The 100,599-nt window shown below is 67.5% G+C and carries 90 protein-coding genes and 2 tRNA genes; 44 read left to right on the forward strand and 48 right to left on the reverse strand.

The genetic code is table 11. The features are described from left to right. Positions 1–278: 278 nt before the first annotated feature. From QMZ26_RS11495 to QMZ26_RS11550, 12 genes are all read right to left on the reverse strand, one after another. Positions 279–539, reverse strand: a complete 261-nt coding sequence (locus QMZ26_RS11495) for a hypothetical protein (RefSeq protein ID WP_283221513.1) — start codon at positions 537–539, stop codon at positions 279–281. Then, on the reverse strand, positions 536–748 hold the full coding sequence (locus QMZ26_RS11500; RefSeq protein WP_079222433.1) for a hypothetical protein: 213 nt from the start codon (positions 746–748) through the stop codon (positions 536–538). Before QMZ26_RS11500 ends, QMZ26_RS11495 begins: the two co-directional genes overlap by 4 nt. Positions 749–915: 167 nt before the next feature. Then, entirely contained in the window at positions 916–6,468 is a 5,553-nt protein-coding gene (locus QMZ26_RS11505; RefSeq protein WP_283221514.1) for an autotransporter domain-containing protein, read from the reverse strand. 199 nt (positions 6,469–6,667) lie between these two features. Next, positions 6,668–8,257: an alkaline phosphatase D family protein gene (locus QMZ26_RS11510; protein WP_283221515.1), complete on the reverse strand. Its 1,590-nt coding sequence runs from the start codon at positions 8,255–8,257 to the stop codon at positions 6,668–6,670. Next, complete coding sequence (locus QMZ26_RS11515; protein WP_283221516.1) at positions 8,257–10,500, reverse strand: TonB-dependent receptor; 2,244 nt, start codon at positions 10,498–10,500, stop codon at positions 8,257–8,259. Before QMZ26_RS11515 ends, QMZ26_RS11510 begins: the two co-directional genes overlap by 1 nt. 120 nt (positions 10,501–10,620) lie before the next feature. Further along, positions 10,621–12,051 carry a replicative DNA helicase gene (locus QMZ26_RS11520; protein WP_079222437.1) on the reverse strand — a complete coding sequence of 477 codons (1,431 nt, stop codon included), beginning with the start codon at positions 12,049–12,051 and terminating at the stop codon, positions 10,621–10,623. 250 nt (positions 12,052–12,301) lie between these two features. Further along, positions 12,302–12,862, reverse strand: coding sequence for an NADPH-dependent FMN reductase (locus tag QMZ26_RS11525; protein WP_079222438.1), 561 nt, complete (start codon positions 12,860–12,862; stop codon positions 12,302–12,304). A gap of 65 nt (positions 12,863–12,927) precedes the next feature. Next, positions 12,928–14,871, reverse strand: coding sequence for an asparagine synthase (glutamine-hydrolyzing) (gene asnB / locus QMZ26_RS11530; protein WP_283221517.1), 1,944 nt, complete (start codon positions 14,869–14,871; stop codon positions 12,928–12,930). A 3-nt stretch (positions 14,872–14,874) separates the two neighbouring features. Then, positions 14,875–17,154, reverse strand: a complete 2,280-nt coding sequence (locus QMZ26_RS11535) for a transketolase C-terminal domain-containing protein (RefSeq protein WP_283221518.1) — start codon at positions 17,152–17,154, stop codon at positions 14,875–14,877. Between the two features lie 131 nt (positions 17,155–17,285). Further along, entirely contained in the window at positions 17,286–17,945 is a 660-nt protein-coding gene (locus tag QMZ26_RS11540) for a glutathione S-transferase family protein (RefSeq protein WP_283221519.1), read from the reverse strand. 84 nt (positions 17,946–18,029) lie between these two features. After that, positions 18,030–18,572, reverse strand: coding sequence for a GNAT family N-acetyltransferase (locus QMZ26_RS11545; protein ID WP_283221520.1), 543 nt, complete (start codon positions 18,570–18,572; stop codon positions 18,030–18,032). A 119-nt stretch (positions 18,573–18,691) separates the two neighbouring features. After that, positions 18,692–19,531, reverse strand: a complete 840-nt coding sequence (locus QMZ26_RS11550) for a glycine zipper 2TM domain-containing protein (RefSeq protein ID WP_108758247.1) — start codon at positions 19,529–19,531, stop codon at positions 18,692–18,694. A gap of 163 nt (positions 19,532–19,694) precedes the next feature. Here QMZ26_RS11550 and QMZ26_RS11555 point away from each other — a divergent pair, with 163 nt between their 5' ends. Together QMZ26_RS11555 and QMZ26_RS11560 are read left to right on the forward strand one after the other, a co-directional pair. Continuing rightward, the gene (locus QMZ26_RS11555) at positions 19,695–19,910 is read left to right on the forward strand and encodes a DUF6116 family protein (RefSeq protein ID WP_079222444.1); all 216 of its coding nucleotides are present in this window, start codon (positions 19,695–19,697) and stop codon (positions 19,908–19,910) included. Next, positions 19,907–20,686 (forward strand): TatD family hydrolase, encoded by a 780-nt coding sequence (locus QMZ26_RS11560; protein WP_283221521.1) that lies wholly within the window; start codon positions 19,907–19,909, stop codon positions 20,684–20,686. The genes QMZ26_RS11555 and QMZ26_RS11560 overlap by 4 nt, the downstream gene beginning before the upstream one ends. 95 nt (positions 20,687–20,781) lie before the next feature. Here the strand turns inward: QMZ26_RS11560 and QMZ26_RS11565 are convergent, their stop codons facing one another. Further along, a complete protein-coding gene (locus QMZ26_RS11565) occupies positions 20,782–21,582 on the reverse strand; it encodes a tRNA threonylcarbamoyladenosine dehydratase (protein WP_283221522.1) in 801 nt (266 codons plus the stop codon). 108 nt (positions 21,583–21,690) lie between these two features. Here QMZ26_RS11565 and QMZ26_RS11570 point away from each other — a divergent pair, with 108 nt between their 5' ends. Then, positions 21,691–22,125, forward strand: a complete 435-nt coding sequence (locus tag QMZ26_RS11570; protein ID WP_283221523.1) for a cytochrome c — start codon at positions 21,691–21,693, stop codon at positions 22,123–22,125. A gap of 129 nt (positions 22,126–22,254) precedes the next feature. Next, the gene (locus tag QMZ26_RS11575; protein ID WP_079222448.1) at positions 22,255–22,752 is read left to right on the forward strand and encodes a glycine zipper 2TM domain-containing protein; all 498 of its coding nucleotides are present in this window, start codon (positions 22,255–22,257) and stop codon (positions 22,750–22,752) included. A 73-nt stretch (positions 22,753–22,825) separates the two neighbouring features. Here QMZ26_RS11575 and QMZ26_RS11580 read toward each other — a convergent pair whose 3' ends face one another. Continuing rightward, positions 22,826–23,035, reverse strand: coding sequence for a cold-shock protein (locus QMZ26_RS11580; RefSeq protein WP_079222449.1), 210 nt, complete (start codon positions 23,033–23,035; stop codon positions 22,826–22,828). A 234-nt stretch (positions 23,036–23,269) separates the two neighbouring features. Between QMZ26_RS11580 and QMZ26_RS11585 the strand changes: the two genes are divergently transcribed. The 3 genes from QMZ26_RS11585 to arsC all read left to right on the forward strand — a co-directional run bounded on the left by QMZ26_RS11585 (position 23,270) and on the right by arsC (position 25,372). After that, positions 23,270–23,755, forward strand: coding sequence for a DUF456 domain-containing protein (locus tag QMZ26_RS11585; protein ID WP_283221524.1), 486 nt, complete (start codon positions 23,270–23,272; stop codon positions 23,753–23,755). 121 nt (positions 23,756–23,876) lie between these two features. Beyond that, positions 23,877–25,031 carry a phospholipase A gene (locus QMZ26_RS11590; protein WP_079222451.1) on the forward strand — a complete coding sequence of 385 codons (1,155 nt, stop codon included), beginning with the start codon at positions 23,877–23,879 and terminating at the stop codon, positions 25,029–25,031. After that, positions 25,031–25,372 (forward strand): arsenate reductase (glutaredoxin), encoded by a 342-nt coding sequence (gene arsC / locus QMZ26_RS11595; RefSeq protein WP_283221525.1) that lies wholly within the window; start codon positions 25,031–25,033, stop codon positions 25,370–25,372. The genes QMZ26_RS11590 and arsC overlap by 1 nt, the downstream gene beginning before the upstream one ends. A gap of 147 nt (positions 25,373–25,519) precedes the next feature. On the opposite strand, the gene QMZ26_RS11600 is transcribed toward arsC, so the two are convergent. The 3 genes from QMZ26_RS11600 to QMZ26_RS11610 all read right to left on the reverse strand — a co-directional run bounded on the left by QMZ26_RS11600 (position 25,520) and on the right by QMZ26_RS11610 (position 28,161). Further along, positions 25,520–26,155, reverse strand: a complete 636-nt coding sequence (locus QMZ26_RS11600) for a glutathione S-transferase family protein (RefSeq protein ID WP_283221526.1) — start codon at positions 26,153–26,155, stop codon at positions 25,520–25,522. 37 nt (positions 26,156–26,192) lie between these two features. After that, on the reverse strand, positions 26,193–26,525 hold the full coding sequence (locus tag QMZ26_RS11605; protein WP_283221527.1) for a hypothetical protein: 333 nt from the start codon (positions 26,523–26,525) through the stop codon (positions 26,193–26,195). A 118-nt stretch (positions 26,526–26,643) separates the two neighbouring features. Next, the gene (locus QMZ26_RS11610; RefSeq protein ID WP_200732169.1) at positions 26,644–28,161 is read right to left on the reverse strand and encodes a fumarate hydratase; all 1,518 of its coding nucleotides are present in this window, start codon (positions 28,159–28,161) and stop codon (positions 26,644–26,646) included. Positions 28,162–28,309: 148 nt separating this feature from the next. On the opposite strand from QMZ26_RS11610, the gene QMZ26_RS11615 reads away from it, so the two are divergent. From QMZ26_RS11615 to QMZ26_RS11630, 4 genes are all read left to right on the forward strand, one after another. After that, positions 28,310–29,206 (forward strand): RNA polymerase sigma-70 factor, encoded by an 897-nt coding sequence (locus QMZ26_RS11615; protein WP_283221528.1) that lies wholly within the window; start codon positions 28,310–28,312, stop codon positions 29,204–29,206. Between the two features lie 36 nt (positions 29,207–29,242). Continuing rightward, the gene (locus QMZ26_RS11620) at positions 29,243–29,692 is read left to right on the forward strand and encodes a carboxymuconolactone decarboxylase family protein (RefSeq protein WP_079225289.1); all 450 of its coding nucleotides are present in this window, start codon (positions 29,243–29,245) and stop codon (positions 29,690–29,692) included. 235 nt (positions 29,693–29,927) lie between these two features. After that, complete coding sequence (locus QMZ26_RS11625) at positions 29,928–31,781, forward strand: ABC transporter ATP-binding protein (RefSeq protein ID WP_283221529.1); 1,854 nt, start codon at positions 29,928–29,930, stop codon at positions 31,779–31,781. 94 nt (positions 31,782–31,875) lie between these two features. After that, a complete protein-coding gene (locus tag QMZ26_RS11630; protein WP_283221530.1) occupies positions 31,876–32,655 on the forward strand; it encodes a ferredoxin--NADP reductase in 780 nt (259 codons plus the stop codon). A 405-nt stretch (positions 32,656–33,060) separates the two neighbouring features. On the opposite strand, the gene QMZ26_RS11635 is transcribed toward QMZ26_RS11630, so the two are convergent. Further along, a complete protein-coding gene (locus tag QMZ26_RS11635) occupies positions 33,061–33,540 on the reverse strand; it encodes a glutathione peroxidase (protein WP_200732165.1) in 480 nt (159 codons plus the stop codon). A gap of 140 nt (positions 33,541–33,680) precedes the next feature. On the opposite strand from QMZ26_RS11635, the gene QMZ26_RS11640 reads away from it, so the two are divergent. Continuing rightward, on the forward strand, positions 33,681–35,849 hold the full coding sequence (locus tag QMZ26_RS11640; protein ID WP_079222459.1) for a M3 family metallopeptidase: 2,169 nt from the start codon (positions 33,681–33,683) through the stop codon (positions 35,847–35,849). Between the two features lie 133 nt (positions 35,850–35,982). On the opposite strand, the gene cfa is transcribed toward QMZ26_RS11640, so the two are convergent. The 3 genes from cfa to QMZ26_RS11655 form a co-directional block, all read right to left on the reverse strand. After that, the gene (gene cfa / locus QMZ26_RS11645) at positions 35,983–37,098 is read right to left on the reverse strand and encodes a cyclopropane fatty acyl phospholipid synthase (protein ID WP_079222460.1); all 1,116 of its coding nucleotides are present in this window, start codon (positions 37,096–37,098) and stop codon (positions 35,983–35,985) included. Between the two features lie 17 nt (positions 37,099–37,115). Further along, positions 37,116–37,970, reverse strand: coding sequence for a DUF3298 and DUF4163 domain-containing protein (locus QMZ26_RS11650; RefSeq protein ID WP_283221531.1), 855 nt, complete (start codon positions 37,968–37,970; stop codon positions 37,116–37,118). A 63-nt stretch (positions 37,971–38,033) separates the two neighbouring features. Beyond that, positions 38,034–38,336, reverse strand: a complete 303-nt coding sequence (locus QMZ26_RS11655; protein ID WP_283221532.1) for a GNAT family N-acetyltransferase — start codon at positions 38,334–38,336, stop codon at positions 38,034–38,036. Between the two features lie 210 nt (positions 38,337–38,546). Between QMZ26_RS11655 and QMZ26_RS11660 the strand changes: the two genes are divergently transcribed. Continuing rightward, the gene (locus QMZ26_RS11660) at positions 38,547–38,711 is read left to right on the forward strand and encodes a hypothetical protein (protein WP_174208690.1); all 165 of its coding nucleotides are present in this window, start codon (positions 38,547–38,549) and stop codon (positions 38,709–38,711) included. Between the two features lie 43 nt (positions 38,712–38,754). Here QMZ26_RS11660 and QMZ26_RS11665 read toward each other — a convergent pair whose 3' ends face one another. Together QMZ26_RS11665 and QMZ26_RS11670 are read right to left on the reverse strand one after the other, a co-directional pair. Further along, on the reverse strand, positions 38,755–39,378 hold the full coding sequence (locus QMZ26_RS11665; protein ID WP_283221533.1) for a rhomboid family intramembrane serine protease: 624 nt from the start codon (positions 39,376–39,378) through the stop codon (positions 38,755–38,757). A gap of 12 nt (positions 39,379–39,390) precedes the next feature. Beyond that, complete coding sequence (locus QMZ26_RS11670; RefSeq protein WP_283221534.1) at positions 39,391–40,956, reverse strand: oligopeptide:H+ symporter; 1,566 nt, start codon at positions 40,954–40,956, stop codon at positions 39,391–39,393. A gap of 161 nt (positions 40,957–41,117) precedes the next feature. Between QMZ26_RS11670 and QMZ26_RS11675 the strand changes: the two genes are divergently transcribed. Next, positions 41,118–41,969 (forward strand): endonuclease/exonuclease/phosphatase family protein, encoded by an 852-nt coding sequence (locus QMZ26_RS11675; RefSeq protein ID WP_283221535.1) that lies wholly within the window; start codon positions 41,118–41,120, stop codon positions 41,967–41,969. A 184-nt stretch (positions 41,970–42,153) separates the two neighbouring features. Here the strand turns inward: QMZ26_RS11675 and QMZ26_RS11680 are convergent, their stop codons facing one another. Next, positions 42,154–42,765: a superoxide dismutase gene (locus QMZ26_RS11680; RefSeq protein ID WP_283221536.1), complete on the reverse strand. Its 612-nt coding sequence runs from the start codon at positions 42,763–42,765 to the stop codon at positions 42,154–42,156. Positions 42,766–42,987: 222 nt separating this feature from the next. Here QMZ26_RS11680 and QMZ26_RS11685 point away from each other — a divergent pair, with 222 nt between their 5' ends. Together QMZ26_RS11685 and QMZ26_RS11690 are read left to right on the forward strand one after the other, a co-directional pair. Continuing rightward, positions 42,988–43,449 carry a ribonuclease domain-containing protein gene (locus QMZ26_RS11685; RefSeq protein WP_283221537.1) on the forward strand — a complete coding sequence of 154 codons (462 nt, stop codon included), beginning with the start codon at positions 42,988–42,990 and terminating at the stop codon, positions 43,447–43,449. Continuing rightward, positions 43,446–43,859: a barstar family protein gene (locus QMZ26_RS11690; RefSeq protein WP_079222467.1), complete on the forward strand. Its 414-nt coding sequence runs from the start codon at positions 43,446–43,448 to the stop codon at positions 43,857–43,859. The genes QMZ26_RS11685 and QMZ26_RS11690 overlap by 4 nt, the downstream gene beginning before the upstream one ends. 61 nt (positions 43,860–43,920) lie before the next feature. Here the strand turns inward: QMZ26_RS11690 and QMZ26_RS11695 are convergent, their stop codons facing one another. Continuing rightward, positions 43,921–45,684: a hypothetical protein gene (locus tag QMZ26_RS11695; RefSeq protein ID WP_283221538.1), complete on the reverse strand. Its 1,764-nt coding sequence runs from the start codon at positions 45,682–45,684 to the stop codon at positions 43,921–43,923. 10 nt (positions 45,685–45,694) lie between these two features. Further along, on the reverse strand, positions 45,695–46,294 hold the full coding sequence (locus tag QMZ26_RS11700; protein WP_079222469.1) for an NfuA family Fe-S biogenesis protein: 600 nt from the start codon (positions 46,292–46,294) through the stop codon (positions 45,695–45,697). A gap of 90 nt (positions 46,295–46,384) precedes the next feature. Here QMZ26_RS11700 and QMZ26_RS11705 point away from each other — a divergent pair, with 90 nt between their 5' ends. The 3 genes from QMZ26_RS11705 to zupT all read left to right on the forward strand — a co-directional run bounded on the left by QMZ26_RS11705 (position 46,385) and on the right by zupT (position 48,055). Beyond that, positions 46,385–46,735, forward strand: a complete 351-nt coding sequence (locus QMZ26_RS11705; RefSeq protein WP_079222470.1) for a 4a-hydroxytetrahydrobiopterin dehydratase — start codon at positions 46,385–46,387, stop codon at positions 46,733–46,735. Next, positions 46,732–47,148: an energy transducer TonB gene (locus tag QMZ26_RS11710; protein ID WP_079222471.1), complete on the forward strand. Its 417-nt coding sequence runs from the start codon at positions 46,732–46,734 to the stop codon at positions 47,146–47,148. Before QMZ26_RS11705 ends, QMZ26_RS11710 begins: the two co-directional genes overlap by 4 nt. A 97-nt stretch (positions 47,149–47,245) precedes the next feature. After that, positions 47,246–48,055, forward strand: a complete 810-nt coding sequence (gene zupT, locus QMZ26_RS11715) for a zinc transporter ZupT (RefSeq protein WP_283221539.1) — start codon at positions 47,246–47,248, stop codon at positions 48,053–48,055. Between the two features lie 98 nt (positions 48,056–48,153). On the opposite strand, the gene QMZ26_RS11720 is transcribed toward zupT, so the two are convergent. Next, a complete protein-coding gene (locus tag QMZ26_RS11720; RefSeq protein WP_283221540.1) occupies positions 48,154–49,128 on the reverse strand; it encodes an RluA family pseudouridine synthase in 975 nt (324 codons plus the stop codon). Positions 49,129–49,535: 407 nt separating this feature from the next. Here QMZ26_RS11720 and QMZ26_RS11725 point away from each other — a divergent pair, with 407 nt between their 5' ends. After that, positions 49,536–52,754: an Rne/Rng family ribonuclease gene (locus tag QMZ26_RS11725; RefSeq protein WP_283221541.1), complete on the forward strand. Its 3,219-nt coding sequence runs from the start codon at positions 49,536–49,538 to the stop codon at positions 52,752–52,754. Between the two features lie 164 nt (positions 52,755–52,918). Here QMZ26_RS11725 and QMZ26_RS11730 read toward each other — a convergent pair whose 3' ends face one another. From QMZ26_RS11730 to QMZ26_RS11775, 10 genes are all read right to left on the reverse strand, one after another. Beyond that, entirely contained in the window at positions 52,919–53,809 is an 891-nt protein-coding gene (locus QMZ26_RS11730) for an endonuclease/exonuclease/phosphatase family protein (protein ID WP_283221542.1), read from the reverse strand. A gap of 2 nt (positions 53,810–53,811) precedes the next feature. Next, entirely contained in the window at positions 53,812–56,979 is a 3,168-nt protein-coding gene (locus QMZ26_RS11735) for a discoidin domain-containing protein (RefSeq protein WP_283221543.1), read from the reverse strand. After that, positions 56,976–57,812, reverse strand: coding sequence for a carbohydrate ABC transporter permease (locus tag QMZ26_RS11740; protein WP_079222477.1), 837 nt, complete (start codon positions 57,810–57,812; stop codon positions 56,976–56,978). Before QMZ26_RS11740 ends, QMZ26_RS11735 begins: the two co-directional genes overlap by 4 nt. Continuing rightward, positions 57,809–58,690, reverse strand: coding sequence for a sugar ABC transporter permease (locus QMZ26_RS11745; RefSeq protein ID WP_108747025.1), 882 nt, complete (start codon positions 58,688–58,690; stop codon positions 57,809–57,811). Before QMZ26_RS11745 ends, QMZ26_RS11740 begins: the two co-directional genes overlap by 4 nt. Further along, positions 58,687–60,027, reverse strand: coding sequence for a sugar ABC transporter substrate-binding protein (locus QMZ26_RS11750; protein ID WP_079222479.1), 1,341 nt, complete (start codon positions 60,025–60,027; stop codon positions 58,687–58,689). The genes QMZ26_RS11745 and QMZ26_RS11750 overlap by 4 nt, the downstream gene beginning before the upstream one ends. Positions 60,028–60,031: 4 nt before the next feature. Next, a complete protein-coding gene (locus tag QMZ26_RS11755; protein WP_283221544.1) occupies positions 60,032–61,636 on the reverse strand; it encodes a glucoamylase family protein in 1,605 nt (534 codons plus the stop codon). Between the two features lie 248 nt (positions 61,637–61,884). After that, positions 61,885–64,944: a TonB-dependent receptor gene (locus QMZ26_RS11760; RefSeq protein ID WP_283221545.1), complete on the reverse strand. Its 3,060-nt coding sequence runs from the start codon at positions 64,942–64,944 to the stop codon at positions 61,885–61,887. Positions 64,945–65,020: 76 nt separating this feature from the next. Then, positions 65,021–66,058 (reverse strand): LacI family DNA-binding transcriptional regulator, encoded by a 1,038-nt coding sequence (locus QMZ26_RS11765; RefSeq protein ID WP_283221546.1) that lies wholly within the window; start codon positions 66,056–66,058, stop codon positions 65,021–65,023. Between the two features lie 148 nt (positions 66,059–66,206). Continuing rightward, positions 66,207–66,482 carry a BolA family protein gene (locus tag QMZ26_RS11770; protein WP_283221547.1) on the reverse strand — a complete coding sequence of 92 codons (276 nt, stop codon included), beginning with the start codon at positions 66,480–66,482 and terminating at the stop codon, positions 66,207–66,209. Then, positions 66,479–66,778, reverse strand: coding sequence for a YciI family protein (locus QMZ26_RS11775; protein ID WP_283221567.1), 300 nt, complete (start codon positions 66,776–66,778; stop codon positions 66,479–66,481). Before QMZ26_RS11775 ends, QMZ26_RS11770 begins: the two co-directional genes overlap by 4 nt. 371 nt (positions 66,779–67,149) lie before the next feature. Between QMZ26_RS11775 and QMZ26_RS11780 the strand changes: the two genes are divergently transcribed. From QMZ26_RS11780 to QMZ26_RS11790, 3 genes are read left to right on the forward strand one after another with little or no spacing between them, the layout of a single operon-like run. Continuing rightward, positions 67,150–68,055, forward strand: coding sequence for a ScpA family protein (locus QMZ26_RS11780; RefSeq protein WP_079222484.1), 906 nt, complete (start codon positions 67,150–67,152; stop codon positions 68,053–68,055). 13 nt (positions 68,056–68,068) lie between these two features. Further along, a complete protein-coding gene (gene scpB / locus QMZ26_RS11785) occupies positions 68,069–68,947 on the forward strand; it encodes an SMC-Scp complex subunit ScpB (protein WP_283221548.1) in 879 nt (292 codons plus the stop codon). Then, the gene (locus QMZ26_RS11790; RefSeq protein ID WP_200732151.1) at positions 68,940–70,589 is read left to right on the forward strand and encodes a pseudouridine synthase; all 1,650 of its coding nucleotides are present in this window, start codon (positions 68,940–68,942) and stop codon (positions 70,587–70,589) included. Before scpB ends, QMZ26_RS11790 begins: the two co-directional genes overlap by 8 nt. 105 nt (positions 70,590–70,694) lie before the next feature. Here QMZ26_RS11790 and QMZ26_RS11795 read toward each other — a convergent pair whose 3' ends face one another. The 3 genes from QMZ26_RS11795 to QMZ26_RS11805 form a co-directional block, all read right to left on the reverse strand. Beyond that, positions 70,695–71,129 carry a hypothetical protein gene (locus QMZ26_RS11795; RefSeq protein ID WP_079222487.1) on the reverse strand — a complete coding sequence of 145 codons (435 nt, stop codon included), beginning with the start codon at positions 71,127–71,129 and terminating at the stop codon, positions 70,695–70,697. Positions 71,130–71,246: 117 nt separating this feature from the next. Beyond that, complete coding sequence (locus QMZ26_RS11800) at positions 71,247–72,053, reverse strand: amidohydrolase (protein ID WP_283221549.1); 807 nt, start codon at positions 72,051–72,053, stop codon at positions 71,247–71,249. A 13-nt stretch (positions 72,054–72,066) separates the two neighbouring features. Beyond that, complete coding sequence (locus QMZ26_RS11805) at positions 72,067–73,215, reverse strand: pyridoxal phosphate-dependent aminotransferase (RefSeq protein WP_283221550.1); 1,149 nt, start codon at positions 73,213–73,215, stop codon at positions 72,067–72,069. A gap of 186 nt (positions 73,216–73,401) precedes the next feature. Between QMZ26_RS11805 and ccmA the strand changes: the two genes are divergently transcribed. From ccmA to QMZ26_RS11860, 11 genes are all read left to right on the forward strand, one after another. Further along, positions 73,402–74,064, forward strand: coding sequence for a heme ABC exporter ATP-binding protein CcmA (gene ccmA, locus QMZ26_RS11810; RefSeq protein ID WP_079222490.1), 663 nt, complete (start codon positions 73,402–73,404; stop codon positions 74,062–74,064). Next, positions 74,061–74,756, forward strand: a complete 696-nt coding sequence (gene ccmB / locus QMZ26_RS11815) for a heme exporter protein CcmB (RefSeq protein WP_079222491.1) — start codon at positions 74,061–74,063, stop codon at positions 74,754–74,756. The genes ccmA and ccmB overlap by 4 nt, the downstream gene beginning before the upstream one ends. Before the next feature lie 43 nt (positions 74,757–74,799). Then, on the forward strand, positions 74,800–75,552 hold the full coding sequence (gene ccmC / locus QMZ26_RS11820) for a heme ABC transporter permease CcmC (protein WP_283221551.1): 753 nt from the start codon (positions 74,800–74,802) through the stop codon (positions 75,550–75,552). Next, positions 75,549–75,737 carry a heme exporter protein CcmD gene (gene ccmD, locus QMZ26_RS11825; RefSeq protein ID WP_108758223.1) on the forward strand — a complete coding sequence of 63 codons (189 nt, stop codon included), beginning with the start codon at positions 75,549–75,551 and terminating at the stop codon, positions 75,735–75,737. Before ccmC ends, ccmD begins: the two co-directional genes overlap by 4 nt. Then, positions 75,734–76,195, forward strand: a complete 462-nt coding sequence (ccmE, locus tag QMZ26_RS11830) for a cytochrome c maturation protein CcmE (RefSeq protein WP_079222494.1) — start codon at positions 75,734–75,736, stop codon at positions 76,193–76,195. The genes ccmD and ccmE overlap by 4 nt, the downstream gene beginning before the upstream one ends. After that, positions 76,196–78,115, forward strand: a complete 1,920-nt coding sequence (locus QMZ26_RS11835; RefSeq protein WP_283221552.1) for a heme lyase CcmF/NrfE family subunit — start codon at positions 76,196–76,198, stop codon at positions 78,113–78,115. It begins immediately after the preceding gene. A gap of 8 nt (positions 78,116–78,123) precedes the next feature. Next, a complete protein-coding gene (locus QMZ26_RS11840) occupies positions 78,124–78,741 on the forward strand; it encodes a DsbE family thiol:disulfide interchange protein (RefSeq protein ID WP_079222496.1) in 618 nt (205 codons plus the stop codon). A 31-nt stretch (positions 78,742–78,772) separates the two neighbouring features. Next, the gene (locus tag QMZ26_RS11845; protein WP_108747853.1) at positions 78,773–79,195 is read left to right on the forward strand and encodes a cytochrome c-type biogenesis protein; all 423 of its coding nucleotides are present in this window, start codon (positions 78,773–78,775) and stop codon (positions 79,193–79,195) included. Then, complete coding sequence (locus QMZ26_RS11850; RefSeq protein WP_345782671.1) at positions 79,189–80,166, forward strand: tetratricopeptide repeat protein; 978 nt, start codon at positions 79,189–79,191, stop codon at positions 80,164–80,166. Before QMZ26_RS11845 ends, QMZ26_RS11850 begins: the two co-directional genes overlap by 7 nt. 115 nt (positions 80,167–80,281) lie before the next feature. Next, the gene (locus tag QMZ26_RS11855) at positions 80,282–81,394 is read left to right on the forward strand and encodes a homoserine O-acetyltransferase (protein WP_283221554.1); all 1,113 of its coding nucleotides are present in this window, start codon (positions 80,282–80,284) and stop codon (positions 81,392–81,394) included. Further along, positions 81,395–81,739, forward strand: coding sequence for a DUF1294 domain-containing protein (locus QMZ26_RS11860; RefSeq protein WP_283221555.1), 345 nt, complete (start codon positions 81,395–81,397; stop codon positions 81,737–81,739). It abuts the gene before it with no gap. A gap of 125 nt (positions 81,740–81,864) precedes the next feature. On the opposite strand, the gene cydC is transcribed toward QMZ26_RS11860, so the two are convergent. Continuing rightward, entirely contained in the window at positions 81,865–83,559 is a 1,695-nt protein-coding gene (gene cydC / locus QMZ26_RS11865; RefSeq protein ID WP_283221556.1) for a thiol reductant ABC exporter subunit CydC, read from the reverse strand. Next, on the reverse strand, positions 83,556–85,304 hold the full coding sequence (gene cydD, locus QMZ26_RS11870) for a thiol reductant ABC exporter subunit CydD (RefSeq protein WP_283221557.1): 1,749 nt from the start codon (positions 85,302–85,304) through the stop codon (positions 83,556–83,558). Before cydD ends, cydC begins: the two co-directional genes overlap by 4 nt. A gap of 224 nt (positions 85,305–85,528) precedes the next feature. On the opposite strand from cydD, the gene QMZ26_RS11875 reads away from it, so the two are divergent. The 5 genes from QMZ26_RS11875 to QMZ26_RS11895 all read left to right on the forward strand — a co-directional run bounded on the left by QMZ26_RS11875 (position 85,529) and on the right by QMZ26_RS11895 (position 88,844). Further along, positions 85,529–87,112: a cytochrome ubiquinol oxidase subunit I gene (locus QMZ26_RS11875; protein ID WP_200733708.1), complete on the forward strand. Its 1,584-nt coding sequence runs from the start codon at positions 85,529–85,531 to the stop codon at positions 87,110–87,112. A 15-nt stretch (positions 87,113–87,127) separates the two neighbouring features. Continuing rightward, positions 87,128–88,282 (forward strand): cytochrome d ubiquinol oxidase subunit II, encoded by a 1,155-nt coding sequence (gene cydB / locus QMZ26_RS11880; protein ID WP_283221558.1) that lies wholly within the window; start codon positions 87,128–87,130, stop codon positions 88,280–88,282. Between the two features lie 95 nt (positions 88,283–88,377). Further along, positions 88,378–88,494, forward strand: a complete 117-nt coding sequence (cydX, locus tag QMZ26_RS11885; protein ID WP_079222503.1) for a cytochrome bd-I oxidase subunit CydX — start codon at positions 88,378–88,380, stop codon at positions 88,492–88,494. A gap of 55 nt (positions 88,495–88,549) precedes the next feature. Further along, positions 88,550–88,626, forward strand: a tRNA-Pro gene (locus QMZ26_RS11890). Between the two features lie 141 nt (positions 88,627–88,767). After that, positions 88,768–88,844: transfer RNA gene (locus QMZ26_RS11895), tRNA-Pro, on the forward strand. Between the two features lie 110 nt (positions 88,845–88,954). Here the strand turns inward: QMZ26_RS11895 and QMZ26_RS11900 are convergent. The 6 genes from QMZ26_RS11900 to QMZ26_RS11925 all read right to left on the reverse strand — a co-directional run bounded on the left by QMZ26_RS11900 (position 88,955) and on the right by QMZ26_RS11925 (position 92,592). Beyond that, a complete protein-coding gene (locus tag QMZ26_RS11900; protein ID WP_079222504.1) occupies positions 88,955–89,308 on the reverse strand; it encodes a hypothetical protein in 354 nt (117 codons plus the stop codon). Positions 89,309–89,794: 486 nt separating this feature from the next. Beyond that, positions 89,795–90,544 carry an Imm52 family immunity protein gene (locus QMZ26_RS11905; protein WP_283221559.1) on the reverse strand — a complete coding sequence of 250 codons (750 nt, stop codon included), beginning with the start codon at positions 90,542–90,544 and terminating at the stop codon, positions 89,795–89,797. Beyond that, positions 90,541–91,341 (reverse strand): Tox-REase-5 domain-containing protein, encoded by an 801-nt coding sequence (locus QMZ26_RS11910; protein ID WP_283221560.1) that lies wholly within the window; start codon positions 91,339–91,341, stop codon positions 90,541–90,543. The genes QMZ26_RS11905 and QMZ26_RS11910 overlap by 4 nt, the downstream gene beginning before the upstream one ends. An 8-nt stretch (positions 91,342–91,349) precedes the next feature. Then, positions 91,350–91,685, reverse strand: coding sequence for a hypothetical protein (locus QMZ26_RS11915; protein WP_283221561.1), 336 nt, complete (start codon positions 91,683–91,685; stop codon positions 91,350–91,352). After that, entirely contained in the window at positions 91,685–92,155 is a 471-nt protein-coding gene (locus QMZ26_RS11920) for a DUF4123 domain-containing protein (protein ID WP_283221562.1), read from the reverse strand. Before QMZ26_RS11920 ends, QMZ26_RS11915 begins: the two co-directional genes overlap by 1 nt. Continuing rightward, positions 92,155–92,592, reverse strand: coding sequence for a PAAR domain-containing protein (locus tag QMZ26_RS11925; protein ID WP_283221563.1), 438 nt, complete (start codon positions 92,590–92,592; stop codon positions 92,155–92,157). Before QMZ26_RS11925 ends, QMZ26_RS11920 begins: the two co-directional genes overlap by 1 nt. A gap of 328 nt (positions 92,593–92,920) precedes the next feature. On the opposite strand from QMZ26_RS11925, the gene QMZ26_RS11930 reads away from it, so the two are divergent. The 5 genes from QMZ26_RS11930 (at position 92,921) to pgaD (ending at position 100,182) form a co-directional block, all read left to right on the forward strand. Then, positions 92,921–94,126: an MFS transporter gene (locus tag QMZ26_RS11930; protein WP_079222507.1), complete on the forward strand. Its 1,206-nt coding sequence runs from the start codon at positions 92,921–92,923 to the stop codon at positions 94,124–94,126. A 376-nt stretch (positions 94,127–94,502) separates the two neighbouring features. Next, positions 94,503–96,542, forward strand: coding sequence for a poly-beta-1,6 N-acetyl-D-glucosamine export porin PgaA (gene pgaA / locus QMZ26_RS11935; RefSeq protein ID WP_283221564.1), 2,040 nt, complete (start codon positions 94,503–94,505; stop codon positions 96,540–96,542). 1 nt (position 96,543) lies between these two features. Next, positions 96,544–98,439: a poly-beta-1,6-N-acetyl-D-glucosamine N-deacetylase PgaB gene (pgaB, locus tag QMZ26_RS11940; RefSeq protein WP_283221565.1), complete on the forward strand. Its 1,896-nt coding sequence runs from the start codon at positions 96,544–96,546 to the stop codon at positions 98,437–98,439. Between the two features lies 1 nt (position 98,440). Beyond that, positions 98,441–99,694 (forward strand): poly-beta-1,6-N-acetyl-D-glucosamine synthase, encoded by a 1,254-nt coding sequence (gene pgaC / locus QMZ26_RS11945; protein WP_283221566.1) that lies wholly within the window; start codon positions 98,441–98,443, stop codon positions 99,692–99,694. Then, complete coding sequence (gene pgaD / locus QMZ26_RS11950; protein ID WP_108747038.1) at positions 99,691–100,182, forward strand: poly-beta-1,6-N-acetyl-D-glucosamine biosynthesis protein PgaD; 492 nt, start codon at positions 99,691–99,693, stop codon at positions 100,180–100,182. The genes pgaC and pgaD overlap by 4 nt, the downstream gene beginning before the upstream one ends. The last annotated feature ends 417 nt before the right edge of the window (positions 100,183–100,599 follow it).

Here is a 100,599-nt window from a genome sequence, read left to right on the forward strand (position 1 = left end):
GCCCATGCTCGGCTGGCCGGTACAAAAAGCAGCCGAGCGCAGGCTCGGCTCTACAGAAGACGGCAGCCCCATTGTAGTGCCGAGCCCATGCTCGGCTGGCCGGTGCAAAAAGCAGCCGAGCGCAGGCTCGGCTCTACAGAAGACGGCAGCCCCATTGTAGTGCCGAGCCCATGCTCGGCTGGCCGGTGCAAAAAGCAGCCGAGCGCAGGCTCGGCTCTACAGAAGACGGCAGCCCCATTGTAGAGCCGAGCCCATGCTCGGCTGGCCGATGCCCGGCCCTACCCCTGCCGGGCGGGGGCCGCCGGCTTTGGCGGGTCATCACACACGCGATGCTTGACCACGGTGTCCCCCACCTTCCATTGCTTCACGACCCGACAGCGCTCTTTGGCCTCGGGCGCTTTCGCAGACCTGGACCCGGCCGCATCCGCCTCATCGGCAGCGGCCGTCTGCTGGCGCTCCAACCACGCCGAGGACGGTACCGGCGACTGCGCCAGTGCCGGGCCGGCCAGCGCTGCCAGGGCAACCAGCAGCACCTTCATGCCGCCACCGCACGGCCGCCCAGCACGCGGGCCGGCAGCATGAACAGCGCACGCAGGAAGGCGAACAACGCCGAGAAGGTGATGCCGACCAGGCGGAACGGCAGGCTCAGCAGCCAGACGAACGGCCAGGCAATCAGCGCGAGCAGCGCCAACGGCCAGCACAGCACGAACAGCAGGCACCACACGCCCAGCGCGAACAAGGTCTTCATGACGGTCTCCTTGGGCGGCACCCTGCCGCCTGTGGCCACCGTGCCGCGCGCCCGCGGCCGCCGCAAACGGATTGCGACGAAACCGGGCTGGGGGCGATGAAACCCGGTGCAGCGGCGGTCGCCGGGCTTGGCCCGGTGCCGCCGCTGGCAGTATCGCGCTGGCGGCCTCAGCGGCTGCCGTTGCTCAGGCGCAGGCCGACGCTGCTGGAACGATCACTGCCCCGGGCCTGTTCGTGGCCCAGCAGCAGCGAGAGGGTCCAGCCGCGCGCGATGGACATGTCGACGCCTGCAGACAGCGACAGCAGATCATCGTTGTAGCTGCGCATCGCCAGGCGGTAGTCCTGCGGACGCGCCCACTCAGCGTAGTTCAACGTTGCTTCGCCCCGGTCCTGCAGCGCCTGCCGGTACTCGATGCTCCAGAACGGGCGCACGCGCGCCTCGGCCGATTCGACCGCGCTGCCTTCCAGGCCGAACGCCAGTGCGCGGCTGTCGACGACGTGGCGGCCATAGGCCAGATCCAGTTCGCCCAGGCCTTGCTCGCGGTAGGCATCCAGCGTGCTGCGGCTGCCGTCCAGCCGTGCGTAGCCACTCATGCGCATGCCCGACAACACCTGCTCATAGCCCAGCGCCAGCGAACCGAACCACTGCGAACCCTCGCGACGGGCCACTGCCATCGCGCCGGCATCGCGGCTCCAGCGCTGCAGGTCGAAGCGCAGGTCGCCGGTGGCCAGCACCGCATCGACGAACACGTGCGCGTTGCCGCGCCACAGGCCATACAACGCCAGCGACCGCTGGTCGGCCTGCAGGCGCGTGCGGGCATCATCCTGCTCGCTGTCGTTGCGGCCGATGCTGCCGGCCACGCCCCACAGTGCGCTGTCACCGAGGCGACGATCCACGCCCACGGTCAGGCCGTCGCTGCGCAGGTCATACCGCCCTGCCCCGGTCGCGCCACCCCGGCCGTAGGTGGCCGTGCCGGAGGCCCAGGTGCCCCAGCCGGCGGGCAGCAGCGGACGCTCGCTCTCCATGGCCTGGCCCAGCGGCAGCGACGCCGCCTCCGGGCCACGCGCGCCGGTCGACACCGACAGCGTGTTGCTGTCGGCATTGCCGCCCGCACGTACCTGCCGCAGGCGCTCGCGGATGTTGGCCTGCTGCGCGTTGGCGAACCGCACGCTCGCATCCACCTGCGCCTGCAGCAGCCCGGTCACGCCCGGGTCACGGGTCGGATCCGGGCGCATGTTCACCACCAGCACCAGCTCGACACTGGCCGCGGCATAGCTGCCCGCAGCGGCCTGCTCGGCGGTGATCACCGCACGACCTTCGCCGTGCACGTGCACGGTGCGGCCCTCGACACTGGCCACTGTGGTGTCGCTGCTATGGAAGCTGAAGGCACCCGGGCTGGCGCTGGTCGGCAGCGGCAGTTCGAAACTGCCCTGTTCCAGCAGGCGCTGCAGGTCCGCACTCCACGCCAGCACCGGCACGGCCAGCGCGATATCAACCACGTGTTGTTGCTGCGCAGCCGCTTCATGGTTGGCATCGCCGTCCTGGTCCACGGTCAGCACGCAGCGCCCTGCCGCCAGCATGGCGACGCGGGTACCACTGACACTGCAGACCGCAGGACTGCTGCTGCCGAAACGCAGCGGCTGACCCGACGCACCACCCAGCGCGGAGACCTCGAAGCTGCCGCCCTCGCTGTAGACCGGCGTTGCCGGGTCCACGCTGAAGCCGGTGATCGCCTGCGCGGCCTGCGCGATCTTCAGCTGGTAGCGCGCCACGCCGGTGAAACCGTAGGTGTCGCTGACTTCCACGTCGAAATCGAACACGCCGGCCAGGGCGGCCACGCCCTGCAGCTGGCCGTCGCTGGACAGCAGCACGCCAGGCGGCAGCGCACCCGACATCAGGCGGAACGCATACGGCGCGGTACCGCCACGGGCCTGCAGCCGCAGGCTGACCGGGCCAGCCTGGGTTGCCGCGGGCAGCGGGGCTTCGACTTCCTCGATCTGCGGAGCCGCCACATTCAGTACGAATGCGCGGCGCGCACGGAACGGACCGCTGCCGGAGCTGCTGTCGGTCACCTCGACCTCGATCTCGAAACGCCCTGCGGCCACCGGCGTACCTGCCAGGTGGCCGCTGCGATCCAGGCGGAGGCCCGTCGGCAGACTGCCGCCAACAATGGCGTAGGTGTAAGGCGCCGCGCCGCCGCTGCTGGACAGCTGCGCGTCGAGCGCCGTGCCAGCCACGCCCAACGGCAACACGGCCGACTGCAGGACCACGGTCGGCGTACCGATGGTGATCGTGATCGTGGCCGGTGCCGACGTGCGGAAGGCATCGCTGACGGTGTAGCTGATGCGGTCGTTGCCGGCATAGCCTGCGGCCGGTGTGTAGCGCAGCGTCGTGCCCTGCACGTCAACCTGCCCATGCTGCGGGCCCACGGCCAGCTGCACCTGCTCGGCCACACCGCCCACCGACAGCGGCAGCACGACGGCTGCGGCACCGTAAGGCACGACGATGCTGGAATCGGCCACGGCCAGGTCCGGCAACGGCGCCACCGCTGCCGAGGCGGCCGACGCCACGCCGCTGCCGTATTCGCTGCGTGCGACCACCACGAAACGATAGGCACTGCCGTTGGCCAGGCCACGCACGGTGATCGGCGAGGTCGGACCGGTTGCGCTGATGCCACCCGGCTGCGCGGTCACGGTGTAATCGACGATGGCGCCACTGCCGGCCGACGCTGCATCGAAATGCACCTGCACCTGCCCATCACCGGCCACGCCGCGCACATTGGCAGCGGCCGACGGCAGGTCGGCGCCGACGCGTACGCCGGCGGTCGCCCCGACGTTGGCCAGCGCAGTGCGTGCCTCGGTGCCCTGTGCATTGCGCAGGCTGCCGGCAGCAGCCTGCAGCGATTCCACCTCGATGCCATCCTCGTCGCGGTCATCGGCCTGCAGCGTGTACTGGAAGCGCAGCACAATGCCCTGCACCTCTGTCTCCACCGCCGAGAGCGTGGCCAGCCGACCCTGGCTGCCGATGCGCAGCAGCAGCTGCGGCGCAGCGCCTACCTGCAGGCCCTGGTCGAACTGCACCGCAAAGGACAGCACCTGTCCGGCGAGGTAGCGGCCGACGGACGGCACCTGCACACCGGTCACCGCCGGTGCGCCCTGCACGGTGAGCGGATCGGACGGCAACGATGCCGCACCGGCTCCCGCCGCATTGAAGGCGGTCACCACGAAGCGATGCGCGATGCCGGTGGGCAGCCCGTCGATACGCAGCGGACTGCCGTTGCCACGCACGCTCTGTCCACCTGGCAGCGCCTGCAGCAGATAGCTGTCGACCGCACTGCCGCCTTCGAACGCCGGCGCCTGGAAGCTCACGTCCACGCTGCCCGCAGCGAGTACGACCATGGTGATGCGCGGCGCGCCCGGCACCACCGCCAGCACCGCGAACGAACGGCTGACGCGGGTAGCGGCATGGGTCGCGGCGTCACCCGGCTGATCGGCGTCGATGCTGCAGGTACCGGCCGCAAGCAGGGTCACCCTGCCATCGGCAGCGACGCTGCAGACCCGGGGTGTGCTGCTGGACAGCGACACCGCCAGGCCACTGCTGGCGCTGGCCAGCACCTGTGGCGTGCTGCCGAAAGCCTGGGCATCCAGGGGTGCGAACTGGATCTGCTGCTGCGCCATCGGCACCACGTCGTCCGATGCCAGGGACGCCGCGCCCAGCCCCGCTGCGGTACGCGCGGTGACCGTAAAGCGATACGCGATGCCATTGCGCAGGCCGGTGAACACTGCCGGAGAAGCGGCAGTCTGCAGCTGCAGGCCACCGGGCTGCGCGGTCACCACGTAATCCAGCACCGGGCTGCCGCCATCCTGCGCGGGCGCTGCGAACTGCAGCGTCGCTGTGCCGTCGCCTGCGACGACTTCGGTGATGGACGGTGCGCCCGCCGGCTGCGCGCCGACCAGGATGCCCGCCGTGGTGCCGACGCCCGACAGCGTCAGCACTGCATCGATGTCATCGCTGTTGCGGATGCTGCCCCCAGCCAGCTGCACGCCGTCGATGCCGATGCCATCCTCGTCGGACTGGCCCGGCACCACGGTGTAGCTGAAAGCCAGCTGGTTGCTGCCCGAGCCGGAGCGATAGCGCGCGGCCACCTGCTGGCCGCCGATCGACAGCAGCAGCGCAGGCACAGCCTGCACCGTGACCGGCTGATCCAGGACCAGCAGGAAGTCGAGGCTCGCACCGGCCAGGTAGCGGCCGTCGGCCGGTAGCAGCAGGCTGGTCACGCGCGGCACGGACGGCATCGTCACCGGATCGGACTCGGCGGAGAACGTGCCGGGCCCTGTCGCGGTGCGCGCACGCACGGCGAAGGTATAGGTCGTGCCTGCGTGCAGGCGGCTCATGCGTACCGGGCTGGAGCCACCGCTGACCACAGCAGCACCCGGGCGCGCTGCCACCTCGTAAGAGAGGATGGCACTGCCACCGTCGCTGGCGGGTACATCGAAGTACACGTCCACGCTGCTTGCGCCGATCCGTTCGACGCGACGCAGGGTCGGCGCCGACGCGCGGGCAGCCACCACGTTGAAGCTGCGCTCCACCGGCTGCGCCGCGCGCGTGCCGGCGTTGCCGGGCTGCAGTGCGCGCACCGTGCACGTACCGAGCGCGGACAGGCGCAGGTTGCCTGCACTTTCCAGCACGCAGACCAGCGGATTCAGGCTTTCGTACTCGACGGCCAGGCCGCTGCTCGCGGTGGCCTCCAGTGCCAGCAGCGAACCCAATGGCTGGTCACCGGGCGCATTGAACTGGATCGTCTGCCCGGTCATCGGCGTGACCGCGGCGCTTGCCTGCGACGGCTGGCTGGCCTGGCTGCCGTTGTTGGCGATCACCTGGAACTGCACGGGCATGCCGTTGGCAAGGCCGGTCACCGTGATCGGCGACTGCGTGCCGAGCACCCACTCGCCCGTGGACGCCATCACGGCGTACTGGGCAATGGGCGCGCCGCCGGTCTGCGTCGGTGCGGTGAAGCTGACCACGGCCTGGCCATCGCCGGCGACGGCGACGACCTGGCCGGGGGCATCGGGCGCGATGGCCGCGATGTTGACCGACAGCGGCTGGTGCGCGCTGGCGGCCGCGGCATCGGTGACCTCCACGCTGACGCTGAACGTGCCCGCGACCTGCGGCGTGCCATGCAGGCGGCCCGAGGGTTCAAGCACCAGCCCGGCGGGCAAGGTGCCAATGTTGATGCTGAAGATGTAAGGCAGGCTGCCGCCGCTGGCGGCGAGGCTGACATCCACCGCCGTGCCAACGGTGAACTGCTGGACGCCCGGCATATCGAGCTGCAGCGGTTGAGTGGCGGTGGAGGTGCAGTTGATCTGGACCGGGCTGATGTACCTTCCGGTCTTGATGCTCATGAACAGGCCATTGGCCACCAGGAAGCTGCTGTCGACCGTTCCGCTGTGCGCTCCTGCAGACCCGGTGTTGCTGCGGTAGTCGTAGCCTCCCGGGCCGAAACTCAAACTGCGGAAAATGATGGCGTCGGCCGAGTTCGGCGGTTTGCCGATGTTCTCGCCGCTGTCTGTGAAACGGACCGTCAGCGACTCCCCTGGCAGGAAGGCACCCTGTGCGAACGACCGGATCTCGTTGGTCCTGGCACCTATCAGGTTGATGGCCTCGCACGCCGCCGACGCCGCCTGCGCCACACCCGTACCTGCCAGCAGCTGCAACAGCACCACGCACATCCAGGCGGCGCCGCGCCCCACCCCACTCTTCCCTGCTACCACCGACATCGATCCGTTCCCCAAGAATGAAGGGGGCGCACGCGCCGGTCCATCGCCGCGCGTGCAGCAATGGCTCATGGACGGTGATGTTTCCCCCTGATACCGGTGCGGTAACGGCAGGTCACGGGGGAACTTGAGCGCCGGCCGGGGCCTACACCGGCACGGCCCCCGGTCGGCCGTGGATGACCTGGAAGCGCGCTGCGGTCCGCACCTCGGCATCGGCACGCAGCACGCTGTCGGCAAAGCGCAGTTCGGCATCCATGGTCTGCCGGTTCAGCTGCAGCTTCCACCAGCCGCGACGGTCGCCGTCGAAATAGCGGATATGCGGGTTCTGCGGAATCGATGGGCCGTAGTAAGGGCCATACGGGGTATCGTCGCCGCCACTGCTGATCGCCGGCGCGATGAATTCGGTGGCCACCACCGGCGAGTTGGCCGCATCGAAGTCCAGCTTCAGGTCGTTGACGAAGGTGGAGTGCCAGTCGCCGCCGAGCACGATCGCGTTGCCCTGCCCGCCTGCCTGCAGCGCCTGCAGCAGGCGGTTGCGCGCACGCGGATAGCCGTCCCAGGCGTCGTTCCAGAAGCGCTCGCGCGGGGTGCCTGCGTCCAGCCGCAGCTGGGCCATCAGCAACTGCTGCACCACCACGTTCCAGCGCAACCCCTGTGCCGCCACCATCGACTGGGCGAACCAGGCTTCCTGGCCGACACCGAGCATGCTCATACGCGGGTCCATCGCTGCGTCGCAGCGCGCCGATTCACCTACGCCGCAGGGATTGGCGGGACGGAACTGGCGGCAATCGAGCAGGCTGAGCTGCGCAAGATCACCGTAGCGCAGCCGCCGGTGCACGCGCAGGCCACCATTGCCGGCCGGCGTGCTGCGCATGGGCAGGTGTTCGTAGAACGCGCGGTAGGCCGCCGCCCGACGCACGATGAAATCTTCCGTCGATACGCCGGGCTTCTCCGGATGGATGCCGGAGTAGTCGTTCTGCACCTCGTGGTCATCCCAGATCACCGCGAAAGCATGCGCGGCATGCGCTGCCTGCAGGTCCGGATCGAGCTTGTACAGCGCGTACTGGTCGCGGTAACGCTCCAGGCTGACGGTCTCGCCGCTGAAGCGCTCCGCATCCAGCGTGCGACCGCGTGCATTCTGCAGCGGGCTGTATTCGTACAGGTAGTCGCCGGCGTGCAGCACAAGATCCACATCACTGCGCGCGATATCGCGCAGTACCGGGTAGTAGCCGCTGTTCCAGGCCTGGCAGGTGCACAGTGCCAGCCGCAGCTGCTGCAGCTGCGTATCAGGCAACGGCGCGGTGCGGAAGTGGCCGACCGCGCTTTCTTCATCCCCGTCGCAGGCGAAACGGTAGTAGTAGTCACGGCCCGGGCGCAGGCCATTGACCTCCACGTGCACCGAATGCGCCAGTTCCGGTACGGCAGCAGCAACACCCCGCTGCACCAGCCGGCGCATGCCAGGGTCTTCTGCCACGTACCAGCGGACCGGTACCGCCCGCGCGGGCATGCCGCCGCCATTGAGCGGGTCCGGCGCCAGCCGCGTCCACAGCACCGCTCCCTGCGGATCCGGATCGCCAGCAGCGACGCCCAGCGTGAACGGATCGCGCCCGAGCCGCGGCCGCGGGCCGGCCGTGACCAGCCCCGGCATCGCCGCCAGTGCGATCGCCGCCCCCGTGCCCTGCCACGCCATGCGCAGCAAGCGGCGACGGGTTTCCGGATCGACAGGTGCGCGCATCAGAAGCGGACGGTGGCAGTGGCCATCACCTGCCGCGGCGCGCCGACCTGCATGGTCGCCAGGCTGCGGGTCGGGTCAGTGGCGTAGGTGCCATTGGTGTTGATGGACGACAGGTAGCGCTTGTCGGTCAGGTTGGTCAGGTTCAGTGCAACCGTCAGGTTCTGCGCCGGGCCCATCGCACCGAAGTCGTAGGCCACCGACGCATTGACCAGCCAGTAGCTGGGTACCGAAAGATCATTGGTGTAGGTCACGTAACGCTTGCCGACATGGTTGGCCGACAGGCGCATGTCCCACGGACCCGGGGTCCATGCGAGCGTGCTGGCGAACATCCATTCGGGCGTGTCCACGGTCTTGCGGCCGCGGGTCGGCACCACTTCGTTGTTCACGTAATCGTTGTCGTAGGTGCTGTCATTCCAGGACAGCGCATTGGACCAGGCCAGGTCCTGCATCGGCTTCAACTGCAGGGTGGCCTCGGCGCCGCGGCTGGTGACCGAGCCGACGTTGGAGAACAGCGCCGGGCAGCCAAGGATGCCCACGCACTGGGCGATCGCCAGCAGGCGGTTGTCGAACTTCACGTCATACACCGCGACCGACGCTTCATAGCCGCGGCCGTAGCCGCGCCAGCCCAGCTCGATCGTGCGCGACTGTTCCGGCTTCAGGTTGCCTGCGCTGGCATCGAAGTCGGCCTGCGGCACGTTGAACGGGCTGCCGACGCCCAGTGCATAGGCAGCGACATTCTTTGCGAACGAGCCGAAGACCTCGTTGCCTTCGTTGAGCTTGAAGTTGAAGCCGGCCTGCGGCAGGAGGCCCTTTTTCGCGGTCAGGCTGCTGTTGTTCGCGTAGTTGCCCAGCGGCGTGCGCACGCTGGTACGGGTGTGCGGCGACTTGGCACCGATGTCGATGGTCAGGCGATCGTCGAACAGGCGGAAACGGTCCTGCACATAGAACTGGCGGGTGATGGTGGTGTAGTGCTGGTTCCACACGCGCTGGTCCGGATTGCGCAGGAAGAAATCGTCGGTGATGGGACCGTCGATGTAGTAGAAATTGCGCTGCACGGTGTGGCCGTTGTCCTCGTACCAGAGGCCGGCTTCCAGTTCGTGGCCGCCGACGTTCCAGGTGAACGCAGAGGTCACGCCGGTACGGTCGATCGCGTACTCGGTGGTGCGGATCGAAATCGGAATTTCCCGGCTGGTACCCGGGTTGGACGGATTGGAGGGGCTGAACCAATGGCCCTGGCCGCGATTGCTGTGGTTGTAGACGTTGACCTTCAGCCGCATCGAATCGTTCAGGCCGAAATCGCCAGCGATGCTGGACAGATCGTCATTGCGCAGGCCATGGCCGGAGTAGTACGCGTCCCATGGGCTGTTGACGCCGCCACTGTACTGGCCGTTCGCCGCCGCGACCGCGCGATCCCAGTCCGGCGCGTAGTTGTCCCAGTTCCAGCCGAGGCGATCGATCATCTCCAGCGACAGATCCTGATAGTCGGCCTCGACCCGGCGCGATCCGTTGAACAGCGCGGTGATCCTGCTGTCCTCACCGAAGTGGTAGGTGGCCTTGCCGTTGAACTGCTTCGACTCCTGCGATCCCTTGCCCTTCCACTTGTCGCCCTCGGAATACGCGCCGGACAGATAGGCGGCGAAGCCCTGGTGCTCGCCCGTCTCCAGGCGTGCATAGCTGCGGCGCGCATTGTCACTGCCGAAGCCCTGCGCCAGCACCACGCCGTACTCGGTGGACGGATCGATCGAATAGAACTGGAACACGCCCCCGAGGTTGCTGGTGGACGGCGTACCCAGTGCGCCGATGCCGGTGGACACTTCCGCACCGCCCAGGTTCTCGCTGATCACGGCACGGCTGATGTGCAGGCCATTGCTGTTGCCGTAGGACATGTTGCCCAGCGGGATGCCGTCGAGCGTATAGCCGAGGCGGTTCTGGTTGAAACCGCGCAGGCTGATGCTGGTGGACCACTCATAGGCACCGGTGGCGTCGGCCGACTCGAAATGCACGCCCGGCTTGCTGGCCAGCAGCTTCAGCGGATTGGCGCCCGGCGGCAGCACCTTCATGTCTTCCGCGGTGACACGCTGCACCTGGCGGGCCTCGCCGCGGCCGATCACCGAGATCGAATCGAGGGTCGTGGCCGACGGTGCTTCAGTGGCAGGAGCGGTTTCAGCCAGAGCAAGCGACGGCAGCGATGCACAGACCAGCAGGGCAAGCAGGTTGCGGCGAAGCGGAGCATGGGGCGACATGAAGGCGGATTCCTTGGGCACGCTGGACGCCGAAAGGCGGCGTCGAAGAGCAGCAGCGGCGGAATCGTAAAAGCAGCGCGTTACATGTCATTTACACGCTGCATGCACAGGAAGAACCCGTTACTCGAACGAACCGACCGAATCGTGGGACAGGTTGTCGAAGCGGGTGTATTCGCCGAAGAACTTCAGCTTGCACGAACCGGTGGGGCCACCACGGTGCTTGCCGATGATGATCTCGGCCAGGCCCTTGTCCGGCGAATTTTCCTTGTTGTAGTAATCGTCGCGGTAGATGAAGACGATCATGTCCGCGTCCTGCTCGATTGCGCCCGATTCGCGAAGGTCGGCCATCACCGGGCGCTTGTCGGTTCGCGTTTCCAGCGATCGATTGAGCTGCGAAAGCGCGATCACCGGTACGTTCAGTTCCTTGGCCAGGCCCTTCAGCGAGCGCGAGATTTCAGAGATTTCGGTCGCGCGGTTTTCGCTGTTGCCCGGCACGCTCATCAGCTGCAGGTAGTCGATCACGATCAGGCCCAGGTCGTGTTCGCGCTTCAGGCGCCGGCACTTGGAACGCAGGATCTCCGGCGACACGCCCGGCGTATCGTCGATGAAGATCTTGGTTTCCTTCAGCATCTTGATCGCGCTGGTGACCCGGCTCCAGTCCTCGTCTTCCAGCTGGCCGGTACGCAGGCGCGAGGCATTGATGCGGCCGTTGGAGGAAATCAGGCGCATCGCCAGCTGCGATGCGGACATTTCCATCGAGAACACCGCCACGCCCTTCTTCGACTTGATCGCCGCGTACTCGGCGATGTTCAGCGCGAAGGTGGTCTTGCCCATCGCCGGGCGCGCGGCCAGGATGATCAGGTCGGTCGGCTGCAGGCCGGCGGTCATCGCATCGAAATCGGTGTAGCCGGTCGGCAGGCCGGTGATGTTGCCGCCGTTCTCGAAGCGGTTGCGCAGTTCCTCGAAGGCATCCTTCAGTGCGCCGGGCATGGCCACGAAGTCGGTACGCCCGCGTGCGCCCTGTTCGGCAATGGCGAACACGCTCTTCTCGGCCGAGGCCAGCAGTTCGCTGCTGTCGCGGCCTTCCGGCTGGAAGCCGTCGTTGACGATGTCGGTGCCGACCTGGATCAGCTGCCGCAGCACCGCCTTGTCACGCACGATCTCGGCATAGGCGACGATGTTGGCCGCCGATGGCGTGGTGCTGGCCAGCTCGATCAGGTAGGCGCCGTCGCCCACCAGCTCCATCCTGCCCTGCGATTCGAACCACTCGCCCAGGGTCACCGCATCGAACGGGCGCTCGCGCTCGGACAGCTCGCGGATCGCCCGGTAGATCATCTGGTGGTCGCGGCGGTAGAAGTCGGTCTCGGTCAGCTGGTCGTTGACCCGGTCGTAGGCTTCCGGCGCCAGCATCAGGCCGCCCAGCACCGCCTGTTCGGCTTCCACCGAGTGCGGCGGCACGCGCAGCTGGTCGATGCGCGATTCGTCGCGATCGCGGTCGAAGCCATCGCCGCGCTCTTTGCGGTTGGAACGGAAGCCGGAACGGGCGGACATGCTGCGGTGTTTCCTGCGAAAGTGGGCCAGACGAGTGTAGGCATGCGCCGACCCCGGCGGCCATGGACAAGCCTGTGGATAAGCCGTGGACGAACGGGGGATATCCGCCGCTGTGCGACGTGCCTGTCCGGCCTATGGAGACCCATTATCGCATGGGGTCAGAGCCCGCCGCTGCGCGACGGGATCCGACCCCGGCAGAAAGGGGTCAGATCCCTCTGCGCAGCAGAGGGCCCTGACCCCGAGGGCAGCGTCAATCGCCCTTGGCATGCACCGCGATCAGCTGCAGGAAGCGGTCTACATAGCCCTGCAGGAACTTCTGCGTGCCTTCGTTGTGGATCGTGCCATCCGCCCCGATCAGCTCGTCCTTGAAATGGAGGAACGCCTCCGGCTGGCCGAGCACGTGCATGTCCAGGAAAGCCAGGCTGTTGCGCAGGTGCTGCTGGGCCACGGCCGTGCCGATCTGGCCGATGGAGGCGCCGATCACCGCCGCCGGCTTGCCGCCAAAGGCGCTGTCACCATAGGGCCGCGAGCCGATGTCGATGGCGTTCTTCAGTACGCCCGGCACCGAGCGGTTGTATTCGGGGGTGACGAACAGCACCGCGTCAGCACCGCGCACCTCGTCCTTCAGGCGGGTGCCCTGCGCCGGGTAGCTGCCGTCGAAATCCTGGTTGTACAGCGGCAGATCGTCGATGCGCACGTACTGGAAACGCGCGCGATCACCGGCCAGCTTTTCCAGTGCCAGGGCCAGCCTGCGGTTGCAGGACTCCCTGCGCAGGCTGCCAACGAACACGGCGATGGTGGGAACAGGCATGGCGACACACTCCTGACGGGGGAAAGGGCCAGCCTAGCGGCCGGCCCGATGCGCCCCGGTGAAGATCAGCCGCGTGCCACGCCCGCCCGCACCTGCCGCCAATGGTCCTGCCAGGCCTGGAACATCAGCACGTTCCAGAGGTGGGTGTGCCATTTGCGCTGGCCACCCAGGAACTGCTGCCACAGCGGCTGCACGGCCGCCGCCGACAGCACGCCTTCGCGTTCCAGCCGGGCCGGCTGCAACAGGTCATCGGCCCAGGGCCGCAGGTCGCCCTTCAGCCATTCACTCACCGGCGCGCCGAAGCCGCGCTTGGGCCGGTGCACCATCGACTGCGGCACATAACGGCCCAGCACGCGCTTGAGCAGCACCTTGCTGGTATCCTCGCTGCGCTTGAACGCCAGCGGCAGCGACCAGGCGAATTCAGCCACGCGCCAGTCCAGCAGCGGTGCCCGCGCCTCCAGGCTGACCGCCATCGAGGTGCGATCGACCTTGCACAGCAGGTCGTCGGGCAGGTAGCTGACAAAATCGGCCAGCATCATCGCGTCGGCCGGGGTGCCGGCGCCGTGCAGCGGGTCGGCGAGGTCGTAGAAGCTGCCGGCCTCGCGCGCGCCGATCACCGCCGCCGCAGGGTCGCGCCAGCGCGAGATGCGGTTGCGGTAGACATCGCCGATACCGCGCGCGCCGGTCTCGGCCAGCAGCGCAGCCAGGCCGCCGGTGCGCGAGGCCTCGCCCTGCTGGTGCGCACGCGCGCCCATCCAGCGCCGCAGCGGCGCCGGTACGCGGCCCAGCATCTGCCAGTTGCGCAGCGCACGCACGTAGCGGGTATAGCCGAAGAACAGTTCGTCGCCGCCGTCCCCGGACAGGGCCACGGTCACGCCCTGCCGCGCCAGGCGCGCAACCAGCGCGGTCGGCACCTGCGAGGCGTCGGCAAAGGGTTCGTCGAACATCGCCGGCAGCTGCGGCACTACCGCCAGCGCGTCGGCGCCGCTCACATAAAGCTCGGTGTGGTCGCAGCCCAGATGGCCGGCCAGTTCCTTGGCCAGCGGCGCCTCGTCATGGTGCGAGCCGCTGAAGCCGATGCTGAAACTGTGCACCGGCTGCGTGCTCTGTGCCTGCATCAGCGCGGCCACCAGCGACGAATCGGTGCCACCGGACAGGAACACGCCCACCGGCACGTCCGCCACCATGCGCAGCGCCACGGCATCGCGCAGCAGGCCGTCCAGCTGTTCCTCGGCCTCCTCGATGCGGCCCTGGAACGGCGCGGCCAGTGCCGCCTGCATGCGCGCGCGGGCATCCCAGTACGGGCGCTGCGCCTGCTCGGGGCGATGCGCGGACGCACCGGCGGCCACCATCGCCGCATCCAGCCGCAGCACGCGGCCCGGCATCAGCTTGTAGCAGCGCTGGTGGATGCTGTGCGGGGCCGGGATGTAGTCCAGCCGCAGCAGCAGGGTCAGCGCATCGCGGTCGATGTCGTTGTCGAAGTCCGGGTGCTGCCACAGCGCCTTCAGTTCCGAGCCGAACACCAGGGTGTCGCCGGCCCAGCCGTAATACAGCGGCTTCTTGCCCACCCGGTCACGGGCCAGCCACAGGCACTGCTCGTGGCGGTCCCAGAGCGCGATGGCGAACATGCCGTTGGCGCGCTGCAGGGTCTCCTCGACGCCCCACTGCAGGATCGCGGCCAGCAGCACTTCGGTATCGGAATGGCCGCGGAAGGCATGGCCCAGTGGTTCCAGCTCGGCACGCAGCGCAGCGAAGTTGTAGACCTCGCCGTTGTAGGCCATCACGTAACGGCCGTCGGCCGAGGCCATCGGCTGGTGACCCAGCGGTGACAGGTCGAGGATGCTCAGGCGGCGGTGCGCCAGGGCGATGCCGGCGCTGGCGTCGACCCAGGTGCCGCCGTCATCCGGCCCGCGGTGGTGCAGCGCGTGCCCCATGGCCAGCGCCTGCGCCTGCAGCACCTCGGCCGGCGACTGCGCCGCCGGCAACAACATTCCCGCCAATCCACACATGCATCAGGGTTCCTGCGCCAGGTCGAGGGCGGCGCCAATCACCGCATTGTCGCTTGGAAGGCCGAACATTGCTGCCCCCGCCAGCGGCGTGTAGGTATCAGCGCCGCAGACCCGCCGCAGCGGCAGGTGGCCATGCCCGGCCTCGACCAGGGCGGTGACCACCCCCTCGCCCACACCGCCGCTGTGGCGGCCCTCGTCCAGCACCAGCACCCGCCGCGCGCTGGCGGCCTGGGCGGCGATGAAACCAGCATCCAGCGGCACCAGCCAGCGCAGGTCCACCACCCGTACCTGCCAACCGGTCTGCGCCTGGATGGCCGGCACCGCGCGCAGCGCCATCGGCACGCCGTTGCCGTAAGTGAAGACCACCAGATCGTCCGCATCAGGCGCGTAGACCCTGCCCTCGCCCAGCACCAGCGCCTGCCCCGGCGCCGGGTAGTCGAACAGCCACTGGCCATCACCGGGCGCGTGCAGGTCCTTGCTCATGTACAGCGCGATCGGCTCGAGGAACACCGCCACCCGGCCGTCCACCCGGGCCAGCGCCGCCAGCGTGCGCAGCATCATCACCGCATCGTCGCCGCGCGACGGGCAACCCACCACCAGGCCGGGGATGTCGCGCAGCGCGGTGATCGAGTTGTCGTTGTGGAAATGGCCACCGAAGCCCTTCTGGTAGCCCAGCCCGGCCACCCGCACCAGCATCGGGTTGCGGAACTGGTCGTTGGAGAAGAACTGCAGCGAACAGGCCTCCCCGCGCAGCTGGTCGATGGCATTGTGCAGGTAGGCCAGGTACTGGATTTCCGGTATCGGCAGCAGGCCCATGTTGGCCAGGCCCTGGGCCATGCCCAGGATCATCGTCTCGTCCAGCAGGGTGTTGAACACCCGGCGCGGCCCGAAGCGGCGCAGCAGATCCTTGGTGACCGTGTACACGCCGCCCTTCTGCGCCACGTCCTCGCCGAACAGCAACGCCTGCGGGTACTTGCACAGCAGTTCCTGCAGGCCGTGGTTGATCTGCACGGCCAGGTGGCGCGGCGGCTGCCGTTCCGGCAACGCGTCAGCCCCGCCGTACAGCGCCTCGCGTGCTTCGGCCGGCACCGCGCGCTCGGCTTCGGTCATCACTGCCGCTGGCGTGTAGGGCGCCAGTGGCGCAACCACTTCATCCAGCGACTGCAGCTTGGGCCGGCCTTCGGCGTCCGAGGCGGCCGACAGGCAGCGCGCACGCAGCGTTTCGTAGGCGGCCTCGATGCCGGCGGCATCCATCCAGCCTGATTCCAGCGCGATCTGTGCCGACCGCAGCAGCGGGTCCTGTGCCTCGGCCGCGCAGAGGTCAGCCAGCGCGCGCCATTCCACTTCGAAATCGGTGCCGGCATGGCCCATCAGCCGCGTGGTGCGCAGGTGCAGGAAGGTCGGCCGGCGGGTACGCCGGCAATGCTCGACCGCCGCCTGTACCTGGGCATGTCCCGCCGCCAGGTCCAGGCCATCGGCGTAGTAGTAGTCCAGCCCCGGCTGGCGGCTGAAGCGTTCGGCGATCCAGCCTTCCGGGGTCTTCACCGAAATGCCCAGGCCGTTGTCCTCGCAGACGAACAGGATCGGTGCGGGCAGCTTCTGGTAGGCCGACCACATCGCGGTGTTGAAGGCGGTCTGCGCCGTGGCGTGGTTGGCCGAGGCATCGCCGAAGGAACACAGCACGATGCTGTCGGCGGGGATCGGCAGCGGCTGGCCCAGGCGCTTGCCGCTCTCGATGGCCAGCGCGGTGCCCAGCGCCTTGGGCAGGTGCGAGGCGATGGTCGAGGTCTGCGGCAGCACCCACAGCGGGCGGCTGCCCCACACCTTGTGGCGGCCACCGCTGGCCGGGTCGTCGGCACTGGCGGCGAAGGACAGTGCGGCATCGCGCAGCGGGTCCAGGCCCGGCACCTGGCGCGCGCGCTCGGCCATGAATGCACCGGAACGATAGTGCAGGAACGCCGGATCGGTATGCCGGCAGGCCCGCGCCAGTAGCGCATTGCCTTCGTGGCCGGACGAACCGATGGTGTAGAAGACCTTGTTCTGCAACCGCAGCACGCGCGCCATCAGGTCCAGCTGGCGGCTGGCCATCTGCGAATCGAACAGTTCGGCGAACGCGGCCGCGGTGAGCGTGCTGCCCGGCAGGATCGGCGCATCCCGCGCCGGCTTCGGCCGTGGCAGCCCGCGCCAACCACGCAGCGCCTCGAGGAAATTGACGTCGCACACTTCGGCGCGGTTGAGCGCGCGCATGCGCGCGGGAATCGGATCGGGAACCACAGCGAACATCGAACACCCTCCGTGTCGTTGTTGCGTTCCGCCGGGCGCAGCCCGGCGCTGCCGTGCCGGGCTTCACGGCCCTGCTTTCGTAGAGTCGAGCTTGCTCGACTGCCCTGGACGCCAGTCGAGCAAGCTTGACGCTACCCGCGGCCGTCCAGGCGTGCGCGAACCTCAGCGGTCACCGCCGGCATCGCCACGAAACGTGGCTGCTCGCGCACCCGCTGCAGCCAGGCGCGCACTTCCGCGAACGGCTGCAGGTCGATGCCACCGTCGGCGGCAACATCGGTGTAGGCGAACAGCGCGATGTCGGCGATGCCGTACTCGTTGCCGGTGAACCACTGCGCCTGCCGCAGGTGCTGCTCCATCACCGCCAGCGCCGTGGCCGCGCGCTCGTGCAGCCGTGGCAGTTCAGCCCGGCGCGGCGAATCGGCATCGGTCCAGCCACGGATGAAGCGCGCCACGGCCACGCAGGGCTCGTGGCTGTACTGCTCGAAGAACATCCAGCTCAGCGCCTGCGCCCGTTCCCAGCCATCGGTGGGCAGGTAGGGCGTGCCTTCGGCCAACCAGAACAGGATCGCGTTGGATTCGGTCAGCACGCGGCCATCGTCGCGCACGATCAGCGGCACTTTCGCATTCGGGTTGAGCGCGAGGAATTCGGGCGAATGGGTCTGCCCATGCGCACTGTCCACTTCCACCCAGCGGTAGCGGCTGCCGAGCTGCTCCAGCAGCATCCGCACCTTGTGGCAGTTGCCCGACACCGACATGCCGTGCACCGTCAACGGAACGCGCTCTTCCACCATTGCCTGCTCCAGGACATCCCGGCCGACGGCCGGCTGCCCGCAGTCTGGCAAGCACGCCGGCCGATGCCAAGCGCGGGTGCAGCATCAACGCGTGCGTTGCCGCCACTGCGCGCGCGACTGCCCCCAGATCTCCAGCGGCCCGCCTTCGTAGGGTGGCGGCAACCGGCCCATGCGCAGCAGGCCGCTGCCCAGCTTGCGCGCCACCGCCTTGGACTTCTCGTTGTCCTCGGCGATGGTGTGGATGACCTCGTCCCAGCCCTGCGTGTCGAACGCCCAGTCAATGGCGGCGACGGCGGCCTCGGGGGCATAGCCGCGCCCCCAGCTGGCGCGGCGGATGCTCCAGCCGACCTCGGGACCGGGCCAGCCCAGGGGTTGCCACGGGCCCATGCGGCCGACCCACTCGCCGCTGGCCTTCTCGATGACGCTGAACATGGAGACGCCGAACAGCTGCCAGGCGCCGGCCAGGCTGCAGAAGCTGCGCCAGGCCACTGAAGGCAGCTGCACGCCGCCCAGGCTGCGCATCACCTCTTCATCGGCACAGAAGGCCAGGTAGGGTTCCAGGTCCTGGGCCTGCGGCGGGCGCAGGATCAGCCGCTCGGTTTCGATGCGCAGGTCGAAGATGCCCATGCAGGCTCCGTCATATGCCGTGGCCGGCCATCATCGCCGATCCGGGCGCGATGACGATGCCCGCAAACGGAACAGGCCGGCAAAAGCCGGCCTGTCCGATGGACGCTGCAGCAGAAACGTTACTGGCGGTTGGCCGCCGCCTCGCCGGCTGCTGCGGTCTGGGTAACCAGCTGGCCATCCACCACCGGCAGGCGGTCGCTGGCCGGCTTGTTGTCCATGCGCACGGTCTTCTCGGCGCCATCGTAGCGGTAGGTCACGTTGTAGCCCTTGACCACATCGTTGGTACCCATGGCGATGCGCGTGCCCGGCTTGCTGGCCATGCGCATGGTGCCGGTGGTGCCGTCTTCGTTGCGGTAGGTCACGTTGTAACCGGTGACGCGGCTCGACTCGGAGGTCGCCGTTTCAGTGTGGCACTGGCGTTCGGTGCGGTTGACCACGCGGCCACCGACGTGGCGCTTGTCCACCTGGTTGCCGATGAAGCCACCGGCCACGGCGCCCGCGGCAGTGGCCGCCTTCTTGCCGTTGCCGCCACCCACCTGGTTGCCGAGCAGGCCGCCGACCACGGCGCCCACCACGGTGCCGCCCACGTTGCCATCGCGCTCGGGCAGGCGCTCCTGCACCACCACGTCCTGGCACACCTCATGCGGGGTCTGGGTGGTGGACGTCTCGCGCACCGGCTCGGTGCCGATGACCGTCGCGTAGGCCTTCTGCTTTTCGGTGAGCGGGTCGACCTTCAGCACATCGGCGTATTCCAGGCCACGCGGTGCAGTGGCATCGACCGCGTCGCCGCGCGCGCCATCATCGGCAGCGCTGCCATCGACCAGGCGCGACTCGGAAGGATTGGCGGCGCCCAGCGAATCCGGGGCCTTGTCACCACTCTTCATGAAGGCGGCGGTTGCGATGCCACCCACCAGCAGCGCGCCCGCTGCGACCAGGACAGTTGTAGTTGTGCTTTTCATGACCTGCTCCTTGCGGACCGTCCGCAACGTTCTCGATGCAGATTGCAGCATGGCCTGCCTGAACGGAATCTCCACAATTCCTGCTCATGGCCGTAACCCATTCAGCATCGGGAAATGCAGGGCCCGTGGTAGCGTTTGCACCTCGCCCACGTGGAGCCCCGCCATGGCCAACCCGATGCTGCTGCCGGTCCTGCAATGGGCACGCCGGCTGCGCTACCCCACCCTGTTCAAGCTGACCGCCGGCCTGTTCGCGCTGACGCTGTTCATCCCCGACCCCATCCCGTTCGTGGACGAACTGGTGCTGGGCCTGGGCACCCTGCTGCTGGCCAACTGGAAGAACCGCAGCGCGGCGACGCCACCGCCGCTGGAACAGCGTTGAACATGCTGGTCGACAGCCATTGCCACCTGGATGCCAGCGAGTTCGACCCTGACCGTACGGCGGTGATCGAGCGCGCCCGCGCGGCCGGCGTGCAGGCCCAGGTGGTGCCGGCGGTGACCGCCGCCAGCTGGCCGAAGCTGCGCGAGGTCTGCCAGCAGGCGCCGGGGCTGTACCCGGCGTACGGCCTGCACCCGATGTTCCTGGCCGAGCACCGCCCCGGGCACCTGGACCAGCTGCGCGACTGGATCGAGCGCGAGCGTCCGTGCGCGATCGGCGAGTGCGGCCTGGATTTCTTCGTCGACGGGCTGGACGCGCAGGCGCAGCAGGACTATTTCATCGGCCAGTTGAAGCTGGCCCGCGACTTCGACCTGCCGGTGATCGTGCACGCGCGCCGCGCGGTGGATGCGGTGATCGCCGCGATCCGTCGCATCGGCGGCCTGCGTGGCGTGGTGCACAGCTTCCCCGGCAGCCCGGAGCAGGCTGCGCAGCTGGACAAGCTGGGCTTCCTGCTTGGCCTGGGCGGGCCACTGACCTACGAACGCGCGCAGCGCCTGCAGCGGCTCGTGCGGGACATGCCGCTGCAGCAGCTGCTGCTGGAAACCGACGCACCGGACCAGCCCGACGCCGGCATCCGTGGCGGGCGCAATGAACCGGCGCGGCTGTCGGTGATCGCCCGCCACGTGGCCGCACTGCGCGGCACGGATGTGGAAACCGTGGCACAGGCCACCAGCGAGAACGCCCGACGGCTGTTCGCGCTGCCTGCCAGACAAGGGTAGTGCCGGCCAGCCCCACGCCGGTAGTGCCGGCCGCTGGCCGGCAACCCAGGAATGATTGAATCAGAGCGGAAGCCGGCCAGCGGCCGGCACTACCGTCAAGCCTTCACCTTCTTCGGCTCCAGCAGCATTTCCAGCGCCTTGCCGACTGCAGCGAAGGCGAACGCGCCGGTGATATGCGTGGCCGCACCCAGCCCGGCACCGCAATCCAGCTTCAGCGCGGCATCGGCGCCCAGGTTCGGCCGCAGGCCGCAGACGCTGCCATCGGCCTGCGGGTACTTCACGTTTTCCAGCGAGTACACCGCCGGCACGCCGAAGTAGCGCTTGGCGTTCTTCGGGAAGTTGAACTCGCTGCGCAGCTTTTTGCGGATCAGTGCCAGCATCGCGTCGTGCTCGGTACGCGAGACATCGCGGATGCGCACCAGGGTCGGGTCGGTACGCCCGCCGGCGGCGCCCACCGTCAGCAGCGGCAGCTTGCGGCGGCGGCACCAGGCGATGGTTTCCACCTTCACCCGGAAGCTGTCGCAGGCGTCGATGACCAGGTCGAAACCACGGTCCAGCAGTTCGGCCATGTTGCCGGTGGTGAGGAACGCCTGCACCGCATCGACCTCGATCTGCGGATTGATCGCGCGGCAGCGCTCGGCCATCGCCTCGGATTTGTTGCGGCCGTAGTTGCCTTCCATCGCCGGCAGCTGCCGGTTGGTGTTGGACACGCAGATGTCATCGGCGTCGATCAGGGTCAGGTGGCCGACCGCCGAACGGGCCAGCGCTTCCACGACCCACGAGCCGACGCCGCCCATGCCCACCACCGCCACGCGGCTGCCCTGCAGGCGCTCGAGCGCGCCTACGCCATACAGCCGTTCGATGCCGGCGAAGCGTTGTTTGACCTGTTCGTTCATGGGGCTATTTTAACGTGCAGGCAGCGGCGGCCATAGCAGGCCGCCATCGAACCCACCGTTGCACGCCCGCGCATCACCCATTCGCGCATCACCCACGGAGGAGCAAGCATGAACGCCAGCCCGACCCGTCGTCCCTCCAGCGCCCAGCGCTACCTGTTCGTGCTCGGCCTGGGCCTGCTGATCGGCCTGGTCGCCACGGTGATGGTGGGCCGGGCCCTGCAGGCGGGCCGCGATCCCTTCCCGCACAGCCTGATGCACGTGATGCAGCGGCAGGCCGAACTGCTGCAGCAGGCCCAGCAGCAGAACCGCTGCAGCCTGGCTGACAGCGTGCCGCGCCTGCAGTCGCTGCGCCTGCTGTCCAACGACCTGGACCTGCCATTTCCCGGGCTGAAGGAGGATGCGCGCTTCCAGCAGCACGCCAGCCAGTACCGGGCCAGCCTCAATGCCGCGCTGGCCGCGCCGCCCGCCGACTGCGCCGCGCTGGCCAAGGTCGTGCAGACCGTGCAGGACGACTGCCGGGCCTGCCACCAGGACTTTCGCTGATTCATCTTCCAGCCGGGGAAGGCCGGCGTGATTGGCACCTTGTTCACGTTGAAAAGTGGACGATTCGATCACCCTGCTGCATGACGCAGTACCACCCTTCCATCCGCCTTCACGGCCAGGAGACGCCCCATGAAGATCCAGCTCATCGCTGCCAGTGCCATTGCTACGCTCGCCCTGGCTGGCTGCGCCACCTCGCCCGGTTACGGCGGCGGCGGTTACAACAACGGTGGCTACAACAATGGCGGCTATGGCAACAACGGCGGCTACAATCAGAACCGTTGCGCCGACTGCGGCATCGTCACCCGCATCAATACCGTGGCCTCGGGCCGCACCGCGCCCAGCGCGACCGGCGCCATCCTCGGTGGCATCGTCGGCGCCGTGGCCGGCCATGAGATCTCCGACCACACCGGCGGCAGCCGGGGCAACAAGAACGTCGCCGCCGCCGCAGGCGCGGTGGGTGGTGCCCTGGCCGGCAACCAGATCCAGAAGAACGTGACCAGCGATACCTACGACATCACCGTGCGCATGGATGATGGCCGTACCGTCGTGGTCAACCAGCGCGACCTGGCCGGCATCCGTGAGAACACCTACGTGCGCGTGGTCAACGGCCGCGTCGTCCTGCGCTGATCCGGCAGGCGACGGTGGCAATGAAAAAGGCCCGCTTGCGCGGGCCTTTTTCGTGCAGCACGCTGCAGGCCGTTCAGACCGGCTCTACGGCATCTGCCTGCAGGCCCTTCTGGCCCTGCACGACGGTGAAGGTGACCTTCTGGCCTTCCTTCAGGCTCTTGAAGCCCTGGGTCTGGATGGCACGGAAATGCACGAACACGTCTTCGCCGTTTTCACGGCTGATGAAGCCGAAGCCCTTTGCATCGTTGAACCACTTGACGGTACCGGTCTCGCGATCAGACATCTCACTCACTCCCTGGTGACTCTCTTGTTGTTGGAAACGCCTGTTGGGCGGCTGACAAGCAAGGGGGAAGCGAGGTGCAACGATGCAGCGGATCGAAGAGATCTTGCTTCATCAGGCCACGATCCACGGTGACCTTGCCAAGCTCAGCGACTGCAACTTAACCCGACCAAAACGAAAAAGCAACTGCCAAAATTCTTCACTGTCAACCCCAAAAAGACCACCATACTGGACAGCATGGACCTCTCATTCATCTTGTATCTGATAGCGGTCATTTTTGTCCTTGTGGGCATCGCGGGCATCATCCTGCCGGCGCTTCCGGGCGTGCCGCTGGTCTTCGTCGGACTGCTGCTGGCGGCATGGGCCGACGGCTTCGCACATGTCGGCTGGCCCACCCTGGTCATCCTCGGCGTGCTGACCGCGCTGTCCCTGCTGGTCGATGTCCTGTCCACGGTGGTCGGAGCGCAACGGGTGGGTGCCAGCCGCAAGGCCCTGTGGGGCACCTTCATCGGCAGCATCGTGGGCCTGTTCTTCATGCCCGTCGGCCTGTTTGCCGGCCCCCTGCTGGGCGCCCTGCTCGGCGAGTACTGGCACACCCGCGAGCTTGGGCGCTCGACCAAGGTCGGCCTGGCCACCTGGCTGGGCATCCTGCTGGGCCTGGCACTGAAGCTGGCCGTGGTGATCGCCATGCTGGGCCTGTTCGCCTTTGCCTGGTTCCTGTAACCGCGCCGCCTTCACGCCACGCGCACGCCCGCGCCGGGCATAAACCAAGGGGCTGGCCGTTGCCACGGCCAGCCGCCACACTGTGCGTCTTCCCGTATTCATCCCTGAAGGGCCTGCTGCAATGACCCTCCCCACGCTGCTCCCCCGCTTCGCGCCGCTGGCGCTGGCCCTGGCCAGTGCGCCGCTTGCCGCGCAGGAAATCGCGCCCACTTCAACCGCTACGCCGGCCGGCTGCGCCGCCGTCGACAGTGACGCCGCGCGCCTGGCCTGCTACGACCGGCTGTTCGGCCGCAACGTCCAGGCCACGGCCGAGGCGGACGCCGCCGCCCAGCAGGCCGCACAGGCCCTGCGCGAACAACGCCAGGCGTCACGCCTCAGCCAGGGCGAAGAAAAGCTGCGCACCCGCGTGGGCGACCTCTTCCGCCCGGCGCCGGACGACAGCGCCCTGGCCAACGCCGGCCGCGGCTCGCTGCTGGACAGCCGCTGGGAACTGGCCGAGGACTCCAAGCTGGGCCCGTTCCAGCTGCGCGCCTACAAGCCGGTCTACCTGTTGCCCGCCTTCTGGACCAGCGACAAGAACCAGATGCCGCAGTCGCCGAACCCGGCCAACAGCGTAACCACGCCGCAGGTGCTGGACAGCACCGAGCTGAAGTTCCAGATCAGCTTCAAGACCAAGATCGCCGAGAACCTGTTCGGCGACAACGGGGACATCTGGGCCGGCTATACCCAGAGCTCGCGCTGGCAGGCCTACAACGCCGAGAATTCGCGCCCCTTCCGCGAAACCAACTACGAGCCGGAAGTGATGATGGTGTTCCGCAACGGCTACTCCATCGGAGGCTGGCGTGGGCGGATGACCGGCATCGGCCTCAACCACCAGTCCAACGGCCGGCCCGACCCGCTGTCGCGCAGCTGGAACCGGGTGATGCTCAACATCGGCCTGGACCGTGAGAACTGGGCGCTGGTGCTGCGCCCGTGGTACCGCATTCCCGAGTCGCGCAGCGAAGACAACAATCCGGATATCGAGGACTACATGGGCCGCGGCGATGCGACCCTGATCTGGAACCGCAACGGCCATGAAGTCGCGCTGATGGCGCGCCATTCGCTGCGCACCGGCGACCGTTCGCACGGCGCGCTGCAGCTGGACTACGGCTTCCCGATCAGCAACCTGCTGCGCGGCCATATACAGGTGTTCGATGGCTACGGCGAGAGCATGATCGACTACAACCACAAGGCCACCTACGTGGGCGTGGGCGTATCGCTGCTGGAGTGGTTCTGATGACCGTGACGATCTGGCACAACCCAGCGTGCAGCAATTCGCGCGGCGCGCTGGCGCTGATCCGCGAAGCCGGCATCGAACCGGTGGTGGTGAACTACCTGGGCGCCCCGCCCGACGTGGCCACCCTGCGCCAGGTGCTGGCCGAATCCGGCCTGACCGCCATCGACCTGGTGCGCAGCAAGGAGCCGCAGTTCGTTGAACTCGGCCTGGCCAGCGCCGATGAAGCCACCCTGCTGGCCGCCATGGCCAAGCACCCGCGGCTGATCAACCGCCCCATCGTGCGCACCCCCAAGGGCACGCGCCTGTGCCGCCCGCCGGAAACGGTGCAGGAGCTCCTGTAATCCGCCCCGCTTTGGTAGAGCCGAGCCATGCCCGGCTGCTTTTTCGTAGAGTCGAGCTTGCTCGACTGGATGTTGACGGCAGTCGAGCAAGCTCGACTCTACAGGGTGCGACGAGCAGCCGAGCATGGCTCGGCTCTACAGATCAGGTTACCGCCAGTCGGTGATGCCTTCGCGGCGGTAGGTCTCGATTAATGACGGTCGCGCCTTCAGGCGCTGCGCGTAGACTTTCAGCACTGGCAGGCTGTCTGCCGGGGTGGGCATGTTGCGCGACCAGCGCATCAGCATCACCAGCATGAAATCGACCACGCTCGGCGCTTCGCCCAGCACGTACGGCCCCTGCGTCTGCAGGTGCGCGGCCATCCGCTGCCACGCGGCTTCCAGGCGCTGGCGCGCCATCGCCTGGGTGGCGGCGACGTTGGCCTCTCCGGCGGCTTCATGCGGGTAGAACCACGCGCGGTAGGCGGGCTGCAGGGTGTTGGCGCACCAGAACATCCAGCGGTATGCCTGGCCGCGCGCGGGCGTACCCGGCGCCGGCAGCAGTCCCGCCTCGGGATGGCGGTCTGCCAGGTACAGCGCGATGGCAGCCGCTTCGGTCAGCACCTGGCCATCGATCTGCAGCGTCGGCACCACGCCTGCCGGGTTCAACGCCAGGTACGGCGCCGCCTTGTGCTCGCGCGTGTCGAAATCCAGCAGCACCAGTTCGTGCTCGATGCCCAGTTCGACCAGCAGCCAGTGCACCACCAGCGAGGCGGTGCTGACAGACCCATACAGCGTAGTGCGCATGCGACGACTCCGGTTGCGGGAAGCGCCGATTATGCGCTCAACCGCCGCCGCACGAGGCCATGCAGCTGTCGGCGTCCTGGCTGCAGCTGATCAACGGCGACTGGTCCATGCAGGCCTGCGCCTGTGACATGCACGAGCGCCGCATCTCGTCATCCTTGATCCGGTCGCACTTGCTCGCCGCCTGCGCATCGCAGGTCGAGCGGCGGTCCGAATCGGAGCGGGCCAGGCAGGCGTTGCGGTACTGCTGGCACGCCATCACGCATTGCGCGCTGGCGTTGTTGCCGGGTGCGCCGTCGTACAGATCGCCGCCACTGCTGCAGGCGGCGAGGGAAACAACACACAACAGCGCAAGGCATCGAAACAATGACATTGGACACTCCCTGTTCAATACATCGGAAAACCCAGCGAAGCCTAGCAGTGCCGACCTTCGTGCGGCGTCAAACGAAAAACGGCGCCCTGCGGCGCCGTTTTCCTGCAACCTGCGGGGATTACTCCACCACCACCGGAATCTTGCCGATGCGGGCCTGCCATTCGCGCGGACCGGTCTTGTGCACCGATTCACCGGTGGAATCGACCGCGACGGTCACCGGCATGTCCTGCACGGTGAATTCGTAGATCGCTTCCATGCCCAGGTCAGCGAAGCCGACGACCTTGGCCGCCTTGATCGCCTTGGACACCAGGTAGGCCGAACCACCGACGGCCATCAGGTAGGCCGACTTGTGCTTCTTGATCGCCTCGATGGCGGCCGGGCCGCGCTCGGCCTTGCCGACCATGCCCAGCAGGCCGGTCTGTGCCAGCACCTGCTCGGTGAACTTGTCCATGCGGGTGGCCGTGGTCGGGCCGGCAGGGCCCACCACTTCGTCGCGCACCGGATCGACCGGGCCGACGTAGTAGATGAAGCGCCCCTTCAGATCGACCGGCAATTCCTCGCCCTTGTTGAGCATGTCGACCATGCGCTTGTGCGCGGCGTCGCGGCCGGTCAGCAGCTTGCCGTTGAGCAGCAGGGTCTGGCCCGGCTTCCAGTTGGCCACGTCTTCCGGGGTGATCGTATCCAGGTCCACGCGGGTGCCCTTGGACGCGTCGTAGGTCAGCTTCGGCCAGTCTTCCAGCGACGGCGGGTCCAGCATCACCGGGCCGCTGCCATCCAGGGTGAAGTGCGCATGGCGGGTGGCCGCGCAGTTCGGGATCATCGCCACCGGCAGGTTGGCCGCGTGGGTCGGGTAATCGTTGATCTTGATGTCCAGGACGGTGGTCAGGCCACCCAGGCCCTGTGCGCCGATGCCCAGCGCGTTGACCTTCTCGTACAGTTCCAGGCGCAGTTCTTCGATGCGGTTGGACGCACCACGGGCCTGCAGCTCGGTGATGTCGATCGGCTCCATCAGCGCTTCCTTGGCCAGCAGCATCGCCTTTTCAGCGGTGCCGCCGATGCCGATGCCCAGCATGCCCGGCGGGCACCAGCCAGCGCCCATGGTCGGCACGGTCTTCAGCACCCAGTCGACGATGGAATCGGACGGGTTGAGCATGGCGAACTTGGTCTTGGCCTCGGAACCACCGCCCTTGGCGGCGACGATGACGTCGACGGTGTTGCCCGGCACGACCTTGACGTTGACCACGCCCGGGGTGTTGTCCTTGGTGTTGACGCGCTTGCCGGCCGGATCGGCCAGCACCGAGGCGCGCAGCTTGTTGTCCGGGTGCAGGTAGGCACGGCGCACGCCTTCGTTGGCCATGTCTTCCACGCCCATGGTCGCGTCGTCCCAGCGCACGTCCATGCCGATTTCCAGGAACACGGTGACGATGCCGGTGTCCTGGCAGATCGGACGGTGGCCTTCGGCGCACATCCGCGAGTTGATCAGGATCTGGGCCATCGCTTCCTTCGCGGCCGGCGACTCCTCGCGCTCATAGGCGGCGGCGAGGTTCTTGATGTAGTCGACCGGGTGGTAGTACGAGATGTACTGCAGCGCGTCGGCGATGGACTGGATGAGGTCTTCCTGCTTGATCGATGTCACGGCTTGCTCGCTTGCTCGAGGCTGGCGGGGGGTAATCCGCCCATTTTACCCCCTCCCCCGGCCGCAGGGGTGGTAGTGCCGGCCGCTGGCCGGCAAGATCGCACGACGTCCGTGTCACGCTTCATCCCTCCCCGGCGTCCTGGTCGACATGAACACTGAAGCCACCTTCCAGACCCACCGCCCGCGCCTGATGGCACTGGCCTACCGCCTGCTCGGCAGCCGCAGCGATGCCGAGGACGTGGTCCAGGATGCCTGGCTGCGCTGGTCCGGCGCCGATGCGTCCGCCGTCCGCGACCCCGAGGCCTGGCTGGTCACCACCACCACCCGGCTGGGCCTGGACCGGCTGCGCGCGGCCCGGCGCGAGCGGGTCCACTACGTCGGCCCGTGGCTGGCCGAGCCGCTGGAGATCAGCCTGGAACCTGAACCGTCCAGCGACCCGGCCCTGGCCCATGCCCGCGCCGATGAGGTGTCGGTGGCCTTCCTCACCCTGCTGGAGCAGCTCGGCCCGGAGGAACGGGCCGCCTTCCTGCTGAAGGAGGCCTTCGACCACGACTACCGGCAGATCGCCGCCCTGCTCGGCCTCAGCGAACCGAACTGCCGCCAGCTGGTACACCGGGCAAAACAGCGCCTGCAGGCCGGGCGGCCGCGCTTCAACGCCGACGCCGGCCAGCACCGGCAGTTGCTGGCGCGCTTCATGGACGCCACCCAGCAAGGCGACAGCGAGGCCATCCAGGCGCTGCTGCATGCCAACGCGCGGCTGGTGTCCGATGGCGGCGGCGTGGTCACTGCGGCGGTGCGCCCGCTGCTGGGCGCCGAGCGCATCGGCCGCTTGTTCTGGGCCATCGCGCGCCGCGGCCTGGGGCATACCGCGCAGCTGGGCTGGGTCAATGGCGAGCCGGCGATCCTGCGCTTCCAGGGCGACCGCCTGCACTCGGTCACCACCATCGAAGTGGCCGATGGCCGCATCGCCAACGTGTACAGCGTGCTGAATCCGGAAAAGCTGCCCGGGACTGTCACGAACGCGGACGGTGCGGCGTCCTTGTAATGAAAGACGGCCACCGTGGCCGTCGTGGAGCTGAAAATGTCCGACCATGCCTCTCCCCGCGTCCCCTACACCCGCCTGGCCGCCGAGGCCTTCAAGGGCCTGCTGGCCACCAGCAAGGCGGTGCATGACAGTTCGATCGACCCGACGCTGATGGAACTGCTGTTCCTGCGCGTGTCCCAGCTCAATGGCTGCGGCTACTGCATGGACATGCATGGCACTGCGCTGCGCAAGGGCGGCATCGAGCCGCGCAAGCTGGACACCCTGCCGGCCTGGCATGAAAGCCGTTTCTTCGATGCGCGCGAACGTGCCGCGCTGGGTTGGGCCGAGGCCCTGACCCGGCTGACCGAAGGCGCACCTTCGCAGGCCGCATTCGATGCGCTGGCACCGCACTTCGATGAGAAGGGCATCAGCGACCTGAGCATGGGCATTGCGGTGATCAATGCCTGGAACCGGCTGGGCGCGGGCCTGCTGCCGCCGCTGCCGTAAAGGGGTTTTCCTGGCCGGGCTGCGCCCGGCACCCGCAGAGGCGACAGCCGGAGCAAGGGCAACGTCAACGGCTGGCGTTCTGTGGGATGGCGGGGTGGGTCAGCTGCTGTTGGTGGGTGCCGACCGTTGGTCGGCACGGTGGATTCATGCCATGGATGGAGGACGGGGTCAGAGCCCTTTGCGCTGCAAAGGGATCTAACCCCATCTGCACGCCGCACGCGCGCACAATGGCGCCATGCCTGCTGCCCCCGAGAAGAAACCGAGCCTGCGCCAGCGCTTCAAGGCGATGCGCAACCTGCCGCCCTTCCTGCGCCAGGTGTGGCAGACCAGCCCCGCGTTGACCCTGACCAGCCTCGGCCTGCGCCTGATCCGCGCGTTGCTGCCGGTGGCGATGCTGTACGTGGGCAAGCTCATCATCGATACCGCGCTGCACCTGAGCCAGCACGACGCCGGCTTCCCGCCGCTGGGCGAAGCGCTGTCCAGCGGCGTGCTCAATCCGCTGCTGGGCCTGCTGGCGCTGGAATTCGGCCTGGCCATCGCCTCGGACCTGCTCGGCCGGCTGGTCAGCTATGCCGATGCACTGCTGTCGGAACTGTTCGCCAACGCCACCAGCGTGCGCCTGATGGAACACGCCGCCACCCTGGACCTGGAGGATTTCGAAGATCCCGACCTGCAGGACAAGCTGGACCGCGCGCGGCGGCAGACCATGGGCCGGATGAACCTGATGAGCCAGTTGTTCGGCCAGGTGCAGGATGCGATCACCGTGGCCAGCCTGGCGGTCGGCCTGCTGGTCTATGCACCGTGGCTGATCCTGCTGCTGGCCCTGGCGCTGGTGCCGGCCTTCATCGGCGAATCGCATTTCAACGCGGCCGGCTACAGCCTCAACTTCCTGTGGACGCCCGAGCGGCGCCAGCTGGACTACCTGCGCCAGCTCGGCGCCAGCGTGGAAACAGCCAAGGAAGTGAAGATCTTCAACCTGCACCGCTTCCTGGTGGATCGCTACCGGCGGCTGTCGGCGGCGCTGTTCCTGGCCAACCGGGCGCTGGCGCGGCGGCGCGCGTTCTGGGGCACGGTGCTGGCCGCGCTGGGCACGCTGGGTTACTACACCGCCTATGCCTACATCGCCTGGCGCACGGTGCGCGGTGATTTCTCGATCGGCGACCTGACCTTCCTCGCCGGCAGCTTCCTGCGCCTGCGCCAGCTGCTGGAAGGCCTGCTGATCGGCTTCTCGCAGGTGGCCAGCCAGGCGCTGTACCTGGACGACCTGTATTCGTTCTTCCAGATCGAACCGGAAATCCATTCGCGCGAGGGCGCGGTGGCCGTACCGCGGCCGATCCGCGAGGGTTTCGTGTTCGAGAACGTGGGCTTCCGCTACCCGGATGCCGAGCAATGGGCGGTGCGCCATTTCGATTTCCAGCTGCACGCCGGTGAAGTGCTGGCCCTGGTGGGCGAGAACGGCGCGGGCAAGACCACCCTGGTCAAGCTGCTGGCACGCCTGTACGAACCGGACGAAGGCCGCATCCTGCTCGATGGCCGCGACCTGCGCGACTACGACCTGGACGACCTGCGCGCCAACCTGGGCGTGATCTTCCAGGACTTCGTCCGCTACAACCTGACCGCTGGCGAGAACATCGGCGTCGGCCAGGTGGAGGCGATGGCCGACCAGGCGCGCATCGCCGATGCCGCACGCCGGGGCATGGCCGAAGAAGTGATCGATGCCCTGCCTGGTGGCTACGGGCAGCTGATCGGCCGCCGCTTCAAGCAGGGCGTGGACCTGTCCGGCGGGCAGTGGCAGAAGATCGCCATCGCCCGCGCCTGGATGCGCGACGCGCAGGTGATGATCCTCGACGAACCGACTGCCGCACTCGATGCACGCGCCGAATTCGAGGTGTTCCAGCGCTTCCGCGAACTGGCCGACAAGCGCACCGCGGTGCTGATCTCGCACCGTTTCTCCTCGGTACGCATGGCCGACCGCATCCTGGTGCTGGCCGAGGGCCGGCTGGAAGCCAGCGGTACCCACGACGAACTGATGGCCCAGGGCGGGCGTTACGCCGAGCTGTTCGAACTGCAGGCCGCCGGCTACCGCTGAACGGCCCTGAGAACGCCTCTCGTTCCGGATAATGAGAACCCCTCTCATTTGAGGTAGAATGGCGGGGACGAATCCATTGCCTGAATGTGCCCCCATGTCTTCCGCTTTCGGCGCCGAAACGGTGCTTGAGGTCCGCCACTGGACCGATGCCTACTTCAGCTTCACCCTCACCCGCGACAGCGGTTTCCGTTTCGAGAACGGCCAGTTCGTGATGATCGGCCTGGAAACCGAGGCGCGGCCGCTGCTGCGCGCGTATTCCATCGCCAGCGCCAACTGGGAAGAGCACCTGGAGTTCTTCAGCATCAAGGTGCAGGACGGCCCGCTGACCTCGCGCCTGCAGCACATCAAGCCGGGTGACAAGGTGCTGGTCGGCAAGAAGCCCACCGGCACCCTGCTGATCAGCGACCTGCACCCGGGCAAGAACCTGTACCTGCTGGGTACCGGCACCGGCATGGCACCGTGGCTGTCGGTCATCAAGGACCCGGAAACCTACGAGCGCTTCGAGAAGGTGATCCTCTGCCACGGCGTGCGCTACGAAAAGGACCTGGCCTACCGCGATTACTTCGAGAAGGAACTGCGCGAGCACGAGTTCCTCGGCGAGATGATCGGCGAAAAACTGCTGTACTACCCGGCCGTCACCCGTGAGCCGTTCGCCAACCAGGGCCGCCTCACCCAGCTGATGGAAAGCGGCGAGATGCAGCGCACCCTCGGCCTGCCCGAACTGAGCCCGGAAAACGACCGCGCGATGATCTGCGGCAGCCCGCAGATGCTGGCCGACCTGCGCACCGTGCTCGATGCGCGTGGCTTCCAGGTGTCGCCGCGTATCGGCCAGCCGGGCCACTACGTGTTCGAACGCGCCTTCGTCGAAAAGTAAGCCGCCGCGGTAGCGCCGGGCCATGCCCGGCGGATGAGTCAGTAGAGCCGAGCCAACGCTCGGCTTGCGCGCGCAGCGCGCCTGCATCGTTCGCCAAACAGCAGCCGAGCATGGGCTCGGCTCTACAGGAGCGCTTCATCGGTAGTGCCGGGCCCCGCGCCTCGGTAGAGCCGAGCCGACGCTCGGCTTGCGCGCGCAGCGCGCCTGCATCGCTCGCCGAACAACAGCCGAGCATGGGCTCGGCTCTACAGGAGCGCTTCATCGGTAGTGCCGGGCCCCGCGCCTCGGTAGAGCCGAGCCGACCCTCGGCTTGCGCGCGCAGCGCGCCTGCATCGTTCGCCAAACAGCAGCCGAGCATGGGCTCGGCTCTACAGGTAGCGCCGGGCCATGCCCGACGGATGACGGTCAGAGCAGCGCTTCGATCGCGCTGCGCAGCTGCTCCGGTGCGGTGGTCGGCGCGTAGCGCGCCACCACCTGCCCCTGCCGGTCGAGCAGGAACTTGCTGAAATTCCACTTGATGCGGGCGATGCCGAGCAGGCCACGCTTCTCGTGCGACAGCCACGTCCACAGCGGGTCGGCACCCTCGCCGTTGACCTCGATCTTCTGCGACAGCGGGAAGCTGACCGGATAGTCCAGCGAACAGAACTGGCGGATCTGCGCCGCGTCACCCGGCTCCTGCCCACCGAACTGGTTGCAGGGGAAGCCGATCACCACCAGGCCACGGTCGCGGTACGCCTGCCACAGCTGCTCCAGGCCGGTGTACTGCGGGGTGAAGCCGCAGCGGCTGGCGACGTTGACCAGCAGCATCGGGCGGCCCTGGTACTGCGCCAGCGCCTGCGCCTGGCCGTCCAGGTCCACGAAACCGAAGTCGAAGGCGTTGGGCATGGCGTACGGTCCGGGTGGGGTGTCCCATGGTAATCGCAGGCCGTGCCGGTTGGCGCTGCCGGGCATGCCTTTTGACACAAGTGGCGCCCACCCCGGGCGGGTTACCCTCGGGCACTTGTTTGCCTTACCGGAGTACCGCCTTGACCACCCGCCTTGCCCTTGCCGTGGCCATGACCCTCGGCCTTGCCCTGCCCGCCTATTCGGCCAGCGCCGCCACCCCGGCCGCTGCTGCCAACGCCCAGCAGGCCAACCCGTTCTTCGCCGAAAGCCCGCTGCCGCTGCACTTCCCGCAGTTCGACAAGATCAAGGACAGCGACTTCGCCCCGGCCTTCGACGCCGGCATGGCGCAGCAGCTGAAGGAAGTGGAGGCAATCGCCAACACCAAGGCCAAGCCGACCTTCGACAACACCATCATCGCCCTGGAAAAGAGCGGCGACGTGCTGGACCGCGCGACCACCGTGTTCTTCAGCCTGGTCGGCGCCGACACCAACGATGCGCGCAAGAAGCTGCAGGCCGACTACTCGGCGAAGTTCGCCGCGCACAGCGATGCGATCGCGCTGAACGGCAAGCTGTTCGCCCGCATCCAGGCGCTGTATGACACCCGCAACCAGCTGGGCCTGGACGCCGAAGGCGTGCGCCTGGTCGAGAAGTACTACGACAACTACGTGCGCGCCGGCGCCAAGCTGTCCGAGGCCGACAAGGCCACGCTGAAGGGCATGAACGCCGAGCTGGCCAACCTGGGCACGAAGTTCAGCCAGAACGTGCAGTCGGAAGTGAACGCTTCGGCGATCACCGTCGATGACGTCAAGCAGCTCGACGGCCTGTCCCAGGAACAGATCGCCGCCGCCGCCGAAGCCGCCAAGGCCCGTGGCCTGGACGGCAAGTACGTGATCACCCTGCTCAACACCACCGGCCAGCCGCCGCTGACCAACCTGGCCAACCGCGCGCTGCGCCAGAAGATCTACGAAGCCTCGATCACCCGCGGCAGCCGCGGCGGTGAGTTCGACAACACCGCGCTGGTCTCGCGCATCATGCAGCTGCGCGCCGACAAGGCCAAGCTGATGGGCTTTGCGAACTTCGCCGCCTACAACCTGACCAACCAGACCGCCAAGACCCCCGAAGCGGTCAACGCGATGCTGGGCAAGCTGGCCCCGGCCGCCGTGGCCAACGCCAAGCGCGAAGCCGCCGACCTGCAGGCGATGATCGACAAGGAACAGAAGGCCGCCGGCAAGAAGACCTTCGCCCTTGAGCCGTGGGACTGGGCCTTCTACAGCGAGAAGGTGCGCCAGGCCAAGTACAACTTCGACGAATCCCAGCTCAAGCCGTACTTCGAAATGAAGAACGTGCTGGAGAACGGCGTGTTCTTCGCCGCCAACCAGGAATTCGGCCTGACCTTCAAGCAGCGCACCGACCTGCCGGTCTACCACGACGACGTCACCGTCTATGACGTGTTCGATGCCGACGGCAGCCAGCTGGCGATCTTCATCTTCGACCCGTACGCGCGTGCATCCAAGCGCGGTGGCGCCTGGATGAACTCCTACGTCTCGCAGTCCAAGCTGACCGGCTTCAAGCCGGTGGTCGCCAACCACCTGAACATCCCCAAGCCGCCGGCCGGCCAGCCGACCCTGCTGACCTGGGATGAGGTGAGCACCACCTTCCACGAGTTCGGCCACGCCCTGCACGGCATGTTCTCCAACGTGAAGTACCCGTACTTCTCGGGCACCGCCGTGCCGCGCGACTTCGTCGAGTTCCCCTCGCAGGTCAACGAAATGTGGGCCGACAACCCGGCCATCCTGAAGAACTACGCCAAGCACTACCAGAACGGCTCGGCGATGCCGCAGGCGCTGCTGGACAAGGTGCTGGCCGCGGCCAAGTTCAACCAGGGCTTCGCCACCACCGAGTACCTGGGTGCAGCGATGCTGGACCAGAACTGGCACCAGCTGGCAGCCGACAAGGTGCCGGCGGCCAAGGATGTGATGGCCTTCGAGCGCGCCGCGCTGGAGAAGGACGGCATCTACTACGCGCCGGTTCCGCCGCGCTACCGGACCCCGTACTTCAGCCACATCATGGGCGGCTATTCGGCCGGCTACTACGCCTACATCTGGTCGGAAGTGCTGGACGCCAACACCCAGAAGTGGTTCAAGGACAACGGTGGCCTGAGCCGCAAGAACGGCGACCACTTCCGCGCCACCCTGCTGTCCAAGGGCGGCAGCGTGGATGCCATGCAGCTGTTCCGCGATTTCGCCGGCCACGAGCCGCAGATCGAACCGCTGCTGGAAAAGCGTGGCCTGACCGGCGCCGGCAACTGATCGCCCGCGCAGTCGCGTGAAACGAAAACCGCCCGGGAGACCGGGCGGTTTTTTTTAGGGCCATCCACGCATGGCGTGGATCTACTGCACCGCGCAACAGTAGATCCACGCCATGCGTGGATGTTTGTTCCGATCAACGCGGCGCCACGTACCCGCCGCGCACGCCTTCCGGCGACAGCACCAGCTGCCACAGCTGCGCATGCCGGCAGCGGAAGGTGGCCATCGACCCGGCCAGGTAGAACCGCCACATGCGGCGGAAATGCTCGTCGTAGCGCGCATCCAGCTGCGGCCACGCCGCTTCCACGTTGCGCCGCCAGGCCTGCAGGGTCAGGTCGTAGTCGGTGCCGAAGTTGTGCCAGTCCTCCAGCACGAAGCGCCCCTCGAAGGCCCGGGTGATCTGCACCGCCGAAGGCAGCATCGAATTGGGAAAAATGTAGCGGGCGATCCATGGGTCGGTGCGGTGCCGCGACACATTCGTGCCGATGCTGTGCAGCAGCAGCAACCCACGGGGTGACAGGCAGCGCCGGGCCACCTCGAAGAAGCTGTCGTAGTTCTTGTCACCCACGTGCTCGAACATGCCGATGGAAAACACCGCATCGAACGGCTCGTCCAGTTCGCGGTAATCCTGCAGGCGGATCTCGATCGGCAGGCCAGCGCACAGCTCGCGCGCGTAGGCCGCCTGCTCCTGCGAAATGGTCACGCCCACGCCACTGACGCCATGGCGCTCGGCGGCAAACTTCAACGCCTCGCCCCAGCCACAGCCGATGTCGAGCACGCGCTGGCCCGGCCGCAGGCCCAGCTTGCGGCAGACCAGGTCGAGCTTGGCCTCCTGCGCGGCATCCAGGTCGGCGGCATTGCGCCAGTAGCCACAGCTGTAGACCATGCGCCTGCCCAGCATGGCCCGGTACAGGTCGTTGCCAAGGTCGTAATGGCGGCGGCCGACTTCATAGCTGCCCTGCCCGGCCTGCAGGTTGAACAGCCGCGCCTTCAGTGCATCGGCCACCTCGCGCCAGCCATGCACGCGTTCGTCCAGGTGCGCCATCATCAGGTGGACCAGGAAGTCATCCAGGACGTTGGCATCCCACCAGCCGTCCATGTAGCTCTCGCCCAGGCCGAGCGAGCCGTGGCCCATGACCCGCGCGAAGAAGCGCGGGTCATGCACCTGGATATCCTGTGGCTGGGTGCCGCCGATGCGGACCCCGGCTTCCTGGAGCAGGTCGGCAACCCGCTCCTGCAACCCTGTATCCACGCGTCCTCCGTCTGCGGTTACCCGCGTGCGAACAGCGCCACGTAATCCTTGGCCACGTGCGGCAGCAGCACTGCGGCCGGCACATCGGCCGTCTGCGTGCCATCCGAATACGGGCCCACCTGGTAGGGCGGGAACACGAAACGCAGCGCCGTGATCTGGCCCTTGTCGTCGGTCAGCGGCTGGAACTGGCTGAAGTTCTCGGCCTGCGGGCCGGTGCCCTCGGCAATCATCCGCGAGGCGTTGCGCAGCGATTCCTGCAGGTCCGCCGGCTCCATGTCCTCACCGCTGAGGCGGGTGGCCACGCGCTCGCGCAGCTGGTCGGCAACGAAATCGCTGATCGCCTTCCAGCCCTTGTCATCGGCCACCAGCGTGCTGGCGCTCAGCATCTGCTGCTGCTGCGGCAGCCACACGAAGCGCGCCACCAGCGGCTCGCCGTGGGCGCCACCGGTATAGCGGCTGCCATCGGCACTGACCACCACCAGCTGCGGGGTCTCCAGCACCTTCTCGAAGCTCAGCGACAGCTCGTAGGGCATGGTCGGCTTGTCGTTGCCCAGGCCGTCCAGCGCCTGCTGCAGATCGCCGCGGGCGGAGGTGGCGTATTCCTGCAGCGCGCGCGCCAGGCCCGGGTAGCGGTCGATGCCGGCCGGGTAGCTGATGCCGACGACTTCGCGTTCGTTGTTCTCCACCACATCGCGCAGATCCAGCGGTGCTTCAGTGGCAAGCGCGGGCTCGGTCGCGGTGGCTTCTGCCGCCGGCGCCGCCTCGGGGGCCGGAACCGCCTCTTCGCCACGCTGGCAACCGGCCAGCAGCAGCACGCCCATTGCGCCGGCCAGCGCGCTCGCACGCAGTGGCCGGTTGTTTCCAGTCTTCATCAGGATCCCCTGTTCATGTTCGTACATCATCGCCTGTGATGGCTGAAGCGTGGCCCGCTGCATTCAGCCTACCAGCAGGTCGTGAAACTCCTCGTGGCGCTGCAGGAAGGCCTCGGCGTAGGCGCAGGCCGGCACCACCTTGTACCTGTGCTCGCGGGCGAAGCGCAGCGCGACGCGGGTCAGCTCACCGGCGATGCCGCGGCCGGCGATCGGCTCGGGCACCTCGGTGTGGGTGATGACCATGCGCCTGCGCTTGATCTGGTAGTCCAGCAGCGCCCGCTGTCCACGCACATGGGCGATGAAACGGTGGTTGGCCTGGTCGTGCTCGACCTCGTAGGCCAGACCGGGGGGCGTGACCGAAGCCATGGGACTGTCTCCTGCGACGACTGCGCGCATGGTGCGCAGCGGGGCGCCATGACCGCGTGAAGCCTGAACAGGGGCAGGTCTGGACGGTTTGCGTCATATCCCGCCCTCAAGCTGCAGCAATGGCGGCCGCTAACCCCTCTGGAGGGATACGGCCCGATTGGCACGCCCCTTGCGAATGTTGCCCCTGTGTCATGCCTTTGGAGGCCCGCCATGCACCCCAGCGATTCCCACACCGACACCGACCACGCCCTGCTGGAGGGCCTGCTGCAGCTGGCAGTGGAAGGTCAGACCGACGACCAGGATTTCCAGCGGATCGGCGAGGAAGTGTTCTCGCGCCTGCTCGACACCTACGGCCAGCAGACCCGGGCGGCCTGAGCCGCCACGCGGGCCGGATCCTGATGGATCCGACCCGTACCCCTCAGCGGCCGAACCCGAAGGTCGGGTTCGACAGCTGGGCCAGGAAGTGGCTGAAGATGGCCGGCTGCATGGCCAGCATGAAGATCACGCCGAAGGCGGCACCGGCCAGGTGCGCGCTGTGGTTGATGCGGTCACCGCCACGCTTGTCCATCCAGATGCTGTAGCCGACGTAGAACACGGCATAGATGATGGCCGGCGCCGGAATGAAGAACACCAGGATGATCGTCCACGGGCTGAGCAGGATGAAGGCGAACAGCACCGCTGACACCGCCCCCGACGCACCCAGGCTCAGGTAGTTCGGGTTCCTCTGGTTCTTCAGGTAGCTGGGCAGGATCGAGACCAGCAGCGCGCCCAGGTAGAACGCCGGGTAGGTCAGCCAGCTGCCGGTCAACGCCAGCATCACCTTCTCGATCTGCCCGCCGAAGAAGAACAGCGTGATCATGTTGAAGATCAGGTGCGACCAGTCGGCGTGGATGAAGCCGTAGGTGATCAGGCGGTCGTACTGGCGGTGGCGATCCACCGCCGGCGGCCACAGGATCAGGCGGTCGGCCAGCTTGCGGTTGTTGAACGCCATCCACGACAGGACGGCGGTGATGGCGATCAACAGCAGGTTGACGGGGGTCATGTCAGCTCAGGCTCAGGCAGTGCGGTAGTTGTCGACCATACGATAGCGTTTTGCATACCAACCGAAGGCCAACGCCGCAACGAACGCGAACCCGGCGAAGAAGAACATCAGGAACGCCGCCTCGCTGAGGCCGGTCCCGGCGATCTTCTCGGTCACCGTGTGGTTGCGCACCGCTGCATTGGACAGCAGCACCCACAGGTTGCCGATGGTGGTGGTCAGGTTCCAGAAGCTCATCACCACGCCCTTCATGGCCTGCGGCGCCTGGCTGTAGGCGAACTCCAGGCCGGTGGCCGAGACCAGCACCTCGCCGAAGGTCAGCAGCGCATACGGCAGTATCTGCCAGAAGATGGACATGGCGTTGCCGCCGTCCATCACCACCTGGATGCCGCCCACCACGATCCAGGCCAGGCCGCTGAAGGCGATGCCGGCGGTCATCCGGCGCAGCGCGGTCGGCTCGAAGCCGAAGCGGCGCAGGGCCGGGTACAGCACCAGGTTGTTGAACGGGATCAGGATCATCACCAGCAGCGGGTTCAGTGCCTGCATCTGCGAGGCGGTGAACCAGCTCGGCATCTGCATCTGCTGGCCCTGCAGCACCCAGGTCGAGGCCTTCTGGTCGAACAGCGAGAAGAACGGCGTGGTCAGCGCGAAGATGACCAGCACGCGCAGCACCGAGCGCACGCCTTCCACGGCCTCGGCCGGGTGCTGGGCACGGGCGCGGTCCAGCTGCATCCAGGTGCCGCCGCCGATGCCGGCCAGGATCAGCACCAGCGCGATGCACAGGCAGATGACAATGCCCAGGCTGCCGACCAGCCCCAGCGACGCGACGGCCAGGACCACGCCGGCCACGGCGATGGCCAGGCCCGGACGGCCCTGCCCGGCCACGTGCGTGGTCAGCGCGGTGCGCACCACGTTGGCGAACGAATGCGGATCCTTCGGCGGCAGCGGCACCAGCACGTAGCGCTTGCGGCCCAGCCAGAACACGAAGGTGGCGATGAACATCAGGATGCCCGGGATGCCGAACGCCCACTGCGGGCCCCAGTTCTTCAGCACCAGCGGGATCAGCAGCGAGGCGAACAGCGAGCCGAAGTTGATGATCCAGTAGAAGGCATCGAAGACGAACTTGGCCAGGTGCTTGTTGCTCTGGTCGAACTGGTCACCCATGAACGAGGCCACCAGCGGCTTGATGCCACCGGCGCCCAGCGCGATCAGGCCCAGGCCGAGGAAGAAGCCCTCGCGGCTGTTCTCGAACAGCGCAAGGCAGAGGTGGCCGGCGCAGTAGACCAGGCTGAACCAGAGGATGGTGTGGTACTTGCCGAAGAACCTGTCGGCCAGCCAGCCACCGAGCAGCGGGAAGAAATACACGCCGATCATGAAGCTGTGCATGATGTCCTTGGCTTCACCGGCGCGGCCTTCTGCAGTGATTTCCTGCAGCAGCAGCGAGGTGATCAGGAACTGCACCAGGATGTTGCGCATCCCGTAGAAGCTGAACCGTTCGCAGGCCTCGTTGCCGATGATGTAGGGGATCTGGCGCGGCATCTTTCCCTGGCCGGCGATGGGGGCGACTGCGTCGTGGCTCATCCTGTAAGGCATTCCTGCAAAGCGAAAGCCGCAAGTTTACGGAAGGCGTGCCTGCTAAGCACGCTGCAGGGCTGCATGACAGCGCCGCCGATCCATGGCAGGCCGCCGCGACCCTGCCGGAAGTCACGGCACATGCACGGCAAAAGCGTAAACTTATCGTTATGCGCCGCCTTCCCCCTGCCCGCCTCCTGCTCGGTTGCTTCGTGCTTCTGCTGGCCGTGCCCGCGTGGGCGCGACCACAGGCCACGCCGCTGGCCGGCGGTGCGGGCGACGAGGTCCGCCAGCTGACCGTGGCCGCACTGGAACTGCCCAGCCGCGATGACGCGCTGTGGAAGCAGCGCCGCGAGCAGGTGCTGCAGCTGCTGGCCGAACTGCAGCCGGATGTGATCTCGGTGCAGCAGGTACTGCAGCAGCAGGGCCGCAACCCCGCCTGCTGGCTGGCCAGCCGGCTGCGCTACAGCTGCGATTTCGTCACCGCCGACCCGCCCAGCCAGCCCCTGCGCCATGGCAACGCCATGCTGACCCGCCTGCCGGTGAGCGAGGACGGGGTAACCCTGCTGCATCCGCCGGGCACCTTCAGTGCGGCCGGCATGATGCGCGTGCGGCTGGGCGATGCCCAGCTCAACGTCTACGTGGCCCGCCTGCGCCCGGACCCGGACGAGGCCACGGCGCGCCAGCACCAGACCAGTGACCTGATGACCTGGATCGGCGCCACCGCCGAGGGCATGCCGAGCCTGATCGCCGGTGATTTCGCTGCCGGCACCAGCGAACTGGTACGCAGCACGCCCGGCTTCCAGCCGGCCCGGCGCAACCCCGGCGGCAAGCCGGAAGCCCCGGCCGCCAGCGGCGGCGGCGCCAGCGGCCACGGCCTGGACGTGCTGTTCCAGGTCAAGCATTTCGGCGGCATCCGCCAGCAACCGATCCTGCTGCCCGCCGACGGCGACCTGCCCGGCCTGCGGCTGGGGGTGGTGGCCACGCTGCGGCTGCAGGGCGTGCCGGCTACAACCGAATGAACGCACCGCTGCGCTCGCCGGGCATGGCCCGGCGCTACCCCCGTTTCAAGCGCCGCGTCACCCCGTTTCCGGCCCCGCGCCCCTCATTTCAGGTAGCGCCGGGCCATGCCCGGCGGATGCGGTCGCACGAAAACAAAAAGGCCGGGGTTTCCCCCGGCCTCTTCGTTTCATGCCGTTACGGCAATCAGGCGATCGCTTCCTGGTAACGGCGCTCGACTTCGTTCCAGTCGATGACGTTGAAGAACGCGCCGATGTATTCCGGGCGACGGTTCTGGTACTTCAGGTAGTACGCGTGTTCCCACACGTCCAGGCCCAGGATCGGCGTGTTGCCTTCCATCAGCGGGCTGTCCTGGTTGCCGGTGCTTTCCACCACGACCTTCTTGTCCGGGGTCACGCTCAGCCAGGCCCAGCCGCTGCCGAAGCGGGTCAGTGCGGCCTTGGTGAAGGCGTCCTTGAACTTGTCGAAACCGCCCAGGTCCTTGTCGATGGCCTTGGCCACGTCGCCGACCGGGTTGCCGCCAGCGTTGGGAGCCATCACGGTCCAGAACAGCGAGTGGTTGGCGTGGCCACCACCGTTGTTGCGCACCGGACCCTGCAGGTTCGCCGGCAGCGACTTCAGCTTCTTCACCAGCTCTTCGACCGGCAGGTCAGCGTACTCGGTGCCTTCCAGCGCCGCGTTGACGTTGTTGATGTAGGTCTGGTGATGCTTGGTGTGATGGATTTCCATCGTTGCCGCATCGATGTTCGGTTCCAGCGCGTCGTAGGCGTAGGACAGCTTGGGCAGGGTGTAGGCCATGATGCATCTCCTGATAGCGAGGGCACCCGACGGCGTCGTCGGGCGGTGCGCGTTGAATGATGGGGACAGACCGCCAGATTACCAAGGGGGATGTAAAGGAAATTGCGTCCTGCAGGTGATTGCACTGGCAATTGTTACGCAGCGGTGACGCATCGGCCTATCCTCATGCACGGTGCAGCGCGCAGGCGCTACAGTGCACGCATTCCCTTCGCCCGCCCGCCCATGCGCAACCCCCGGCTGTTGATCACCGCCATCGCCCTGCTGCTGCTCGGCCTGGTCGCCAACCATTTCCTGCAGCGGCCACCTGCACCGCAGTTCGCACCGGACCTGCAGGGCGCGGCCAACCGCAGCGCACCGGCTGCGCATGGCAGCGGCGGCGTCCGCAACGACGGCCTGCCCGGCTTCCTGCCGGCCGAGGCGCGCCAGACCATCGCTCTCATCCAGCGCGGCGGGCCCTACCCGCACCGCCAGGACGGCACCACCTTCGGCAACCGCGAACAGCGCCTGCCGCAGCGGCCGCGCGGCTACTACCGCGAGTACACGGTCGACACCCCCGGCGCCTCCAACCGCGGCGCGCGCCGCATCATCACCGGCGGCGATCCGCCGCAGGCGTGGTACTACACCGACGATCACTACGATTCGTTCCGCAGCTTCACCGTACCGGCCCCGGGAGAACGCCCATGAGCCACGACGATTTCGGCCTCGGCCTGCATGACATCAACAACGCCGGCGTCTACGCCATCGACACCGGCGACATCAGCGACCTGGCGGCGGCCATGCGCGATGCTTCGCTGAAGGTGATCCGCATCGACCTGCACGGCGTGGCCGACAAGCGCACCCTGCTGGCGCGGCTGGCCGCACAGCTCGATTTCCCGGCTGGCTTCGGCGGCAACTGGGATGCACTGGCCGACAACCTGCGCGACCTGCAGTGGCTGCCCGCACCGGGCTATGCACTGTTCCTGGCCGACGTGGATGCGCTGCGCGCAGGCGCGGCGAAGGATTTCGACACGCTGCTGGATGTGATGGACGAAGCCAGCCGCGACTGGGTCGGGCGTGACGTGCCGTTCTGGGTATTCCTCTCGCAGAGCGAGTGAGCGGTAGCGCCGGGCCACGCCCGGCGAGCGCGCAGCGCGGCATGCGGCGTACAGTCCGCCGTTACCGGCTGCCGTTGTCTTCCTGGAGTTCTTTCTTGAACGGGATGTCCGGTGGCGGCCTTGCCACCGCCGGCTGGTCCTGCATGTTCGGGTCGGTCAGGCCGCAGCCACCACCGGCCTGCAGGATCGAGATCACGCAGGAGATCTTCGTGCTGGTACCCGGCAACGGGATCTCCATCGCCTTGACGCCCTTGCGCACCCATTCGGCCAGCAGCGATTCCTGCGGCACCCAGTACTTGTCGAACGAGGTGGGCGTGTAGTCGTACGGCGGCCGCTTCAGCCATCGGCCCGACTCGGCGATGCGCTCTTTGGTCCAGCCATCGTTGGCCCCACCCGGGGCACCACGCTCGGCCTCACCCTTGCCTTCCCCGCCCGGCACCTTGACGCTGCCATCGGCATTGAACAGTCCCTGCCCCGCACCCTGCGTGCTGGCCTGCGCTGCACCGCTGCGCGCGCCGCCACGGTTTCGGTCCGAGGCACCCCAATCGTCGCCCTTTGCCGGCGTTGCCCAGTTGCCCGGGTCCGGCGCAGGTCGCGCACCGGCCTGCGCGGGGGTCGCCGAACTGGCGGCCGGTCGCGCCGATGCCGTAGTGGATTGGCGGGCCGCACTGCCGGCCGGGGCCGGCGCCGGTGCATTGCTGGCGCCACTGGAGGGCGACGGCGCAGCGACCGGCGCGTTGGCCACGCTGCGTTCGCGCACCTGCACCTCACGACCGGTCGGCGCACGCACGCTGGGTTCGCGGCCAGGCACGGCCGCCATGCGCACCTGCGGGTCGACCACCGCCTGCACTTCGCGCTCGCGCACCTGCACCTCGCGCTGCTGCGGCAGGCGTACCTGCACGTCGGCGCTGCGCACCGGCTGCGGCGCCACGGGAGCTTCCAGCGTGGCGACCTCCCGCTCCTGCACCTGCACCTCGCGGACCGCCGGGGCAGGCACGGCCAGCGGCACCTGCCGCACCTGCATCGGTACGGTTGGCGCCTGCACGGTCTGCACGCTGCGCTCGCGCACGGCGGGCGTGGTGTCACGCGGCACGATGTTCACTTCGGTGCGCGGCACGCTGACCGGTGGCACCACGAAATCGGTGGTGGCCTCGGCCACTTCGGTGGCCTGCACCGGTGTCGGCGGGGGCGAAGCCTGCGGCGCGGGTTCGCTCTGCACCGGCGGTGGCGGGGTCACTGCGGCGCTGGCGGCCACGGCCGGGGCGGCGGCGGCAGGCGCGGCCGGCTGCGGACGTGGCGCACTGGCCTCGCCCGCCGGCTGGCCACTGGCCACCGCACCGGCTTCGGCAGCGGCCGCCGCCTCGGCGCCGGGCTGGTCGCCGCCGCCTTCCTGCGCACCACGGCCGACAAATTCAATCTGCACGCGCTCACCTTCGGCACCGGCATCCTCCGGCGCGCGGGTGCGGATCACAGCCACCCACAGCAGCAACAGGAAGAACAGCAGGTGCAGCAGCGCACTGGCCACGGCCGAGGTCCAGCGCATCCAGCGCTGGTCGCGCGGGGCCGGCTCCCAGTCCTGCCACAGCAGGCGCCGCGCAGCGCCCCATGGGCCCAGAGGCGGCAGCACCCCGGGACGACCGGGCAGCGGTCGTGGCAGCAGCACCGCGATCACATCGCCGGCGTGGAACGGCCGCGCGATCGGTTTCAGCGAGCGCAGCCAGATCGCCCAGCCATAGGGCAGGCGCGTGCGTTTTTCGAGGATGAGGGGGTGCTGCTGGCGTGCCAGCAGCAGATCGATGAGTTGCTCGGCTCTGGGCAGAGGCACGCGTTGGCGATCAGGCGGCGTTGCCGCGGGGGATGTACGGCGCGTGGCCGCTGTCATGGTCGGTCGCATCGCGCACGGCGGTGACGCCCGGCACGCGGCCCATCAGGGTCTTCTCGATGCCCTGCTTGAGCGTCACGTCGGCCATGCCACAGCCCTGGCAGCCGCCGCCGAAGCGCAGCAGCACCACGCCATCGGCCGAGACTTCCTGCACCGCGACCTTGCCGCCATGCGACGCCAGCTGCGGGTTGACTTCGTTTTCCACGACCCAGTGCACGCGCTCGACCAGCGAGGCGGCTTCACCGGGCGCTTCGCCCTTGATGCGCGGGGCCTTGATGGTCAGCTGCTGGGTGCCGGCGTTGCCCGGGACGATGTCGATCTCGGCACCGTCGAGCCAGCCCACGCTCAGTGCGTCGACGTAGAGGGTGAAGCCATCGCAGTCCACCGCCCACTCGTCACCGAGCAGGTCGCTGGGTTCGGCGAACTCCAGTCGGGCGTCTGCGCGCGGGGTGCCGGGGTCGACGGCGCTCAGGCGCACGCCCATGCCGGGCACGCCCTCGCGTTCGATCAGCTTGCGGAAGTGGGTCTGGGCAGTGTCGGAGATCTGGATCATCAGGCTATTCTAGCCAAGTCAGCGCCGGTCGCTCATACGGTTTATACACCGCCCGGCGCATTGTTCAGTCAACACGAGGTGGAGGAACCCATGTCCGACCTGATTCCGCTGGCGCAGGCGCGTTGCGTGCCGCGCAAGGGCAGCGATCACAAGCTGGGCGAGGCCCGCCTGGCCGAACTGCTGCCGCAGGTGCCGGGCTGGGAACTGGCCGAGGCCGGCCAGGCGCTGGTGCGCACGTTCCGCTTCAAGGATTACTACGCCACCATGGCCTTCGTGAACGCGCTGGCCTGGATCGCCCACCACGAGGACCACCACCCGGACCTGGGCGTGCATTACGACCGCGCCGTCGTGCGCTACTCCACCCATGACGTGGGCGGGCTGAGCGAAAACGACTTCATCTGCGCAGCCAAGACCTCGGCCCTGACGGAGCACGTGAAATGAATGTTCGACTGCTGAGCCTGTCCCTGCTCGCTGCCACCGGCCTGGCCGGCTGTGGCTCGTCCGAGCCGCCGGCGCCGCCGGCCGCCCCGCCCACCGAGGTGGCGGCAGTGAAAACCCCGCCGCCGCAGTACCCCATGGAACTGGCCTGCACCGGCGTGGGCGGCACCAGCACCTTCAAGGTCACCATCGGCACTGATGGCCGTCCCAGCGAGGTCCTGCTGCTGACCGGCGCCGGCAACGCGCAGCTGGACGACCTGGCCAGGACCGCCGTGCAGGCCTGGGAGTTCAAGGCCGCCACCCGCAACGGCCAGGCCGTGCCCGCCACCATCCAGGTGCCGGTCAGCTTCAACCCGCCGCAGCCGAAGCCGGACCAGTGCTTCGCCATCGAAGAGCGGATGCGCCGCGGCGGCTGAAAGCCGGCGTAGCGACGAGGCCAGCCGACGCCCGCCTCGCCCCCGCCGCCCCGGCCTGCCCGGGGCGGTTGCTGAATGACCAGGAACGCGTCGGTAAATGCTGCAGATCTCCCCGCAAAACTTCTGGATCGCGCTTGCGGTCACCCTTGCTGCCGGCCTGGCGACAGCCGTCGGCAGCCTGCTGGTGCTGTTCTCGCGCCGGCCCAGCCCCCGCCTGCTGGCGTTCGGCCTGGCCTTTGCCGGCGGCGCGATGGTGTATGTCTCGCTGTCGGAAATCCTGAACAAGTCCATCGCATCGTTCGCACTGGCCTATGGCGAGCGCAGCGGTTTCACCTACGGCACCATCGCCTTCCTGCTGGGCGTGCTGGCCATCGTGGCGATCGATCACCTGATCCCGAACCCGCACGAGACGCTGGATTCGAAGGAACCGGCGTTCCTCGACAACAACAAGGCCTACATCAAGCGCGTCGGCCTGCTGACCGCCGTGGCGATCACCGCACACAACTTTCCCGAGGGCCTGGCGACCTTCTTCGCGACCGTGGAAAGCCCGTCAGTGGGCATGCCGCTGGCCTTCGCCATCGCCATCCACAACATTCCCGAGGGCATCGCGATCGCGGTGCCGGTGTACTTCGCCACGCAGAGCAAGCTGCATGCCTTCCTGGCCAGCCTGCTGTCGGGCCTGGCCGAGCCGGTGGGCGCGGTGCTCGGCTACTTCCTGCTGAAGGGCTCGCTGTCGCACGCCACGTTCGGCTGGGTGTTCGGGCTGATTGCCGGCGTGATGGTGTTCCTGGCGCTGGATGAGCTGCTGCCTGCAGCCAAGCGCTATGCCAAGGGCCACGAGACGGTGTACGGGCTCGTGGCGGGCATGGGCACGCTGGCGATCAGCCTGGTGTTGTTCAAATGGTGATCGGTCCCGAAAGGCACATCCACGCGTGGCGTGGATCTACCAACCCCAGGTAGCGCCAGGCCATGCCTGGCGGCAATGACCGGCGCCCGGCGCCATCGTCAGCGCAGGCGATCCAGCGCTTCGACCAACTCATCGGCCAGCGGCGCGTTCAGCACGTACGGGGTCTTGCCCGCGTCCAGCGCAAACTCCAGCGAGGCCGCGTGCAGGAACAGGCGCTTCAGCCCGATCTGCTCACGAAGCCGCTTGTTGACTGCCGGATCGCCGTATTTGTCGTCACCGGCCACCGGATGACCCAGATGCTGGGCATGCACGCGGATCTGGTGGGTACGGCCGGTTTCGATGCGCACTTCGCAGTACGAATGACCGCCCCGGCGCTCCAGCACCCGGAAGTGGCTGATCGATTCCTTGCCGATCGCGTTGACCTGTACATGGCGCTCGCCGCCCTGGCGCAGGCCGACGTGCAGGGGTGCATCGACGGTCATCACGCCGTCCGGCATGCGTCCGGCCAGCAGGGTCAGGTAGCGCTTGCGGATGCCAGCACCGTGGTCTTCACGCAGCAGGGCCTGCAGTTCGCTCAGCGCCGAGCGCTTCTTGGCCACGATCAGCAGACCCGAGGTGTCGCGATCCAACCGGTGGACCAGCTCCAGGGTCTGCCCCGGGCGCAGGGCACGCAGGGTCTCGATGGCGCCGAAGCTGATGCCGCTGCCGCCGTGGCTGGCCACGCCGGTCGGCTTGTTCAGGGCCAGCAGGCGCGCATCCTCGAAGACAATGGCCTGCTCCAGGCGGCGCATGAAGGACTCGGGCGGACCGGCCTTGTCTCCTTCTTCAGTGAGACGAACCGGCGGCACACGCACCTCGTCGCCGGCCTCCAGCTTGCGCTCGGCCTTGGCACGGCCGCCGTTCACGCGGACCTGGCCGCTGCGCACCAGCTTGTAGACCAGGCTGCGCGGGGCGCCCTTGAGCTGGCCCAGCAGGAAATTGTCCAGGCGCTGCCCGGCACGGTCCTCGGGAACGGTGATCATGCGCACGGAAGGCTTGTCGCCGGCTGGCTTGGTGGGGTCTGAGGCAGTCATCTGGCTGTTTATTCTGTTACACTCGGGGGGCGAGATAAGGGATTGATTTTGTTGGAAGTTACTCAGGGCCAGAAGCCCAGCTTCCGACGAATCCGGCACAGTGCGCGACCACCGCCCGCGGGGCGGCCATGTTAGCGGCTCGCCGGCCTTCCCGGCCATCGCCGGATGCCTGACACGCAACCGTGCTGAACATGTCCCGCGCGGCGCTCCAGCCTGGCTGACAGCTGCCGCCGGCCCTGCAACACCCCAAAACCAGAAAAGTGAAGCGCTCCCGCGGCCTGCCGTGGTGTCGTAGCGCTGGAAACCCAAGCCGCCCTCCCCGCGCATGCGCGAATGGGCGGCGAACCGTGTCCAGAGGCGAAACCCCATGGCGTTCCGCGCGGTAGCCGCTTGCGAGGAACGCAACAATGAAGCGAATGCTGATCAACGCCACGCAGGCTGAAGAGCTGCGTGTTGCCATCGTCGATGGCCAGTCGTTGTATGACATCGATATCGAGCAGCCGGCGAAGGAACAGAAGAAGTCCAACATCTACAAGGGCCGGATCTTCCGCATCGAGCCCTCGCTGGAAGCGGCCTTCGTCGAATACGGTGGTGGCCGCCATGGCTTCCTGCCGCTGAAGGAAATTTCCCGCGACTACTTCCAGGCCGGTGTCGACCACAACAAGGCCGGCATCCGCGAGCTGCTGAAGGAAGGCCAGGAAATCGTCGTCCAGGTGGACAAGGAAGAGCGTGGCAACAAGGGCGCCGCCCTGACCACGTTCATCTCGCTGGCCGGCCGTTACATGGTGCTGATGCCGAACTCGCCGAGCGCGGGCGGTGTCTCCCGTCGCATCGAAGGCGAAGACCGGGCTGCCCTGAAGGACGCCCTGGACAAGCTGAACATCCCCGACGACATGGGCGTGATCATCCGCACCGCTGGCGTCGGCCGCGATGCCGAAGAGCTGCAGTGGGATCTGGATTACCTGCTGAACGTCTGGCGCGCGATCGCCGAGGCGGCCCTGAGCAAGCCGGCCCCGTTCCTGATCTACCAGGAATCGCGCCTGATCGTGCGCGCCCTGCGTGACTACCTGCGCGCCGACATCGGCGAGATCCTGGTGGACACCGAGGAAATGTACGAGCACGCCAGGGAGTTCATGCAGCAGGTGATGCCGCAGACCCTGCGCAAGCTCAAGCACTACAAGGACGACATCCCGCTGTTCAACCGCTTCCAGATCGAATCGCAGATCGAAGGCGCCTACGAGCGCAACGTGCGCCTGCCGTCGGGCGGCTCGATCGTGGTCGACCAGACCGAAGCGCTGACCGCCGTCGACGTCAACTCCTCTCGCGCCACCAAGGGCAGCGACATCGAGGACACCGCCTTCCAGACCAACCTGGAAGCGGCCGAGGAAGTGGCCCGCCAGCTGCGCCTGCGCGACCTGGGCGGCCTGGTGGTCATCGATTTCATCGACATGGCCTCCAACAAGCACCAGCGTGAGGTCGAGAACCGCCTGGCCAACGCGCTGAAGTACGACCGCGCGCGCGTCCAGGTCGGCCGCATCTCGCGCTTCGGCCTGCTGGAAATGAGCCGCCAGCGCCTGCGCCCGAGCCTGGGTGAATCCAGCCAGATCGTCTGCCCGCGCTGCGACGGCCACGGCCGCATGCGCAGCGTCGAGTCGCTGTCGCTGTCGATCATCCGCGTCGCCGAAGAGCATGCGATGAAGGAGAACACCGGGCAGGTGCTGGTCCAGGCCCCGGTGGAGATCGCCAATTACCTGCTGAACGAGAAGCGCAGCGCCCTGCGCGAGATCGAGAAGCGCCACGAGGCGCCGATCGTGATCGTCGCCGACGAGCAGCTGCACACCCCGCATTACACCGTGACCCGCCTGCGCGAGAACGAGCTGGGTGAAGAGAGCAACAAGCCGAGCTACCAGCGTGGCACCCCGCGCAAGCTGCCGGTGCACGCGCTGACCAAGGGCCAGCTGAACATTCCGCCGCCGGCGGTGACCCAGGTCAAGCACACCGCACCGGCCCCGGTGCGCGCCGAAGCCGAACCGGTGGCTGCTCCGGCGCCGGCACCGGTTGCCGCTGCCCCGGCACCGGCCGCCAGTGGCGGCGTGGTCGGCTGGCTGAAGCGCATCTTTGGTGGCGAGCCGGCTCCGGCCCCCGCGCCGGCCCCGGCAGCCCGCCAGCCGCAGCAGGATGGCGGCCGCAAGGACCGCAACAAGGATCGCAACAAGGACCGCAAGGACCGTCGCGACGACAGCCGTGGCAATGGCGGCAACGCCAATGCCCAGCAGCAGAAGGACGGCGGCAACCGCAAGGACCGCGGCGAGCAGCGCAAGGACGGCCGCCAAGGCGGCAACAACAACGGCAACGCCCAGCAGCAGGGCAAGCAGAAGGATGGCCAGCAGCAGCCGCAGCAGCAGAAGCCGCCGCGCAACGAGCAGCAGGGCCAGAACCCGCAGCAGCAGCCGAAGCTGAAGCAGCCCAAGCAGCCGCGTCCGCAGCAGGACGGCGACAAGCCGGCCGAGAAGCCGCAGCGCACCGCCGCCGAAGCACCGGTCGATACCGCAACGGCAGCGGCCGCTGTAGCCGCCACCGCCGTCGCCGCCAATGCGGTGACCGCACAGGAAGGCACTGCGCCGGTCGCACCGGTCGCACCGGCCGCCGACGTGCTGGTGGCTGATGCCGCACCGGTCGCCGATGCCGCCGCCAACGCGGGCGCTGACGCCAACGCGACGGCCGTGTCCGGCGAAGACGCAGCAACCGACACCTCGGGCGAGCAGGCAGGCGAAGGCGCGACCCGCCGCCGTCGTGGCCGTCGCGGTGGCCGTCGCCGTCGTCGCGGTGGCGCCGAGAATGCCGCCGGTACCGATGCCCTGGGCGATGACCAGGACGACGGTGACGAAGGCGATGACAACGACAACGACAGCACCGAACAGGTCACCGACCACGCTGCGGAGGCCACCCCGGTCGCTGCCGCGCAGGCGACCCGTTCGCAGCCGGAATTCGATTTCGATGATGAAGTCGAGCCGGTGGCCGTCGAAGCCGGCAAGCCGACCCGTGCGCCGGTGGCTGTCGCCGCTGCCGCCCCAGTGGTTGCCGTGAGCAGCGCCGTGGTCGACGCGGTGGCCCCGCAGGATGCTGCCGCCCAGGAATCTGCCGCCAAGGCCGAGCCGAAGCCGCAGCCGGTGCAGACCAGCATGCTGGACGAGATCGACGCCGCAACCCCGGCCCAGCCGGCAGCGCCGGTGGCCGTGGTCGCCGAGGCCAAGCCCGTTGTCGAGGAGGCCGCTGTGGTGGCCGCGCCGGCACCGGTGGCCGTCGAAGCCGCTCCGGTGGTTGAAGCCGCACCGGTCGTGGCCGAGGTCGCTCCGGTCGTTGAAGCCGCTCCGGTGGTTGAAGCAAAGCCGGTCGTCGAGGCCGCCCCGGTGGTCGAAACCGCACCGGTCGTCGAGCAGCCGGCCGCGCCGGTGGCCGTCGAAGCCGCGCCGGTTGAAGCTGCCGCACCGGTGGCCGAAGCCGTGGTGACGCCGTCCATCGACCCGGTGGCCGACGGCCATGCCGATTCGGCCAGCCAGGCCGCCGATGCCCAGGCATCGGACGAAGACGAAGAAGCCGCCAAGCGCACGCCGCCGGCGAACTGATCGTTACTTGATCGCTTGAAACGAAACGGCGGGGATCGATGATCCCCGCCGTTCTTGTTTGTGCGTCCGGCGCCGCGTTGGTGGATGCCACGTTGATTCAACGCGCGCGGACACGCCCGTGCCAACCAAGGTTGGCACCTGCCAGAGCATGAAATCCCGCGGCGTCAGCGCGCCGGGGCGAACTGCAACCGGGTCCAGACGCCGTAATGGTCCGAGGCAAAGCGGCCGCTGTCGTCGGGCTGGTCGAACAGGATCTTCGCTTCGCGCGCGACCATCCGGTCCTGCTGGAAGAAGATGTGGTCGATACGCGAGGGCGCCTGGTAATAGTGGCGGTTCAACGTGCTCACACCGGCCAGGTCGGTATTCACGTGCACGCTGCCATAGCTGTCGCCGTAATGGCTGCGCAGCTCGCTCAGGTCGCCCGCGTCCACCAGCGCGTTGAAATCACCGGCGATCACCACGGGCGCGCCCGCCGAGGTCCCGGTGATGTAGCGCAGCAGGTCTTCCACCTGGCTGCGGCGGATGCCTTGGCCACGCTCGTCGCTGCGTTCGTTCAGATGCGTGGCATAGACGTTCACCGGCTGTCCGTCCACGTCGATGCGCAGGTGGGCCACGGTGCGGTAGTCATCCAGCGGCTGCAGCAGGTGCTCGCCGTGGGCCAGGATCGGGCGGCGGGTCAGCAGCGCGTTGCCGTAGCGCTTGGGCGCCCCCACCGGATCGGTCGAAACGAACACGTACCTGTAGCCGAGCTGGCTGGCCAGCCACTGCGCCTGGTTGCGCACGTTGCGGCGCTGGATCACTTCCTGCAGCGCGATGGCATCGGGTTGCAGCCGCTTGAGCTCGGCCAGGATCGTGCGCCGACGGGTCGGCCAATCCTCGCGGTCGTGGTGCAGGTTGAAGGTCACCATGCCCATGCCGGGCGCAGTGGACACCTCGGCCGCGACCGGCGCGGCCTCTGCCGCCTGCTGCGCCGGTGCCAGCCCCGGCAGGGCCAGTGCGATCGCCAGCCCCAGGCCGCGCACTGCCACGCGCGCCCTCCCCTGCTTCAACGCCATGCTTACTGTCCCTTGCGTTCTGCGCGGCGCACCGCGCTGGGCACGTCGATCTCGATCCGCGCGGGCAACTGGTGCACGCGCAGTTCGCGGTTGTTCCATTCGGCCGGCTCGCCATTGATGGTGGCCTCATCGGGGTCGCCGCTGTAAGGCCACGGCAGCACCACGCCACCGGGCGGCGGCACCAGGCCCGCTTGCAGGTCGAGCACCAGCTGCTTGTCGCTGCGCTGCAGGCGGTAGTTCAACTGGCCCTGCGGCGTGCGCAGGCCCTGCACGGCGATGCCCTCCCCCTGGAACCAGGCAGTTGGAATGCCTGCCGCCAGCACCAGCGACTCATCGGCGTCGCGGTTGTAGGCGAACATGTCCAGGGCCGAACGCACGAAGTCCGACGCCACCCAGGCATGCGGCAGGTCACCGACGAAGAACGGCTTGCGCGGCGTGCGCGAGACCACTTCGGCCCACTGGTTCCAGGGCTGCGGCGCACGGTCCTTGAAGAAGAACTGGGTGGCCTGCCAGGCACGGTCGCGCCAGCCCAGGCGCACGAAGGCCGCCACGTTGCGCCATTCGTAGGGCGTGTAGTCCTTCCACTCGCGCTTGCCATCGCGGCGCGCGACGAACTCGTTCCAGTAGCGCTCGAAGGTCGCCTCCAGCGCCTCCTGCGGCAGCCGGCCCTGCTCGCCACCCGGCGCCAGCGCGATGGTGGTGGAGGTGGCATCGAAGTCACCCAGCTCGGCCGAACCGGGCAGGTAATCGATCCTGTGCTGCTGCATGGCGGCCAGCAGCGAAGCCTGCAGGTCGTCGCGGAACTGGTCGCGCGACTCGCTGATCTGCATCGCCTCCACCTTGCCCAGCTGTGCCGCCACCTGCGCAGCATCCTTGTAGCCGCGCAGCGCCCAGAAGTTGTCCCAGTACGAGTGCATCGGCTTGGCCGAATAGCCCTCATGGCTGATCGACGCCGGCATCATCCCGTAGAAGGCAGGGTTGCGTGCGCGGTTTTCTTCGGTGCGCTCGCTGGCGCGCAGCTGCTCCATGTAATTGTAGGCGCCCTGCACGTGCGGCCACATCAGTTCCAGGAACGTGCCGTCGCCGGTGTAGCGCCAGTACTCGGCGATGTTGTAGATCAGCTCGCCGTGGCTGTCGTTCTCGGGCACCGGGTCGCTGCCGCGGGCATCGACACAGCACGGCACCTTGCCATTCTCGAACTGGAACGGCGCATACCAGGTCACGTAATCACGCACGGCATCGCTGCGGCCCATGCGCAGCAGGCCCTCGGAAATCATCGCGCCATCGCGGATCCAGCTGCGTGCATACGAACGCGTGCCCGGCTGCAGGCGCGGGCCCACGCGCGAGATCAGCATGTGCGCCACAGCGGTGCGCAGGGTTTCAACCAGCGGCTGGCCGGCCGCCGGTACCTGCAGGTTGACCACGCCCAGCTTGTCGCGCCACATCGCCGCCACCTGCTGCTGCGCCTTGGCCACGTCCAGCGCCTGCGGCTTCCAGCCGCCGGTCTGCGGCAGCACCACGGCCACCTCGCGGCTCTGCCCCGGCTCCAGCTTGATGGTGTACAGCATCGCGCCGGAGGCCAGGCCCGTGCTGTCCTTCACCACCGTGGTCGCCGGGAAGTTGCCCGACGCCAGGTGCATCGCATCGAGCTTGCCGTCGAAGGTCGTGGCAAAGCGCGCGTCCGGGACCTGCAGCGGGTAGATGCGCGGTTCGCCGTTTACCCGCACCAGCTGCTCGCCCACGTCCAGCGCTTCGATGCGGCTGAAGCCACCAGTGGTGTTGAGGAACTGGGTCGGCGGGTTGACCTGCCAGGGCCGGATCGCCAGCGCCAGGGTGTATTCGTGGGCGACCTTGTCCGGGTTGCTCAGGCGGTAGCGGCCGATCAGCTGGGCGCGCTCGGGCATGCCCTGCACGAAACTGGTCACCGACAGGCCGGCCTTCTCATGCACCCAGTCAACCGTGGCGATGGGCAGGTAACGGTCCTGCAGCGACTGCGTGGTGGCCACGCTGGACCAGTCCAGCAGCTTGCCGTCCATGCGGATGAACGGCTCGATGCTGAAGCTGCCCTTGGCCGGCTCCAATGCGCCATCCTCGCTGATCAGCGCCTGCTCCTGGCCACCGTCGAGGCCCAGCAGGGTCCAGTACGGCTGCTCGCCCACGTAGGCACGCGGCAATGCACCGCGCGGCAGGTCGGCGGCCACCGAGGACAGGAAGGCATTGGGCGTGGCCGCGAAGGCCAGCGGCTTCAGCGCGATATCGCGGATGCCATAGCGCCAGTTCGGCCCGTCCTGCAGATCGAAGCGCACGTAGCGCGCATCGGTATCGGGCAGCGCCAGCCAGTCACGGCCACCGCCACCACCGGTGACTTCGCGCACCGTACGCCAGTCACGGCCGTCCTCGGAGGTGCGCACCGTGTAGCGGGTCGCCTCCAGGTTGGGCAGCCAGTCGATCACCGCACCGCCGATCTCGCGGCTCTTGTGCAGGTCCAGGCTGATGGTCTGCTGCTTGACCCCGCCACTGACCCAGAACGTATCGCTCTTGCCATCGATCATGCGGTCCTGCAGCGCGGTGGCCGTGTCGGCGATCACCGACGGCATCAGCGCGGACTCGTCCTGCGGCGGCAGGCCCTGCAGGGTCAGCTTGTCGAAGCACACGGTGCCGCGGCCACCGACCTTGCTGTAGATCGTGAACTCGACCGCGGCGCTGCGCGCCATCTCCTTCTCGGCCGAGGGGCCCCAGGCCTTGTCGATCTGGCGGCGGCGGTACTCCACCGGCGCCCAGGCCTTGCTGAAGCTGTAGCCCGGCCGGTTGACCCACCACACGTTGTCGCCGCTGGCATCGATCAGCTTGAACTGCAGGTCGTTGCGCGGGGAATCGCCGCGCAGCTGGAAGCCGAAGCGGTAATTGGCCGGGTACTCGATGTTCAGCGCGCGGCGCAGGCCGACGTAGCCGGACACCTTGTGGAAGTCGTAGTCCAGGCACAGCGCGCGGCCACCACCGGCGCCGCTGACCGGCCGCAGCGAACCGCTGACCTGGTCGGACAGCACCAGCTTCCACGCGCTGATGTCATCGAAGTCGTCCAGCACCTTGGGCGCCGGCAGCACCGGTGGTGCGGCGATCGCCAGGGAGGTCCACAGCAGGCCCAATCCAACGGCGATCGCTCGCTTCATCCCTTGACGCTCCCCAGCAACAGACCTTGGATGTAGTACCGCTGCAGCACCAGGAACAGGGCCAGCACCGGAACCACGGTGACCACCGCGCCGGCCATCATCATTTCCACGTCCATGATGTGCTCGCGCGAGAGGGTGGCCAGCGCCACCGGCAAAGTGTAGTGCTCCTGATCGGTCAAGACGATCAACGGCCACATGAAATCGTTCCACGCGCCCATGAACGTAAAGATCGCCAGGGTCACCAGCACCGGCTTGAGCATCGGCAGCACGATCTGGAAGAAGATGCGCAGCTCCCCTGCCCCGTCGATGCGGGCCGCTTCCAGCAGCTCGTCCGGGATGGAACGGGCGTACTGGCGCACCAGGAAGATGCCGAACACGCTGGCCAGCGCCGGCACGATCACGCCGCCGAAGCTGTTGACCAGGCCCAGCTGCTTCATCAGCAGGAACAGCGGCAGCATCGCCACCTGCGCCGGGATCACCAGCGCGGCCATCAGCACCTGGAACAGGCGCTCGCGGCCGACGAAGTTCAGCTTGGCGAAGGCGTAGCCGGCCATGGTGTTGAGCAGCAGCGAACCGAAGGTGATCGCCACCGACACCAGCAGGCTGTTGGCGAAGTTGCCCCCCATGCCGGTGCGCGCGAACAGCTCGGTGTAGTTGTGGGTGGTGACGTGCGAAGGCAGCAGTGGCGGCGGGAAATGGGTCGCCTCGCCCTGCGGCATGAACGACACCGAGAGCATCCACAACAGCGGTGCCAGGCTGACCAGGGCCAGCACCAGCAACGCGCCATTGATCATCCACGGGTGCCAGCGCGACTGGCCGATCTCACGACTCATACCAACTGCCTCTTGCGGCCGAAACGCAGCATCACGGTGGTCACCGCCAGGATGATCAGGAACAGCAGGAACGCCACGGCAGAGGCGCGTCCCAGGTTCCACCACTTGAAGCCTTCCTCGAACATGAAATACAGCACGCTGACGGTGCTCTGCAGTGGGTCGCCGCGGGTCATGACGTACGGTTCGGCGAACAGCTGGAAGTAGCCGGACACGGTAATGACACCCACCACCAGCAGCACCGGGCCGAGCATCGGCAGGGTGATGTGCAGGAACTGCTTCCAGCGCGAGGCGCCATCGATGCGCGCGGCCTCGTACAGGTCATGCGGGATGGCCTGCAGGCCGGCCAGGAAGATCACCATGTTGTAGCCGAAGTTCTTCCACACGGCGAACAGCATGATGGTGGGCATCGCCCAGTTCGGGTCGCCCAGCCAGTCGATCGGACTGATGCCGATATGGCCCAGGCCGTAGTTCACCAGGCCGTAGCTGGTATGGAACAGGTAGCGCCAGATCACCGCCACCGCCACCAGGGTGGTCACCACGGGGGCGAACAGCGCGGTGCGGAACAGGGCCTTGAAGCGCGCGGCCGGTGCATTGAGCAGCATGGCCGCGCCCAGCGACACGCCGATCGACAACGGCACGCCGATCACCACGAAGTAGGTGGTGTTCCACAGCGACTTCCAGAACATCGGCGTCTGCAGCAGGTCGACGTAGTTGCCCAGCCCGACGAAGCGCAGGTTGCCGCCGTCAGCCAGCGCGTACAGGTCGAAGTCGGTCACGCTCAGGGCGAGCGCCGATGCCACCGGCAGGCCGAAGAACACGCCCAGCACGATCAGCGAGGGGCCGGCGAAGATCCAGCCGGCGAGGGACGAACGTTTCATTGCGGGCTCCCGGCCGCGACTGCACTGGTCGAGCCCGGGGGGGCATCGCTGCGCTGCAGGCGTTGTTGTTCATGCATCCAGCGGCGCTTGGCCAGCACCTTGTCCACGCGCTGGTCCAGCTCTTCCACGGCCTTGTCCTGCGGCATGCCGCCACGCACCACCTTCTCGGTGACGATGCGCATTTCCTGCACGATGCGCTCCCACTCGAGCACCTTCGGCGTCGGCTTGACACGCTCCAGCTGGTCACGGAACGCGGCGGCCAGCGGATCGTTGGCCAGCGACGGGGCGTTCCAGGTACTGCGGCGCGGCGGCAGGTCACCGATGATCGAGTGGAAACGGGCCTGGATTTCCGGGCGCGACAGGAACTCGATCAGCTTCCAGGAGGCTTCCTTCTGCTGCGACTTGCGGAAGATCACCAGGCTGGTGCCACCGGCGATGCCCGCGCCCGGGCCGTCCGGGCCCGGCAGGGCGGCGGTGCCCCACTTCCCTTCCAGTTCCTTGGGCTGCAGCTTCTTGAACTCGCGGATGTTCCAGGGGCCGGAGATGTAGAACACGTTGAAGCCGCGGAAGAACTCATCCCAGACGTTGGAGATCTGCGTCTCGGACATCTTCGGCGCCCAGCCCTGCTCGAACATGTTGGCGTAGAAGGCCAGGGTGCGACGGAAACCGGGGCTGGAGAAATTGCCGCGGGTGTCCTCGTCGCGCAGCAGCGGATCGGGCTGCTGCAGGGCCAGCGACAGCTGCTGCTCGAACTCGTTGATCGGCATCAGCACCGCATAGCGGTTCGGGCCCTGCATCTTCTTGATCGCGGCCATCTGCTCGTCCCACTCCGCCCAGGTGCGCGGCGGATGGTCGAAGCCGGCCTGCGCCAGCAGATCCTTGCGGTAGAAGATCAGGCGGGTGTCGACGTACCACGGCACGCCCACCAGCTCGCCGTGGATCACGTTGGTATCCCAGATGCCCTGGAAGTAGTCCTTCGGATCGACCACGGACGACTGCTGCACGAACGGCTGCAGCGGGGTCAGTGCGTTGAGTTCGGCGAACTCGGGCACCCAGGTGTTGCCGAGCTGGCAGACATCGGGCAGGCCATCGGCCGCAAAGGCGGTCAGCAGCTTCTCGTGCGCGGCCGTCCAGGGAATGTTCTGCACATCCACCTTGATGCCGGGGTTTTCAGCTTCGAACTCGTGGATGAGTTCGCTGACCACTTCGGCCTCGCGGCCCATGGCCCAGAAGCGGACCGTCGTGGTGCCCTGCTCGGTGCGCGCGCAGCCGGCCATGGCCAGTGCGGCCATCGCAGGCAGGGCCCAGCGTCGCAGGCGGTCAATCCAATCGTGCACCTTGTTACTTCCCCTGGCCCGTGTTGCGGTTGGCATTGTTCTTCTGTTCCTGCGCGGCAGCCGCGCGCGATTCTGCGATACCGACCGCGCGTGCCGCCGCAGCCTTCTCATCCTTTTCCAGCACCAGCGGCTGGAACGACCCTTCCGGGGCCAGCCAGCCACCGCTGAAACCGGCCCGTTCCAGGCCCTTGCGGATGTACGGGTTCTTCTTCATCACTTCCCAGACGAAGTCATCGCGGTAGTTGGCGATCATCGTCAGGATCGGGCCCTGGTCGATGGCGATGTAATCGCTGGCCACCCAGCCGCGGTCCGGCACCATGCGGCCGGTCTTGATCGGGATGTCGTAGTTGAAGCTGGGGTTGAACGAATCCAGGAAGCCATAGCTGGAATAGATGTAGTCGCCGTAGCGCTTGTGCATCTCCAGCGTGGCCGGGATCACTTCCTCGGGCGCGAACACGATCGAGGAGATCGCCGCGGTCGGGGCAATGGTGCCGTCATCGAAGTTCTCGCGCAGGCCGGCGCCGCGCGAGGAGTAATGGCGGAACTGGCGCTGCTCGCCACGGTATTCCTGGGTGGTGTTCTGCGGGCCGTCGCTGGCGGTCAGGCCCCACACATTCTCGCCATAGTCCTTCCACTGCATCGGGTTGGCGATGGCGTACTCGCGGTGCGCCAGCGCCGCCGAGCGGCTGTTGAGGAAGTAGGTGCTGCCACGCTCGCGCATGTAGGCATCCTGGATATCGCGGAAATCGATCCAGACATGGCTGTACTGGTGGCCGAACAGCGGACCGAAGGACAGGTATTCCTGGCCCTGGTAGACGCCCCAGTCGTTGTCATAGGTGCGCGTCCACACCGTCCACGCATCCGGGCTCACCGGGTGGCTGGGCGAGCCGAGGGCGAGGATGTAGACCATCATCGCCTCGTTGTAGCCCATCCAGTCGTGGTCGATGAAGCCACTCTCGGGGAACCAGCCCATCGAGATCAGCGGCGCACGCTGCTGCAGCCACGGCCAGTCGACCTGCTTGTACAGCTGGTCGGCGATCTGCCGGATTTCCTTTTCGCGCGGGTCGTCGCCGTCGTAGTACGACTGGGCGAACAGCACGCCCATCATCAGCAGCGCGGTGTCGACCGAGGACAGCTCGACCCAGCTGTCGTAGCGGCGGCCTTCCTGCATGTCCAGGAAGTGGTAGTAGAAGCCCTTGTAGCCGGCCTTGCCGGTGCGCTGCGGGCCCATCGGCACGTCGCGGAAGAACTTCAGCGTGGTCAGGGTGCGGTCGATAGCCTGGTTGCGGCTGACCCAGCCGTTCTCGATGCCGATCGGGTAGGCGGTCAGCGCGAAGCCGACCGAGGCGATGCTGGCGAACGGGCGCGACGGGTAGCGGTCCGGGGTCAGGCCGTTGAGTTCGTTGGTGGTGTCCCAGAAGAACTGGAAGGTGCGGCGCTCGATGTCATCGAACAGCGGCGGCAGTTCCGGCTTCATCGGCCGCGGCGGCGCGTCTGCCTCCAGCAGGATCACCGGCGGCTTGGGCTTTGCAGGCTCCTGCTGGGCCGGTTTGCAGGCGGCGATGGCCAGGGTCATCGCAGCGGCGGTCAACAGGTGGCGTGCCTGCATGGCGCGGTTCCTCCAGTGGGCTGATCGATGGGAAAGCATAACGTCCAATGGCCTGAAATCGTTTACAAACCAGACTCTTAAAAAACCACGCATTCGTGGCCGATTCAACACAGGCATTGTCCAGTCCCATGCAGCGCCGCAGCGACGCCGCATGGGGCTGGACAATGGACCGGCCCGCAGGCCGGCCATTGCCAGGTTCCGTTGCCAGCGGCGGGCCGCTGGCAACGGGGTGGTGCGTGCGTCGTTGCTTAGAAGCGGAAGCCCACTTCGGCCTTGACCTGGCGCGGAGTACCGATGATGTCGCCGGTCTCGTTGTAGCTGGCCTGCAGCTTGCCGTTCGTCTTGACGTAGTTGTAGGTGGAGAAGTTGTCGAAGTTGAACACGTTGATGATGTCGATACGAGCGTACATCTCGGTGTCGCCCGGCATCTTGAACGTCTTCGTCGCCTGCAGGTCGACCGAACGGTAGCCGAAGATCTTGCCACCCAGCAGGAACTTGCCATTGGCATTGGGCACGGCAGCCTGCGGGGTCGGCAGGTTGAAGCCGCTGGCCTGCGGCACCGGGTACCAGTCGTTGACGGCGGTCGGGGTGGCCAGGGTGATCTTGCCACCGAAGGTGATGCCCCAGAAGCCAGCGTACGAACCGGTCATCACCAGGCGATGGCGCGGTGCACCGTTGGAACGGATGGTCGGGTAGTCGCCGATCAGGCCGCGGTCAAAGGCGTACTTCTCGTTGATGTCGCGGTTGTGGCGCGCGGTCGTCCAGGTGTAGGCGATCGAGGTGCCCCAGCCGCTTTCCTTGGTGAACGGCTTCTGCGCCGACAGCAGGACCTGGGTCGCACGGGTCTTGATGCCCTGCTGGCCGATGATCAGGCTGCCGAAGCCCGGCACGTTGCAGCTCCAGGCCTGGCTCAGGCCCGCCTCGGTGCCACCGCACAGGCGCGGGTCATCGAAGAACTGGCCGGTCGGGTAACGGTTGCCCAGGGTGAAGGCGAAGCCGTCGTAGCTCAGGGTGCGGGCGATGGTGGCGTCGGTCAGCCAGTCACCGATCTGGTTGCTCATGCCCAGGCTGAACTGATCCGAGTACGGCGCCTTCAGCTTGTTGTTGAGCAGGTCGACTTCCAGGCCGGCATTGCTGGTCGCGCCGACCAGGTCCTGCAGGTTGCCGATGCCGTTGAGCAGGTTCGGGTTCCAGTCATAGCAGGCGGCCTGGCCGTTGATGCAGGTGCCGGTGGCCGGGTTGCGGAAGTAGATGGTCGGCTGCGGCAGGGCCAGCTTGGTGGTTTCCAGCTGCAGGTTGTCGAACAGGTCGCGGTCGTACGAACGGCCGGCACCACCGTGGATCACGTGCTGCTCGTCGGCGTTGATGTCATACGAGAAGCCCAGGCGCGGCTGCCAGGCATCCTTGAATGCCTTGCGGTTGTGGCCGTTGCTGATGTAGTTGCTGATGTCCAGGCCGCCCAGCGCCAGCGAATCGGCGTAGGTCTGGCCGGCGGGGGCGCGCGGATCCTGCGAGTAGATCGCATCGACCACCGCCTGCGGGGTCACGAAGTCCAGGTAGGACGGGGTGACTTCGTAGTCCCAGCGCAGGCCGAGGTTGATCTGCAGGTGGTCGTTGACCTGCCAGTCGTCCTGGATGAACACGCCGTACTGCTTGGACTTCGAACGCACTTCACCCGACACGCCGTCCACGCCGGTCACCGGCTTGACGAACTGCGCCTTGTACGGGATGGAATCCGGGAAGTCCGGATCGCCCAGGCTGTAGGTGAAGGTCGGGTTGATCTGCGCCGCATCGGAGGCGTACAGGTCGATGGCCTTGTACTTCACGCCCATCTTGATGGTGTGGTCGCCGGCCCACTGGATGCCGTCCAGGGTCAGGTTGTCCTCGATCGACCAGCCCTTCTGGCCCTTCACCTGCGAATCCAGTGCCGAGGCGCCACCGATCTTCACCACGGTGCGGTCTTCGGTGCCGTCCGGTGCGGTGTAGGTGATGCCGTTGGCCAGGGTCAGCGGGGTCGGGTTGTTGAAGGAATCTTCATGGGTGACCATCATTTCGTTGTAGAAACGCTCGCCGCTGTGGTTCCAGCGCAGCGCGTAACGACGGTCGGTGTTGACCACTTCACGGCCGGCTTCCGGCGAGGTCTGGCCACTGAACTGCGACTGGGTTTCGTCGCGGTCCTGGAAGGTCAGCTCGATGCGGTCGTTGTCGGTCGGCTCGAAGTCGATCTTGCCGAAGATCAGGTCCTGCTGGAACGGCTGGCTGGCCGGGCCCAGGCCGGCGGCGCCCGCGGGCGGCAGCAGGCTGGCGGCACTGGTGACGGCACCGTCCGGAGCGATGGTGACCGGCAGGTCGAAGCGCTTGGCTTCGTAGGTCACGAAGAAGTGTGCCTTGTCCTGGATGATCGGGCCGCCCAGGGCGAAGCCGTATTCCTTCTCGGCCGAGACCATCTTGTCCTTGCCGCCCTGGCGCTCGGCCGGGGTCTTGGCGCGCATGTCTTCATCGGTGTAGCGGTAGAACGCCTCACCCTTGAATTCATTGGTACCGGACTTGGTGGCAGCGGTCACTGCGGCGCTCGACACCTGGCCGTACTCGGCCTTGTAGTTGCCGCTGATGACCTTGTATTCGCCGATGGCCAGCTGCGGGAACGGGTTGCCGGCACTGCCGGACTGGCCGGCCACGCCGCCGCCCTTGACGTAGCTCTTCTGGCCCACGCCGTCGATGTAGACGTTGGTGCCGTCGGAATTGGTGGCACCGCCGCGCAGCGAGGTGTTGCCCTTGGCATCACGGGTGAAGATCAGGCCCGGCACGGCATCGGCGAACTCCAGGAAGTTGCGCGACACCTGCGGGGTGGTCTGGATCTGCTGCAGGCTGACGGTCTTGCCGACTTCGGAGGTACGCACTTCCTGCAGCAGGGTCGGCGCGACGACGTTGACGGTGTCCAGGTTGGTCGCGGCGCTGCCACCGGCAGTACCACCGGCGGCGGCCTCGCTGAAGTTCAGCGTGGAGGTCGAGGCCACGGTGACGGTGACCTTCTGGGTCTGGCCATTGGCGGCCACGTCATAGGTGCCCGGGTCCAGGCCCATCAGCGAATAGGTGCCATCGGCGCGCACGGTGCCGCGACGGACGGTGCCGGTGGCGACGTTGGTAGCGGTGACTTCCGAACCGGCCTGGGCGCCGGCCACCTGGCCGCGCAGGCTGGCGTTGGCCGACTGCGCCATGACGTTCGGGGCGGCGGCCAGCATCAGGCAGCTGACCAGTGCGGTACTCAGCAGCCGGCGGGCCGGCATGCGGATCGTGGAATGCATCATCAACTCAATCTCCGGGTGGCGGTATCCGCGAATGCGGTACCTGCGATCAATCAAGAAAGAAGAAACGCCTCTGGCTTCAATGGCCCGATGGCGGAGTGGTGGAATCGCGAACGATGAGGCGGGGAACGAGCGTCTGCTTGTCACCTGCCCCATCGGGGGTGTTGCCGTCCATCAACTGCATCAGACGCGTCATCGCCCTATCGCCCAACTCGGCGATACTGACCTGCATGGTGGTCAACGAGGGGTGTACAAACCGCGCCAGTGGAATGTCATCGAAACCCGCCAGGGCGACATCGGTGGGCACATGGATGCCTGCCTGCGCGAATGCGTAGAGGCAACCCAGGGCCATCATGTCGTTGGCGGCGAACACGGCATCGGGCAGCGCGCCGGCTGCCAGCATCTCCTGACCGGCGCGATGGCCGGAAGCTTCGTCGAAATCACCGGGCAACTCGATGCCTTCGGCGCCGTTGCCAAAAGCCGCCAGCGCGTCACGGAAGCCGCGCAGGCGCTCACGCGCGTCGAAGTTGAGATCCGGGCCAGAAATGAACGCGATGCGGCGGTGGCCGGCATCGAGCAGGTGGCGGGTCATGGCCATCGCACCGGCGTGATCGTCGATGCTCAGGACCGGGTGATCCTGCCCCGGCAGATAGGTATTGATCAGGACCGTGGGCAGCGACTGCGGCAGGTTGTCGGTGAGGAAGCCGGGGCTCTCGGCATAGGGCGAGAGCACCAGCAGGCCATCGACGCGGCCGCGCATGGCACGCAGGGCGGCGCCCTGCTGTACCTGGTCGCCGTGGTAGCTGGACACCAGCAGGTGCTGGCGACGGTTGCGGGCAACGTTGTCGATGCCGCGCATCAGCTCGGAGAAGAATTCGCCGTACAGATCGGGCAGCACCACGCCCACCGTATTGGTACGGCGGCTGCTCAGGCTGCGTGCGGCGGCGTGCGGGGTGTAACGCAGCCTCGCGGCGACCTCCAGCACAAGCTGGCGGACCGGTTCGGCGACATTCTCATGCCCGTTCAGCGCGCGGGAAACCGTGGCCACGGAGACCCGGGCTTCTCGTGCGACGTCTTTGATTGTTATGGCTGCCTTGTTCACGAAGCCGCCCTCCACGGCTTGGACCTACCAGCTTGGCGCGGAATGTAAGCGTTTCCATCTGCGCTTGTAAACACTCCGTTAGACGAATGTCCCCGGATGGACACAGAAATCTGACGTGGACAGGTCTGTTCCTGGACCTGGCAGGACTTTGCGGGACAGGCCATCAGCCCTGCTCGGACAGGGTGCATGCGCGGATGGACAGCGCATGGATATCGGTCTCCATCAGCCCGCCCAGCGCGGCATACACCGCGCGATGGCGCGCCAGCGGAGCCATGCCGGCGAACTGCTCGCTGACCACCAGCACGTTGAAATGGCCCCGCCCGTCACGTGCACCGGCGTGGCCGGCATGGCGGTGGCTGTCGTCTTCGATCTCAAGCGTGCTCGGCGCCAATGCCTGTTGCAGCGCAGCACGGATCAGATCGATGCGCTGCGCACTCATGGCAGCACCTTGCGGAACGGCCGCACGTCGATGCGGGTGTAGACGCCGGCAGCCACGTAGGGGTCGGCATCGGCCCACTCCCGGGCCTGCGCCAGCGAGTCGAACGCGGCAATCACCACCGATCCGCTGAAGCCGGCCGGACCCGGATCCTCGCTGTCGATCGCCGGGCACGGCCCGGCCAGCAGCAGGCGGCCTTCGTCGCGCAGCGCGTGCAGCCGCGCCAGGTGTTCGGGCCGGGCCTGCAGCCGCTGCGCCAGGACATCCTGGCCGTCGTAACCTTCAATCACATAGAACACGGGCATTCCTCGTTCATGTTGCGGTGCGTCGATTCTAGCCAATGGGCCACCGCCACCGGCCCGGCTGGACACTGGCCCGGCAAAGCCGTACCCTAGGCACCATTGCACGTGGCTTGATGCAGCAGCCCGTCGGGTTTTGCGGCCAACGCAGCCCCCGACGACCGTACCGCTGCTTCGAACCGGGCCAACCGGCCGGGCCACGTAGACGACCTCCCCGTAGTTCCGTCGCCGCCGTTTCCTGCGGCGCGTCCTGCTGTTTGATATGTGTGGAATCGCGCCGATCCCGGCGTGACTGGTGCCTGGGGCGCCGTGGCGCAGGTCCGGCAGGTCCGGTACCGCGACTGGTCCGTTGCAATCCTATTGTCCATTAGATGACTTCCGAACTCGCGCTCGACGCGAACCCGCCAACCCGGCCGCCCGCCCCCCAGCAGCAGGAAATGCCGCTGGCCGTGGTGCATGGGCAACCGGTCCTGCAGATCCCGCAGGACCTGTACATCCCGCCGGATGCGCTGGAAGTCATCCTGGATGCCTTTGAAGGCCCGCTGGACCTGCTGCTGTACCTGATCCGCCGGCAGAACCTGGACGTGCTGGACATTCCCGTGGCCGAGATCACCCGGCAGTACGTGGAATACATCACCGTGATGCGCGAGCTGCGCTTCGAACTGGCCGCCGAGTACCTGGTGATGGCCGCGATCCTGGCCGAGGTGAAGTCGCGCATGCTGCTGCCGCGCCCGGTCAGCGAGGAAGGCGACGAAGCCGACCCGCGCGCCGAGCTGGTGCGCCGGCTGCAGGAGTACGAACGTTTCAAGCAGGCTGCCGAGGATATCGACGCCCTGCCCCGCCAGGACCGCGACACCACGGTGGCGCACGCCTTCATGCCCGAGCGGGCGACGGTGAAGCTGCCGCCGCCGGTGGACCTGAAGGAGATGCTGCTGGCCCTGCACGACGTGCTCAAGCGCGCCGAGCTGTTCAGCGGCCACGCCATCAAGCGCGAGGCACTGAGCGTGCGGCAGCGCATGGGCGAAGTGCTCGGCCGGCTTGAAGACGGCAGGTTCTACCGCTTTGAAGGGCTGTTCACCGCCGAAGAAGGCAAGCTGGGCGTGCTGGTCACGTTCCTGGCCGTGCTGGAACTGGCCAAGGAGCAGCTGCTGGACCTGGTCCAGGAAGAACCGCTGGCGCCGATCTACGTGAAGTCCCTGGCCGCCGGCAACACCAACGCCCCGCTGCAGTTCAGCAGCGAGTTCGACGACAACGACGCCGCCAATGAAAACGAGTGAGCGCTGACTGCCGATGGACCAGACGCTGATCAACCGCATTGTCGAAGGTGCCCTGCTGGCCTCCAGCCAGCCGCTCACCCTGGCCCAGCTGAAAGACCTGTTCCCGGAAGAGGAACCGGCACCGCCGGGCAGCATCGAACGTGCGCTGGAGCGCCTGCGCGAGGGCTGCGAAGGCCGCGGCGTGGAACTGGTCGAGGTCGCCTCCGGCTTCCGCTACCAGGTGACCGGCGAAGTGCACGGCTGGATCAGCCGGCTGTGGACCGAACGCAAGACCCGCTACACCCGCGCCACCCTGGAAACCCTGGCGCTGATCGCCTACCGGCAGCCGATCACCCGCGGCGAGATCGAGCAGGTGCGCGGCGTGGCGGTCAGCAGCAACATCATCCAGGCACTGGAAGAGCGCGAATGGGTCCGCGTGGTCGGCCACCGCGACGTGCCCGGCAAGCCGGCGCTGTTTGGCACCACCAAGGGCTTCCTGGACTATTTCGGCCTGAAGCGCCTGGACGAACTGCCGCCGCTGTCGGAACTGAAAGACCTGGGCGAGCTGGAACCGCAGCTGGCGCTGGACCGCGATGGTCCCGCCGTTGCCGGTGCCGCCGGCCCGGACATCAGCGCCGACCCCGACGCGGCCGCCAATGATGACGCCGGCCTGCAGGGCGGCGATGGCAACACCCCCGATTCCGCCGACGCAGCTGCTGCGCCGGCCACCGATGAGCAAGCACCTTCGCCCCTCGATGATGGGCACCCCGATTCCGCGCCGGGCGAGCGCGCGGTGCCAGTGAACGAACGCGAAGACAACGCCGTCGCGACGACGACCGTGGCTGTTGACCAAGCCGATTCCGAACCAGAGGCCGACCTCGAAACCGTCGGCCGGAGCAAAACTGATGAGTGACACCCCCCGTAACAAGCTCTCGCTGAAGCGCGAAGCCACCTCCGAACAGTTCAAGCTGGAAGAGCGCCTGCACAAGGTGCTGGCCCAGGCCGGCCTCGGCTCGCGCCGCGCGCTGGAACAGCGCATCGCCGAAGGCCTGGTCAAGGTCAACGGCGAAGTCGCGCAGACCGGCATGTCGGTCAAGAGCGGCGACAAGATCGAGCTGGATGGCCGTGGCTTCGTCGCCACCGCCCTGGCCGAGCCGTCGCGCGTGCTGGTCTACAACAAGCCGGAAGGCGAAGTGACCACCCGCGAAGATCCCGAAGGCCGCCCGACCGTGTTCGAATCCCTGCCGCCGCTGAAGGGCGCGCGCTGGATCGCCATCGGCCGCCTGGACATCAACACCACCGGCCTGCTGCTGGCCACCACCGACGGTGAACTGGCCAATGCCATGATGCACCCGTCGTTCGAGGTCGAGCGCGAGTACGTGGTGCGCGTGCGTGCCCCGGAAGGCGAGGAAAAGGTCTCCGACGCCATTGTCGACCGCCTCGCCCGTGGCGTCGCGCTGGAAGACGGCCCGGCCAAGTTCGACGAGGTCGAGCGCATCGGCGGCACCGACTCGCACGACTGGTTCCGCGTCGTGGTGAAGGAAGGCCGCAACCGCGAAGTGCGCCGCCTGTGGGAATCGCAGGGCTGCCAGGTCAGCCGCCTCAAGCGCACCCGCTACGGCAAGGTCAGCCTGCCGCGCGAACTGGTCCGTGGCCATTCGGTGGAACTGCCGACCGCCCAGGTTGAAGCCCTGCGCGCGCAGCTGAAGCTGGAAGAAGGCGCGCCGTCGGCGCTGACCCTGCAGCCGGTGATCGGCCAGCGTCGTGCTGCCAAGACCACCGTGCGCGTGCGCGAAGGCGGTCGTGGCAATGCCTACGTCAACGGCCACAGCACCGCCGATGAAGGTCGCGAACTGCGCCGCTTCGACAACGTGCGCGAAGACCGCGGCCGTGGTCGCGGTGGCAAGGGTGGCGGCTTCAAGGGTGGCCTGACCGTCAGCGGCGAAGCAGCCGCCAAGCAGTCGCAGAAGCCGTTCAAGCAGCGCGCGCCGAAGAACGACCGTTCGCTGCCGGAAGGCAACCCGGCCGCGTTCCGTACCTGGTACGTGCCGGACGGTGTCAGCACCGGCCCGAGCGGCCACCGCAACGCCGGTCCGGGCGCACGTGGCCCGGGTGCCCGTGGTCCGGGCGCTGGCGCGGGTGGCCAGGGCCGTCCGTACGGCAAGCCGAAGGGTCCGGGCGCCGGTGCAGGTGGCGGCCAGGGTCGCGGCGGCTTCGGCGGTGAAGGCCGTGGTGGCGCCGGTGGTGGCCAGGGTCGTCCGGCCGGTGCGGGCAACCGCTCGCAGGGCCAGGGCAACAAGCACCCCTACGGCCATCCGGGCAACGCCCCGAGCTTCCCCTCCGACCACGCCAATCCGGGCTTCAGCCCGTACGGCAGCACGCGTCCGGCAGGCAACGGTCGTCCGGGCGGCAACGCCAATGCACGTCCGGGCGGCAATCGCGGTCCGGGCGGCAACCGTGGCCCGGGTGGTCCCGGTGGCAACCGTGGCCCGGGCGGCCCCGGCGGCAACCGTGGTCCGGGCGGCCCGCGTCGCAGCGGCCCGCGCGGCGGCTGATCGCACGCCATGCTGAAATGAAAAACCCCGGCTCCGGCCGGGGTTTTTCTTTATCGGGTGGAACGAATCCCTGGTAGATCCACGCCATGCGTGGATGGACCGGGATCAGCGACGGCTGATGGTGAACGCGGTGCCGTCCACGCCCAGGTCCCAGCCCTTGCCGGTGCCGGACAGGGCCAGCGAAACGTCGCCCTTGGTCATCACCTGCGCGTTGCTGGATTTCACCGCGCCCGCGTGTGCGCCCACCGAAGCGTAGGTGCCCAGCAGCTCGTTGATGCCCACCGCGCCGGTGAAGCTGCCGCGGCCGTTGCTGATCTTCGACTTGCCCACGGTCAGGCCGCCGCCCTTGAGCTGGATGTGCACCGGCATGCTGGCGCCGTTGCTGCACTGGATGGTGCCGTTGCCCGAGGCGGTCTTGTAGATCAGCGACCAGCCGGACAGGTTGTAGCGCAGCTGGCAATCGAGGTTGCCACCGGCATGGGCGGCCGGGGCCAGCGAGGCTGCGGCCAGCGCCAGCAGCAGGACAAGGGGCTTGTTCATCGGCAGGACTTCCACTTCAGGTCGGACTGCCGGCGAATCTAGCAGCGCGCGCGTGCACGGTGGATGCAGGCACGCGCGCCGGTGCGGCAAGCGTTCAGCCGCCGGTCGAGCGCCCGCTCAGGCGCGCTCGTCCAGATGGAACGCATCGGCATCGAGCATCGCCGGGAAGCGTGCGCGGTGCGCGGCCAGGGCCTCGGCCGAGATGGTGGTGGTGACCACCTGTTCGCGCTCGCGGATCTCCACCTGCGGCTGGCCGAGGAAGTCGATCACTGCGCTGTCGCCGGCGTAGTGCAGCTGGTTGCCGTCCACGCCGATGCGGTTGACCGCGGCCACGAAGCACAGGTTTTCGATCGCCCGCGCGCGCAGCAGGGTCGTCCACGCATAGGCGCGCGCCGAGGGCCAGTTGGCCACGAAGATCTGCAGGTCGAAATCCATCTGCCCTGCCCGCTCCACGTTGTAGCGGTTGCGGCAGAACACCGGGAAACGCAGGTCGTAGCAGACCTGCGGATTGATCCGCCAGCCCTTCCATTCCACGCTCAGGCGGTCGCGCCCGGCGGCATAGCGCTCGTGCTCGCCGCCGTAACGGAACAGGTGGCGCTTGTCGTAGTACTGCAGCCCACCATCGGGCGTGGCGAACAGCAGGCGGTTGTAGACGCCTTCGCCATCGCGCAGCTGCACGCTGCCGATCACCGCCGCGCCCAGCGCCTTCGCCTGTTCGCGCACCCAGGCCACCGTCGGGCCGTCCATGCCTTCGGCCTGGGCGATGGCCTCGTTGGAGAAGCCGCTGGTGAAGGTCTCCGGCAGGATCACCAGGTCGGTGCTGCCGGCCAGCGGCGTCAGCAACGCGCCGTAGTAATCACGGTTGCCCGCCGGGTCATGCCAGCGGGTGTCGCCCTGGACGAGGGAAATGCGCAGGTCCTGCATGGTCGTCAGTTCCTCACAGTAGACGCAGGCGTTCGATCGCCGCGTCCAGGGTCGCTTCGTTCTTGGCAAAGCACAGGCGTACCAGGCGCTGGCCGACCGGCGCGGTTTCGTAGAACGGCGACAGCGGGATGGCAGTGACGCCCTTCTCGATGGTCAGCCACTTCACGAATTCGTGGTCAGGCAGATCGCTGATGGCCGAGTAGTCGACCAGCTGGAAATAGCCACCCGGCACCGGCAGCGGCTTCAGGCGCGTGCTGGCCAGCTGCTCGCGGAAACGATCGCGCTTGGCCTGGTAGAACGCACCCAGCTCCAGGTGGTGCTCGGGCTCGTCGCGGATCATCGCGGCGAAACCATACTGCGCCGGGCCGAAGCTGGTGAAGGTGTTGTACTGGTGCACCTTGCGGAATTCAGCGGTCAGCAGCGGCGGCGCCACGGCGTAGCCGATCTTCCAGCCGGTGCAGTGGTAGGTCTTGCCGAAGCTGGAGATGACGAAGGTGCGCTCGCGCAGTTCGGGATAGCGCAGCGCCGATTCGTGGCGGCGGCCGTCGTAGATGATGTGTTCGTACACTTCATCGGAGATCAGGTAGATCTGCGTGCCCCGCAGCAGGTCGGCCAGCGCCTGCATGTCGGCCTGGTCCAGCATCGCACCCGACGGGTTGTGCGGCGTGTTGACCATCAGCATGCGGGTACGCGGGGTGATCGCCGCGCGCACGCGGTCCCAGTCCACGGCGAAGGTCTGCGGATCCAGCGGCACGTGCACGGCGATGGCGCCGGCCAGTTCGATGGCCGGTTCATAGCAGTCGTAGGCCGGGTCCAGCACGATCACTTCCTCGCCGGCACGCACCACGGCGTGGATGGCGTTGAAGATCGCCTCGGTGGCACCGCTGGTGACGGTGATCTCGGTGTCCGGGTCGATCGTCGCGCCGTACAGGTCCAGCGACTTCTGCGCGATGGCCTGGCGCAGCGGTGCCACGCCGGTCATCGGCGGGTACTGGTTCAGGCCGGCGGCCATCGCCCTGGTGGTTTCGTCGATCAGGCGCTGCGGCGCGGAGAAATCCGGGAAACCCTGGCCCAGGTTGACCGCGCCGTGTTCGGCGGCGAGCTGGGACATCACGGTGAAGATCGTGGTACCGACCTTGGGCAGCTTGGTGGTGGGTTGCATCGGCCTGGGGGAATGGGGAGACAGACCCCTGAGTTTACGCAATCCCTGCTTCGGTAGTGCCGGCCGCTGGCCGGCAACAGCGGCCAGACAACCGGCGCCGGGGGAATTGCCGGCCAGCGGCCGGCACTACCACGGGCATTCATCGCTACAATTGCCGCCGCACTCCGGCACGAAGACCCCTGCCCCTTGAACACCCCAGCATTGCTGGCCGCCAGCGGCCTGAGCTTCTCCCGCAATGACGAACCCGTGTTCGGCCCGCTGGATTTCCACGTGGACGCCGGCGAGGCGCTGCTGGTGCAGGGCGGCAATGGCGCCGGCAAGACGACCTTGCTGCGCGTTTTGGCGGGATTGGCCCGGCCGGGCGCCGGCCAGGTCCGCATTGACGGCAAGCAGGCCAGCAATGCCGAGCGTGCCCGCTATGTCGCCTACCTCAGCCACCTGCCGGCGCTGAAGCCGGACCTGGACACGCTGGAGAACCTGCATTTCCTCTGTGGCCTGCATGGCCGCCGGGCCAAGCAGATGCCCGGTAGCGCGCTGGCCATCGTCGGCCTGGCCGGCTACGAGGACACCTTGGTGCGGCACTTGTCGGCCGGCCAGAAACGCCGCCTGGCGCTGGCCCGCATCTGGCTGTCACCGGCGCCGCTGTGGCTGCTCGACGAACCCTACGCCAACCTCGATCTGGATGGCATCAACCTGGTCAACCGGATGATTTCGGCCCATCTGCGCGGCGGCGGTGCCGCGCTGGTCACCACCCACGGCGCCTATGCTGCGCCGCCGGTCCGCACGCGCCTGCTGGAACTGCGTGCGCCCGGGCAGCCGCCCGCCACCACGCAGGGAGCTGCGGCATGATCGCCCCGGGTACCGAACCGGGCCTGTGGCAGACCGCCCGCGCCCTGCTTTCGCGCGACCTGCGCCTGCTGTGGCGCCGTCGTGGCGATGCGCTGCAGCCGGTGCTGTTCGCCCTGCTGGTGGTGGTGCTGTTCGCCCTGGCACAGGGCCGTGACCCGCAACCGCTGGCCGCCACTGCCGGTGCGGTGCTGTGGCTGGCGGTGCTGCTGGCCGGGCAGCTGGCGCTGGATTCGCTGTTCCGTTCCGATGCCGAGGATGGATCGCTGGAACAATGGCTGCTGGCACCGGTGCCGCTGGCCTGGCTGGTGCTGGTGCGCGTGCTGCTGCACTGGGCCACCACCGCGCTGCCGCTGATCGTGGTCAGCCCGCTGCTGGCGGAAATGCTGCATCTGCCACATGACCAACTGCCGATGTTGCTGGCATCGTTGCTGCTGGGAACACCGGTGCTGAGCCTGATCGGTGGCGTGGTCGCCGCGCTGACCGTAGGCATCCGGCGCTCTGGTATTCTCGTGGCGTTGCTGTCGTTGCCGCTGTACGTACCGGTGCTGGTGTTTGGTGCGGGCAGCCTGGCGGCGGCCAGTCGCGGGCAGGATCCGGTGGGTGCGCTGCTGATGCTGGGCGCAGGACTGGTGGTCGCGTTGCTGCTGGCACCGCTGGCGACGGCTGCGGCCATCCGTATTTCCCTGAGTTGAACGGGCAGAGAGCCAATCCACCCTTGCTGGATAGCCGTCACGCATGAATCCGATCGTCCGCTGGTTCCATCAACTCGGTTCGCCGCCCACGTTCGATCGTTTCGCTGCCCGCTGGTCGCGTGTGTTCTACATCGCCGCGCTGCCGGTGCTGCTGGTGGGCCTGTGGCAGGCGCTGCTGGTGGTGCCGCCGGAGGCACGCCAGCTGGACAGCTTCCGCATCCTCTACATCCACGTGCCCAGTGCCTGGATGAGCCTGTTCGTGTTCGCGCTGATGGCGCTGTATGCCGCCATCGCGCTGATCTGGCGCATCAAGATCTGCGAGATCCTGGCGATGGCCTGCGCGCCGATGGGCGCCGGCTTCACCCTCATCACCCTGCTCACCGGCAGCATCTGGGGCAAGGGCACCTGGGGCACCTGGTGGGACTGGGACCCGCGCATGACCAGCGAACTGGTCCTGCTGTTCCTCTATTTGGGCGTCATCGGCCTGTACCACGCCATCGAGGACCGCCGCAGCGCCGCGCGCGCGGCTGGCTTGCTGGCGATCGTCGGCGTCAGCCTGCTGCCGGTCATCCGCTATTCGGTGGACTGGTGGGGCGGCCTGCACCAGCGCCAGTCGATCAGCGTCTTCGGTGACTCGGCCATCAGCAGCGCGATGATCGCGCCGCTGTGGTGGATGGTGATCGGCACCAAATTCTGGTTCGCCGGCTCGGTGCTGGCCAAGGCACGCGCCGACAACCTCGACCGCGAGGCCGGCAAGGCCTGGGTCGGCCAGCGCGTGGAGGAGACCCGGCAATGACCCACCTGCCCTTCGTGATCGGCGCCTATGCGGTGTTCGTGCTGGTGTTGCTGGCCGATGCCATCGGCTCGTGGCTGCGCCTGCGCGCCGCCCGCCGCCAGGCACAGTCGCGCCAGCAGCGGCAGCAGGCGCGGCAGACCGCCCAGCAGGCCGCGCCGACCCTGTCGGCGGAGCTGGAACGATGACCCCGGTACAGCGCCGCCGCCTGGCCTGGGTGCTGCTGGCCCTGCTCGCCTCCGGCCTGGCGACCGCGCTGGTGGCGATGGCACTGGAACGCAACATCGCCTACCTCTACACCCCGTCGGAAGTACTGCGTGGCGACGTCGATGCGCAGACCCGCTTCCGTCTCGGCGGCATGGTGGTGAAGGGCTCGTTCAACCGCCCGGTCGGTTCGCTCGATGCGCGTTTCGAGGTCACCGACGGCGACGCCCAGCTGGCCGTGCTCACTTCGCGCATCCTGCCGGACATGTTTGCCGAGGGCACCGCCGTGGTCGCCAGCGGTCGCCTGCAGGACGGCGTGTTCGTGGCCGATGAAGTGCTGGCCAAGCACGATGAGAAGTACGTGCCGAAGGAAGTGGCCGACAAGATGGGCGATGCCCATCGCAAGCACGACGTGCCGGTACCGGCCACCGAGGTGCGCTGAGTGCTGCCAGAGCTGGGCCAGATCCTGCTGCTGTGTGCGTTGCTGGCCTCGCTGCTGCAGGCCGGCCTGCCGCTGGTGGGTGCGCAGCGCGGCAATGCGGCGTGGATGGCGGTGGCGCGCCCGGCCGCCTTCGCCCAGCTGCTGCTGGTGGCTGGGGCGTTCGCGGTACTGACCGCCGCCTTCGTGCAGCAGGACTTCTCGGTGCGCTACGTGGCCGAGAACTCCAATTCGCTGCTGCCGATGATCTACCGCTACTCGGCGGTCTGGGGCGCGCACGAAGGTTCGCTGCTGATGTGGGCGCTGGTGCTGGCGCTGTGGACCGGTGCTGTTGCGTTGTTCTCGCGGCACCTGCCCGCCCCGGTGCAGGCGCGCGTGCTGGCGGTGATGGGCGTGGTCAGCGTCGGCTTCCTCGCCTTCCTCATCTTTACCTCCAACCCGTTCCTGCGCCTGAATCCGGCGCCGCTGGAGGGCCGCGACCTCAACCCGCTGCTGCAGGACCCGGGACTGATCATCCACCCGCCGATGCTGTACCTGGGCTACGTGGGCTTTGCGGTGCCGTTCGCCTTCGCCGTGGCCGCCCTGCTGGAAGGCCGCGTGGATGCGCGCTGGCTGCGCTGGACGCGGCCGTGGACCAACGTGGCCTGGGGCTTCCTGACCCTGGGCATCGCGCTGGGCAGCTGGTGGGCGTACTACGAGCTGGGCTGGGGCGGCTGGTGGTTCTGGGACCCGGTGGAAAATGCCAGCTTCATGCCGTGGCTGGTCGGCGCCGCGCTGATCCACTCGCAGGCCGTCACTGAAAAGCGCGGCACGTTCGGCAGCTGGACCCTGCTGCTGGCCATCGCCGCCTTCGCGCTGTCCCTGCTCGGTACCTTCCTGGTGCGCTCGGGCGTGCTGACCAGCGTGCACTCGTTCGCCGCCGATCCCTCGCGCGGCCTGTTCATCCTCGTCTTCCTCTCGCTGCTGGTCGGCGGCAGCCTGCTGCTGTACGTGCTGCGCGCCAGCGGCCTCAGCGTGGACGCCGGTGATCCGCGCCGCGGCTTTACCGCCACCTCGCGCGAAACCCTGCTGCTGGCCAACAACCTGCTGCTGGCCACGGCCTGCGCGATGGTGCTGCTGGGCACGCTGTACCCGCTGCTGGCCGACGCGCTGTCGCTGGGCAAGATCTCGGTCGGCCCGCCCTACTTCGGCAGCCTGTTCCTGCTGCTGATGGCACCGATGGTGCTGCTGCTGCCGTTCGGCCCGCTGGTGAAGTGGCAGCGCGACCAGCCATCGCGTGCATTCGCACTGCTTGCCCCATGGCTGGGCCTGGCCGTGCTGCTGGGCGCGCTGGCCTGGTGGCAGGCACCGCAGAACGGCTGGAAGGCCGGCCTCGGCGTGGCCGCTGCCGCCTGGGTCGGGCTGGGTACCGCGCGCTTCGTCTGGCAGCGCCTGCGCGGCAATGGCCGCTTCACGGCCGAGATGCTCGGCATGATCGTCGCCCACGCCGGCATCGCGGTCTTCCTGGCCGGTGCGCTGCTGGTGGAAGCGCTGAACGTGCAGCGCGAAGTCGCGCTGGCGCCGGGCCAGCAGGTGGTGGTCGGCCGCAACGAAGTGCGCTTCGAGGGCGTGGACCATCGCGAGGGCCCCAACTTCACCGCCGATCGCGGCCACCTGCGGGTGTTCCGCAACGGTCGCGAGCTGGCCCTGCTGCACCCGGAAAAACGCCAGTACGCCAGCGGTGGCCAGGTAATGACCGAAGCCGGCATCGATGCACGCCTGAGCGGTGATGTCTACGTGGCATTGGGCGAGCCGCTGGGCAACAATGCATGGGCGGTACGGGTCCACATCAAGCCGTTCGTGCGCTGGATCTGGCTGGGCGCGCTGCTGATGGCCCTGGGCGGATTCATCACCGCCGCCGACCGCCGTTTCCGCCGTCCGTAGGAGTTTCCATGTCCGAGTCCCCCGCCCCGCGTCCTTCCCGCCCGCTGCCGCCGGTAGCCATCGTGATCGGCGTGCTGTTCTTCTTCGGCCTGCTGGGGCTGATGATCTATGGGGTGATGAAATCGGGCGACCCGCAGCGCGACGTGCTGCCGTCGGCGCTGATCGACAAGCCGGCGCCGGCCTTTGCGCTGCCGGTGCTGCACGACCCCAGCATGACCGTGCGCAGCGAAGAGCTGCGCGGCGCGCCCTACCTGCTGAACGTGTGGGGCAGCTGGTGCGCGGCCTGCCGCGAGGAACACCCGGTGCTGACCCGCTTCGCCGAAAGCAAGCGCGTGCGCGTGATCGGCTACAACTGGAAGGATGAACCGACCGACGCGCTGCACTGGCTGGAAACGCTGGGCAACCCGTTCATGGTCGTGCTGAGCGATGTTGAAGGCCGCACCGCCATCGACTGGGGCGTGACCGCCGCGCCGGAAACCTTCCTGGTCGACGGCAGTGGCATCGTGCGCTGGAAGTACAGCGGCGCGATGACCCAGCAGGTGGTGGACGAAAAGCTGATCCCGGCGCTGCAGAAGATCGAGAAGGCACAGGGCAATGCCGATGCCGGCCTGCACGGCAATCCATAAGCGCGGCCGCGGGCTGCTGCTTGCGCTGCTGATGGCCGCAGCGCTGCCGGCGCTGGCCCAGCAGCCGCTGCACGATCCGCGCCCTCTCGCCTTCCGCGACGCTGCCGAAGAATCGCGCTTCCACGACCTGGCCGCGCAGCTGCGCTGCGTGCAGTGCCAGAACCAGTCGCTGGCCGATTCCAACGCACAGATCGCCCAGGACCTGCGCCGCGAGGTGCTGCAGCTGATGCAGCAGGGCCACGACGACGCGCAGATCAAGCAGTTCCTGGTGGCCCGTTACGGCGAATTCGTGCTGTACCAGCCGCCGCTGCAGCCGGGCACCTGGCTGCTGTGGGGTGGCCCGTTGCTGCTGCTGGGCGCCGGCGGCCTGGTGGTGCTGGGCATCGTCCGCCGCCGTGGCCGCAACGTGGCGCCTGCACCGGCCGGCAACACCGACGAAGGAGATGGCTGGTGAGCAACGCATTGCCGGTGTTGGCTGGCCTGGTGGCTGCGCTGATGGCCGCACTGGTGCTGTGGCCGCTGCGCCAGCAGGGCCGTCGCGGTTTCATGCTGGGCGTGCTGGCACTGGGCGTGGTCGGCGCCTGCCTGTACGTGCTGGTGGGCGACCCGCGCGCCGCACGCATGCAGCCGGCACCATCGGTGGCCACCCTGCGTGATGGCGTGAGCGCACTGCAGCAGGCACTTGAGCGCGATCCGCAGCGTGCCGATGGCTGGGCACTGCTCGGCCGTTCGCAGAGTGAGCTGGGCAACACCGCAGCCGCCGCCGAGGCGTTCGCCCGCGCCGTGGCCCTCGCCCCGGATGATGCCGGTGTGCTGGTGGAAGCCGCACAGGCGCGCGCCCAGGCCGATGCCGGCAAGCAGTTCGATGACACCGCGATGGACTGGCTGCAACAGGCGCGTCGCCTGGCACCGGACGCGGAGCGCGCCAGCTGGCTGCTCGGCATCGCCCTGCGCCAGCGCGGAAAGAACGCCGAGGCCGCCGATGTCTGGAGCAGCCTGCTGCCGCGCCTGGAGCCCGGTGCTGCACAGGCCTTGCAGGCGCAGATCGCCATCGCCCGCGAGGCCGCGGGGCAGGCCACGGATGCGCCCGCGCTGCTGCAGGTTCGCGTACACCTGCCCGCGTCGCTGGCGCAGGGCGACTGGCCGGCCAGCACCCAGGTATTCGTGCTGGCCCGCGCCGTCGGCGGCCCGCCGATGCCGGTGGCCGCACGCAAGCTGCCGCTGGCGGATTTCCCGGCCACGGTCGGGCTGGGTGACGATGACAGCCCGATGCCGACCGCCCCCTTGTCGGCGCACGCCGAAGTGGAGGTGCTGGCACGCATTTCGCGCAGCGGCAGCGCCAACCGCAGCGAAGGCGACCTGCAGAGCGACGTGGTGCGGGTGAAGCTGCCGCATGACAGCGTGGTCGAGTTGCGGTTCCCGTGACCTGCGGCCGAGCATGGGCTCGGCTCTACAGTAGATCCACGCCATGCGTGGATACCGGCCCCAATGGAAACCAGCGTGTCGCCAGCTGCACAGGCGGCCCCGCTAGAATGCCCACATGACCGAATTCATCCCGCCCGGCACCCGCTTCCATGCCCTGCCCTCGCCCTTCCCATTCAAGCGCGGCGGCGCACTGCACGGCGCGCGCGTGGCCTATGAAACCTGGGGCACCCTGGCTGCCGACGGTCGCAATGCGATCCTGATCGTCACCGGCCTGTCGCCGGACGCGCACGCCGCCGCCAACGCCGGCAACCCGGCCCCGGGCTGGTGGGAAGCAATGGTTGGCGCCGGCAAGCCCATCGATACCGACCGCTGGTTCGTGGTCTGCGTCAATTCGCTGGGCAGCTGCAAGGGCTCCACCGGCCCGGCGTCGCAGAACCCGGCCACCGGCGAACCCTATCGCCTCGATTTCCCGGAACTGTCGGTGGAAGACGGCGCGCGCGCCGCCATCGAGGTGGTGCATGCCCTGGGCATCGAGCAACTGGCCTGCGTGGTCGGCAATTCGATGGGCGGCATGACCGCGCTGGCCGTGCTGATGCTGCAGCCGGGTATCGCCCGCAGCCACGTCAACATTTCCGGCAGCGCACAGGCACTACCGTTCTCCATTGCCATCCGCTCGCTGCAGCGCGAAGCCATCCGCCTGGACCCACAGTGGAACGGTGGGCGCTACACCGAAACCGACTACCCCGAATCGGGCATGCGCATGGCGCGCAAGCTGGGCGTGATCACCTATCGCTCCGCGCTGGAATGGGATGGCCGCTTCGGCCGCGTGCGGCTGGATTCGGACCAGACCGACGATGACCCGTTCGGGCTGGAGTTCCAGGTGGAAAGCTACCTCGAAGGCCATGCACGACGCTTCGTGCGCTTCTTCGATCCGAACTGCTACCTGTACCTGAGCCGCTCGATGGACTGGTTCGACCTGGCCGAGTATGCCGATGGGGACGTGCTGGCGGGGCTGGCACAGATCCGTGTCGAAAAGGCACTGGCCATCGGCGCCAACACCGACATCCTGTTCCCGGTGCAGCAGCAGCAACAGGTCGCCGACGGCCTGCGTGCCGGCGGCGCCGATGCGCAGTTCATCGGCCTGGATTCACCGCAGGGCCACGACGCCTTCCTGGTCGACTTCGACCGCTTCGGCCCGGCCGTGCGCGGCTTCCTCGACGCGCTGTAAGTGGCCTGGCGGCGCAACCTGGCGTTGGCCGCGTTCGGCGCGCTGGTCGCGCTGACGCTCTGCGCGGTGCTGCCGCTGTGGCTGGGCGGCTGGTGCCTGCTGGCCAGCGCGGTGTCGTTCGGGCTGTACGGGCATGACAAGCGCGCGGCACAGCGCAGGCAGTGGCGCATTCCCGAGCGCACGCTGCAGCTGCTGGCGTTCGCCGGTGGCTGGCCGGGGGCGCTCCTGGGCCAGGCGCTGTTCCGCCACAAGCACCGCAAGGCGGAATTCCAGTGGGTGTTCTGGCTGTGCGTGGTAGCGAACGTGGCATCGATCGCAGTGATGCTGCGCGAGTTCTCGCGGTAATCGTTCGAACGACGTGGATGCGTGATTGCCGGCCAGCGACCGGCACTACCAGGCGGCACGCGACACCTGTAGAGCCGAGCCCATGCTCGGCTGCTTTCTGCGCGGAGCCGAGCATGGGCTCGGCTCTACAGTAGATCCACGCCATGCGTGGATTCCCGCTCCAGCACGCCATCACGCAACCGGTACTGCGCATCCACCACGCCGTCGGGCAGGTCGTCGTGGGTGATCATCAACAGGCTGCGCCCCTCCAGCAGGCCAGCCAGATCCTGCAACAGCGCGCGCGCGGTATCCACATCCAGGCCTTCGGTCGGTTCGTCCAGCAGCAGGATCGGCGCGTTGCGCAGCAGCGCCCGCGCCAATGCCAGGCGCCGCGCCTGCCCGGCCGACATCGTCGCGCCGTTCTCGCCTACCCACGCCTGCAGGCCGCCATTGCGCTCGGCCCACTCACCCAGGCGCACGCGGCGCAGCACCGCCCACAGGGCGTCATCGCCGGCGTCGGGGTCACCCAGCCGCAGGTTCTCGGCCACGGTGCCGGCAAATACCGGCGCGTTCTGCGGCAACCACGCCAGCTGCCGATGCCAATCGGCCTGGGCGAACCCGCGCAGATCGTGCCCGCCGTAGCTCAACCGCCCTTGCTGCGGATCCCACAGGCGCAGCAGCAGGCTGGACAGCGTGGTCTTGCCACTGCCGCTGTCGCCGCGGATGGCGATGCGCTCACCGGGTGCCAGGGATAACTGCAGGCCCGACAACACCGGCCGCGCCGCGCCCGGCCAGCGGAAATGCACGTCTTCCCACTGCACGGTGGCGGCCTGCGGCACCGCCTGCGGCAGCGACGGATCTTCCACCGCCGGCGCCTGCTCGACGATGGACTGCAGGCGGTCCGCAGCGATGCGGCCGGACTGCAGCGACTGCCACGCCAGGCCCATGCCCGCCCACAACTCGATCATCGCCACGGTCAGGAACACCAGCCCGGCGGCCATCTCCGCAGGAATGCGCTGCTGTTCTGCCGCATGCAGGGCCAGCGCCAGCATCGCCACCAGGCCCAGCCCGGCCACCAGGCCATGCAGGGTGGACGCCGCGATCAGCCGCCAGCGCCGGCGCCGGTCGCGCGAGGCCAGCTGCTTGGCCGCCACGCGCACCTTCAACTGCCACGCGGCATCGGCATGCAGCGCGGTCAGGTCGCCCGCACCCTCCAGCCCTTCGAATGCAGCCGTCCGCAGCGCAGCGCGATGCGCGGCACGATCGGCTTCTTCATGGTCATGGCCGCGCACGCCCAGCCACGGCACGCCGAAGCCGATCAGCAGCGCCAGCACGGCCAGCAGCACGGCGGCCGAGGGCAGGATCATCGCCGCCGCACCCACCGCCACCAGCGACAGCGCACCCAGCGCCACCAGCGGCCCGATGGCGCGCACCAGCAGGCCATCGACCTCGCCGATATCGCCCAGCAGGCGGGCCAGCAGTTCACCGGTGCGCGTGGCCCCCAGCCGCGCCGGTGCCAGCGGCAGCGCGCGCCGGAAGAACCACACGCGCAGGTCGCGGGCGATGCGCAGGGTGGCATCGTGGCCGACCAGCTTTTCGAAATAGCGCGACACGATGCGCGCCATGGTCAGCCCGCGGATGCCGGCCGAAGGCGAGAAGAAATTGAAACCCTGCGCCAGCCCTGCCGCACCGGCCAACGCGGCGGCGGTGAGGAAACCACCGGACAGGCCCAGCAGCGCGGTGCCGGCCAGCATGGTGATCCACAACAGCAGCACCGTCAGCAGCAGGCGCGGCCGGTGGCGCAGGAACACCGCGCGCAGCGAATCGGGCGAACGGCTCATGCGCTCACCGCCTGGGCCGGGTCGACCAGGCGTCCTTCGGGCAGCAGCAGGCAACGGTCGGCCCAGGCGATCACCACCGGGCTGTGGGTGGCCACCACCACGCTGCGGCCGCGCGCGTAGGCGGCCAGGCTGCTCAACAACGCGGCTTCGGTATCGGCATCGAGGAAGGCCGTGGGCTCGTCCAGCAGCAGCACCTGCGGGTCGCGCAGCAGCAGCCGGGCCAGGCCGATGCGCCGGGCTTCGCCGCCGGACAGGCCGAAGCCGCGCTCACCGATCACGGTGTCCAGCCCATCGGGCAGGCGCTGGGCGAACTGCAGCACCTGCGCCGCCTCGGCCACCGCGCGCAGGCGTGCATCGCTGGCCGCGGGGTCGGCCAGGCGCAGGTTGTCGGCAATCGAGCCATGGAACAGATAGGGACGCTGGCTGGCATAGGCCACCTGCACGCCAGGGCGCAGCTGTACCCGTCCCGCACGCGGCGGCAGCCACCCGGCCAGCGCTTCCAGCAGCGTGCTCTTGCCCGAGCCACTGGGGCCGACAAGCGCCAGCCGCTGCCCGGGCTCCAGCCGCAGGTCCACGCCCTGCAGCACATCGTGCGGGGCACCCAAGGGGCGCAGCACCAGCCCCTGTGCCAGCACCGGCGGCAAGGCCGCCTCGGCCGGCTCCACCGCCAGCGGTGCGACCGGCACCTCGGCCATCACCGGCTCGTCCGGCAGCGAAAGCAGCAGGCGCTCCACCTCGGCCGCTGCGGCCAGCGCGTTGGCGCGGTCGTGGTAATGCGCGGCCAGCCGCCGCAGCGGCGCGTAGAACTCCGGGGCCAGCAGCAGGCAGAACAGGCCCGCGCCCAGCGTCGGCACCGCAGCATGCAGCGACATCAGGCCCAGGTAGCTCAGGCCCAGGTAGAGCGCGACCATCGCCACGCTCACCGAGGCAAAGAATTCCAACACGGTGGATGACAGGAACGCGATGCGCAGCACCTTCATCGTACGCACGCGCACCCCTTCGGCGGCGTCCTCGATACCGGCCAGTTCCGCCTCGCCACGCCCATACAGGCGCAGCAAGCCCAGGCCCTTGATGCGATCGGCGAAGTGGCCGCTCATGCGTGCCAGTTCACCCAGCTGTGCGCGCCCGGCCGCTTCGGCGCCCCAGCCCACCAGCATCATGAAGAACGGCACCAGCGGCGCGGTGAACAGCAGGATCAGCGCCACCACCCAGTCGACCCAGGCCACCGCGGCCAGGATCAGCAGCGGCACCACCACTACTTCGGTACGCACCGGCAGGAAGCCGCTGTAATAGCTTTCGATGGCATCGCCGTGGTGCAGCATCAGCTCGCCCAGCTCACCGGTGCGGCGCTGCCGCAGCCACAGCGGGCCGTGGCCGAGCAGGCGCGCGAACACACGCTCACGCAGGGCCAGCCGGGCGGCATCGGCCACATCACCGGCGGCGGCCTGGGTGGCGCTGCCCAGCAGCGTGCGCAGCACCAGGATGACGGCCAGCGCGGCCAGGACCGGCAGGCCGCTGGCCAACGGCGCGCGCTCCACCAGCACGGTCTGCACCAGCCAGGCGATCGCCGCGGCCTGGCCGACCAGCAGGGCGCCGGAGAGGCTGATGCACAGGGCGGCCAGGCGCTGCCGGCCACGCGCGGCATGGGCCAGGCCGGCCAGCCACGCCGTGCGGGCGCGCCGCTGCAGGGCCGATTCTTCTTCTGCGGTAGGTGGCTCGGCAGCAGTGGGTTTGGCAGCGCTCAAAGTCTTCACAGATGGCAGGGAATGCCCCGCATTGTAGGCGCAGGCAACAGTGTCCCCCTGCGGCCGGCGGTCGCAGTGGTCACGGGAATGGCATACGATCCTCTTGGGTTCCCATTCATACATTGATCTGGATCAAGGCTGTTTGAAGTAGTCGGTCACATCATTCACCCGTAGACCACCCTTCCCGCCACCCGCAACGGCACTATCCACGAGGTAGCCAGGCCATGATTGATCAGACAGTCGTAGAACTGTCGCGGCTGCAATTCGCTCTGACCGCGATGTACCACTTCCTATTCGTCCCGCTCACGCTTGGCCTGTCCTTCCTGGTGGCCATCATGGAGAGCGTGTACGTCATGACCCGCAAGCAGGTCTGGCGGCAGATGACCCTGTTCTGGGGCACGCTGTTCGGCATCAACTTCGCCATCGGCGTGGCCACCGGCCTGGTGATGGAATTCCAGTTCGGCATGAACTGGTCGTACTACAGCCACTACGTGGGTGACATCTTCGGTGCGCCGCTGGCCATCGAAGGCCTGATGGCGTTCTTCCTGGAAGCTACCTTCATCGGCCTGTTCTTCTTTGGCTGGAAGCGCCTGAGCCCGGTCAAGCACCTCACCGTCACCTGGCTGATGGCGCTGGGCACCAACCTGTCGGCGGTGTGGATCCTGATCGCCAACGGCTGGATGCAGAACCCGACCGGTGCGGTGTTCAACCCGGACACGATGCGCATGGAAGTGGTGGATTTCGCCGCCGTGCTGCTCAATCCGGTGGCACAGGCCAAGTTCGTGCACACCGTCAGTGCCGGCTACGTGACCGGCGCCATCTTCGTGATGTCCATCAGCGCCCTGTACCTGCTGCGCAACAAGCACAAGGACATGGCCCGCCGTTCGTTCGCGGTGGCCGCCGCCTTCGGCCTGCTGTCCTCGCTGTCGGTGGTGGTGCTGGGTGACGAGAGCGGCTATGCCGCCAGCGAGCACCAGAAGATGAAGCTGGCCGCGATCGAAGCAATGTGGGAAACCGAGCGTGCGCCGGCCGACTTCACCGCCTTCGGCATTCCCAACCAGGCCACCCACCAGAACGATTACGCGATCAAGATCCCGTACCTGATGGGCCTGATCGCCACCCGTTCGCTGGACCAGCCGATTCCCGGCATCCTGGAACTGGTGGAGCGCGCCGAGCACCGCATCCGCGGTGGCCAGATCGCCTATGGCGCGCTGGAGCGGATCAAGAAGGACAAGACCGACCTGCAGGCGCGCGAGATGTTCGACCGCCACTGGCAGGACCTGGGCCACGGCCTGCTGCTCAAGCGCTACCGCGAGGACATCCTCAACGCCACCCCGGAGGAAATCTCCAAGGCGGCGATGGATACCGTGCCGCGCGTGGCACCGCTGTTCTGGACCTTCCGCATCATGGCGGGCCTGGGCTTCTACCTCATCGCCTTCTTCGCCCTGGCGTTCTACTACTCCTGCCGCAACAACTTCCAGGACAAGCGCTGGTTCCTGAGGCTGGCCGTGTGGAGCCTGCCGGCGCCGTGGATCGCGATCGAATGCGGCTGGTTCGTGGCCGAGTACGGCCGCCAGCCGTGGGCGGTGGATGGCGTGCTGCCCACCTTCTACGCGGCATCGGGCCTGGCCCTGCATGAAATCCTGACCACGCTGGCGGTGTTCACCGCGCTCTATACGGTGCTGCTGATCATCGAGATCAAGCTGATGCTGAAGGCGATCCGCACCGGCCCGGACGACATCCTGCCGACGCTGCAGGCTGACATCCGGCCTGTTTCCCCCACTGCAGCCGCTGCCGGACAGGCCTGAGGCAGGAGAATCCAGATGGAATTCATTGCACTTGATTACACCACGCTCCGCGTGATCTGGTGGCTGCTGCTCGGCATCCTGCTGATCGGCTGGGCGGTGATGGACGGCTTCGACCTCGGCGTTGGCACCCTGCTGCCGTTCGTGGCGAAAACCGATGAAGAACGCCGGCTGGTGATCAACACCGTCGGCCCGGTCTGGGAAGGCAACCAGGTCTGGCTGGTGCTGGGGGGCGGCGCGATCTTCGCCGCGTGGCCGCCGCTGTATGCGGTCAGCTTCTCCGGCTTCTACCTGGCGGTGTTTGCCATGCTGTTCGGCCTGATCCTGCGGCCGGTCGGCTTCAAGTACCGCAGCAAGATGCCGTCCAAGCGCTGGCGCGACAACTGGGACCGCGTGCTGTTCGTGGGTGGCCTGCTGCCGGGCCTGATTGCGGGCGTGGCGGTGGGCAACGTGCTGCTGGGCGTGCCGTTCCACTTCGATGACACCCTGCGCGTGACCTACACCGGTTCGTTCTTCGGCCTGCTCACGCCGTTCGCGCTCATCGCCGGCCTCGTCAGCGTGGCCATGCTGGTGTCGCACGGTGCGGCCATGCTGGTCATCAAGACCGACGGCCCGGTGGCCGAACGTGCCGCGCGCTACGGCAGCATCGCCGCGCTCATCAGCTTCGTGCTGTTCGCCGTGGCGGGCGTCTGGGTGGCCTTCGGCCTGCCCGGCTACCAGATCACCTCGCAGGTGGTGACCGATGGCCCGACCAACCCGCTGCTGAAGACCGCAGCGATCGGCACCGCTGCCGGTGGCTGGCTGCGCAACTACAGCAGCATTCCGGCCACGATCGTGTTCCCGGTGCTGGGCCTGCTGGGGGCGCTGGCCAGTGCGGTGCTGCTGCGTGCACGCCGCGGCGGCCTGGCCTTCATCGCCTCGGGCGCCTCCATCGCCGGCATCATCCTCACCGTCGGCTTCGCCATCTTCCCCTTCCTGCTGCCGTCCTCCAGCCAGCCCACCTCCAGCCTGACCGTCTGGGACAGCTCGTCCAGCCACCTCACGCTGTGGATCATGCTGCTGGCCACGGCCATCTTCCTGCCGATCATCCTCGCCTACACCACCTGGGTGTACCGCGTGCTGAAGGGCAAGACGACGGTTGAAGAGATGGGCGACAACCCGAACGCGTATTGATGGATTGCATTCGTGCCGACCAACGGTCGGCACCCACCATGAGCACTCTGTGCCGGCCACGGCCGGCACATGCCCCGAACGAAGGAGATACGAGCATGTGGTATTTCGCCTGGATCCTCGGCACTGGCCTGGCCTCCACCGTGGCCATCCTCAACGGCATGTGGTTCGAATCGCGCGAGCGGAACCGCCTCGAGAAAGAAAACAGTCGCTGAGCTGTAAAAAAGCCTTGCCGCCTTGGCCTTCACACGGTATCTTAGGCGGCTCCTTCGGGGTGTAGCTCAGTCTGGTAGAGCGCTACGTTCGGGACGTAGAGGTCGCAGGTTCGAATCCTGTCTCCCCGACCACTTCGGTGGTCGCATTGAAGCCTGGTGAAGTCTTCCAGGCTTTTTTGTTCCCTGAAGGGTTCCATTGCTTCGGCAGTGTGAAGAAACACCATTTACCCCTTGCCGCCATCGGGGTGAATGGATAGAATAGGCGGCTCCCTTCGGGGTGTAGCTCAGTCTGGTAGAGCGCTACGTTCGGGACGTAGAGGTCGCAGGTTCGAATCCTGTCTCCCCGACCACTTTGGTGGTCACCAAGAAGCCTGGAAGACGACAGTCCTCCGGGTTTTTTTGTGCCTGTCGCCCGGGCCTGCAACGGGGCAAGGGAGCCGCCCTGCCCCGCCGCGTTCCTTCAGCAGGGCCGCACGTTCAGGCTGGCATACATGGCCAGCGCCCGGCAGGCCTGCATCAGCCCCTCCACGATGCGCTCGCCCACATCCTGGTCCGGCCCGCCATCCTGCCGCGCCCGCTCGGCCGCCAGCAGGATGTCATGCACGGTGCGCAGCCCCACCAGCGCACAATCCAGATCGGCCAGCGCGATGCGCCGGCCTGGGGCCAGCTGCCGCTCTGGCCAGGGGCGGCCATCGGATGCGCCGCCGCTGTCGATGCCACGCAACTGCGCGACGAAGGTGATGGGCTCGCCTGCCACATCGGCATTGGCCGGCGCGTGACCGGTGGGCGGGAAGGAAGTATCAGACGTCTTCATGGGCATTCTCCATGCAAGGAAAACAGTGAAGCCGCCGCAGAAAAGCGGCGGGCGATACGTGGCTGCAAAAACCCGGCTGACTTCGTTCGGGCGGATGTGCTTGCGCACACCCCCACGCACCGCCCGCCATGGAACGCGAACGGAATGCCAGCCGGCGCCGCGCGAAGCGACGCCGGCTGGCAAGCGTATACAACAAGTCAGCTCGGGTTTTGCAGTCCCGGCCACCCTTTTCCGGTGGCATGCGAAGGTGTAAACGCCAACGCACGATGTGCCAATGGGCAAACGCGCCACTGCAACAATTCGTACGATTCGCGACATTGTTGCACAGCGTCTGCGGGCGTCCAGAACCTAGGGGCGCAAAGGCTTGGCAATGTTAAGCCGCAAGCGACGTTGTGCCGCGCGGCAAGATGGGGGACGTGCGGATTACGTCACCCTGCGCGCGGTGGCGACGCTTCGCGCGAGGGTCAGGACTGGCCGTGGTTGTGCTCAGCCCTTGGAGTGAGGATCGGTCACCGGCAACAGGTGGTGGCTGGCTAGATCCATTTCGACGCGGTGAACTCGCTCTACCTGCGCGTCATCGCAGGGATCGAATACGCCTGGAACCGAGACGATGACCGTACCCAGGCCATCAATCGGGTGGACGGCATTCGCGTCGCATATCTGCGCGTGGGCGATCTGCGCGGGCACGAAGCCCATCCAACCGAAGAATTCCCGGTGTTGATACAGGCGCCGGTCAAATTGATAGGCCACAAGGCCCTTATCGGGAGTTTCGGCTTTGACGTCCGTGCAGGCGAACGCAGGCTTCACCTCCTTTACCAAGCAAATCATCGCGTTGAGCATGATCGACGAGACGGCTTCTCCGAAAGGCTCAATCCCACTTATCCTAAAGTAGCTAGAGCCGTTTCTCGGATTCAACGAAAGAACTACAACCCCAGGCTTGCGCCAGTCCCGATTGTTGTCAACGTTACTCAGAATGATGGAGGCACCGAGCTCTTCATAATCACCAAATCGAGTGCGAAGGCCTTCAATCTTTTTCTCCATTTTCATCAGGATCGCCTCTGAATCCTTTAGCGACACCGTCTTCTCCTCCCGGCTGGAAGGAAGCGCGTACCAGTCTGTCATCGAAGGACAAATCCTTGCCAGGCCCTTGGTAACGTTCACAGCCATAGTCAGAACCTGCTCCGGTGATCGCGACCCCGGTGTTGTGCAGAAGTTGGTTTGCGCATCGATAATCATAGACCTCCTCCCGAGAAGGGCTCGTATCTGCAGATCACGGGGTCGACACGGCCAAGAGCGATGGCAGCTTGCATCGTCCGTGCCTGCATAAAACACCACAAGAGCTTCGCTTGCGGACCGGCAATAGCAATTGCAGCGCGCTGTCTCATCATCTCGTCCCTAAAGGGAACAAAAACACCATCCTCCACAAAGTTGTACTTTGGCCTCCCTTTCTCATCCAGAAACTGCTCATACCTCCCCTTCGCCTCCACCACCGTGCAGTCCTTCAACCAGAAGCCATCAAACTCACAGGCGTTGAAGTGCCACTCCTGCACGGTACGGGAGAACCCGTCGCGCTCAAGGTAGTCAAACAGTGTATCCACCGAGAACAACCGCCGATCTGGATCGGCCTTGTCCGCCACCATGAATCCAAATCGCAGCGGCGCCGAGCGCAGGTTGGCAATGTACAGCTGGTACTCGTAGTTGATCAGATTGTCTTGGGTAACGAAGCGCGGGGTGATCGGTGGACCAATGAACCCCTCCTTCAGCAGGCACTCGTTGCACGCGGTCTCGTCGGGCATCTGCGAGCAGTCCACCTCCCGCGCCTTGGCCGTCGGCTCAGCGCGCGCATCCGGTTTGGCTTCACCGCGCACCCGCCGCTGGATACCGCCCACTACATCGCGGATGCCGTCGGCCACGTCACCGGTGGTTGGCCCGCCATAGGGATCCACCGGGTTGCCGTCTTCATCCACGCTGCCGTTACCGCCTCCCATGCCGGGCCCAAGCCAAGGCCGCAGGCCGATGATTCTGGTGCCCATCGTTGCTCCTAGTGTCCTGCCAGATTCGACAGCAGATCCGCCGCTGCCAGATTCGGGTTCTTTGCGCTGCGCATCCAGATATCCGCTGCTGGGACAGCCCGCAGACCGCGCGCCCATGCCACGTCCGCCTTCACCCAGCGCACCAGCACCGGCAGGTGGGTAATACGCAGCACATAGGCCGCGTGGTCATGGCTCTTCACAACGTCGTCCATCAGCGCCGCATCGCTCAGATGGCCGACCTGGCGGGGGTACTCCGCGCGGATCTCCCGGCACAACAGCGGGAAGAACGTGGAGGGATCAGGCAGGCGCAGCAGGGCTTCCTGTTCCTTTGTAATCTCAAACATCAGCCGGCCTCCGTTGCATGCAGCGCTTCGCGATCCAGGGTGTAGCGCTCGCCCAGCATCTGGAAACGCCATTGCCGCAGCGGGCCCATCAACTGCCTGCGCTGCTGCAGGGTGAAGGCGGCCTGCAGGCGCAGGAACACGCGGCCATCCCAGTAGCGCAGCAGTGCCAGCGTGCCGTTGGGGCGGCGCAGGTCCAGGCAGGTTTCCAGGTGCTGGTACACCGCCTCAAAGCCGGCGTCGCTGCGCAGCCAGGCCACTACGGGCCTGTCCCGTTCCAGCGCGCGAAGCCATCCATCCACCTGGGTGTGGGCCTGTGCGGGCAACTGCAGCAGCCACGGGCCGGCGGATGCGTGGGCGGCCTCGGGCTGGCGCGCAAGCAGTGCGCGGTGTGGCAGGTCCTGCGCGTACCAGGCCAGCGCTTTCGGCGTATCGGCATAGGCTGCGGCATCGACAATGGCGTATCGGTTCATCAGCGCCCCAGGAAGGTTGCGCCGGATTGGGCACCGGCCAACAGGCAGGCCTCGCACACCGGCGCCTTTTCAGCCGTCGGCGCGGCAGGCGCAAGCGCTGCGGGTGAAACCGCACCCGCCGCCTGCGTGGGCTGCGCCGCCGGCCCGCTGCCTGCGCCGCCGCCACCGCCCGCATCCACGAACACCAGGGACTGCTGCCCGGCGATGAGCGAGCACCCACACGACAGCTTGTCGCCGTCACGCGCCACCGGCTGGCCCTCAAATACCAGGGTGGAATCACCACTGACGATGGAGGCCACGACCTGATGTTTGGGGCAGGTGGCTTTGTCACCTACCCGCGCCACAGGCTTGCCCTCGATGTCGGTCGCAGGCGAACCGGTAATCACCCGGCCCCCGCCGCTGGTCGCATCCCCCACCACAATCAACGTCCTTGCCACCCCACCATCCTTCCGTACTGGATTCGGCCCGAACCTAGCAATGGCGCAAACAGCCTGCACTGGAGCGCAGCGAAGCGTGCCCTGCCGTTGGCTGGGCGTGCGCCAGGCAAACGCTGGAAACACAACGGATTCGCTGGACCAGAGCGGATTTCCGGGGTGCTGCGACAACGGACATCAGGATGTGCGGATCGCGACAGTCAGCGCCGGCAGGACCGGGCGCATCGCGCCACGTACAATGGCCACCTTTCCCCCACCCACCTCACCGGCACTGTCCGGTGCGGCGCTGCACGCCCACGTTGCGGCGTGCGCCACCTGCAAGGACCCCCGCATGACGTCCCCCACTTCGCCCTCACCCTCGCTGCTGCATGGCCGCCTGCTGGCCTTCGTTGCCATCCTGCTGGCGGCGGTCAACCTGCGTACGGCGGTCACCTCCATCACCCCGCTGCTGGACGTGCTGGGCCAGCAGTTCGGCTTCGGCACCACCATGACCGGCGTGCTGGGCATGCTACCCACGGCCTCGTTCGCACTGTTCGGCGTGACGACCCCGGCCGTGGCCCGGCGCCTGGGCCTGGAGCGCACCACGCTGCTGGCGATGACCCTGGCCATGGCCGGCCTGCTGCTGCGCTCCAGTGCGGGCAACGTCGGCACCCTGCTGCTCGGTTCGGTGATCGCGCTGGCCGGCATGGGCATCGGCAACGTGGTGGTGCCCCCGCTGGTGAAGCGCTACTTCGCCAACAAGGTGGGCACGATGAGCACGCTGTACATCAGCGTGCTGCAGCTGGGCACGATGACCCCGGCGCTGCTGGCGGTGCCGGTGGCCAATGCCGCTGGCTGGCGCGTGTCGCTGGGCATGTGGGCGCTGCTGGCCCTGGCCGCCGCCCTGCCCTGGTTGCTGCTGGCCAAGCGTGCGCCCCGGCCGGTGCAGGACAGCAGCGACCCCAGCGCACAGCCGCACGGCAAGGTCTGGCGCACGTCGCTGGGCTGGAGCATGACGCTGATGTTCGGCATGACCTCGCTGATGACCTATTCGATGTTCACCTGGCTGCCGCGCATCGTGGTCGAGGCCGGTGCCACGCCTGCGTTCGGTGGCGTGATGGTGGCGGTGTTTTCGGCGTTGGGCCTGCTGCCGTCGCTGGTCATCCCCTCGCTGGCGGTGCGCCTGCCGAACCCGTTCCCGCTGGTGCTGATCGGCTTCTTCGCGTTCGTCATCGCGTTCACCGGCCTGCTGCTGGCACCGCTGAAGGCGCCGCTGCTGTGGGCGGCGCTGCTGGGCGTGGGCCCGTCCACCTTCCCGCTGGCCCTGACCCTGATCAACCTGCGCACGCGCACCCCCACCGGGTCGGCGGCGCTGTCCGGCTTCATGCAGGGCGTGGGCTACAGCTTCAGCTGCCTGGGGCCGTTCCTGGTGGGCTGGCTGCATACGGTCAGCAATGGCTGGGGACTGCCGTTCGGCTTCCTGTTCGGCTGCGCGGCGCTGATGCTGGGCGCGTCGTGGGTGGCGTGCAAGCCGCGCAAGCTGGAAGACCTCTGGTAGACCACCGCCGGGGTAAAGTCGAGCTTGCTCGACTGTTCCGGCAAAACGCAGTCGAGCAAGCTCGACTCTACACATCGCTTCGGCATCTGCTGACGTAGGGTGTCCAATCATGACGCGGAGGGGCTGCCGTTCTGGGCGGCTCCAGACCCCGGGTCAGGGCGCGGCGGCGCCCGGCGGACGCCTTGGGCGCCGCTGATAGACCTGAAAAAGTGTTTGGTTGTCAGGGAGTTGCGATGAGCTTGACCGGTCTGGCGGGACTATTGCGTCTTAGCGGTAAAGGCAGGCTCTGGCCACCTTGGGAGACGGCCAGGCACAGTTGGCATGTGATGTGCGTCACACTTTCAGCACATCGATGAAGGGATGCTAAGGGGGGTTCATGATTGTCCACCGTCCGCTGGCGCTCTGCGTCGGCCTGGCCTGCGCCGCGCTGGCGTTCGGGGCCCATGCCGCTTCGCCGCCACCCGCCGCCAGCCGCGCTGACCGGCTGGCCGAAATCGGCCACTACCGTGACCAGGCCCGCTGGGTCGATGCCTTGGCCGCCATCGAGCGCTCGCAGCTGCAGGAGCCCAACGATCCGCTGCTGTACAAGCTGCAGGTTCTGACCCTGGGCGATATCGGCAACGCCGACCGCGCCTGGCGCCTGTACCAGGCGCGGCCCGACCTGTTCGATGCCGACCAGAAGGCACGACTGGAAGCGAACTACATCGCCAAGCGGGTGAACTGGAGCCTGGCCTACGGCCAGAGCGAGGACAGCCGCCTGGACGAAGCCGAAGCATCGCTGGCGGAAATGGAGCAGTACGTGCAGCGCGATGGCAAGCCGCTGGCGCAGGCGCCCCTGCGCATCCGCATGGACCGCCTGATCCTGCTCAACCGCCTGTCACGCCATGCCCAGGTGCGCGACGAAGCGCGGGCCCTGCAGCAGGAAGGCCATGCCCTGCCCGACTACGTGCTGCCGGCAGTGGGCGATTCGATGATGGCCACCCAGCACCCGGACGAGGCGATTCCGCTGCTGGAAGCGGCAGTGAAGAACGATCCCTCGCGTTTCCAGTCGCGTTCCGAACTGGCCTATGCCTACCTCGAGACCGAGCAGGCCGAGAAGGCCATCGGCTACCTGGGGGCATGGCAGAAGGATGAGCCGGGATGGCGCTGGGGCGGCGGCAAGAGCCCCTATGCCAACTGGGCGCGCTACGAGGCCGACCTCAACCTGTCGATGATCCGCGCCTACAGCGGCGATCTGCCCACCGCACAGCGCGAGCTGGAAGCCCTGGTCGATGTCGGGCCCGGCAACGGTGGCCTGCAGACCGCACTGGGCAGCGTCTACCAGATGCGCGGCTGGCCACGCCGCGCGCTGGAGCGCCACCAGATGGCCTACACCCTCGACCCGCGCGACGTGTCGCCGCGGATCGGCATGTACGAATCCTACGTGCAGCTGCAGCGCGACGACCTCGCCCGGCCGCTGCATGACGATCTGCTCGAGCGTTACCCCAACCAGCCCTCGGTGCAGCGCATGGACCGCGACTGGCGCGCGCACCGCGGCTGGCAGCTGCAGGCCACGGTGGAAGGCGGCCGCAGTTCCGGCGGCGGCGGCAGTTCGCCGCTGGGCAACGACGACCTGCATTACGGCACCGAAGTCGCCTCGCCGATCCTCGACGACCGCTGGCGCCTGTTCGCCTTCGCTGACCGTCGTTCGGTGACCTTCCAGGACCAGAAGATCAACCCGCTGTGGATGGGCGCCGGTGCACGCTACCGCTTCGGCCGCGTCGATGCCGAGGCCGCCGTGCTGCGACCCAACGACAGCATCGGCGACACCGGCCTGCGCGGCGCCTTCGGCTGGCAGTTCAACGACCAGTGGCACGCTGGCGTGACCGCCGCGCGCAACGATCCGGAAGCCTCGATGCAGGCGCGCGTGTCGGGCATCACCGCCGACAGCGTGGCGGTGGCGGTGGATTACACCCGCAACGAGCGCACGCACTGGAGCCTGGGTGGCAGCCAGTTCCGCTACGACGACGGCAACCGCCGCGAGACCCTGAACACCGCGATCGAACAGCGCCTGCTGACCCGCCCGCGCGTGGTGGTCGACGGCCTCGGCAGCCTCTACACCAGCCGCGGTTCGCTCGACGATGCGCCCTACTTCAACCCCTCGCGTGACCGCTCGGTGGAAATCGGCCTGCGCATCGACCAGCAGCTGTGGCGCCACTACGAGCGCCACTTCCGGCACCGCCTGACAGTGTCCCTGGGCGACTACTGGCAGGAAGGGTTCGGCAGTTCGCTCATCCCCACGGTGGCCTATCGCCACGAGTGGCAGTTCGGCCAGGGCAGGATCCTGGAGTACGGCGTGAGCTGGTCGCGGCCGGTCTACGACGGCCAACGTGAACGTCACATCGGCTTCGATGCCGCGCTGCGCTGGGGAGAGTGAGATGGAACGGATGCTTCGAAACCTGATGACCGTGCTGCTGCTGGGGCTGGTGCTGCTGGCCCTGCCGGCCGCTGCCCAGGAGCGCGAGCTGGATTCGGCCGACAACGGCCTGCTGGTGCTGAGCTACCACGACATCCGCGACGATGTGCGTGAGAAGGGTGATGCCGATGCCTATGCGGTCAGCACGCAGAACTTCGCTGCGCACCTGGACTGGCTCAGCGCGCACGGCTACCACCCGATCTCGCTGTCGCAGCTGATCAAGGCCTCGCGCGGCGAAGCCCAACTGCCGCCGCGGCCGGTCCTGCTGACCTTCGATGATGGCCTGCGCAGCGTCTACAGCCGCGTCTACCCGCTGCTGCGCGCCTACAACTACCCGGCGCTGGTGGCGGTGATCACCGACTACGTCGACATGGCCCCGGGCCGCACCATCGACTACGGCTACCGCCCGTTCGGCCACGATGATTTCCTGACCTGGGACCAGCTGCGGGAAATGCAGGCCAGTGGCCTGATCGAACTGGCCAGCCACACCGACAACCAGCACCACGGCGTGCAGTCCAACCCGCAGGGCAACCAGACCCCGGCGGTGATCACCCGCACCTACGACCCGCAGACGCAGCGCTACGAGACCACGCAGCAGTATGAAAAGCGCCTGCGCGACGATCTCGCGCTGAGCGTCAAGCGCATCCAGAAGGAACTGGGCGTCACCCCGAAGGCCATCGTGTGGCCGTATGCGGCCTACAACCAGCTGAGCAACGATATCGCCGAACAACTGGGCATGCCGGTGTCGTTCGACCTGGAGGGCCGCAGCACCCCGGTCACTTCCGACCTGCATGGCCTGGCCCGCCTGCTGGTGACCAACAACCCGAACGTCAGCTCGCTCGCCTTCGAACTGCGCCGCAATGTCAGCCTGGATGGTACCCGTGCCCTGCAGATCGACCTGGATGCGGTCTACGACCCGGACCCGGCACAGCTGGCACGCAACCTCGACAAGCTGATCGACCGCGTCAAGACGGTGGGCCCGACCCACGTCTACCTGCAGGCCTTTGCCGACCCCGATGGCAACAACACCGCCGACGCGCTGTACTTCCCCAACCGCCACATGCCGATGCGCGCGGACCTGTTCAACCGCGTGGCGTGGCAGCTGAAGACCCGCGCCGGGGTGAAGGTCTACGCCTGGCTGCCAGTGCTGGGCTACGAGCTGCCCGATGCGGCACAGCGCACCGCGCTGGGCATCGCCAGCCCGGAACGCGACGGCATGTACCGCCTGGACTTCACCAAGCCGCAGGCGCGGCAGATCATCAAGGACATCTACGAAGACCTGGCGATCAACTCGTACTTCGAAGGCCTGCTGTTCCATGACGATGCCTATGTGCGCGACACCGAACTGGCGCAGCTGCCGCAGGAAGGCACCGATGGCGGCCGCACCCAGGCGCTGATCGACTTCACCCTGGAGCTGCGCGATACCGCCCAGCGCTGGCGGCCGAAGCTGGGCACCGTGCGCAACCTGTACGCGCAGCCGGTACTGGAACCGCAGAGCGCCAGCTGGTTCGCCCAGCGCCTGGACCTGTTCAACCACGCCTATGACCGTACCGCGCTGATGGCGATGCCGTGGATGGAAGGCAGCAAGCACCCCGAGCGCTGGCTGGACCGCCTGGTCACCGCCGTGCGCGCGCACGACCCCGAGCTGAAGCACACGCTGTTCGAGCTGCAGACCGTGGACTGGCGCACGCAGACGCCGATCAGCGGCCAGCGCCTGCGCGCGCAGGTACGCCGCCTGCAGGCGCAGGGCGTGCGCCATTTCGCGTGGTACCCGGACGATTTCATCGCCGACAAGCCGTCGACCACGGACGCGCGCGCCGCGATGTCCGCGCGCAACTTCCCGTACCCGGAGAAGTGACATGGACATGAGCCCCTGGCTGTATGCCCTGTTCCAGTTCGCCTTCTTCTACCCGATGGTGATGGCGTTCTTCTGGATGTCAGGCGGCCTTTACTACTTCTTCCGGCGCGAGCGGAAGTCGCGACCGCGCAATGATCCGCCGCCGATGGACAGCTACCCGTTCGCCACGCTGCTGATTCCCTGCCACAACGAATCGGACAACCTGGACGACACCATTGGCGCGGCGCTGGCGCAGCGCTATCCGGATTTCGAATTGATCGCCATCAACGATGGCAGCAGCGACGATACCGGCGCGCGCCTGGACGCACTGGCCGCCCTGCACCCGCGCCTGCGGGTGGTGCACCTGGACCGCAACCTGGGCAAGGCCAATGCGCTGCGCATGGGCGCCCTGGCCTCGCGCTCGGAGTACCTGGTGTGCATCGACGGCGATGCGATGCTGGAAGAGTACGCCATGCACTGGATGGTCTGGCACCTGACCAGCGGCCCGCGCGTGGGCGCGGTGACCGGCAACCCGCGCATCCGCAACCGCTCGACCCTGCTGGGCCGCCTGCAGGTGGCCGAGTTCTCCTCGATCATCGGCATGATCAAGCGCGCGCAGCGCGTATACGGTCGCATCTTCACTGTGTCCGGGGTGATTGCCGCGTTCCGTCGCACGGCACTGCACCGCATCGGCTACTGGGCCGACGACATGGTGACCGAGGACATCGACATCAGCTGGCGCCTGCAGCTGGACCACTGGGACATCCGCTACGAACCCAACGCACTGTGCTTCATCCTGATGCCGGAGACGCTGAAGGGCCTGTGGCGGCAGCGCCTGCGCTGGGCGCAGGGCGGCGTGGAAGTGCTGCTGCGGCATGGCGCATCGTTGTTCAGCTGGCGCAAGCGGCGCATGTGGGGCGTGCTGCTGGAGTACATCCTCAGCGTGTTCTGGGCGTACACCATGCTGCTGATCGTGGTGCTGTGGGCGCTGGGCAAGTTCATCCCGCTGCCGGCCCCGCTGTACATCGACACGCTGCTGCCGCAATGGCACGGCGTGATCCTGGCGCTGGTCTGCCTGCTGCAGTTCGCCAGCAGCCTGATCATCGATCGTCGTTACGAAACACACATTGGACGCAACTACTTCTGGGTCATCTGGTACCCCATGGCGTACTGGCTGATCAGCCTCTTCACCACCCTGGTGGCGTTGCCGAAGACGTTGTTCAAGCGCCGCGGCAAGCGTGCCACCTGGGTCAGCCCTGACCGGGGGATCCGATGAGCACCGTCCGCGGCACCACCAAGACAAAATCGTCCAACCGCTTCGATTCGCGGTTGATCCAGAAGTCGCGCCAGCAGCCGCGCCTGCAGCGCACGGCCTGGGGCTTCGTGACCCTGGCGTTCTGGGGTTTCTATTTCTACCTGTGGGCACCGCTGGTGACCCTGGTTTCATGGCTGCTGGGCGGGCATCTGGCCTACGTGCAGCTGTACCAGCACAGCCAGCACGTGGATCCGTTCGTGATGATCGCGCTGCCGGTGATCCTGGTCTGCTGCTCGCTGTTGCTGATCGCCTGGGCCGAGTACAACCGTTTCCGGTTTGGTGGCAAGGAGCGGCGTGCGCCGCGCGAGGATTCCAGCCGCCAGGACATCGCCCGCGCACTGGGTGCGAGCGATGCGCTGGCCGAGCAGCTGATGCATGCGAAGGCGGTGACGCTGCACATGGATGACAACGCACGGCCGGTGGGACTGACGCGGCAGCCGATGTTGTAAGGGGGGAGTGTTTTTTTGCAGGGCTTGCAGCCCTGCACCTGCCGAATCAACGTCAACGTCAAATGCCTGCATTCCGTGGGATGGCGGGGCGGTGGCTGTTGGTGGGTGCCGACCGTTGGTCGGCACATCTGTCAGATGTCGAATGAATCATCCACGCATGGCGTGGATCTACTGGCAACGGTGGCTGTTGGTGGGTGCCGACCGTTGGTCGGCACATCTGTCAGATATCGAATGAATCATCCACGCATGGCGTGGATCTACTGGCAACGGCGGCTGTTGGTGGGTGCCGACCGTTGGTCGGCACATCTGTCAGATATCGAATGAATCATCCACGCATGGCGTGGATCTACTGGCAACGGCGGCTGTTGGTGGGTGCCGACCGTTGGTCGGCACATCTGTCAGATATCGAATGAATCA

The sequence above is a fragment of the Stenotrophomonas sp. PFBMAA-4 genome (genome assembly GCF_030053215.1).
GTDB lineage: Bacteria > Pseudomonadota > Gammaproteobacteria > Xanthomonadales > Xanthomonadaceae > Stenotrophomonas.

Excerpts from the sequence above, each read along its gene's own strand:
- QMZ26_RS11495 (WP_283221513.1), bottom strand. The coding sequence starts at position 539 with ATGAAGGTGCTGCTGGTTGCCCTGGCAGCGCTGGCCGGCCCGGCACTG.
- QMZ26_RS11500 (WP_079222433.1), bottom strand. The coding sequence starts at position 748 with ATGAAGACCTTGTTCGCGCTGGGCGTGTGGTGCCTGCTGTTCGTGCTG.
- QMZ26_RS11510 (WP_283221515.1), bottom strand. The coding sequence starts at position 8,257 with ATGCGCGCACCTGTCGATCCGGAAACCCGTCGCCGCTTGCTGCGCATG.
- QMZ26_RS11515 (WP_283221516.1), bottom strand. The coding sequence starts at position 10,500 with ATGTCGCCCCATGCTCCGCTTCGCCGCAACCTGCTTGCCCTGCTGGTC.
- QMZ26_RS11520 (WP_079222437.1), bottom strand. The coding sequence starts at position 12,051 with ATGTCCGCCCGTTCCGGCTTCCGTTCCAACCGCAAAGAGCGCGGCGAT.
- QMZ26_RS11525 (WP_079222438.1), bottom strand. The coding sequence starts at position 12,862 with ATGCCTGTTCCCACCATCGCCGTGTTCGTTGGCAGCCTGCGCAGGGAG.
- asnB (WP_283221517.1), bottom strand. The coding sequence starts at position 14,871 with ATGTGTGGATTGGCGGGAATGTTGTTGCCGGCGGCGCAGTCGCCGGCC.
- QMZ26_RS11535 (WP_283221518.1), bottom strand. The coding sequence starts at position 17,154 with ATGTTCGCTGTGGTTCCCGATCCGATTCCCGCGCGCATGCGCGCGCTC.
- QMZ26_RS11540 (WP_283221519.1), bottom strand. The coding sequence starts at position 17,945 with ATGGTGGAAGAGCGCGTTCCGTTGACGGTGCACGGCATGTCGGTGTCG.
- QMZ26_RS11545 (WP_283221520.1), bottom strand. The coding sequence starts at position 18,572 with ATGGGCATCTTCGACCTGCGCATCGAAACCGAGCGGCTGATCCTGCGC.
- QMZ26_RS11550 (WP_108758247.1), bottom strand. The coding sequence starts at position 19,531 with ATGAAAAGCACAACTACAACTGTCCTGGTCGCAGCGGGCGCGCTGCTG.
- QMZ26_RS11555 (WP_079222444.1), top strand. The coding sequence starts at position 19,695 with ATGGCCAACCCGATGCTGCTGCCGGTCCTGCAATGGGCACGCCGGCTG.
- QMZ26_RS11565 (WP_283221522.1), bottom strand. The coding sequence starts at position 21,582 with ATGAACGAACAGGTCAAACAACGCTTCGCCGGCATCGAACGGCTGTAT.
- QMZ26_RS11570 (WP_283221523.1), top strand. The coding sequence starts at position 21,691 with ATGAACGCCAGCCCGACCCGTCGTCCCTCCAGCGCCCAGCGCTACCTG.
- QMZ26_RS11575 (WP_079222448.1), top strand. The coding sequence starts at position 22,255 with ATGAAGATCCAGCTCATCGCTGCCAGTGCCATTGCTACGCTCGCCCTG.
- QMZ26_RS11580 (WP_079222449.1), bottom strand. The coding sequence starts at position 23,035 with ATGTCTGATCGCGAGACCGGTACCGTCAAGTGGTTCAACGATGCAAAG.
- QMZ26_RS11585 (WP_283221524.1), top strand. The coding sequence starts at position 23,270 with ATGGACCTCTCATTCATCTTGTATCTGATAGCGGTCATTTTTGTCCTT.
- QMZ26_RS11590 (WP_079222451.1), top strand. The coding sequence starts at position 23,877 with ATGACCCTCCCCACGCTGCTCCCCCGCTTCGCGCCGCTGGCGCTGGCC.
- arsC (WP_283221525.1), top strand. The coding sequence starts at position 25,031 with ATGACCGTGACGATCTGGCACAACCCAGCGTGCAGCAATTCGCGCGGC.
- QMZ26_RS11600 (WP_283221526.1), bottom strand. The coding sequence starts at position 26,155 with ATGCGCACTACGCTGTATGGGTCTGTCAGCACCGCCTCGCTGGTGGTG.
- QMZ26_RS11605 (WP_283221527.1), bottom strand. The coding sequence starts at position 26,525 with ATGTCATTGTTTCGATGCCTTGCGCTGTTGTGTGTTGTTTCCCTCGCC.
- QMZ26_RS11615 (WP_283221528.1), top strand. The coding sequence starts at position 28,310 with ATGAACACTGAAGCCACCTTCCAGACCCACCGCCCGCGCCTGATGGCA.
- QMZ26_RS11620 (WP_079225289.1), top strand. The coding sequence starts at position 29,243 with ATGTCCGACCATGCCTCTCCCCGCGTCCCCTACACCCGCCTGGCCGCC.
- QMZ26_RS11625 (WP_283221529.1), top strand. The coding sequence starts at position 29,928 with ATGCCTGCTGCCCCCGAGAAGAAACCGAGCCTGCGCCAGCGCTTCAAG.
- QMZ26_RS11630 (WP_283221530.1), top strand. The coding sequence starts at position 31,876 with ATGTCTTCCGCTTTCGGCGCCGAAACGGTGCTTGAGGTCCGCCACTGG.
- QMZ26_RS11635 (WP_200732165.1), bottom strand. The coding sequence starts at position 33,540 with ATGCCCAACGCCTTCGACTTCGGTTTCGTGGACCTGGACGGCCAGGCG.
- QMZ26_RS11650 (WP_283221531.1), bottom strand. The coding sequence starts at position 37,970 with ATGAAGACTGGAAACAACCGGCCACTGCGTGCGAGCGCGCTGGCCGGC.
- QMZ26_RS11655 (WP_283221532.1), bottom strand. The coding sequence starts at position 38,336 with ATGGCTTCGGTCACGCCCCCCGGTCTGGCCTACGAGGTCGAGCACGAC.
- QMZ26_RS11660 (WP_174208690.1), top strand. The coding sequence starts at position 38,547 with ATGCACCCCAGCGATTCCCACACCGACACCGACCACGCCCTGCTGGAG.
- QMZ26_RS11665 (WP_283221533.1), bottom strand. The coding sequence starts at position 39,378 with ATGACCCCCGTCAACCTGCTGTTGATCGCCATCACCGCCGTCCTGTCG.
- QMZ26_RS11670 (WP_283221534.1), bottom strand. The coding sequence starts at position 40,956 with ATGAGCCACGACGCAGTCGCCCCCATCGCCGGCCAGGGAAAGATGCCG.
- QMZ26_RS11675 (WP_283221535.1), top strand. The coding sequence starts at position 41,118 with ATGCGCCGCCTTCCCCCTGCCCGCCTCCTGCTCGGTTGCTTCGTGCTT.
- QMZ26_RS11680 (WP_283221536.1), bottom strand. The coding sequence starts at position 42,765 with ATGGCCTACACCCTGCCCAAGCTGTCCTACGCCTACGACGCGCTGGAA.
- QMZ26_RS11685 (WP_283221537.1), top strand. The coding sequence starts at position 42,988 with ATGCGCAACCCCCGGCTGTTGATCACCGCCATCGCCCTGCTGCTGCTC.
- QMZ26_RS11690 (WP_079222467.1), top strand. The coding sequence starts at position 43,446 with ATGAGCCACGACGATTTCGGCCTCGGCCTGCATGACATCAACAACGCC.
- QMZ26_RS11700 (WP_079222469.1), bottom strand. The coding sequence starts at position 46,294 with ATGATCCAGATCTCCGACACTGCCCAGACCCACTTCCGCAAGCTGATC.
- QMZ26_RS11705 (WP_079222470.1), top strand. The coding sequence starts at position 46,385 with ATGTCCGACCTGATTCCGCTGGCGCAGGCGCGTTGCGTGCCGCGCAAG.
- QMZ26_RS11710 (WP_079222471.1), top strand. The coding sequence starts at position 46,732 with ATGAATGTTCGACTGCTGAGCCTGTCCCTGCTCGCTGCCACCGGCCTG.
- zupT (WP_283221539.1), top strand. The coding sequence starts at position 47,246 with ATGCTGCAGATCTCCCCGCAAAACTTCTGGATCGCGCTTGCGGTCACC.
- QMZ26_RS11720 (WP_283221540.1), bottom strand. The coding sequence starts at position 49,128 with ATGACTGCCTCAGACCCCACCAAGCCAGCCGGCGACAAGCCTTCCGTG.
- QMZ26_RS11725 (WP_283221541.1), top strand. The coding sequence starts at position 49,536 with ATGAAGCGAATGCTGATCAACGCCACGCAGGCTGAAGAGCTGCGTGTT.
- QMZ26_RS11730 (WP_283221542.1), bottom strand. The coding sequence starts at position 53,809 with ATGGCGTTGAAGCAGGGGAGGGCGCGCGTGGCAGTGCGCGGCCTGGGG.
- QMZ26_RS11735 (WP_283221543.1), bottom strand. The coding sequence starts at position 56,979 with ATGAAGCGAGCGATCGCCGTTGGATTGGGCCTGCTGTGGACCTCCCTG.
- QMZ26_RS11740 (WP_079222477.1), bottom strand. The coding sequence starts at position 57,812 with ATGAGTCGTGAGATCGGCCAGTCGCGCTGGCACCCGTGGATGATCAAT.
- QMZ26_RS11745 (WP_108747025.1), bottom strand. The coding sequence starts at position 58,690 with ATGAAACGTTCGTCCCTCGCCGGCTGGATCTTCGCCGGCCCCTCGCTG.
- QMZ26_RS11755 (WP_283221544.1), bottom strand. The coding sequence starts at position 61,636 with ATGCAGGCACGCCACCTGTTGACCGCCGCTGCGATGACCCTGGCCATC.
- QMZ26_RS11760 (WP_283221545.1), bottom strand. The coding sequence starts at position 64,944 with ATGATGCATTCCACGATCCGCATGCCGGCCCGCCGGCTGCTGAGTACC.
- QMZ26_RS11770 (WP_283221547.1), bottom strand. The coding sequence starts at position 66,482 with ATGAGTGCGCAGCGCATCGATCTGATCCGTGCTGCGCTGCAACAGGCA.
- QMZ26_RS11780 (WP_079222484.1), top strand. The coding sequence starts at position 67,150 with ATGACTTCCGAACTCGCGCTCGACGCGAACCCGCCAACCCGGCCGCCC.
- scpB (WP_283221548.1), top strand. The coding sequence starts at position 68,069 with ATGGACCAGACGCTGATCAACCGCATTGTCGAAGGTGCCCTGCTGGCC.
- QMZ26_RS11790 (WP_200732151.1), top strand. The coding sequence starts at position 68,940 with ATGAGTGACACCCCCCGTAACAAGCTCTCGCTGAAGCGCGAAGCCACC.
- QMZ26_RS11795 (WP_079222487.1), bottom strand. The coding sequence starts at position 71,129 with ATGAACAAGCCCCTTGTCCTGCTGCTGGCGCTGGCCGCAGCCTCGCTG.
- QMZ26_RS11800 (WP_283221549.1), bottom strand. The coding sequence starts at position 72,053 with ATGCAGGACCTGCGCATTTCCCTCGTCCAGGGCGACACCCGCTGGCAT.
- QMZ26_RS11805 (WP_283221550.1), bottom strand. The coding sequence starts at position 73,215 with ATGCAACCCACCACCAAGCTGCCCAAGGTCGGTACCACGATCTTCACC.
- ccmB (WP_079222491.1), top strand. The coding sequence starts at position 74,061 with ATGATCGCCCCGGGTACCGAACCGGGCCTGTGGCAGACCGCCCGCGCC.
- ccmC (WP_283221551.1), top strand. The coding sequence starts at position 74,800 with ATGAATCCGATCGTCCGCTGGTTCCATCAACTCGGTTCGCCGCCCACG.
- ccmD (WP_108758223.1), top strand. The coding sequence starts at position 75,549 with ATGACCCACCTGCCCTTCGTGATCGGCGCCTATGCGGTGTTCGTGCTG.
- ccmE (WP_079222494.1), top strand. The coding sequence starts at position 75,734 with ATGACCCCGGTACAGCGCCGCCGCCTGGCCTGGGTGCTGCTGGCCCTG.
- QMZ26_RS11840 (WP_079222496.1), top strand. The coding sequence starts at position 78,124 with ATGTCCGAGTCCCCCGCCCCGCGTCCTTCCCGCCCGCTGCCGCCGGTA.
- QMZ26_RS11845 (WP_108747853.1), top strand. The coding sequence starts at position 78,773 with ATGGCCGCAGCGCTGCCGGCGCTGGCCCAGCAGCCGCTGCACGATCCG.
- QMZ26_RS11855 (WP_283221554.1), top strand. The coding sequence starts at position 80,282 with ATGACCGAATTCATCCCGCCCGGCACCCGCTTCCATGCCCTGCCCTCG.
- cydC (WP_283221556.1), bottom strand. The coding sequence starts at position 83,559 with ATGAGCCGTTCGCCCGATTCGCTGCGCGCGGTGTTCCTGCGCCACCGG.
- QMZ26_RS11875 (WP_200733708.1), top strand. The coding sequence starts at position 85,529 with ATGATTGATCAGACAGTCGTAGAACTGTCGCGGCTGCAATTCGCTCTG.
- cydB (WP_283221558.1), top strand. The coding sequence starts at position 87,128 with ATGGAATTCATTGCACTTGATTACACCACGCTCCGCGTGATCTGGTGG.
- cydX (WP_079222503.1), top strand. The coding sequence starts at position 88,378 with ATGTGGTATTTCGCCTGGATCCTCGGCACTGGCCTGGCCTCCACCGTG.
- QMZ26_RS11900 (WP_079222504.1), bottom strand. The coding sequence starts at position 89,308 with ATGAAGACGTCTGATACTTCCTTCCCGCCCACCGGTCACGCGCCGGCC.
- QMZ26_RS11905 (WP_283221559.1), bottom strand. The coding sequence starts at position 90,544 with ATGATTATCGATGCGCAAACCAACTTCTGCACAACACCGGGGTCGCGA.
- QMZ26_RS11910 (WP_283221560.1), bottom strand. The coding sequence starts at position 91,341 with ATGGGCACCAGAATCATCGGCCTGCGGCCTTGGCTTGGGCCCGGCATG.
- QMZ26_RS11915 (WP_283221561.1), bottom strand. The coding sequence starts at position 91,685 with ATGTTTGAGATTACAAAGGAACAGGAAGCCCTGCTGCGCCTGCCTGAT.
- QMZ26_RS11920 (WP_283221562.1), bottom strand. The coding sequence starts at position 92,155 with ATGAACCGATACGCCATTGTCGATGCCGCAGCCTATGCCGATACGCCG.
- QMZ26_RS11930 (WP_079222507.1), top strand. The coding sequence starts at position 92,921 with ATGACGTCCCCCACTTCGCCCTCACCCTCGCTGCTGCATGGCCGCCTG.
- pgaA (WP_283221564.1), top strand. The coding sequence starts at position 94,503 with ATGATTGTCCACCGTCCGCTGGCGCTCTGCGTCGGCCTGGCCTGCGCC.
- pgaB (WP_283221565.1), top strand. The coding sequence starts at position 96,544 with ATGGAACGGATGCTTCGAAACCTGATGACCGTGCTGCTGCTGGGGCTG.
- pgaC (WP_283221566.1), top strand. The coding sequence starts at position 98,441 with ATGGACATGAGCCCCTGGCTGTATGCCCTGTTCCAGTTCGCCTTCTTC.
- pgaD (WP_108747038.1), top strand. The coding sequence starts at position 99,691 with ATGAGCACCGTCCGCGGCACCACCAAGACAAAATCGTCCAACCGCTTC.